This is a genomic window from Burkholderia sp. Bp8998 (genome assembly GCF_003854235.1).
Classification (GTDB): domain Bacteria; phylum Pseudomonadota; class Gammaproteobacteria; order Burkholderiales; family Burkholderiaceae; genus Burkholderia.
In genome coordinates this window covers 1-113,845 of sequence record NZ_QTQF01000013.1, presented here as the reverse complement: position 1 = coordinate 113,845, position 113,845 = coordinate 1, and the positions used below count along the sequence as shown (strand labels likewise).

Here is a 113,845-nt window from a genome sequence, read left to right as displayed (position 1 = left end):
ATGAACCACCACAGCACGACGAGGATCGCGACCGTCGCGGCGAGCACGAACAGCCGGTACTTCGTGATCAGCAGCGGCCCGTACACGAGAAAGCCGTTGAGCATCTCGGGCGGGCTGAACGGCAGGCCGCCCGCGCCCCACACGAGGCGCACCAGCGCGGTGAGCAGCAGCGACAGCGCGAACGTGACGATCAGGCCGAGCAGCGGCTCCTTGCCGTACAGGCGCCGGATGAACACCACTTCGATCAGCACGCCCACCGCCGCGACGAGCACCGGCGCGAGCACGACGGCAGCCCATCCGAACCGTGTCGACAGCGCGATCGCCAAATACGCGCCGAGTGCGAAGAGCGCGCCATGCGCGAAATTCACGATGCCGAGCAGCCCGCAAATGATCGACAGTCCGATCGCGAGCAATACATAGAGGAATCCCAGCACCAGTCCGTTGGCGACCTGGGACAACAACATTTCAGCCATGCCCTTACTCCAGAGTGCGGCCCGTCGCCGCCGCGCCGCGGCCCGTCGTGACGGGCGAGCGACGGGCCGCGACGCGCGCGGGATACGCTTGAGGCTGTGTCGGTCCGTGCGCCGCCGCGGCGGCGGGCGCGCGGGCTCAGCGCGCGGCCATCCTGCAGCCGATCTCGTCGCGCGTGCCGAAGAGACGGTCGAGGTCGGCGGGGTTCTGCGGCACGACGGAGATCGGGTCGAGCCAGTCCCATTTGTCAGAGATCCGGTCCTTCACCTTGAACACGCTCCAGCGCCGCAACAGCTGGTGGTCCCACGGGCGGAAATACGCGGGGCCGCTGCCGTCGGTGAGCTGAATGGTCTCCAGGCTCTGCACGATGTCCGCGCCGGACGTGCTCTTCGCGTGGTTGATCGCCTGCAGCAGCGCGCGCGCCGTGAACCAGCCGATCCAGGCCTTGTCGGCCGGCGGCTTGCCGTACTTCGCCGTGTACTTCTTGACGAACGCGACTTCTTCCGGCGAATGGCCCGGCGCGCTGAAATGCCACGGCTTGCCGTAAAAACCGGTCGCCGCATCGGCGTTGATCGACCACAGATCCGAGTCGCCGATGATCGGGCAGGCCACCGGGATCCGGCCTTTCATGCCCATTTCCGCGTATTGCTTCAGGAACGTCGACAGGTCGCCGCCCGGCAGCCCGAGCAGCACGACGTCGGGTTTCGACTGGCGGATCTTCAGGATGAACGAGCTGAAGTCGGTGGTGTTGAGCGGCGTGACGTCGGCGCCGGTGATCGAGCCGCCCGACTGCTTCAGCAGGTCCGACATCGCCCGCTGAATGTCCTGCCCGTACGCATAGTTCGCGACGAGGAAGTGCCATTTCTTGCCGATCGCGAGCAGCGACGGCGCGAGCGCGCGGCACGCGACGGGTGTCGGGCTCAGCACGCGGAACGTGTACGGGTTGCAGCTGCTGCCGGTCAGCTCGCGCGCGGCGGCGTTCGGCGCGATGTAGGGCGTCCTGGTGCGCCACGCGACCGACGACATCGCGAGCGACGTGCCGCTGTTCGTGCCGCCGATGACCGCGATCGCCTTGTCCTGCTCGACGAGCTTCTGCATGTTCTGCTGCGCCGACTGCGGATTCGGTTCGTCGTACCAGACGAGATCGACACGCCGGCCGCGCGCCTGGTTGCCCGCATCGTCGAGCGCGAGCTTGACGCCGTTCGCGATCACTTCGCCTTGTTCGGTCCACACGCCCTGCTTGGCCATCAGCAGGCCCAGCTTCAGCGGCTGCTCGCCCTGCGCGCGCACGATCGCCGGCGCGGCGAGCGCCGCCGCACTGCCGGCGAGCGCCTTGCCCGCGGTGACGAGCCACGCGCGGCGCGACAACGCCGGGCTGTCGGATGTGTCCGACGGATGGCTGGAAAGGGAGTCGTTCTGCTCGTGCTGGTCCGTCATGTGTCTGGCCTCCTGTTTCCTGGTCAAGGGTCGACTCCGCGCGGTCCGGGGGCGGGCCGCGCGACACGTGTCGAAATTTTTCGTGAATTCTAGTTAGAAGTGGAATAGCATTCAACAATCAAAGATGATTTCAATAAATCGGGGTATTCACCCGGTCGGTCCGGAATGAGAGCGACTCGACGCGATGCGGACGTCCCGAACAACGGAGATGACGAGATGGCAAGAAGACGGCTGGCAGTGATCGGTGCAGGCGCAATCGGGCGGATGCACGTGGAGCGCGCACGCACGCATGCGCAGGTGGAGGTGGTGGCGATCGCCGATCCATCGCCGGCGGCCGAGCAGTTCGCGCGTGCCGAGGGGCTGCGCGGGTTTGCCGATTACGCGGCGATGCTCGACGCGGTGCGCCCGGACGGCGCGATCGTCGCGACGCCGAATGCGACACACGTGGAGGTCGGCCTCGTATGCATCGCGCGCGGCGTGCCGGCACTGATCGAGAAGCCGGTATCGGACAGCGTCGCAGCGGCGGCCGAGCTGGGTCGCGCCGCACGCGAAGCCGGCGTGCCGCTGCTGGTCGGCCACCATCGACGCCACAACCCGATCCTGCGGCGCGCGCGCGAGATCGTGCAGTCGGGGCGGCTCGGCAAGCCGGTCGCGGCCAATGCGCTCGCGACGTTCTACAAGCCCGACGCGTATTTCGACGTCGAATGGCGCCGTCGCGCGGGCGGCGGCCCCGTGTTGATCAACCTGATTCACGACATCGACATCATGCGGTTCCTGCTCGGCGAGATCGTCGAGGTGCAGGCCCAGGCGTCCAATCGCGTGCGCGGCTTCGACGTCGAAGACACGGCCGCCGTGCTGCTGCGTTTCGACAGCGGCGCGCTCGGCACGCTGGCCGTGTCCGACTGCGCGGCCTCGCCGTGGAACTGGGATCTCGCGGCGGGCGAGGCCGCGCACTATCCGCGCCAGCAGGTGAACACGCATTTCCTGGTCGGCACGGATGCGTCGCTCACGCTGCCGCAGCTCGATCTGTGGGAATACCGCAGCGGGAAGGGCTGGCACGATCCGTTGACGGTCGAGCGCTGCACGCCGCATGGCGCCGATCCGTACCACGAGCAGTTGCGCCACTTCGCGGCGGTGATCGCGGGCGACGAGGCGCCCCTGTGTTCGGCCGACGACGCCGCGCGCACGCTCGCGGCGACGCTCGCCGTGCATCGCGCGGCCGCGACGCGCACGGGCGTGGCGCCCGCGGACGTCGCGGCGTAGCCGCAGGCGCCGGCCTAGCGCTGGCGCCGGTAGAACGCCACCGTCTGCCGCAGGCCGTCGTCGAGCGCGGTCCGCGGCAGGCCGGGCAGCAGGCGCTCGAGCGCGGGGTCGTCGGGGAACGCCGTCGCGATCGGCAGCGGCGGCCCGCCGGCATCGAGGTGCACGCCCGGCACGATGGCCGCGATCCGCTCGATCAGCGTGTTCACCGGGGTGATCTCGCCCGCCAGCGTGAATGCGTGCGCGCCGTCGATGTCGGTCAGCAGCGCGGCCTCGTAGGCGGCGGCGACGTCGTCGGCGAACACGAGGCCCGTCGCGCCGGTAAACGGAATCGTGTAGCGCTCGCCGTGCGCGGCCGCCCGGCACGCCAGGCTCGGCCCCGCGCTCGATCCGGTCTCGCGTCCGGCGCCGTAGACCACCAGCGGACGGAAGCCCACGCTCGCGATCCCGTGGTCGTGCCAGTACGCGCGCGCCGATCCTTCGCACGCCAGCTTGAACGCACCGTAGTGGGTTTGCGGCAGCGGCACGGTGCCGTCGTCGGGGCCGAACACGCCGGCGCTGCTCGCATAGAGCACGCGTCGCAGCCCGGCCGAGCGCGCGGCCTCGAACACGTTCAGCGTGCCGATCAGGTTGATCTGCGCGCCGCGCACGGGATCGGCCGCGCAGTCCGTCGTGAGGATGCCCGCGAGATGGATCGCCGCATCGCAGCCGTCGAATGCACGCGCCGTGGCGGCCGCGTCGGCGATATCGCCGGTGCGCCACTGCACGGCCGCGGCCCGTTCGGGCGCGAGCGCCTCGACGAGGCGAGGGTTGGTGCGCACGTCGAAACTCACGCATTCCATGCCGCGCGCCAGCAGCCTCCTGAGGATCCATGCGCCGAGAAAACCGCTGCCGCCCGTTACCAGTACTCGCATTGCGTTGCCTCCATGTCGTCACAAAGTCTTTGCTAAACCTTCTTTTGTGGAATAGTATTCCACTTCGAAAGAACATTCCATAGACGTCGCGATCGGATTGCATCCGGCGTTGGAGACACTGAACGGGCAAGACTGAACATGAAGCGTGAACCGATACTCGATTGCGACGTGCTGGTACTGGGCTCCGGCGCGGGCGGCCTCGCGGCGGCGGTCACGGCGGCGGCGCAGGGGTTGCGCGTGATCGTCGCCGAGAAGGAGGCCGTGTTTGGCGGCACGACCGCGTGGTCGGGCGGATGGATGTGGATTCCGCGCAATCCGCTCGCGACGCGGGCCGGCATTCGCGAGGACATCGAGGTGCCGCGCACGTACCTGAAGAACGAGTTGGGCGCGCAGTTCGATGCGGCCAAGGCCGATGCGCTGCTCGAACGCGGCCCGGAGATGATCGAATTCTTCGAGCGGAACACGGCCGTGCGCTTCGTCGACGGCAACCGCATTCCCGATTTCCACACCACGCCGGGCGCCGGCACGGGCGGGCGCTCGGTCTGCGCGATGCCGTTCGACGGCCGCGAGCTGGGCCCGCTGATCGACCGGTTGCGCGAGCCGCTGTCGGTGACGACGCTCAAGGGGATGGCGCTCGCGTCCGGCCAGGATCTCGCGCATTTCTATCGCGCGACGCGCTCGCTGAAGTCGGCGCTATATGTCGGCCGCCGGCTGGCCGCGTTCGGGTGGCACAAGCTGCGCTACGGGCGCTCGATGCATCTGGTCAACGGCAATGCGCTCGTCGCGCGCCTGCTGAAATCGGCCGCCGATCGCGGGGTCGACCTGCGCACGAATGCGAGGGCGATCGGTCTGGTGCGCGACGACGCACGCGTGACCGGTGCACGCGTGGCGATCGACGGCATCGTGCACGAGGTGCGCGCGGCGCGCGGCGTCGTGCTGGCTTGCGGCGGTTTCCCGCACGATCAGGCACGGCGCGCGCAGACGTTCGCCTACACGCCGTCGGGCCGCGAACACTGGTCGGCGGCGCCGCGCTGCAATACCGGCGACGGGATCAGGCTCGGTGAATCGATCGGCGCGCATGTCGACCGGTCGCTCGATGCGCCGGCCGCGTGGGCACCCGTCTCGCTGGTGCCGCAGCCGGGCGGCGATGCGGTCGCGTTTCCGCATCTGATCGAGCGCGCGAAGCCGGGCGTGATCGCGGTGACGCGCGCGGGCAAGCGCTTCGTGAACGAGGCGTCGTCGTATCACGACTTCATTTCCGCGTTGCTCGACACGACGCCGGCCGGTGAGGAAGTGTGCGCGTGGCTCGTTTGCGACCATCGCTTTCAGCGGCGCTACGGGCTCGGTTTCTCGAAGCCGTTTCCGTTCCCGACCGGCCCGTACCGGCGCTCCGGCTATCTCAAGCGCGGCGCGACGCTCGATGCGCTCGCGCGCGAATGCGGAATCGACGCAGCCTCGCTGACGGACACGGTATCGGCCTACAACCAGTACGCGAAGCAAGGCTGCGATCCGGCGTTTCACAAGGGCTCGACACCGTACAACCGCGTGCAGGGCGACGCGGACCAGCAGCCGAATCCGTGTCTCGCGCCGATCGAAGCGGGGCCGTTCTATGCGGTGAAGGTGTTGCCCGGCAGCCTCGGCACGTTCGCGGGCCTGGCCACCGATCGCGATGCACGCGCGCTCGACTCAGCCGGCCGGGCCATCGCCGGTCTCTACGCGGTCGGCAACGATTCGGCCAGCATGATGGGCGGCTGCTATCCCAGCGGCGGCATCACACTCGGCCCGGCGATGACCTTCGGTTATCTAGCCGGCCTTTCTCTCGCCGACGCCGCGCCCGAACCCGCGCGTGCCGGCATCGATTCATCCTCGAGGACAATGCAATGACACTGTATGACGTAGTGACGCTCACGGTGAAGATCGGCGCGAACGCGCAGGTCTTCGAAGGGATTCAGGCCAGCGGCGATCCGCAGGGCGGCAAGCTGCTCGGCGCGTGGTATTCGGACATCGGCACGCTCGGCCAGGTGCTGGTGCTGCGCGGCTATGAATCGGAGGCCGCGCTTGTCGCCGAGCGCAAGCGGATGCTGCTCGAAGGCAACCCGTTCGGCTGCGGCGAATCCATCATCGACGTGAAGACGGCCAGCTATGCGCTGTTCCCGTTCCTGCCGCCGATCGAACCGGCCGTGCACGGCGGCATCTACGAGATGCGCGTGTACGGCACGAAGCTCGGCAGCCTGCAGCACACGATCGACGTGTGGGAACAGGCGGTGCCGGAGCGCACCCGGCGCTCGCCGCTGGTCGGCGCGATGTATGCGCTCGACGGCGATACGCCGCGCTTCCTGAACATCTGGCCGTATGCGAGCGTGGACGAGCGTTCGCGCATCCGCGCCGAAGCGGTCAAGGACGGCATCTGGCCGCCGAAGGGCGGCCCGGCCCATCTCACGACCATGGAATCGACAATCTGCGTGCCCGCGCCGTTCTCGCCGTTGCGCTGAACGTGCCGCGTGTCGCGCCATGACGCTCAAGGAGACGATATGACCCAGCCTCAATCCCGCGCGCTGTCGCTGTCGGCGCTGACCGTGCTCGAACTGAGTCCGCCGCAGATGGTGCAATGCGCCGTCGACGCGGGCTACGACTACGTCGGACTGCGACTGCTGCCGGCTACCGACACCGAGGTTCGCCACGAGATCGTCGGCGATACGCGGCTCAAGCGCGAAACGCTCGCGGTCCTGCGCGATACGGGCATGCGCGTGCTCGACGTCGAGATCGTGCGGCTGAAGCCCGATACCGACGTGACGCATTACCTGCCGATGCTCGAAACGGCGGCGGAACTCGGCGCGCGCTACGTCCTCGTGGCCGGTAACGACCCCGACGAAGCGCGCACCGTCGAGCGGCTCGGCCGGCTCTGCGACCTGGCCGCGCCGCTCGGCCTGTCGCCGTCGCTGGAGCCGATGCCGTGGACCGACGTGAAGGACATCGGCGCCGGTGCGCGCATCGTCGACGCGTGCGGCCGGCGCAACACCGGGCTGATCGTCGACCCGATCCACTTCGATCGTGCCGGCTCGTCGCTCGACGCGTTGCGGGCGTTGCCGCACGCGTACTTCGGCTACGTGCAGTTCTGCGATGCGCCGGCCGCGCGGCCGACCGATGTCGACAGGCTGCTGTTCCAGGCACGCTGCGCGCGGATGGTGCCGGGCGAAGGCGGTCTCGACCTCGCCGGCCTCCTGCGCGCGCTGCCCGCGCAGTTGCCGGTGAGCGTCGAGGTGCCGAACGAAGCGTGGGCGAAGACGACACCCGCCGTCGAGCGGGCGCGCCGCCTGCGCGAAGCGACCGATGCCGTGATCGACGCGGCGGCCGTGCCGGCCTGATCGCGTAGCGGCCGCCTTCGCGGCCCAACGGGCCCGATCGGCGCCAGGCATTGCACTGGCGTGCGGATCGGGCATTCGAAACGATACAAGAACAACATCCCCGGAGACATCAGCATGACTACCTCGCAGACGGCCCGACGGCCCAGGCAAACCATTCAGGATCGCGAATCGAAAGATGCGCGATCGCTCGACGTTCAACAGTTTCTCGATACGCGGCCGGTGGGCTCGTTCCAGTGGCTCGTGCTGTTGTTGTGCATGCTGATCGTGATGCTCGACGGGCTCGACACGGTGATGATCGGCTTCATCGCGCCGTCGATTTCCAGCGCGTGGTCGATTCCGCGCGACGCGCTGGGCCCGGTGATGAGCGGCGGCCTGCTCGGTCTCGCGTTCGGTGCGCTCACGGCCGGCCCGATGTCCGACCGCTACGGCCGCAAGACGGTGATGGTCAGCGCGGTGATGTTCTTCGGCCTGTGGAGCATCGCGTCGGCGTTTGCGACCGGCGTGGTGTCGCTGACGGTGCTGCGCTTTCTGACCGGCATCGGCCTGGGCGCGTCGATGCCGAACGCGGCCACGCTGATGGCCGAATATGCGCCGCCGCGGCGGCGCGCGCTGATGGTGACGGCCGTGTTCTGCGGCTTTACCTTCGGGGCGGCTGGCGGCGGCTTCGTGAGCGCGTGGCTGATCGAAACGTGGGGCTGGCATTCGGTCCTGCTGCTCGGTGGCGTGCTGCCGGTCGCATACGTGCCCATCCTCGTCAAATGGCTGCCGGAATCCGCGCGCTATCTCGCGCTGTCGGAGCCGCGCCGCGCACGGCTCATCGGCGTGCTGAATCGCGTGCAGCCCGGCGTGGCCGACGCACGCACGCGTTTCGTGTCGGCCGAGCCGGTGCGCGATGCGCGCAGCCCCGTCCGCGCGATTCTGTCGCGCGAACATGCATTCGGCACGGTGATGCTGTGGATCTGCTACTTCGCGGGCTTGCTGACCGTCTATCTGCTCGGCAACTGGCTGCCGACGCTGATTCGCGGGCTCGGGTTTTCGCTCGCCGAGGCGGCGATCGTCGGCGCACTGTTCCAGGCCGGCGGCACGGTCGGCTCGCTGCTGATCGGCTGGCAGATGGACCGCTTCAATCCGCACGCCGCGCTCGGCGCGACCGTGCTCGCCGGCGGCGCACTCGCGTGGTACATGGGCGTGTCGGCCCATCCGTTCACCATGATCTGCGTGCTGGCGTTCGGCATCGGCTATTGCATGAACGGTTCGAATACGGGCTTCTGCGCGCTGGCGGCCGGCTCCTATCCGACGGAGATGCGGGCCACCGGGACCAGCTGGATGCTCGGCGTCGGCCGCTTCGGCGGCATTGCGGGCGCGATGCTGGGCGCGGCCATGCTTCATGCGAACTGGAGCTTCGGCCAGGTCTTCGCGGCGCTTGCGGTGCCGGCGGCCGTGGGCGGCGCAGCGGTGCTGCTCAAGGGCGTGCGCCATCGCGGCACGTTCGTGGCCGTGAGCGGGGCGGCCGGCCATTGACGGCGGGCGCGGCGCCACGGCCACGGTCGCGGCGCCGCGCAAATTCGCTTGAATTCCAGTGTGGAATTATGTTCTTATCTGACATTCACCATACGGACGAGAAGGCGCCATGGCAGGAAATCTCGAGCGTGCGCTCGCAGTGCTGGAATTACTGGCAAAGAACGGCGGCCGCATGCAGCTGGCCACCATTGCCGATACGCTGAACATTCCGCGCAGCGGCACGCATCGCCTGCTGTCGATGTTGATCGACGAAGGGTTCGTGCGTCAGGACGAAGAGCACGGCGAGTACATGCTGGCTCTGAAGCTGGTGTCGCTCGCGCTGATCTACCTGTCGACGAGCGGGGTGTTCGACATTTCCCAGCCGGTGCTCGATCGCCTGGCCGAGTCGTCCGGCGAACTGGCGCGGCTCGGTGTGGTCGAGGACGATCACATCACGTTCGTCGGCAAGGCGCAGGGCGCGAAATCCGGCCTGCGTTACGACCCGGACATGGGCAGCCAGCCGCCGCTGCATTGCACCGCGAGCGGCCAGGCATGGCTCGCGACGCTGCCCGACGAGCGCGCGATCGAGCTGGTGTCGAAGCAGGGCGGGCTCAGCGCGAAGACGCAGAACGTGCCGCGCGCGCCGAAGACGATCCAGCAGTTCCTGAAGGACCTGAACGGCGCACGCGAGCGCGGCTACGGCGTGGCGATCGAGACTTACGAGATCGGCATGACGTCGATTGCCGCAGCGGTGCGCAACCCGGTGACAGACGAAGTGGTCGGTATCGTGAGTCTGGCCGGCCCGACGAGTCGTTTGCCGGAGTCTCGCCTCAAGGAGCTTGCGCCGTTGCTGCTCGAGGCGGCGTCGGACATGAGCGCGGCCACGCTCGGCTCTCCGTGGTTCAAACGGACGGGTGCCGGCAGCGTGCCCGCGAAGCTGGAACCGGAGCCGGTGAGTGCACCGAAAACGCCGGCGCGCAAGCGAGCGGCGAAGTAGTCACGAGGCGCACGCGGCCGTATCGAAACGCTCGTTAGCCTCGATACAGGATTGCCGCTGAGCCCAATATGGGCAGGATTGCGGGCAGGAGGCTATCTGCGACTGCGGGAGTCTTATCTGGCGGGTCTGCGCGAGCGATGGTCGGAGTCGGCTGCCTTTCGCCATTCCGGCGCCATGCCCGTCATGCAGCGATCATGAAAAAAGCCCGCGTTTCCGCGGGCCTCGTGCACTCAGCAATTGCCTTTCTTCGCCTGCCCGGGCGGGCAGAACCCGTTCCCCGGCCCGCCCTGCGGCGCGATGACGACCGGCGGACCCGGAACGTATGCGACGCATCCGCTGAGCGTGCCGACCACACTCGCCGCGGCGAGCCATGCGATAACCCCTTTCTTCACTTCGTTCTCCCGTTATTGAGGAAAGGGCCGTGCGGCCCTTTCGTTGATGCTGCCGACGCGTCAGAAGCTGAAATTGACGTTCGACTGGCTGGTCGTTGCGTTGACGTTCGTCGATTGCGTGGCACCCGACGCTGCGTCCGCCTCGATCGTATATTGTGCCGCGGCGGTCGGCGACGCAGCCAGCGCGACCGGCAGCGAGCCCGAGTAAGTGCCGACGATCGGTGCGGCCGTGGGCACGTTGAGCGCATACACGCCCGTATCCAGGTTCGCGTTGATCGACGTGATCTCGTACGCGTTCGCATCGACGGTCTGCAGTGCCCGCACGAACGCGGCGGCGCTTGGCGTCACCGTGCCGCTGACCGTGCTCATCGTCGATGCCGGCAGCGCGATCGGGGCGTTCGACGCCGAAACCGCCGTGGTCGTGTTCACCACGACCGGAACCGAGCGCACGATGCCCGACGCGAAGTTGTTCTGCACGATCACGACGTCGTAGTTGCCTTGCGTCGAGCTCTGGATCAGCGGCGACAGCACGAACTTCCCGGTGCCATCGGCAACCGTGCCGCGGACTACCTTGCCGCCTTGTTCCGCATACACCGTCGCGCCGGCTTCCGCCGAGGCGACGTAGCCCGAGATCGCGCCGCTCACGACGGTCGGGATCGCGGTGACGACCGGTTTCAGCGCATACGTGCCGTTGCCGCGCTGGACGATCGACTTGCACGCGTTGAAGTCGAGCACGAGGTCGACGAGCGTGTTCGGTTGCACCGTGAACGGCTGGATGATCTTGTAGCCGCTTTGCGTCGCGCTCGGCGTCGCGAGCGCCTGTTCCGTGCCGCCCGTCGGGACGACCGAGTTCGCGAGGGTGTTGCCCTGGTTCGGCGCGAGAACGAGGCGGACCTGCTGATACTGGCCGGCCGGCAGCGCGGTCTGGCCGATATCGGCGAGCACGCCGTTGGTGAGCGACAGCAGGTCGATCTTCTGCGGTGTCGCCAGCGTGATCGTCGACCAGCCGGCATCGTTATCGGAAGCATTCGCATTCGCATTGACGCGAACCTGCGAGACGGTCACGAATACGTGATCGAAACCGCATGACGGTGCATCGGTCATCGCGACGTGCAGCGTGCCGGTTTGCACGCTGCCGCCGCCGTCGCCACCACCGCAGCCTGCGAGTGCAAACGGCACCATGGCCGCACATAGTGCGGCCTTCCAGAACGTGTTGTTCATTGTTATCTCCCCCTCCGATGTGATTGTGGGTGCAACGAAGCATAGCTTCGGGGCCCGTCCAGCATGTGGACAGCTTTGAAACGAAGCGTAAATTCTGCGTCGGAGCGTAAGGGCTGGCGCAATTCGAGGGGTATTCGCGACGCAATGGCTGGGAATGCGGCTCGCGAAGAATGAATCCGCGGAGGGTGAGTCGCCGGGACTCGGCGCATTTGCGATCGGCGAAAACTTGATCGGTGAAAGCACCGAATCCGCCCCGATTATTTCCCCGCTATAGTCGAAGCACGAACGGTAGACGCGACGCCATGCGCCGCCACCGTTCAGGTAATGACTGTAGACGGGTGCTGTATGAAAAACACAATCGAAAAGACCACCGGACCGGTGTGGGGTGTGGCGGCAGGCGTGCTCCTGGCTGCCGCGGGACTGAGTCTCGGCATCTTCCCGAAATCGCTGAACAGCGCGGGAACCGCAAACGACTTCCTGGCGTCCGGCGTCGCGATGCTCGGCATCTTCCTCGTCGTCTATTCCACGCACGAACTACGACGAAAACGCATGCACTGAGCGCCGGCGCGCAGAACGTTCCGGGCCGACTGGCTGCTCAGGAATGCGCCCGCCCGTCGGCGGCGCCGGCATCGACCAACAGATCGTCGACGATGATTTCGCCGGCCGCCCGGCCTGCGCGCAGCGCATCGACGCTGTCGTCGAACAGGCGGCCGCCATCGTCGCCAAGCCGGACCGGCGCCAGCAGGTGCGGCGCGATGCCGGCCGCGCGAACCTGCACGACCGCGACGAACCCGAACCGCAGCGGGGCGGGTGACGCGTGGTCGCGCGGTTCGTCGAGCCGGAATTCGCAGCGGACATCGATGGTGTATCCGCGGTAGGTGTACGCACTGTTCATCTGCAGCTCGCTCGGAAGGGAACGCGACGACGGACCGTGGGCGCATCATATCGGCTCGTTCGAGCCGGCGGGGGGTGTCTACTTACTTGGGGATGACTTGAGGATTTCGTGCTCGTAGACGAGTTCGACGATGCGCTTCGTCGGGATGCTTGCGCGCAGTTCGTCGATGCCGTCGATGCGAAACCACTTGCACTTCTCGATCTCGTTGCTCGCCTGGGCCGTATGCTCCGGGCCGACTTCGGCGAAGAACACGTGATGCACCTTCGCGAGCCCGGTGAACTGCATTGAATAGACGAGCGCCTGACCGGTGATGCCGGTCTCTTCCAGCAGTTCCCGATGCGCGGCCTCGAGCGGCGCTTCACCGCGCTTGATCGTGCCGCCGGGCAGCGCCCAGCGCGACGACACGCGCGCAACGAGCAAGACCTGCTGTTCGCGGTAGCACACGACGGTCGCGCGTTCCTTGACGGGGACCGCACTGGCTTCCGGCGCATTCGTGGAGACGGGGGCTTGAGGCATGAGCCGATTCTAGCGAGAGTCGGGCGCCCGGCCAAGTCGGGCTCGTCGAGCACGACGCGGCCCGTCGGCCGGGCCGCGTCGTCATGGAGTCCGTCGCGTTACTTCTGTTCCGGCAGGAACCAGTTCATCACGAGCGCGCAGATGCCGCCAGTGGCAACGCCCGATTCCAGCACGTTCTTCAGTGCATGCGGCAGGCTGTTCAGAATGTCCGGCACCTGCGACACGCCGAGACCGAGCGCGAGCGACACCGCGATGATCAGCAGCGCGCGGCGATCGAGCGGGATACCGGACAGGATGTTGATGCCCGATGCGGCCACCGCGCCGAACATCACCATCGCCGCACCGCCGAGCACGGGCTCCGGCACGGCCTGCAGCGCGCCCGCGACGACCGGGAACAGGCCGAGCACCACGAGCATGCCCGCGATCCAGATGCCGACGTATCGGCTCGCGACGCCGGTGATCTGGATCACGCCGTTGTTCTGCGCGAACACGGAGCTCGGGAACGTGTTGAACACGCCGGCCAGCAGCGAGTTCGCACCGTTCACGAGCACGCCGCCCTTGATCCGCCGCATCCACACCGGCCCTTCGACCGGCTCCTTCGAGATCTTGCTGGTGGCGGTGACGTCGCCGATCGCCTCGAGCGACGTGACGAGATAGATGATCAGCATCGGCACGAACAGCGACCACGAGAAGCCGATGCCGAAGTGCAGCGGCGTCGGGACCTGGAACAGCGCGGCCTGGTGCACGCCGGTGAAGTCGAGACGGCCGAGCACCGCGGCCGCGGCATAGCCGATCACGAGCGCGATCACGAGCGCGGTGCTGCGCACCCACACGATCGGCACGCGGTTCAGCAGGATGATGGTGCCGAGCACGAGGCACGACAGCGTCAGGTTCTGGGCGCTCGCGAACGTGCCGTTGGCCATCGCACCGTAGCCGCCGCCCATGCTGACGAGGCCGACCTTGATCAGCGTGAGGCCGATCAGCAGCACGACGATGCCGGTGACGAGCGGCGTGATCAGGCGCTTCACGAACGGCAGGATGCGCGACACGCTCATCTCGACGAACGAACCGGCGATCACGACGCCGAAGATCGCGGCCATCACGGTCTCGACCGGCGTGCCTTGCTTGACCATCACGCTGCCGCCGGCGATCAGCGGGCCGACGAAGTTGAAGCTGGTGCCCTGCACGATCAGGAGGCCGGCGCCGAGCGGGCCGAAGCGCTTGCACTGCACGAAGGTCGCGATGCCGGAAATCACCAGCGACATCGACACGATAAGGGTCGTATCTCGACTCGATACGCCGAGCGCCTGGCAGATCAGCAGCCCGGGCGTGACGATCGGCACGATGATCGCCAGCAGGTGCTGCAGCGCGGCGACGAAGGCGACCATCGGCGCCGGCCGGTCATTCGGGCCATAGACGAGGTCGTGCGACGGGTCTGCAGCGTCGGCGCCGTGGGAGGCGGATCGGGCGGGGGAGGCGGGTTGCATGGCGAGCGGGCCGGACAAGGTGGAAAGTGCGGCATTTTAGCCGAAGGGCCTGCCGGCGCCGCCCGGGCGATGCAATAGCCGGGATTCGGAAAACGGTGCCGGATCGGTGTTGACGAAGGCGCGGCACCGCTCGCTGCGTCAGCGTGCGCGGCGCGGTGCGCGCGTCGCCGGATACGCGCGTTTGCACACGTCGATGACGGCATCGCGCAGACGGCGATGCACGGGGTCGCCCTGCATGCGCGGATGCCACAGCGCGGCGATGAGGATCTCGGGCAGCCGGGCCGGTACCGCGAAGCTGCGCAGCCCCAGCGCGTCCACGAGCCCCGGCGTGAAGGCGTTGCCGAGGCTCGAGCGCGGCACGAGTGCAATCAGGTCGGTGCCGGCCGCGACGCGCATCGCATCGGGATAGCCGGGCACCACGACCTGCACGGTAGGGGTGGGCGCGAGCGTGTCTGCCGGATCGTTCGCCGGCCCGCCGAAATCGCCGAGTTGCGATGCGATCACGTGACGGCAGGCCGCGTAGCGCGCGGGGGTGATCCTGCCCGCCGCGAACAGCGAATGCCCGGCGCGCGCCACCGCGACGTGTGCATCGTGAAAGAGCTCGCGCGTGTGCAGCTCGGGTGCATCGTGGCCGCGCTTGCCGATTTCCAGGTCGACCGTGCCGTCGCGCAGCGGCGCCGGATCGCGGTCGAGCCTGGCAACGAAACGCACGCGCACGCCGGGTGCGAGTTCGCCGATTGCGGCGACCACCGGGCCGGCGAGCATGTCCATGAACGACGCCGCCGCGCGGATCGTAAACGTGGACGACAGCGTCGCCATGTCGATGTCGGCCGTTGCCGGCCGAAGCACGGCGCGCGCATCGCTCGCGATGGCATGCACGCGTTCGCGCAACGCCGTGGCGTGTGGCGTCGGCACGAGGCGGCGCCCTGCGCGCACGAGCAGTGGATCGCCCGTGGCGGTGCGCAGCCGCGTGAGCGTGCGGCTCATCGCGGAGGTGCTCAGTCCGAGCCGGCGCGCGGCACCGGTCACGCTGCCTTCGGTCAGCAGCACGTCGAGCGCGGTGACGAGGTTCAGGTCGATGTCTTCCATCCGGACAGCATACGACATCGAGCCGCGTGACATGGCGTTCGATGCAACCATGAATTGAATTCGGTGCGTCTGGTGCATGGGAGCGGGCGCGCCTATAGTGGCCGGATCACGGACACCGGCAAAGGTGGAACCCATGCAATCGACTGTAGCGAACCCCGGCACGCCATCGATCCTGCTCGTCGCGGCCTCGCGCGGCCTCGGGCTCGCGATGGCGGAGCAATTCCTGGACAAGGGCTGGCACGTCACCGGAACCGTGCGCGCCGGATCGGGGCGCACGAAGCTGCACGCGCTCGCCGAAAGCTGCGACGGACGGCTCGAGATCGAGACGCTCGACATCTGCGAGCCGGACCAAGTGGCCGCGCTGCGAGCACGCCTGTCGGGCCGGCGCTTCGACATGCTGTTCGTGAATGCCGGCACGACCAACGATCCGAACGAAACGATCGGCGAGGTCACGACCGGCGAGTTCGTGCGCGTGATGATCACGAATGCGCTGGCACCGATGCGCGTGATCGAGGCGTTGCAGGATCTCGTGACCGTGGACGGCCTGATCGGCGCGATGTCGTCGGGGCAAGGCAGCGTCGCGAACAACGTGAACGGGATGCGCGAGGTCTACCGCGGCAGCAAGGCCGCGCTGAACCAGTTCATGCGCAGTTTCGCGGCGCGCCAGGCCGGCACGCCGCGCGCGATGGTGCTGATGGCGCCGGGCTGGGTCCGCACCGAACTCGGCGGGCCCGGCGCGCGATTGACGATCGACGAAAGCGTGCCGAGCCTCGTGAACGTGCTGATCGGGAAGCAACGGCGCGCGGGGCTCGAGTACCTCGATTACCAGGGGCGCACGGTGCCGTGGTAGCGGCCGGCGCGGCGAGGCGCGCGCGCCGGGCCGAAAAACCTCGACTACGCGTACTTCCGGTCGCCGGTCGATCCCGGCCATATCGTGATCCTCGAGCGTTACCGCGATGCCGACGGTCTCGACACGCATCGGGAAACGCCGCATTTCCAGCGGATCGGTGTCGGCGCGATCATTCCGTTGCTCGATCGCCGCGACGTGACGCGCTACATGGTGCAGCCGGACACCGGCACGGCGACGCCACCGGGAGGCACCTGATGAACCCGTTTCAATTCCGTACCGTTCCGACGCAGATTGTCGAATTCGGCGCCGCGCGCCGGCTCGGCGCGCTGTTGCGCGAACGCTTTCCGGCGCTCGCGCGGCTGTGCGTCGTCACCGACGCGTTCCTGCATCGCAGCGGCGTGCTTGCACCCGCGCTGGAGAGCCTTGCCGCGCACGACTGGCAGGTGACCGTGATCGACGACGTCGTCGTCGATCCGCCCGAGCACGTCGTGCTGGAGGCGACCGCGCGGGCGGTGGCGGCCGATGCGGAGATCGTGCTCGGCCTCGGCGGCGGTTCGTCGATGGACGTCGCGAAGCTGATCGCGGTGCTCGCGCCGGGACGGCAGGCGCTGGCCGACATGTACGGCGTCGACAAGGTGACGACGTCGCGGCTGCCGCTCGTGCAGATGCCGACCACGGCCGGAACCGGCTCCGAAGTGACGGCCGTGTCGATCGTCACGGTCGGCGAGGCGCGCAAGATGGGCGTCGTGTCGCCGCACCTGTTCGCGGACGTCGCGATCCTCGACGCCGGGCTGACGCTCGGGCTGCCGCGCGCGGCAACGGCCGCGACGGGCATCGACGCGATGGTGCATGCGATCGAGGCCTATACGTCGTCGCGGCTGAAGAATCCGGTGTCCGACATGCTGGCCGTGCAGGCATTGACGCTGCTGTCGTGCAACCTGCTGAAGGCATGCGACGACGGCAACGATCGCCACGCGCGCGAAGCGATGCTGGTCGGCGCGATGTTCGCCGGCCAGGCGTTCGCGAACGCGCCGGTCGCGGCCGTGCACGCGCTGGCCTATCCGGTCGGCGGCATTTTCCACGTGCCGCACGGGCTGTCGAACGCGCTCGTGCTGCCGCACGTGCTGCGCTTCAACGCACCGGCTGCCGCGCCGCTGTATGCGGAACTCGCGGCGATCGTCGCGCCGTCGGCGACGGGGAGCGACGAAGCGCGGACGCAGGCACTGATCGACGAGATCGATCGCCTGATCGTCGCGACGGGCATTCCGCGCACGCTGCGCGAAGTCGGCATCGGCGAGGGCGACCTGCCGAGGATGGCGGCGGATGCGATGCTGCAGACGCGCCTGCTCGTCAACAATCCGCGCGAGGTGACGGAAGCCGACGCGCTGGCGATCTATCGGCAGGCGTGGTGATATTGGCTCGGCGCTGCGCCGCCCCGGCAACTCGCGATCGAATGCGACGCCGGGCGCTGGACGGTCGACGGCGTTAGAGCGCCGGCCCTCGCGGGTGCGACCGACATCGATCTCGGCTTCAGTCCGTCGACCAATACGCTGCCGATCCGGCGTCTCGGGCTTGAAGTCGGCGCGTCGGCCGTGATCCACACCGCATGGCTGCGTTTTCCGGCGTTCGAGATCGTGCGCGGCGAGCAGCGGTACACGCGCACGGCGGCGCACGTGTACCGCTACGAGAGCGGCACGTATGCGGCCGATATCGCGGTCGACGATGCAGGCCTCGTCACCGATTACGATGAGTGGCGGCGGACCGGCGCGACGCGTTCGCCGTAACGCGTCGCGTCGGCGGTGCGTCAGCGCGCGTCGGCGACCGTCACCTTGCCGGGAATCAGCTTCAGCGTGCTGAACGCGTCGGCGACGTTCTGCTGATACGCGAGCGTCGCATCGGTGATGGGCTGCACGCCGTAGCCGGTGCGCTTGAGCGCGACTTCGAGCGTCGGCGCGTCGAGGCCGACGAGCGGCGACAGTTGCGCGGCAACTTCCGGAACATGGTCGCGTCCCCAGCGATCGACCGCGTCGACTTCCTCGAGCAGCGTGCGCAGCACCTGCGGCTGCGCGGTCGCATACTTGCGCGCGGCGAGGTAGTACTGCGTGTTGCGCACGAGCCCGTCGCCGTTCGCGACCACGCGTGCGCCGAGCTGCCGTTCCGCCGCCGCCAGGTACGGATCCCAGATCACCCACGCGTCGACGCTGCGCTGCACGAACGCGGCGCGCGCGTCGGCGGGCGTCAGGTAGATCGGCTGGATGTCGGCATACGCGAGGCCTGCATGCTCCAGCGCCTTCACGAGCAGGTAGTGAACGTTCGAACCCTTGTTGAGCGCGACCTTCTTGCCGCGCAGCTGCGAGACGGTGCGGATCGGCGAATCGGGCAGCACGACGATCGCCTCGCCGTGCGGCGCGGGCGGTTCGTTGCCGATATAGACGAAATCGACGCCGGCGGCCTGCGCGAAGATCGGCGGCGTTTCGCCGACCGTGCCGACGTCGATCGCGCCGGCGTTCAGCCCCTCGAGCAGTTGCGGGCCGGCCGGGAATTCGAGCCACTGGACCGTCACGCCCTGGCTCGCGAGCCGCTTCTCGAGCGTGCCGCGCGCCTTGAGCACGACGAAGTTGCCGTACTTCTGGAAACCGATGCGCAGCCGCTTGTCGCTGCCCTGGGCCAGTGCGGGCACGCCCGCGAGCGGGCCGAGCGCGAGCCCGGCCAGTCCGGCGGCCGCGCCGTGCAGCCATTGGCGGCGGCGCGGGTTGGCCGGGGTCGTTTCAAGGTCTGCGTGCGGTGTGTCGTTCATCGAGGTGTCCTGCTGGCGGGTTCACGGGTCGCGCGGGCTGGCGGCGCGATCGGCACAGGGTGCAGCCGGATGCGGGCGACGCGAGCGACGCGTGCGACCGGCCGGCCCGCGCCGGATGCACGACGATACGGCCGCGCGGGCCGGCGGCCAACCAACGAATCCGCATATGCAAATCAGCGGCCGGGCGATACGGGAACGACGGGGCGGCAGGGCACCGCCGTGCTCAATCGGTGCCGAGCGGACTTTCCTCGATCGCATCGACGCGATCCGGATAGAACGCGAGGTGCGCGCGAATCGATGCGACGGCCGGGTACGGATGCTCGTACGTCCACACCGCATTGGTCGCGCGTTCGCCGCCGGCGGGAATCGAGTAGTACGCGCAGTCGCCCTTGTACGGGCAGTACGTCGCATGGTCGGTGCGTTGCAGCAGCGCCATGTCGGCGTCCTCGCGCGGAACGTACAGCACGGCCGGATAGCTGGCCTCGCGCAGCGCCAGCGCGCGGCGCGTATCGGCGACGACCTTGCCGGCCACCTTCACCACGACGCGCGACGGATGCGGTTCGACCGTGATCGGATGATCGGGGCCCGGTGATTTCACGGGACGAGCGGGCGTATCGGGACTGATCGACATCGTGGGTCCTCCAGGAAGAGGCGGCGCGCCGGCAGGCACGCCGTGCCGGAACGTGCACGCCGGGTGAATCCCCGCGCACCGGTGCCGGCGTTGACCAACCGATACGATGCGCCTATTCCGGAGAACCTGCAGGGGGCCGGAAGGCGGTGCCGCGAACGGCGTCGATGCACGACGCGGGGCGGGCCGCCGCAGCGGTGTTCGCGTGCATGTCCCCGGCGTTGGCGCGGACATTTTGATGCAGCGGCAGCGGGATGCATCCGCGGCGATAAGCAACGCGGAATTAATTGGTAAGCGATCGGCGGGCGGCGCGCGAAGATCGGCGGTCGTCATTCGCATGACAGTCCTTCGCTGACCGCCACCATGAAGATTCCATTCGTTTCATCGGCCGCGCATCGTGCGCGGCGCACATCCGTTGCCGTTGCCGCGCTTCACAGCATGGCTGCGTCGCTGCTGCTCGCCGGCGCGGTCACGCACGCATTCGCGGCGCCAGCCGGCAAGACGCTCGTGTACTGCGCCGAAGGCAGCCCGGCGGGCTTCGATCCGGGCCAGCACACGACCAGCACCGATTTCGATGCGAGCACCTACCCGGTCTACAACGGGCTCGTGCAGTTCAAGCGCGGCACGCTCGATCTCGAGCCGTCGCTCGCGACGCACTGGGACGTGTCGTCCGACCAGCGCGTCTACACGTTCCACCTGCGGCGCGGCGTGAAATTCCAGACGACCGCGTGGTTCAAGCCGACGCGTCCGTTCCAGGCGGACGACGTCGTGTTCACGTTCCGCCGGATGCTCGATCCCGACGATCCGTTCCGCAAGGCCTATCCGGTCAGCTTCCCGTACTTCAGCGATCTCGGGTTCGACCGCAACATCGAGCGCATCGAAAAGGTCGACGACGACACGGTGCGTTTCGTGTTGAAGCAGCCCGACGTCGTGTTCGTGCGCAATCTGGCGATGGCGTTCGCGTCGATCCTGTCGGCCGAATATGCGTCGCAGTTGACGGCACGCCATCGCGAGGCCGACATCAACCAGTTCCCGGTCGGCACGGGACCGTTCCAGTTGCGTGCGTACCAGAAGGACGCGGTGATCCGCTACGACGCGAATCCCGACTACTGGAAGCCGGACGACGTGAAGCTCGCGCATCTCGTGTTCGCGATCACGCCCGATCCGGCCGCGCGCCTGCAAAAGCTCGTGGCCGGCGAGTGCCAGGTGTCGGCATTCCCGCGGCCGGCCGATCTCGAGACGGTGCGGCGCGATCCGAAACTGGCGCTGTTTTCGGGGACGGGCTTCAATGTGGGCTTCGTCGCCTACAACACGCAGCATCCGCCGCTCGATCGCGTCGACGTGCGGCGCGCGCTCGACATCGCGATCGACAAGACGGCGATCATCAGGACCGTGTTCAACGGCGACGCGACGATCGCGACGAACCCGATGCCGCCCGCGCAATGGTCGTACAACCCGCGCCTGAAGGACGCGCCGCGCGATCCGGCCGCCGCGAAGGCGCTGCTCGCGCAGGCGGGATTCCCGAACGGCTTCGACCTGACGCTGTGGGCGATGCCGGTGCAGCGCCCGTACAACCCGAACGCGCAGCTGATGGCGCAGCTGATCCAGCAGGACTGGGCGAAGATCGGCGTGCGCGCGAAGATCGTCAGCTACGAGTGGGGCGAATACAACCGCCGCGCGAAACGCGACGGGCAGCACGACGCGATCCTGTACGGCTGGTCGGGCGACAACGGCGACCCCGACAACTGGCTCGGCACGCTGCTCGGCTGCGACGCGGTGCACGGCAGCAACCTCGCGAAGTGGTGCAACGCGGATTTCGAGCGGCTCGTCGGTGCGGCGCGCACGAACGCGGACGTCGCGAAACGCACGTCGCTCTACGAGCAGGCACAGGTCGTGTTCAAGGATCAGGTACCGTTCACGCCGATCGCGACGTCGATCGTGTCGCTGCCGATCTCGAAGCGCGTGCACGGGCTGACGTTCTCGCCGCTCGGCGGGCACCGGTTCGACGGCGTGTGGCTGGATTGAGGCAGGGAAGCCGGCGCGCGTGCGCCGGCTATCGAGGTGGTGGTCAGTTCAGGGCGACCGCGGCCGCTGCCTCGACCGGCGAGCCTTCGAGCGCGACGGATGCCCGGCCGTCGGGGCCGACCGGCACGTCGCCGACAAGCGTCGTGCGGTAGAGCTGGCGATCGAAGTCGAGGTCGAAGATGTCGAGCGGCGCGAGATGCGCGGTCGCGCGGTTGTCCCAGAACGCGATGCTGCGCGGCTCCCACTTGAAGCGGATCGTGAATTCCGGCCGCGTCACGTGTTCCCAGAGCAATTCGAGCAGGGCCTGGCTCTCGCGCGGCGCCAGCCCGACGATCGACTTCAGGAAACTCGGGCTTACGTACAGCGCGCGTTCGCCGGTCTCCGGATGCACGCGCACCAGCGGATGCTCGGTCACGAGCGGGCGGCGCTCGACGGCTTCGTCGAACGCGCCGGTGGCGCGCGCGCCGGCCGGCGGCGTGAAGCGATGGACGCCGCGCAAGCCGTCGACGAAACCGCGCAGCGGCGCCGACAGCGTCTCGTACGCACGCACGAGGTTGGTCCAGTGCGTGTCGCCGCCATACGGCGGGATCGTCACGCCGCGCAGGATCGACGCCCACGGCGGATTGACGGCGGCCGTCACGTCGGTGTGCCAGCCCGTCCACGGCCGGCGCACCGGCTCGCCTTCGAAACGCGTCGCCTTGCGATGCTTCGCGATCGAATAGACGGCCGGATGACCGTCGACGTGGCCGAACACCGGGTGGCCGACGGTCGGCTCGCCGAACTGCGCGGAGAACGCGACGTGCTGCTCGTGCGTGAGGAACTGCTCGCGGAAGAAGATCACGCGCCATGTCAGCAGCGCGGCGCGAATCGCGGCGATCTGCGGCGTGGTCAACGGCTGGGTAAGGTCGATGCCGCGGATCTCCGCGCCGATGTGGGCGGACAGCGGGATCACGTCGACCGGCTGGGCGGCGGGTTCGAGCAGGGCACTCATGCGACGCTCCTGGCGGAAGTGGACGGGGCGGACAGCCGGCGACATCGTGGCACTCGCACGTGTCGGCGCGGTGGCGGGAAGGTCATGGTCGGTTCCTCCGGTCGGGGAATGCAGGAATGCGGGAATGGCGCCGGCACGGCGGCGGCTCGAGCCGCCACCGTGCGGCGAACGTCACTGCAGCGTGGCGCCCGGTCCCTTCAGCACGACGCTGCGGCGGCCGTCGATGCCGACCGGCACGTCGCCGTGAACGGTCGCGCGACGCACGACGCGGCGCGCATCGCCGTAGTCGTTGATCGCATAGTGTTGTGTCGCGCGGTTGTCCCAGATCGCGACGTCGCCTTGCTGCCAGTTCCAGCGCACGGTGTTCTCGAGGCGCGTCACGTGTTCGTGCAGCACCTGCAGCAGATGCGCGGAATCCTGCGACGACAGCCCCTTGATCTTCTGCACGAAGTGCCCGAGCACGAGCGTGCGTTCGCCGGTCTCCGGATGCACGCGCACGACCGGGTGCTCGGTTTCGTAGACGGTCGACGTGAACACTTCGCGGTAGCGCTTCAGTTGCGTGTCGTCGGCATGCACGTGCGTCGACGCGTAGTCGTACGCATTCGTGTGCACTGCCCACAGCGTGTCGGCGAGCGCGCGCAGCGATTCCGGCAGGTGCGTATACGCGGCGGCCGTATTGGCCCACACGGTGTCGCCGCCGAACGGCGGAATCACGACCGCGCGCAGGATCGACACCTTCGGGTACGCGTCGACGAACGTCACGTCGGTGTGCCACGAATTGGCGCGCGCGCCGTGCGCGGAATCAAGTTCGAGCAGGTGCGCGCTGCCGTCGACGGACGGCACGGTCGGGTGGGCGACAGTCTCGCCGAAGCGGCGCGCGAACGCTTCCTGCGCGGTGTCGTCGAGATGGCCCTGGTTGCGGAAGAACAGTACCTTGTGGCGCAGCAGCGCGGCCTGGATGGCGTCGAACGTCGCGTCGTCGAGCGTGCCCGACAGCCGGACGCCGGCGATCTCGGCGCCGATCCGGCCGGCGACCTGGCGAAGCTGAAGCGGGACGGCGGCCGTGCGCGGCACGGCGGCGTGCGAAGCATGCGATGACGGGTGAGCGGCGTGCTGGACTTCGGACATCGGGAGTCTCCTGGGTCGGGTCGGTCGAGTCTCCATTCAAGCAGGGTCCGCGCGGAACCGGAACCGATCAATCGTCACAACCTTAGCGCGCGCCCTGATGATCGATATGTATCGTCATGCTGAGCGATGCGTGCGTACGTGGCGTCAGGCCGGCCGCGTTGCCGCATTACCACGCGAGCCGCCATGCGCCGATGCGGTGCGTATCGGACGCCGTGATGCGTGTTGCACCGTTGCCGCTGCCGCCGTCGCCCGGCGGATCCCGATCGTCGAAATCGGCGAGCACGGTATCGCGCAGCCGCGCGAATGCCGGCGAGTCGCGCCGGCGCGGCCGCTGCAACGCGACGTCGACGATGCGCTCGATGCGCCCCGGGCGCGGTGCCATCGTGACGACGCGATCGCCGAGATAGACGGCTTCGTCGACATCGTGCGTGACGAGCACCATCGTGATGCGTTCCTGTTCCCAGATGCGCAGCAGTTCGTTCTGCATCCGCGCGCGCGTCTGTGCATCGAGTGCGCCGAACGGTTCGTCGAGCAGCAGCACGCGCGGGCGATTCACGAGGCCGCGCGCGATCGCGACGCGCTGCGCCATCCCGCCCGACAACTGGTTCGGGTATGCGTGCTCGAAGCCGTTCAACCCGACGAGCGCGATGTGCTCGTCGACCGCGCGGCGCTTGGCCGGCGCGTCGAGCGGCGCGTTGCGCAGCGCGGCCTCGACGTTCTGCTCGACCGTCAGCCACGGGAACAGCCGGTGATCCTGGAACACGATCCCGCGCTGCAGCGACGTGTCGCGCACCAATGCATCTCCGGCGCGGATCTCGCCCGCGTAGTCGGTATCGAGCCCGGCGATCAGCCGCAGCAACGTCGACTTGCCGCAGCCGCTCGCGCCGACGATCGTGACGAACTCGCCGGCACGCACGTGCAGCGACACGTCGTCGAGCACGGCGAGCGATGCGCCGCGTTGCGCATAGCGTTTGCTCACGTGGAGGATATCGAGCGAATCGGAGGCGAGGGTCGTCATGGCGGAAAGGTAAGCGACTGGAAGGAAGAGGGCGATCAGCGGCGCAAGTCGCCGCGCCGGGCCAGCACCTTGCGTTCGATTGCACGCGCGATCGCGTTCAGCGCCCAGCCGGTCACGCCGACGACAACGATCCCGAACAGCACGAGGTCCATCCGGAACTGCTCGCTGCCGTCGATCAGCGTGTTGCCGATTCCGCTGCCCGCGACGAGCAGGTACTCGGCGCCGAGCGTCGCGAGCCACGAGTAGATGAGGCCGAGATACAGCCCGGTGAAGATCGACGGCAGCGCGGCGGGCAGGATCACGTAGCGCACCAGCTGGAGCCGCGAATAACGCAGCGCGCGGGCCACCTCGACATACGCGCGCGGCACCGCATGGATGCCGTCGCACGTATGCGCGGCGACGGGCAGCAGCGCGGCGAGCGACAGGAATACGACCTTGGCGACGTCGTCAAGGCCGAACCAGACGGAGATCAGCGGAATCCACGCGAACAGAGAGATCTGCTTGAACGTGTCGAAGCTTGGGCCGACCACGCGCGCGGCGATGCGCGACAGCCCGAGCGCGGTGCCGAGCAGCAGGCCGCCGGTCGCGCCGATCGCGAAGCCGCACGCTTCGCGTGCGAGCGATGCCGACAGCGCGCGCGCCAGCGCGCCGCTGGTCGTCTGGGTCCACGCCGTGTGCAGCACGTCGGCCGGGCCGACCAGCAGGCCGCTTTTGACGAGGTGCGCGGACGAGACGGCCCACCAGAGCGCGAGCGCGGCGAGCGGCAGGACGAAGCCGCGCCAGTCGGGCACGGGAACGCGACGGGCGAGCGCGACGGCGGAGGAGGTGGCGGGGGAGGCGGCGTCGGGCGGCGACATGTCGGCAAGCGGCATGGGAGAGATCCTTGAAGCGGGTTCAGCCGCGGAACGCGGACGGCACGCCGCGGCGCAGCCGTGCCTCGAGCGCGTCGAGCAGCCGGTTGATCACGAGGCCGACCGCGCCGACGACGATCACCGCCGCCATCACGAGATCGAGCTGGAACAGCTGACGGCCGTACACGATCAGGTAGCCGAGCCCTTCCGACGATGCGACGAGTTCGACGACGACGAGCGCGAGCCACGATTTCGTGAACGCGAGCCGCACGCCCGTCGCGAGCGTCGGGATCGCGGCCGGCAGCACGACGTGGACGATGCGCTGGCGGCGCGTGTAGCCGAACACGCGCGCGACTTCATCGAGGGCGGGCGGCGTCTGGCGGAACCCCTGCAGCGTGCTCATCGTCACGGGAACGAGTGCCGCGTGCGCGATCAGCAGGTATTTCAGCGGCTCGCCGACGCCGACGAGCAGCAGCAGGAACGGCAGCCAGCCGAGCACGGGAATCTGCACGAGCGCGTTGAAGCTGGGCAGCACGCAGGCTTCAAGCGTGCGCGACAGGCCGAGCGCCGCACCGGTCGCGAAACCGAGCAGCGTCCCGGCCGCGAAGCCGACCAGCACGCGCTGCAGGCTGATCAGCGTGTGGCGCGCGAGATCGCCGCTGGCCGCGAGTTCGGCGAGCGAGTCGGCGACTTGTGCGGGCGGCGGCAGGATCTGCGGCGCGATCCAGCCGCGTGTGCTGCCGACGGTCCACAACGCGAACAGCAACGCGGGCAGCGCCCACGGCGCGAGCCGCCACGCCACGCGCTTCACGGCCGCCGCGCGGGACGGCGTGGCGAGCGCGTGCGGGTCGGACGACGGAATCGGGATCGCGGTGTCGCTCATCGGGGCGGGTCCGGGTCAGGAGAGGGGCTTGCCTGCCGCGTCGTAGCGCGGCCAGTAGTGCTCGAGCTTCTGCGTGCGCAATGCGTTGTCGAGATACTTCGGCTCGAACCAGCCGTCGACGTCGACCGGCTGGCGGATCAGTTTCAGCTTCAGTGCATCCTGCGCGACGGCCTTGTAGCGTGCGATCACGAACGGATCGATCAGCGGCGACAGGCGGTCCTTCAGGCGCTGGTTCGCATAGTCGGCCTGCCACGACGCATAGGGCACGCCGCTTTTCGCCCACAGCCTGAACAGCGCATCGCGGTTCGCCTCGTCGGACGACCATTGCGCTCCCTTCACGAACGCGTTGACGACGCGCTGCACGATGTCCGGATGCGCGCGCTCGAAGTCGTCGAGCACGAGCAGGTGGGTCTGGCGCGTGAACTGCGGGCCGTCGTTCTGCGATTCGTAGATGATCTTCGCGAGGCCCGCGTCGCGCAGTTTGTACAACTGATAGTCGCCGATCGATGCGTCGATGCCCTTCGACGCGAGCGCGGCGAGCGAACTCGCGGCGTCGAGATTGATCACGCGCAGGTCGCGTTCGCTCAGGCTGTTCTTCGCAAGTGCGTTGTCGGCGACGAGCTGCAGGTTGGTGCCGCGGAAGATCGACACGCGGCGGCCCTTCAGGTCCGTGATCGAGCGGACGTCGGAGCCGGGCGGCACCGCGATCTTGACGCCCGAGCGCACGCTGGCGGCGAGCAGCAGATGCGTCTTGATCCCGTTCGCGCGCGCGAGCACGGCCGGCAGGTCGCCCTGGTACGCGAAGTCGAGCGCCTTGTCGGCGATCGCCTCGTTGACGGCCGGGCCCGCGCCCTTGAAGAACAGCCACTGCACCTTGACGCCGTCCGCCGCGAATTCCTTTTCGACGAGCTGCTGGAGCTGCACGGTGGCCGCGCTCGACCCGCCGAAGCTCGGCGGATCGCCGGCACCCTGCTGGGCGACGCCGATGCGGATCGTGGCGGGCTGGTCGGCGTGCGCGGCGGCAGCGGGCAATGCAACGAGGGACGCGATCAGCAGCGATCGCAGCAGGTGCAGTGGAGACGGGAATCGGTCGATCATGGCGCGTCGGATGGCGAGGGGTGGAAATCGGGCCGGAGGGTGTCGAACCATTCTGGAGGACGCGTCGGGCGCGGGACAAGCAACGATTTGAACTATGCTTATCGCCGCGTTTCGGGTTGGCAAATCACGCGTGTCGCCGATTGGACATCGCGACGCACGCGAGCGCGGCGTGCGGGTCCCGCATGCCGATCGACGGCGTCATTGATCAGGCAATGCAATCGACGTGCGCAAGATTTCCCGGATCATGCCGGCGCGAGCGAAAAAAATTGCCGACCAACGCATGCGCGAGATCGTTTTAAATTTGCAAATGCGAATCATGCGGCGTATCGAAAAACTGAATAAAAATCATCGAATGGCGTGGCGGCAGAAATGATGCGCTCAGATTTAACATTCTTACTTCAAGCCGCGACAGGCCTTCTGAATCGCGATGAAAAAGCGGTAAATGATCCGCGTGTATTTCATCGTTGAAGACCGTTGGCCATAATTGCACTCCGACGCCAAATAATTTGAATTTGCCAAAAAAATTGTCTATACCCTAGACGAATCAGCGTGATCCGCATCGAGCCAATGCGGCTATGCAACAAACGCGCGAACGTAGCGGCAGATGCCATGGCCGCACGCCGCGCGTGGCAGCGATCGAATGGATTCCGGGGGATGCGCACGGCCCGATGCCCGGGCCGCCGCATGAGTCATGAATGGGCGAACGCAGTGCGCGCCACCGAAGCAACGCCGCGTCTTTACATTCAACGGTCGATCACCGACCCCGTCACACGGAGGTTGTCATGCTGCAATACGTCAAGACCTTGCTGCGCGATGAGCGCGGCGTCAGCTCGCTCGAATATGCGGTGCTCGCCGGCATCGTCGTGGTCGCACTGGCGGCGGTCGGGGTGATTCTCAGCAGCACGTCCGGCGGCTTGCCGGCCGTGTTCACCTCGCTGATCAACAAGGTCACGGCGCTGATCTGATCTCCTGGACCCGCGCGCCGCCGACGAACACACGGATCCGCAGCGGTACGACGTATCCCGCCGGGGCGCGCCGACGGACGGCTCTCCGATGCTCTTTCTCGTACAGTCGGCGGCGACGCTCGTGCTGGTGTCGCTCGCCACGCAAGATGTGCGCGCGCGGCGCCTGTCCAATCGCGCGGTGCTGGCGTTCGCGCTGCTGTATTTCGTCGCGGCGGCGCTGGCGCGCGAAGGGCTCGCGTCACTCGCTGGCCATGTTGCGATCGCCGCGGCGATGCTGCTGCTGTTCGGCGGCCTGCGACACGCGGGCTGGATCGGCGGCGGTGACGTGAAGCTGGCGGCGGCCGTATTCCTGTGGGCAGGCCCGACGCTGGCGCTCCCGGTGTTGACGCTCATCGGTGCGAGCGGCGCCGCGTGCGGCGTCGCTGAACTGGTGGCCATGGCGCGGCAGCGTCGCACCGCACCGGCCGGTACGATCGCGACGCGCGGCGTGCCATACGGCGTCGCGCTCGCGCTCGGCGGTGCGCTGGCCGTCTGGGCGCCGCTTCCTCACGCGGTTTCGCTTACCTAGACCGGGGGACGCACGCCGCCATGCCCAAACCCGTGAGAATGGCCGTGCTCATCGTCGCTGCCGCGATCGGCGCGGTCATCCTGCGCCAGCTGTATGTCGCCGCGTCGACGCCGACGGCGCCCGGCGAAGCGGCCGAGGTGCGCGTGCGCGTCGCGGCGGCGGACCTGCCCGAAGGCCTGCTGCTGCGCGACAACGATCTCGCGTGGAAGCGCATGCCGCGCACGCAGGTGCCGGCCGGTGCGTTCGTCGAGTCGCAACCGGACGCGGACCTGAAAGGCGCGCTGCTGCGCAACCGCGTCGACGCCGGTGCGCCGATCCGCGCGGATAACGTGATTCCGGCCGGCGCGCCGGATTTCCTCGCGGCCGCGCTGCAGCCCGGCATGCGCGCGATCTCGGTGCCGGTCGACGACGTGTCGGGCAACGCGGGGCTGATCCAGCCGGGCGACTTCGTCGACGTGGTGCTCACGCAGGAGATCGGCGGTTCCGCGACGACGCCCGGCACGTTCGAAGCGGAGACGGTCGTGCGGCGCGCGCGCGTGCTCGCGGTCGGTTCGGAATTCCAGCGTGCGAAGACGCCTGCGAGTGCTGCGGACGTGCCGGCCCGCGCGCGCACGGTCACGCTCGAGGTTGCGCCGCGCACCGCGCAGGTCGTGCTGGTCGCGACGCGCCTCGGCTCGCTGTCGCTGGCGTTGCGCAGCTTCGCGACGCGCGATCGCCGTCAGGCGACGGGCGGCGACGAAGCGGAACCCGATACGCCGCCGGTATGGGCCGGCGACGTGTCGCGCGCGGCCCGCGGCGCGGCGCGGGCGCCGGCTGCGAGAACGGACGCCGGCACGCGGCCGGCGTCGCCGGGCAACACGGTCGTGATCTATCGCGGCTCGTCGGTCGACGATGGATCGCACGGCAGCGGCACCGGCACGCCGGGCGTGCCGCCGCTGCCATCCGGTTGGCCGGGCACGCCGGTTGCGCCGGCTGCGCCCGCAGGCGGCAATGTCGCCGCGGACGCGACAGCGCAGGCGCCACGGATGGCGGCGCCGCAATGACGCAGTGACGATTCGGGCTGGCCGCCCGGCGGTCGGCATTTGACGGGAACACGCATGGTGCGCATCGTTCGTTGGATCGCTTTCGGGTGCCTGGCCTGCATCGTCGCGCCGGGCGTCGCGTTCGCGCAGCGCGCGCAGGCGGCGGACGCCGGCGCGGCCTTGTCGATCGCGACCGGCAAGGGCGAGATGCTGACGCTGCCCGAACCCGCGGCTGCGATGTTCGTCGCGGACCCGAGCATCGCGGACATCCAGGTGCCGTCGCCGCGCACCGTGTTCGTGTTCGGGAAGAAGGCCGGCACCACCACGCTGATCGCGCTCGGCGCGAACCATCGGCCGATCCTGCGCCGGACGGTGATCGTGCAGGTCGACACCGCGTCGCTGCAGGCGGTGCTCGACAGCCGTTTTCCGCAATTGAAGCTGTCGGTGTCCGGTGCGCCGGGCTCGCTGATGGTGTCGGGCAAGGTGCCGAGCGCGGCCGACGCGGATGCCGTGATGCAGTCGCTCGCGCCGTACCTGAACGACAAGGAAAAGATCGTCAACCGGCTCACGCTGTCGCGCCCGATCCAGGTGAACCTGCGCGTGCGGGTGACCGAGGTGAGCCGCAACGTCACGCAGCAGCTCGGCATCAACTGGAGCTCGCTGGGCGGCGCCGGCAACTTCGTCGGCGGGCTGTTCAACGGGCGCACGCTGTTCGATCCGACGAACGGTCTGTTCAACCTGTCGCCGACGGGCGCATTTTCAGTGCTCGGCGGGTTCCACGCGGGGCGCTGGTCGATCGACGTCGTGCTCGATGCGCTCGACCAGGAAGGCCTGATCACGATGCTCGCCGAACCGAACCTCACCGCGATGTCCGGCCAGACCGCGAGCTTCCTCGCGGGCGGCGAGATTCCGGTTCCCGTTGCGCAGGCCGGCAACACCGGGGTGATCACGGTCGATTACAAGCCGTTCGGCGTGTCGCTCGACTTCACGCCGACCGTGCTCGCCGACAACCGCATCAGCCTGAAGGTGCGGCCGGAAGTCAGCGAGGTCGATGCGAGCAACAGCGTGACGACGGGCAGCATCAAGGTGCCGGCGCTCACCGTGCGGCGCGTCGACACGACGGTCGAGCTGTCGAGCGGGCAGAGCTTCGCGATCGGCGGGCTGCTGCAGAGCCAGACGGCGGATACCGTGTCGCAGATCCCGGGGCTCGGCCGGCTGCCGATCATCGGCCGGCTGTTTTCGTCGAAGAACTTCCAGGACAACAAGACCGAAGTCGTCGTGATCGTGACGCCGTACATCGTGCAGCCGACCGGCCCCGGCCAGCTCGAGCAGGCGCTCGACACCGTCGCGCGGCCGAGCAGCGATCTCGAGTTCGCGATCCAGCGCAATCTCGGGATCGACCTGCTGTCGGGCGACACGCCGCGTCTCGTCGGCGCCGCGGGCTTCGTGTACTGACCGGAGGAGCGCGCATGCGAGTTCGAACCGTCGTCTCCGCCCTGTTGCCGCTGGCGCTGGCAGGCTGCCTGTCGGCGCCGCCGCCGATCAACCTGCCCGATGCGCGCGCGATCGGGTTCGACGGCGTGCACGCGGTGCCGCCCGACTGCGCGAAGCTGATGCAGCCGTCACATCTCGTCGATGCCGGGTTCGGGCGTGCCGGCGTGCCGTTCGGCTGCGCGACCTACACGAATCTCGCGACGATGCTCGCGCGGCCCGAAGATCTGGTCGCGCCGGTGCCGTACGGCGGTGCCGATGCGCAAGTTGCCGCCGACGCGGTGCGCCGCTACGTCGAGGATCGCGTGAAGCAGCCGGCATCGGACAAGTCGTTGACGACGACGACCGGCTCGCCCGGCCACTGACCCGTTCCCGATGCCGCCCATGAACGTCCTCGACCGCCAGAATGCCAAGCGTGCCGCTTCCGCCGGAGCGGCGGATCTCATCGCGGTCGTGTCCGATGCCGGCAGCGAAGACGTGATCCGCCGCGTCGCCCAGGATCTGTCGATCACGCGCGCCAACGTGCAGCCGGGCAACTGCGACGACGCGATCCGGCTGCTGCAGCAGCACGAGCGCTCGCCGCGCCAGCTGATCGTCGACGTGTCGGATTCGGTGCTGCCGGTCTCGGACCTGATGCGGCTCGCCGACGTGTGCGATCCGTCGGTGAGGGTGGTCGCGATCGGTACGCAGAACGACGTCGGGCTGTTCCGCAACCTGCTCGGCATCGGCGTGCAGGACTACATCGTGAAGCCGCTGACCGTCGAGTTGATGCGGCGCGCGCTGACCGCGACCGAATCGGTCGTGCAGGTGCGCACCGGCAAGATCGTCAGCTTCGTCGGCGCGCGCGGCGGCGTCGGCACGACGACGGTCGCGGTGAGCCTGGCGCGCTGCCTGGCGGGCGAGAAGCGCCGCCGCGTGGCCTATGTCGACCTGAACCTGCATGGAGGCGGCGCGAACTCGAGGCTCGGGCTGTCGAGCAACAACGGGCTGATCGAATTGCTGAACATGGAGCAACGCCCCGACGACGCGTTGTTCGACCGCATGTTCGTCACGAAGGGCGACCGCCTGCATGTGCTGTCGGCCGAACTCGCGTACGGCGAAGACGCGCCGCTGCGCGACGATGCGATCGCGATGCTCGTCGACATGCTGAAGGACCGCTTCCATTACGTGCTGTTCGACGTGGGCAACCGCGCCGGCAAACTGTTCGAGGACGCGCTGGCGGTGTCCGATCTCGTCTATATCGTCGCCGATCGCTCGGTGCACGCCGCGTACGAAGCCGCACGGCTTGCGCGCTTCGTGAGGGAGCTGCCCGGCGAGCGGCTGCTGTCGATGGTGCTGAACAACCCGCTCGAGCCGGTCAAGGGACGCGTCGCGCAGACCGACTTCGAGGACGCATTCGGCGGCGTGAGGCTGCGCGAGCTGCCGCACGAGCCGCAGACGCTCGCGGTCGCCGAGAACCTCGGCGAGCCGATCGAGGGCACGAAACGCCATGGCTTCCTGGACGAGATCCGGTTGCTCGCGAACGGCATCACCGGCGAATCGATGGCCGTTTCCGAGCCGTGGTACGCGCGCTTCGTCAAATGGAGGAAAGGATCGTGACGTTCGGTACCCGCAAACGGCCGACGCCGGAGCCCGCGCCGGCGGCTTCCCCCGCCGCGCCGCGCGACGGCGCACCGGCGCCGGGCCCGACCGCGAGCCAGGCTCCCGCATCCGCGCGCGGGCTCGCGGCGGCCGATACCCAGGAGGCGCTCATTCGCTCCGGCAAGTTCGACGCGATTCGCACCGCGGTGTTTTCGTCGATGAACATGTCGGCGGCGCTGATGAAGACGCGCGACGAAGTGCGCGCGGGCATCGAGCAGGTGGCCGCGCACACGGTCGAGCGCGAGCGCCTGAAGATCACGGCGGGCGAGCAGGTGCTGATCGTCGACGCGATCCTGAACGACATGTTCGGCGTCGGGCCGATCGAGCCGCTGCTCGCCGACGACACCGTCTCCGACATTCTCGTGAACGGCCCCGACCAGGTGTACGTCGAGCGCGCGGGCCGGCTCGAACTCACGCCGCTGAAGTTTCGCGACAACGCTCACGTGACGAGCGTCGCGCAGCGGATCGCGGCGGCGGTCGGGCGCCGCGTCGACGAGAGCAGCCCGATGGTCGACGCGCGTCTTGCCGACGGCAGCCGCGTGAACGTGGTCCTGCCGCCGATCGCGATGCGCGGCGCGTCGATCTCGATCCGCAAGTTCGCGAAGCGCGACATCACGCTCGCGCGGATGGCGCATCAGGGCAATATTTCACACGGGATGCTGCAGGTGCTGAAGATCGCGTGCGCGTGCCGGCTGAACATCGTGATCTCGGGCGGTACCGGTTCGGGCAAGACGACGCTGCTCAACGCGCTGTCGCAACACATCGAGGAGCACGAGCGGATCGTGACGATCGAGGATGCGGCCGAGCTGCAGCTGCTGCAGCCGCACGTCGTCAGTCTCGAGACGCGGCCGGAGAATACGGAAGGGCTCGGCGGTATCTCGCAGCGCGACCTCGTGCGCAACGCGCTGCGGATGCGGCCCGACCGCATCATCCTCGGCGAAATCCGCGGTGCGGAAGCGTTCGACGTGCTGCAGGCGATGAATACGGGGCACGACGGTTCGATGACGACGATCCATGCGAACTCGCCGCGCGACGCGATCAGCCGGCTCGAAAGCATGGTCATGATGGCGAACGCGAACCTGCAGCTGCTGTCGATCCGGCGCCAGATCGCGAGCGCCGTGCACCTGTTCGTGCAGGTCGAGCGGATGCGCGACGGCGTGCGGCGCGTGACCCGGATCACCGAGATCGTCGGGATGGAGGGCGAGGTGGTGATCACGCAGGACCTGTTCGCGTTCCGGCAGGACGGCGACACGACGCGGGAGGTGGTGAAGGGCGTGTTCGAGGCGTCGTCGCTGCGGCCCGCGTTCGCGCCGCGCGCCGCGTACTACGGCGTCGAGGACGCGCTCTCCGAGGTATTCCGGCAATGAGGACCGCGGACCTGCTCGCGCTCGGCGCATTCGTCGTGATCCTCGCGGCGGGCCTCGCGCTGTCCGCGTTGCTCGATCGTGCGCGCCACACGCCGGAGCAGCGCATTCGCGCGCGGATGCAGCACCTTGCCCCATCGCTGGCGGGGCGGGAGGCCGGTGCGGCCGCCGCGCCCGGCGTCGCGCTGTTCAACCTGCCGCGGCGGCAAAGCCGCGCGCGTGCGTGGCTGCAGCGTTACGTGACGCGCGTGCGGGCGGTTGGCGGCGAACGCGGGATGCGGATCGTCGTCGCCGGCACGATCGCCGGCGCGATTGCCGCGATCGTGGTAGTGGAGCTCGTTGCGTTGCCACGCAGCCTCCATCCGCTGATCTACGTCGGGCTGCCGCTGGTGGCGATGCGCGCCAGCTATCGCGCGCTGGTCGAGCGGTTCCGGCTGCGTTTTCTCGAAGCGTTCCCGGACGCGATCGACCTGATCGTGCGTGCGGTGCGCGCGGGCATTCCGGTCACGCAGGCGATCAGCACGGTGGGCGACAGCGCGGCGGAGCCGGTGCGCTCGACCTTCCGCACGATGGGCGACAGCCTGCGTGTCGGCGCGGATCTGAAGGACGTGCTGACGCACGCGGCAGACCGGCTGATGATCGCCGATTTCTCGTTCTTTACCGTGTACCTGCTGCTGCAGCGCGAAACCGGCGGCAGCCTCGGCGAAACGCTCGACGAGTTGTCGAGCATCATCCGCACGCGCCGCGACATCCGCCTGAAGACGCGCGCGTTGACCGCCGAGGGGCGGATCACGACGAAGATCATTTCGGCGGTGCCGTTCGTGATGATCGGCGCGCTGTTCCTCGTGAACCGCGCGTACGTGATGCTGCTGTTCGACACGCATGCCGGACGCGTGATGCTGACGATCGCCGCGGTGTTGCTGACGATCGGACTGCTGTCGATTCACAAGATCTCGAAACTGGATACCGCACGATGACGATGTCGATGCTGGCCGCCCGCGGCCTCGAACTGTTGCTGCTGCTCGCGTGTGTCGCGGTGGCGCTCGGGACGCCCGGCGGCGGCACGCGCCGGCGGATCGCCGTGCGCGTGCAGCAGGCGGCCGGACAGCGCACGCTGTCGATGGTGCCGGGGCGGCTGCAGCCGGGCGAGGTGCGTCAGGACCTGACGCGGCGGCTCGCGCAGCTCGGCGAGCGGTTGCCCGTGCTCGACCCGATGCAGCGGGCGAAGCTCGGGCTGCAGCTGACGCGCGCGGGGTTTCGCGAGCGGCGTGCGGTGTCGTCGATGATCGGCATCAAGCTGAGTTGCGGCGTGGTGTTCGCGGGCATCGCGATCGTGTTCAGCCCGACCATTCCACGCTTCGGCGAATACTTCGTGATCCGCGCGGTGGCGATGGTCGCCGCATTCGTGATCGGTGTGATCGTGCCCGAATACGTGCTCGGCGCGATGATCCGGCGACGCCGGCGGACCATCGCCGCGTGCTTTCCGGACGCGCTCGACCTGCTCGTGATCTGCACGATGGCCGGCAACAGCCTCGTATCGGGCGTGCGGCGCGTCGCGCGCGAACTCGAGCGCATTTGCCCGCCGCTCGCCGACGAGCTCACGGTATGCGCGGACGAGCTGACGCTGAGCGGCAACGTATCCGAAGCGCTCACGCATTTCGCGATGCGTGTCGACTTTGCGTCGGCACGCTCGCTTGCGACGACGCTCACGCAATCGCAGCGATTCGGCACGCCGATCACGCAGGCGCTGCGAACCCTGTCGCGCAGCGAGCGCACCGAGCAGATCGTCGCGCTCGAGGAGCAGGCCGCGAAGCTCGCGCCGAAGATCACGCTGCCGATGATGTTGTTCATCCTGCCGACGGTCGGCCTGATCGCGGCGGGCCCGGCGGCAATTCGTCTGCTCGAGGTGTTCAAGTGACACGATCCGTCATCCGTGCGCTCGCGTTCGCGGCCATGCTGCCCGTGCTGACCGGCGGTTGCGCGCCGGGCATCCAGACGAGGCCGGCACTGTCGCACAAGAGCGACGACCCGCAGGCCGAGCTGCGCATTGCGGACAGCGCGCTCGCCGGCGGCAACATCGATCTTGCGTCGACGCTGTACGAGAAGGTGCTTGCCCGACATCCCGATTCGCTGCCGGCGCGCCTGGGGCTCGGCGACGTCAGCTACCGCGCCGGCGATCTGGAGCGTGCGCGAATGCTCTATGAGCAGGCACGGCAGCAGGCACCCGCGGAACTCGGGCCGCAGGTCGGGCTCGCGCGCGTCGCGCTGCGGCAGCGTCGGCTCGATGAGGCCGCCCAGCGCTATCGCGACCTGCTGGCCGCGCAGCCGAACCTGCCGCTCGCCGCGCAAGGGCTCGGCACGGTGCTCGACCTGCAGGGCCGCCATGCGGACGCGCAGGCCGTGTACCGGGACGCGCTGCGCGCGCATCCGGATGCGCAGGGGCTGCGCGTCGACCTCGGGCTGTCGCTGGTGCTGAGCAACCGGCCGCGCGAGGGCGTGAACGTGCTGCTCGACGTGGCCGGGTTGCCCGATGCGCCGTGGCAGGCGCGCCAGAACCTCGCGTTCGCGTATGGCGTGCTCGGCAACACCGATTCGGCGAAGAAGCTGCTGTCGGCGGAGTTGCCCGCATCGGCGGTGGCCGACAATCTGCGCGTCTACCAGGCCGTGCGCGCGCAGCTGGCGTCGCGCCCGGCGCCCGCCGCCGCGCGACCGTCGACGGGTGCCGCGCTCGAGCCACGCGCCGTGCCACCCGCCGCGGGGGCCGCAAAATGACTCGCGGGGCGATGGGCGCCCGCCACGCGCGTGGCGTCGTATCCCTCGAGTTCGTGCTGATGCTGCCGTTCCTGCTGATGGTGCTGATCGGCATCATCGACACGAGCCTGCTTCTGTGCGACAAGGCCGTCATCACGAACGCGAGCCGCGAAGCCGCGCGTGCGGGCGTCGTGCTGCGCGTGCCGATGCTGACCACGACCCAGATCGCCAACGTCGCGTCGGCCTACACGCAGAACAGCCTGATCACCGGCGGCACCGCCACGACGCCGACCGTGACCGTGACGCAGGCGAACGGCACGACGGCGGGCACCGCGCTGACGGTCACGGTGACCTACACGTATTCCGGGCTGGTGCTGGGTTCGGCATTCAGCGCGCTGACCGGCCCGGTGACGATCTCGGCCAGCTCGGTGATGCTCTATGAATGACGCAGCCGACTCGCGCTGCATCGGCGCCGTGCGCGAGCGCGGCTCCGTCGCGCTGTTCTTCCTGCTGTTCCTGATTCCGCTGCTGTCGTTCGGCGCGCTGGCGATCGACATCGCGTGGGTGGCCACGGTGCGCAACCAGCTGCAGAACGCCGCCGACGCGGCCGCGCTCGCGGCGGCCGACGCGATGATGTCGCCGACGGGCGGCGCGCTGAACTGGTCGCAGGCCGCGCCGGCAGCGAACGGCGTGATCGCGCAGAATTCGGCGGCCGGCGCGCCGCTGGCGACCGGCACGGTGACGACCGGGTACTGGAACGTGACGCGCAGCCCCGCATCGATGCAGCCGACCACCATCACGCCCGGCCAATACGATGTGCCGGCGGTGCAGGTCACGGTGTCGCGTGCGCCGGGCGTGAACGGCGGCTCGATTCCGCTGCTGCTCGGCGGGCTGCTCGGCATCCCCGGCGCGTCCGGCAGCGCGACCGCGATCGCGGTGCTCGCCGCGCCGGGCGGGGTCGCGGCAGGCGGGCTCTTTCCGGTCGCGATCGACCAGTGCGTGTACAACCAGTACTGGAATGCGCAGACCAACCAGCCGCTGATCAATCCGCTGACCAACCTGCCGTACGAGTTCTCGATCACCAACGGCCAGACCTACGGCACGCTGTGCATGGGCGGCCAGTGGACGTCGTTCCTGTCGACCGCGTCCGACACGACGACGATGGGCGGCCTGATGGTGACCGGCAACCCGACGACGCTCAATATCGGCGACAGCATCTATCTCGCGACCGGCATCAAGGCGACGCTCTACACGTCGGTGCCGGTCGGCACGACGGTCGTGCTGCCGGTCGTCACGCAGACGGCGAGCAGCACCTACGTGCCGATCGTCGCGTTCGCGGCGTTCCGCATCGACGCGTCGCTTGGCAGCAGCTACAAGTACATCCAGGGGCACTTCGTCGCCGGCGTGAAGATGACCGGCGTCGCGACGGGCGTCGGGCCGTACTACGGCGTGTACGTGCCGCCGCGGCTCGCGTTGTGAGCGTCGTGCCGCGCGCGGCGCAGCAGCACGAACAGTGCGAAGAGCGTCACGGCCGGGCCGATCTGCGGCAGCTGCAACCAAGGGTTCAGGTACTCGGCGATCGGCAGCGCCCACATCAGCGCGATCGCGGCCTGTTCGCCGCGCCGCCAGCCGTCGCGCCAGCCGATCGACAGCATGCAGGCGATCGCGATGGCGAGCCACGCGAGTTCGTAGTGCCACACGTACGGGTTGGCCGTGAGCGTCGCGACCGTCAGCACGGCCGCGCGTATGCGGGTATCGCGCGACTGCGCCCACACGATGCAGGCAGCCGCGATCGCGATCGCCGCGATACACGCATGCGCGGCATACGCGGCGCCGAGCGGCACGCCCGCAAGGCGGAACGCCGCGAACGGCGTCGGCGACGCGAGCCAGAACACGACGCCGTGTTCGAGGACGATCGAGCGCGCGAGTCCCGCGCTGGCGACGAACAGGCGAAGCGAATCGAGGCCGCAGACCAGGACGCTCAGTGCGACGAACGTGCCGGTGGCGAGCGCGGCCCACGCGATCGTGCGCCATGCGCGTGCCGCAACCAGCACGAACGGGAACAGCAACGCCATCTGCGGCTTGACCGACAGCAGGCCGATGCAGAGGCCCGCCCACATCGGCCGCCGATCGGCCCAATGGACGGCCAGCGCCGCGCATGACGCGGTCAGGAATGCGTTTTGCCCGAGCGTCGCGGTGACGAACACGCACGGTGCGGCGACGAGCGCGAGTGAGCCGGCGCGCCGTGCGCCGGGAATCGTGCCGAGGTGGGATACGCGCCACGCGGCGACGCCGAGCACGACGACGCCGAACGCGACGAACAGCGGATAGCCGAGCGCGAAGGGCAATAGCGCCAGCGGCGTCACGAGCAGCAGATAGGTGGGCGGGTACAGCCACGGGGCGAAGGCGTCGCGGCGAAGGTTCGCGAACAGCTCGGCCGACAGCCGCGAGAATGCGGAGAAATCGTACGCCTGCGATGGCGAGCCGTGCAGCATCACGTGCGATGCCGTCCAGAATATCGAGAAGTCGGCGCCGGCGCGCGACAGCAGGGTTCCGTGCGCATGGCGAATGACGGTCGTCCAGATCGCGATGAACAGCGCGTAGAACACGAGCATCAGCGTGCTGTACAGGGCGAGGCGTCGCGGTGTCAGCCACGCGACGACCGGCCGCTTCGCCGGGCGCATCGATTGCTGCGTAATGTCCAATTGCCGCCGCCCGGTTCTACTTGAACGACGCTCTGCGGGCGGCGACGCCGGCGGCTACCGACATCGCCGTCCGGCGGCGGGCCGCGGGCGCACGCTTCAGCGGGAACTGCAGCAGCTTCGACGCCGGCTGCGCGGCGGCATCCCGCTCGCCCCGGTAGCGCCGCCTGACGAGATAGACGGGGCGCTGCTTGGACTCGTGATAGATCCGGCCGAGGTATTCGCCGATCACGCCGATGCCGATCAGCTGGATGCCGCCGACGAACAGCACGACGGAAATCAGCGACGGGTAGCCGTGCACCGGATTGCCGAACAGCAGCGTGCGCACCACGATGAAGGCGCCGTACACGAGCGACAGCATCGCGAACGTGAGGCCGACGTAGGTCCACACGCGCAGCGGCACCGTGCTGAAGCTCGTGATGCCCTCGAGCGCGAAGTTCCAGCGCCGCCATCCGGAGAACTTCGAGCGGCCGCCGCTGCGCGGCGCACGCGTGTATTCGACGATCGCGGTGCGGAAGCCGACCCACGCGAACAGCCCCTTCATGAACCGCCGCCGCTCCGGCAGCGCACGCAGCGCGTCGACGACCTCGCGATCCATCAGGCGGAAATCGCCGACGTTTTCCGGCATTTCCACTTCGGACAGCGCATTGTGCACGCGGTAGTAGAGCGCCGCCGCCGCGCGCTGCAGGTACGGATCGCACATCCGGTCAGTGCGTTTCGCGGCGACGACCTCGGCACCGGCGCGCCAGTGTTCGATCATCGCGGGAATCAGCGCGGGCGGGTCCTGCAGGTCGGCGTCGATCAGGATTACCGCGGCACCGGCCGCCTCGTCGAGGCCCGCGGTGAGCGCCGCTTCCTTGCCGAAGCGGCGCGTGAGATCGACGACGTGCACGCGCGTGTCGGCGGCGGCGACCGCGAGCAGCCGATCGAGCGTGCGGTCGCGACTGCCATCGTTGATGCAGACGATCTCGAAGCGGACGCCGTCGACCGACTCGAGAACGGGCAGCGTTTCGGCAAAGAACGCGTCGATCGTTTCTTCTTCGTCATGAAACGGCACAACGAGCGAGATCAGCGGCTTCCTGGCGTGCGTGAACATGCTGCGGCTCCCCGAGAGATCCGGCCTGCGCTGCACCGTATGGTTCCGGTTGTCGTCTGCCGAACGGGCCCGGCCCGGTTCGGTGCGAATTCGGTTCCGGCCAGCGAGTCCACCGCGGACCGGACGACAGGTGTTGCGTTCATTGTAGGCAGGAATCGCCGATTCGTAACACATATCGGTGGATTTGCAGGGCGGACGGCTCACCGGGGAAAACACCGGTCGGGCGGTGGTCGGCGGGCCACGGGCGGCGTCGCTAGGATGACGTTTTCAAGACCGCTGGAGGGCGCGATGCAAGTTCATGACCTGGCCGGCGCGCCGCTCGATTTCTGGGTGGCGATGGCGGAAGACCTCGGCGCGCCGCGCGTCGACGCCGCGGGTTGCACGATCATTCGCGAACCGGGCGGCACACCTGTGCCCTACGCGCCGTCGTCGTCGTGGGCGGACGGCGGCCCGCTCGTCGAGCGCTTGCCGTTCGGCGCGTTCGAGCGCGACGGCGGGCACGGCGCATGGCGCGCGGTGCTGCATCGGGCGGTGCCGGCGGCGGGTGAGCGTTGCACATTCAACCAGTCGGGGCCGACGCTGCTGGTCGCGGCGATGCGCACGCTGGTCGCGTCGACGTTCGGCGACGACGTGCCGGATCTCGACATGTCGACGCCGCGCTGAGCGCGTGCGGAGCCGGTTACGCGGCCGACAGGTTGCGCACCGCGATCGCGGCGACGTCGACGCGCTTCGGCAGGATCGCGTCCGCGGCCGCGCGATCGGCGACGCGCTGCAGCACGTCGATGTCCGCGCCGGTGACGCCGCGCTGCGCGAGCGCCGCCCGGCGCGCGATGTCGGCGGCCGCATCGCGCGGCAGGCGCGTGAGCGACGCGTAGACGGTCGCATAATCGGCCGGGTGGGCGAGCGCCCACTGGCCGGCGCGGGTGAGCCGCGCGAGCACGTCCGACAATGCCGCGCGCTTCGATCGATCGTCGAGCGTGTCGACCGGCGACGTGAGGAACGCGAGCCCCGAATTGATCCCGCTGCCGTCGCGCACGATGCGCGCGCCGCGCCGCACCACGTTCCCGTAATACGGGTCGAAGGTCGCCCAGATGCCGATCCGTTTCGCCTCGAACGCGGCGAACGCGTCGACCGGCAGCACGAAGCGCACGTCGACGTCGCCCGGTGCGAGGCCGTGTTCGCGCAGCGCGCCGTACAGCTGGTATTGCGAGATGCTGCCGCGCGCCGACGACACGACGACGGTGCGCCCCTTCAGGTCGGCGACGGTCCGTACCGGCGAATCGGGCTGTACCACGATGCCGAGCGACGCCGGCGAGCCGACCCGCGTCGCCACGATCCGCAGCGCCGGATCGCCGAGCGCGGCCGTCAGAACGGGCAGGTCGCCGGCCGGTGCGAGATCGATCGCGCCTGCGCGCTGCGCTTCGAACAGCGGCGCGGCGCCCTGGAAATTGGCCCAGCGGAACCGGTACGGCACGCCGTCGAGCGCGCGCGCGGCTTCGGCCAGCGCGCGCAGGCCGCCGGCCTGGTCGCCGAGCACCAGTGTCACGTTCGACAGGTCGGGGCCGGCCGCGCGGGCGGGCCGTGCGGCGGCGCCCGCAAGCGGTGCGGCGGCCAGGGCGGCCACGCGCAGCAGTGCGCGGCGGCGGGCCAGGGCGGGGGGCGAAGTCATCGGCGGCGGGTCCTCGGTGATCCGCGCGCGGGTGGCGCGGCTGCCGGGCAGATTACGGAATCGGTTTCGCGCCGGCAAACATCGAATCGCGAAATGCTTATTCGCTGCTTCACGCGGAAGTGGTGAATGGCGGACGGGGAAGCAAAGGCCGCGGCTGCCTCGGCGCGCATGCGACAGCGGCGCACCTGAATGCCCGGGGCCTGCGCTAGCCCGTTACCAGCGCGAACAGACCCTAGCCTGCGGCAGGGACGGTGCGCAGGAACGCGCGCACCGCGGGCGCCTTCTCGAAGCGCCGGTGCGCGAGCGCGAGTTCGGACATGATCGGCTTGCCGGCGATCGGCCGGTACACGACGCCCGGCAACGACACGCAGCCGGCGAGCGCGTCCGGGATCACGGCGACCCAGCCGTTCACCGACACGCATGCGAGCACCGCGAGCAAGCCGCCCGGCCGCGCGGCGATCACCGGTGCGAAGCGGCCGCGGCGCGCGACTTCGAGCGTGCCGCGTTCCTGTTCGGGCACCGCGAAGCGTGCGTCGGCGAGATCGGCGGCACGCACGGCAGTCATCGATGCGTAACGCGAATCGGCCGGCACCGCCGCGACGAAGACGTCGCGCTGCAGCGTGACGATCCGCAGCCCGCCCGGCAGCGGCAACGGCGGGCGCACGTACGCGAGGTCGAGCCGGCCCGCGTCGAGCTGCTTCGCGACGTCGTCCATCGGCACCTCGCGCAGGTTCAGCTCGATGCGCGGATGCGTGGCGCGGAACGCGCCGACCGTGCGCTGCAGCGTGCCCGAATAGACGGCCGACGACACGTAGCCGATCTCGATCCGGCCGAGTTCGCCGCGCTCGGCAAGCGTCGCGAGTTCGCGGCCGCGCCGCAGATGCTCGAGCGCCGCGCTCGCCTCGGCGAGAAACGCGTCGCCGGCCGCCGTCAGCGTGACCGCGCGGCGCGACCGCTGGAACAGCCGCACGCCGAGCAGCCGCTCGGCTTCCTGGATCTGCCGCGTGAGTGCGGGCGGCGCCATGTCGAGCGCGTCCGCCGCGCGCGCGAAATGCAGGTGCTGCGCGACGCTCAGGAACGCACGCACATGACGGAATTCGAGCGGATTCATGATTGCATTTTTCGTCAATAAAACTGCATGAACGTATCAATGACAGGCAATACGGCCCCAGCCTAGCATACGGCTCGTTCCTCTTGTTTCGGAGCCGTCGATGTCCTGGTCTTCCCCCGCCCCGCGCGCAGGCGAGGCTGCCGCCGTGCGCGCGGGCACCCGCGTGCCGGCCGCGGCGACGCTCGCGGTCGCATCGGCCACATGCTCGCTGATCGTGCTCGACACGAACGTCGTCGCCGTGTCGCTGCCGAGCATCGCGCGCAGCTTCCATGCGAGTTTCGCCGACATCGAGTGGGTCGTGAGCGCCTACATGACCGCGTTCGCCGCCTGCCTGCTGCCGGCCGGCGGGCTGGCGGACCGCTTCGGGCGCAAGCGCATGCTCGGCGCCGGGCTCGCGCTCTTTTCGCTCGCGTCGCTCGGATGCGGGCTCGCACCGTCGGCCGGCTGGCTGATCGCCGCGCGCGCGCTGAAGGGTGGCGGGGCCGCGCTGTTGCTGACGGCCGCGCTCGCGGTGATCGCGAACCGCTTTCCGGACGGCCGCGAACGGGCCCGTGCATGGGCGATCTGGGGGATGTGCATGGGGCTCGCGACGGCCGTCGCGCCGCTGGTCGGCGGCGCGATCACGCAGTGGATCGGCTGGCGCTGGGTGTTCCTGCTGAACCTGCCGGTGTGTGCGCTGCTCGCGGCTGGCGCGCGCGTCGCGATCGACGAGTCGCGCGATCCGCACGCGAAACGGGTGGATACCGCCGGCAGCCTGCTGTTCGGCGCGGCGCTCGCCTGCGCGATCGCGGCGCTGATCGGCGCGCCGTCGCACGGCTGGCTGTCGGCCGCGACGCTCGGCCGGTTCGCGCTCGCCGCCGCGCTGCTGGCCGCGTTCGTCGGCGCGGAGCGCTGGCAGGCGCGGCCGATGATCGATCTCGCGCTATTCCGCCAGCCGCGCTTCGTCGGCGCGGTGCTCGCGATGTTCGGCTATGCGGCGTGCGCGCAGGTGATGATGACGTTCCTGCCGCTCTATCTGCAGAACGCGTTCGGGATGTCCGCGATCGACGCGGGGCTCGGGATGCTGCCGTTCGCGTTCGCGATGATCGCCGGGCCGTCGCTCGGCGGCATGCTCGCGGCGCGCGTGTCGTCCGGCGGCGTGCTGGCGGGCGGCCTCGCGCTGATCGGCGCGGGCAATCTCGCGACCGCGGCGCTGACGGCCGGCGGCGACTACCGGCTCGTCGCGCTCGGCATGTTCGTGACGGGCTGCGGCGCCGGCATCATGAACGGCGACACGCAGAAGGCGATCATGGCGTGCGTGCCGCCGGACCGGACCGGGATGGCATCGGGCATCAGCACGACCACCCGCTTCTCGGCGATCGTGACGGCCGTCGGCGTGCTCGGCGCGGTGCTGGCCGCCAGCACGCATGCGCACCTCGACCGGCTGCTGTCCGCCGCACCGGGGGGGCGGACATTCGTCGATGCGCCGTTCATGTCGAGCCTGCTGGCCGGCGATCTCGCGCAGGCGCTCGCGCACGTGCCGCCGTCGGCCGCCCGCACGCTTGCCGACGCGGCGCCCGTGGCCTTCGCGAGCGGATTCGCCGCCGCGCTGACGGTGAGCGGCGTGCTCGCACTCGCTGCCGCCGTCGTTGCATACCAGTTGCTTGCACAACCGATGCGCGACGCGTGATGCGGGCGGCGGTCCGTGCGCGTGTTCGCGATGCCGCCGGTGCTCGCGATCGCGCGGCACGGCGCGATCCAGTACGAATCAATGCGACTTCGTCGCGATGCGATGGATGCGCGCCGCGCGCGCGACGCGCGGCCGTTGCGATGTGCCGCCGCAAGGCGTCGCCTGCCGACGGCCTGTGCGCCGCGTCGGTTCGGGTGGGGCGTCGGCGATCGGCGCATTCGTGCGCGCATCCGTATTCGCGGCAACCGCCGAAACGGCCGGCTGTGCGGCCTCCGCATCGAGCCAGCTGCGCGTCGCATCGGCGATCAGCCCGCGCAGCCAGCGCACGCCGTCGACGCACGCCCCCGATTCGTTCCACGTCATCCGGTACACGATGTCGGGCGGCTCGGCCGGCAGTGCCACCGCGCCGAGCGGCAACAGCTTCGCGTAGTGGCGCGCGAGCCGGTACGTGGTGGTGAGGATCAGGTCGGAGCGCACCAGCGCATGCGCGGCGAGTTCGAAGTGCGGCAGCGTGACGACGATCCGCCGCTGCAGGCCGACGCGTTCGAGCTGCCGGTCGATCGCGCCGGACGCTTCGAGCCACGACGGCGTCGGGCACAGTTGGGCCGCCTGCGTGAATTCGGCGGCCGTCACCGCGCCGCGCCGCGCGAGCGGATGCGTCGCGCGCATCAGGCACACGATGCGATCGTCGAACAGGTCGTCCTGCCGGAACCGCGACGAACGGGCAGGGCGATTGTCGATCACGACGTCGAGTTCGCCGTCGGCGAGCGCGCGTTCGTCGTCGTAGCCGTCGCCGAGCGGATGGAACACGAGCTGCGCGTTCGGCGCGCGTTCCCGGAACAGCGCGACGAGCTTCGGCACGAACAGCACGTTCAGGTAGTCGGGGCAGCCGATCCGGTAGGTGCGAACCGACGTGCGCGCGTCGAAGGTCGGCTGCTGGATGCGGATGAAGTCGATCACGCGCAGCGCATTGCGCAGCGGCTCGATCAGCCGCGCGCCGAACTCGGTCGGCACCATCCCGTAGCGGCTGCGCACCAGCAGCGGATCACCGAGCAGCGTGCGCAGGCGCTTGAGCGCGGCGCTCGTCGCCGGCTGCGACATGTTGAGCCGCACGGCCGCGCGCGACACGGTGCGCTCGGTGAGCAGCACGAGCAGGATACGCATCAACCGCGCGTCCAGTACGTCGAGCGCGCCCGTTGCATCGGACGCGTCGAGGGAAAGGCCGTTCGGCGCCGGTGCGTCCCGCATGTCGCTACGCGTTCCCGCGGCCCGTCATTTGACGAAGGTGCCCGGCCAGCCGACGATCCGCTTCGGACGCGGCGGCGCATAGGTGCGCACCTTCGACGTCTTCAGCTTCAGGCGCACCAGCGATTCGGCGAGCGCGACCGCGGCCGACACGCCGTCGACGACGGGCACGCCCGTGCATTCCTCGATCTGCCGGTCGAGACCGGCCATCCCGCCGCAGCCGAGGCAGATCACTTCCGCGTGATCGTCCTTCACCGCGCGCTCGGCCTGGCCGACGATCGCCTCGATCGCGCGGGCCGGGTTCTCCTCGAGCTCGAGCACCGCGAGACCGCTCGCGCGCACCGACGCGCAGCGCGCATCGAGCCCGGCGAGCTTCAAGCGATCCTCGATCAGCGGCACCGTGCGGTCGAGCGTCGTGACGACCGAGTACCGGTGGCCGAGCAGCATCGCGACGCTCGCGGCCGCTTCGGTGATGTCGACGACGGGCACCGTCAGCAGTTCCTGCAGCCCTTCGCGGCCGTGTTCGCCGTAGCCGGCCTGGATCACCGCGTCGTACGGTTCGTCGTAGCTCAGCACGCGGTCCATCACGGCGATCGCCGCGAGGTAGCTCTCGAAGTTGCCTTCGACCGATTCCGCGCCGAAGCGCGGCGTCAGCCCGACGATTTTCGTGCCCGGCGACGCGGCGGCCCGCGCCTGCGCGGCGATGGCGTCGGTGATCGACTCGGTCGTGTTGACGTTGACTACCAGGATTCTCATCGGTGCGCTCCGTATGCTGCGTTCAGTGTCGGGCGCAGGCGACCGCGACAGGTTCGCCCGAGCGCGCCTCGTATTGCCGTTTGCGATCGGCCATCAGCCAGTACCCCGGCCAGATCGCGGCGACCAGCACGCGCAGCACGACCGACGCGAGATAGGTCTGGATTCCGAACCACGCGATCGCGATCACCGCGCGAATCATCGCGGGCAACAGCGCGCCGTGGATGCCGAAGCTCATCCGGCTGATCACCGGGAACGGCACACCGGTCTTCCGGCCCATGTAGCCGGTGAGGGGCCCGGCCGCCGTGGGCGTTATGTCTCGGATTTGTTCGCGAGTATGGGTGGCCGTCGCGGCGATGGGAAATTAAATATTCGGCTGGATGTCATTTGAAAAATGAATGGAGCGGGATCTGCGGGAGGCGATAGCGGGCGGCACGCGAATTGCTGGTCAGGAGTTTCCATTCACATCGACATCAGCGGAGGTGTCATGCAGCGATATTCCATTCGTCAACTATCGCGAGCCGTCTTCGCCGGCATCCTGATCGCCGGCCTGGCGGCGGGTGCGGGTTGTCAGAAGAAGAGCGACAGCGACACCGGCACCGGTACGAGTTCGAGCGCCACGAGCGGCATGGCGCCGGCGCCCTCCACCGCGCCGTCGGGCATGCCGGGCAGCGGCGCGGCCGGCGGTGCGGCGAGCATGCCGGGCGCGGCTTCCGCGCCCGCGGGCGCAAGCGGCGGCTGACCGGCGGCGCGGGCGGCGTGCGTGGGCCGTCGCCCGCGCGCGGCCGGGACGGTTACCGGCGCGGCGCGCGTGTCGCAGGGCACGCGCGGGCGACACCCTGCGCGTGAAAGATTTGCAAGGACCGTTGTAGCGATTCCCGGACCGGGGCCGGCTGCATCACGCCGGCGCACGCCGTCCGGAACAGGAGGTGCGATGCAGAATGCCGAATCGAACCCAACCCCGAAACAGCAGCGCGAACAGATCGCGAAAAGCCCGGTGAAGACGCCGGCGGCCGGCGACATGCCCGATGCGGCGACCCAGGCCGCCGAGGTCGCGAAGCGGCCGCTGACACCGGAGGCGGTCGCGGCGAAAATGCCGACCGGCCTGCCGCCGATCGACGTCGGCGCGCACGCGGTCGACAGCGGCGACCCGGTGCGTCGTGCGGCGGGTCGGATCGTGACGCTCGACAACGCGAACATGGCGATGACCGACAACACGGTCGACGTCGACGGCAAGGGCCTGGAGGCGCGCAGCGGCGCGACCGAGTGGCACGACAACGTGATCTACTCGAATGCGTCGCTCGACGACGCGGTCGAGACGCCCGACGAAGGGCTCGGCGGCATCGAAAGCCGGCCGGGCGGCAACGTTCCGCAGATTGCGACGCGGCCGGGCTGGCGCGTCCACTATATCGGCGATGTCGATGTCGAGCATGGCGACGGCACGCGGGTCGAGCACGTGATCCGTCTCGAGCGGACCGACTGACGACGGATCGATGGTGGTCGGGCGAACCGCCGGCCGCCGGTCCGTCGACGGCCGTTACGATGGCGGTTATTGCGGGCCGAGTTCCTGCGCGGACGTGTCCGCATCGTTGCCCTGCGCGACGAGCACGTGGATGTCGTTCGGCGTCACGTCGCCGATGCCGCCTGCCGGAATCGTCACCAGCAGCCAGTCGGCGTTGTTGTTGATCGCGACCGGCGCGGTCTTCAGGATCGGCGACTTGCTGCCGGCCGTCGTGACGATCACCTGGTAGTTGCCGCCGCTCAGGTAGATGGAATCCTGCCCCGAGGCCGGCACGGCGTTCTGGTACGCGGCACCCGCCAGCGTCGGGCTTTGCGTGTTGATGTCGGTGCCCGGAGGCACGACATACACGTCGACGTTCTGCGTGTTCGGCGACGCGTTGAAGCTGCGCACGCGCGCCTTGTCGGACAGCAGCTGCTTGGCGAACGGATCGTCGATCACCGAAATCGCCGATGATTTGCTCGGCAACGCGACCGTCGTGTAGTGGTGGCCGTTCGCCGCGCCGAACGTCTGCGTCGCGACGGTCGCGGTCGTACCGGATATGTCGTAGCTGGCGGTCTCCGTGCCCGAGTCGATGTCGTGATAGCGGGTCACGCCCTTGTACGCGACGCCCGCCGCGTCCAGCTTCGCATTCAGGTAGTAGTCGAGATTCGGGCCGGCCGGCACCGCATTGATGAAGCGTGCCTGCGGTTTCGAGATGCCGAGTTCGGTGCCGACATCGTTACCGTCTCCGCCGCATGCCGCGAGCACGGAAATGACCGAGCACAGGGCCGCTATCGTTCGAATGGATTTCATTGTCGTCCTCTCATTCAGGGAGCCTGCTTGCGATGCGGATCACCTCGCGAGGAGTCGTGCGTGCGCAGCGCCGGTCAGGGGAAGGATTGCCGTCCGCCCGGGTGGCGGGCGCGTGGATGTCGCAATCGATGTGCCCACGCGGCGCGATCGGTGCGGGTGACCGTGTGGCGGCGGTTGCGGTGCACGGGGGCAGTTGCATGCCGAGCGGGATCGCGCGAGTCGGGTGACGTGTTTGTAAAAAGGCGGGGCGACGAGGGCGCGCAACGCGTGCCGGGAAGGCGTTCAAAGCGGCAATCGGTATGCGTTGTGGTTGGTGCGGGAAGGTGGAATGACTTTCGCGCATATCGTTGCGTACGCATCGATATGCGGAGGCGCGCCATGCGCCCGGCCAGCCGGCATGGCGGAGCCTGGAGGAGGCATCGGCGAGAATCCGGCGGGCGCGCCCGCACTGAGCGGCGTATCGAGCGATGCCGGTGGAGGGGCAGAAACCGTGCGCCAGCAGGGAAAAGCGACACACGGGGCAACGACGGGCGATCCGCGGGCCGTAAATCTTGCCGGCTTCGGTTCATCGTTTAACCATTCGAAACAATGTGTTCACGGAAAAGGGCATGATCTCCGGCGATCGGGCAGGCATACTGTCGCCTATGTTGCTCAATGCCGTCGAATCGACGTGCGCTTGCCCCCCATGTCCATCCCTGTACCTTTTCGATCCCTGCGAGGGTTGACCATCGCGGCTGTTGCATGCTTGCTCGCCGCGTGTTCGACCGCCTCCGACGTGACCACGACGTCGAACCCGAACGTCTTCACCGTGACGACGCGCACGCTCGGCGTGTCGACGACGTGGGCCGACGCCCATGAAAAGGCCGTCGACGAAGCGACCAGCTACTGCACGCAGCGCGGCATGCGCGCGAGCCTGAAGCAGGAGTCGGTGACCGGCGGCCGCCGCGTCGACGCGCGCTCGGAACTCGCGTTCGAGTGCCATCCGACCTTCGAGACCGCGTCGAATCCGCGCGGATAAGCGCCGCGCCGCCCGCGCGGTGGCGACCGTCGCGCCCGCGCTGCTCCGAAAGTGAACCGACCCGCGATGCCGTTGACGGGCATCGCGGGCGCGCGCACGCGCACGTCCGTCGGCTGCGTTACGCCGGCTGCGCTTCGTACAGCTTCACGCACGCGGAGAAGTCGAGTGCGCCGAGCCCCTGCTGGCTCATCGATTGATAGAGCTGCTGCGCGAGCGCGCCCATCCACACCGGCTGCCGTGCGCTGCGCGCGGCTTCGGTCGCGAGCCCGAGATCCTTCAGCATCAGGTTCGCGGCGAAGCCGCCCGCATAGCCGCGCGCGGCGGGCGCCGTGTCGTTCACGCCCGGGTACGGGTTGTACGTGTCCGAGCTCCAGCAGCGGCCGGTCGACGTGTTGATGATGCCGGCCAGCACGGCCGGATCGATGCCGAGCGCGGCGCCGAGCGCCATCGCCTCCGACACGCCCATCATCGAGATCCCGAGCAGCAGGTTGTTGCAGATCTTCGCGATCTGCCCGGTGCCCGTGCCGCCGCAGTGCACGACGTTCTTCCCCATGTCGAGCAGCACCGGGCGGATGCGCTCGAACAGCGCGGTTTCCGCGCCGACCATGAAGGTCAGCGTGCCGGCCTGCGCGCCGCCGGTGCCGCCCGACACCGGCGCGTCGGCGAGCGGGAAGTCGCGCTGCGCGGCGGCGTCGGCCACCGCGCGCACGGTGCCCGGATCGATCGTGCTGCAGTCGACGAAGGTCGCGCCGGCGCGCGCGCCGGCCAGCACGCCGTCGTCGCCGAGGTAGACCGCGCGCACGTGCTGCGCGGCCGGCAGCATCGTGATGACCAGCGACGCGCGGGCGGCCGCGTCACGCGGCGACGCGGCCGTCGTCGCGCCCGCGCGCACCGCGGTGTCGACCGCATGCGCGTCGAGGTCGAACACCGTCAGCGCGTGGCCGGCCTTGAGCAGGTTGGCGGCCATCGGGCCGCCCATGTTGCCGAGTCCGATGAATGCGATTTCCATGTACAGGCTCCCGCTCAGCGCAGCGCGATCGTCGTGTTCACGCCGCCGGCCGTCGCGTCGTCGTCGAACCAGCGTGCGGTGACCGTCTTCGTCTGCGTGTAGAACTGCACGACCTGCTTGCCGTACGGGCCGAGATCGCCGAGCTTCGAGCCGCGCGAGCCGGTGAAGCTGAAGTAGGGGACCGGCACCGGGATCGGGATGTTGATGCCGACCTGGCCGACGTCGATCTCGCTCTGGAACTTGCGCGCGGCCGCGCCGCTCTGCGTGAAGAGGCCGACGCCGTTGCCCATCGGGTTGCGGTTGACCAGCGCGATCGCGTCGTCGAGCGTGTCGGCTTCCATCACGACCACCACCGGCCCGAAGATTTCTTCCGTATAGATCGACATGTCGGTCGTCACGCCCGAGAAGATCGTCGGGCCGACGAAGTTGCCCTGCTCGTAGCCGGGCACCGTCACGTCGCGGCCGTCGAGCAGCAGCGTCGCGCCTTCCTTCACGCCCGCGTCGATCAGCGACAGGATGCGCGCCTTCGCGGCCTTCGAGACGACCGGGCCGACGTCCGTGCCGGCTTCGGCGCCCGCGTTGACCTTCAGCGCCTTGGCCTTCTCGACCAGATCGGGCAGCCAGTCGCGCGCCTTGCCGACCAGCACGACGACCGAGGTCGCCATGCAGCGCTGGCCCGCCGCGCCGAAGCCCGCGCCCACCAGCGCGTTGATCGACTGCTCGCGGTGCGCATCGGGCAGCACGACCGCGTGGTTCTTCGCGCCCATCATCGACTGCACGCGCTTGCCGTGCTGGCTGCCGAGGTTGTACACGTGCGTGCCGACGCGCGTCGAGCCGACGAACGAGATCGCCTTGATGTCCGGATGCGTGCAGAGACGATCGACCACCGTCTTGCCGCCGTGCACGACGTTCAGCACGCCTTGCGGCACGCCGGCCTCGATCGCGAGTTCGACGAGCTGCATCGTCGACAGCGGATCCTGTTCGGACGGCTTCAGCACGAACGTGTTGCCGCACACGATCGCCATCGGGAACATCCACAGCGGGATCATCCCGGGGAAGTTGAATGGCGTGATGCCCGCGCACACGCCGATCGGCTGGCGCAGCGTGTAGGTGTCGACGCCGCCCGCGACGTTCTCCGCGAACTCGCCTTGCTGCAGCGTGCCGATCGAGCACGCGTGCTCGACCACTTCGAGGCCGCGGAAGATGTCGCCCTGCGCGTCGGGCAGCGTCTTGCCCTGCTCGGCCGTCAGCGTGTGCGCGATCCGTTCGAGATTGCGGCGCACCAGGTCCTGGAACTTCAGCATGATGCGCAGCCGCGCGCCGATCGGCGTCGTCTTCCAGGTCTGGAACGCGCGCTGCGCGGACGCGATCGCGGCATCGACCTCGTCGAGCGTCGCGTACGGCACGCGACCGATCACTTCCTGCGTCGCGGGGTTGACGATGTCGCCCCATTCGGCACTTTGCGATTCGACGAACGCGCCGTCGATCAGCAGCTTGGCGGTGGGCAGGGCGAGGGTGGTCTGGGGAACTGCGGCGTTCATGGATGTCTCCGGGAAGCAGTGTGACGATGAAAAAGGGTGTCTGCTTCCGCCGCGCGTGCATGCACGGCGGGCAGCAGGCAGAACTGAAATCGATCGAATGCGGCCGGTGTGCTCAGGTGCGTGCCGGACGCATCAGTGCGGTACACATGAGCGCGAACACGCCGAAACCGACGAGGTACGCGATCACGTAATGCGGCTGGCCGCCGCCGGCCTTGAGCAGCGACGTCGCGATCATCGGCGCGAAACCGCCGCCGATCACGCCGGCGAGCTGCACCGACAGCGAGATGCCGCTGTAGCGGATTTCCGCCGGGAACTGCTGCGCGAACAGCAGCGACTCCGGTGCATAGAGAATCGGGAACACGACGCCGAGGCCGAGCACGATCGCCCACCATGCATACGACGTCTGCTGCGTGCCGAGCATCATGAAGAACGGCGCCGCGAACGCGCACATCAGCACGAGGCCGATCGCGAACATCCGGCGCTGGCCGATGCGATCGCTGAGGTGCCCGCACAGCGGCATCGTGACGAGCGACAGCGCCGCGCCGGCCGTGATCGCGTGCAGCATCTCGGCCTTCGGCAGATGCAGCTGCTGCGTCGCATACGCGAGCGCGAACGTGACGACCATGTAGAACCACGTGTTCTCGGCGGCGCGCGCGCCGACGATCGTCAGCACCTCGCGCGGATGGCGGCGCAGCGCGGCCGTCACCGGCGACTTCTCGGCCCTGCCCTGGCGCTGCATCTTCTCGAAGTCCGGCGACTCCGGCACCTTCGCGCGGATGAACCAGCCGAGGCCGACCAGCGCGATGCTCGCGAGGAACGGCACGCGCCAGCCCCACGACAGCATGTCGGCGTCCGGCAGCGCGGCCACGGCGGCCATCGCGACCGACGACAGGATCAGCCCGAGCCCGACGCCCGTCTGCGGCAGGCTGCCGAACAGCCCCTTGCGGCCCTTCGGCGCATGCTCGACGGCCATCAGCACCGCGCCGCCCCATTCGCCGCCGACCGCCATCCCCTGCAGGAAGCGCATCGCGATCAAGAGCGCGGCGGCCCAGTAGCCGATGCGGTCGTACGACGGGATCAACCCGATGATCATGCTCGGCACGCCCATCAGCAGCAGCGTGATCATCAGCATCGACTTGCGGCCGATGCGGTCGCCGAAGTGGCCGAACACGATGCCGCCCATCGGCCGGCCGATGAAGCCGACCGCGAACGTGCCGAACGCGGCGAGCGTGCCGACGACCGGGTCCAGCGACGGGAAGAAGATGCGGTTGAACACGAGCGCGGCGGCGGTGCCGTAGAGGAAGAAGTCGTACCACTCGATCGTGGTGCCGGCCATGCTGGCCCAGCCGGCCAGCAGGTAGTGCTTCGCGGTGCGGGCGGGCGCCGGCGCTGCGATGGTTGCATGCTCATCGAGGGTGGATCGCGTCTGCATGGTGTCTCCGGTTTTATTGCCCGCGGTTCATGGTCCGCAGGTCACGGTCGAGTATAGTTATGCGCGGATCCACGATGTACCGACAAGAAAACCGGTTGGATATGCATTTATGCATATCGACGATCGGCCCCGAGACGCCTGCCCTTTTTTCCGCCGATGCGACACGCCACCGAGCCGGTTTCCGGCAACCTGAACTGGGACGACCTGCGCTTCTTCCTCGAAGTCGCCCGCACGCAGCGCGCGAGCGGGGCGGCGAAGCGGCTCGGGGTCGACTACACCACCGTCGCGCGGCGCATTCGCGCACTCGAATCCGCGATGGGCACGCTGCTGTTCGACAAGTCGCGCTCCGGCGGCTTCACGCTGACGGCCGAGGGGCAGCGCCTCGTCGCGTATGCGGACGCGATGGAGACGACCGTGCAGTCCGCGTGCGACCAGGTCGCGAATACCGGCGAGGCACTGTCCGGCCACGTGCGGATCGGGTCGACCGAAGGGTTCGGCTGTTTCTTCCTCGCGCCGCAGCTCGCGCGGTTTCGCGTCGCGCATCCGCACGTGACGGTCGACCTGCTGCCGGTCCCGCATTTCGTCAACCTGCCGAAGCGCGAGGCCGACCTGGCGATCACGCTCGAACGGCCCGAACGCGGGCCTTACGTGGTCACGAAGCTGTGCGACTACCAGTTGCGGCTCTATGCGACGCGCGACTATCTGGCGAATCATCCGCCCATCACCTGCACCGACGATCTCGCGCGGCATGCGTTCATCAGCTACGTCGACGATCTCGCGTTCAGCAGCGAGCTGCTGTACCTGGAGCGCGCGGTGCCCGGCGCGACGGCCGGGCTGCGCACGACGAGCGTGATCGCGCAGGTGTTCGCGGCGCTGCAGGGCGGCGCGCTCGCGATCCTGCCGTGCTTCATGGCGGCCACGCAACCGGCGCTGGTGCCGGTGTTGCCGGACGACGTGGTGGTCACGCGGTGCTTCTGGCTGACCTGTCGCGAGGACCTGCGCAAGTTGCGGCGCGTGACCGCGCTGTGGGATTACCTGCGCGCGGCGGCGGAGGCGAACCGGGAATTGCTGATGGGGGAATCGGAGCGGCTTCGGTTCGTCGGGGATCCGGAATAGCGGATCGGCGGATGTCGGAGGTGCAGCCGGAGGTGCAACCGGCGCTCAACCGGTGCTCAACCCGCGCAACCGAGCCGGTCCGCGAGTTCGTTCAGGTCCTTGACGTCGAAGTCCCATGTATCGTCGGCTTTCAGGTCCGTCGTCTGGTTCGGGCCGTGTTCGGTCGGCCGCAGCACGAACGCGGTGGCGAGCCCGAGTTGCCGCGCGGCGGCGAGGTCGCCGTTGTGCGCGGCGACCAGGCACAGCTCGGCCGCCTCGACGCCGAGAATCTCGACCGCTTCCGTGTAGACCTTCGGCGACGGCTTGTACGCGTGCGCGACTTCCGCGCCGAGGATCGCGTCCCATGGCAGGCCGCCGTGCTTCGCGACGTCGACCATCAGCCGGATATTGCCGTTCGACAGCGGCGCGATCACGTAGCGCCGTTTCAGCCGCTGCAGCGCCGCGACGGCATCGGGCCACGGATCGAGCCGGTGCCACGCGAGGTTGAGCGCGTCGATCTCCGCGTCGGGCACGCCGTCGATCCCGTAGCGGTCGAGCGTGCGCACGAGGTTCTCGCGATGCAGCACGTCGAGCCGCACGTAGCGCCTGCGCCCGCTGCGGATCTCCTCCATCGACGGCGAATATTCGCGGCGCCACCTATCGGCGAATTCGAACGGATCGCGATCCGGCGCATGGCGCGCCAGGAACGTGGCGGCTTCGCGCGCGACGCCGGTTCTCCAGTCGACGATCGTTCCGAACACGTCGAAAACGAGCGCCTTGATATCGGGAGGGGTCGTCATGGGATTCCGTGAAGGTCGGTGGACGGGGGCGATGCGCTGCGAGGCGGCAGCGCGCGACGCCGGTTCGAACCTCATTGAAGCACGTATCCGCGGCCGCGGCTGGCCGCGTCGTCGCGATCGAAGCGCACGGCGGCCGGGACGGCGCGCCGAATCGTCCGATGAATGGAATCGGTACGCGTGGCGGCCGCGACCGCGCGTAAGCCCTGATGCGCGCGGATGCAGCGGGGCTGCGCGGATTGGTGTTAAATGTGTTCTGGTGCGCGTCGCGACGCGCACGAATGGGGACGCACCGGGGGTCGCGTAAACCCGGAGCGGTAAACGGCACGAAGAATCGCAAACGAATCGGGCGCGTCAGACCCGGTCGAACGGACGGCAGGATTCGTCTTGAATACCGAACCGCAAAGTTCTCGCTACAGCCTCGGCCTTGCAGCGGAAGTCCTCGCGTCCGAGCAAAGCGTGCTGAGGCTGATCACGCGCAACACACCGCTGCCGGAACTGCTCGTCGAGGTCTGCCGGCGCGCCGAGGCGCTGCTCGGCGACGGTGCGTCGTGCACGATCCTGCTGCTCGACGCGGACGGCGTGCACGTGCGCGTCGGCGCCGCGCCGTCGCTGCCCGCGCAGTACAGCGCGGCGATCGACGGTGCATCGATCGGGCCCGCCGCGGGCTCGTGCGGCACGGCGATGTACGAGCGCCGGATGGTCGCCGTCGACGACATCGAAACCGATCCGCTGTGGGCCGACTATCGTTCGTTCGCGTTGCCGCTCGGCCTGCGCGCGTGCTGGTCGGTGCCGTTCCTGGACGAGGCGGGCACCGTGCTCGGCGCGTTCGCCGTCTATTACCGCACGCCGCGGCGGCCCACCGACGCGGAAACCGACCTGCTGCGCGACATCGGCAACAGCGTCGGCCTCGCGGTGCACCAGGACTGGATCGCACGACAGCTCGCGCGCAGCGAGGAACATCACCGCCTGGTCGTCAACAGCCTGAACGAAGGGATTCTCGTCGTGTCGCGCGACGGCGTGGTGGTCGCGAGCAATCCGAGCGCGAACCGGATGATGCGGGCGGACCTCGTCGGCCGCCGGCTGTCGACGGTGATCCTGTACAAGCTGCACGAGGACGGCACGCCGATCGCGCCCGACGACTGGCCGAGCCGGCGCGCGATCGAGACGGCGATGCCGCAGCTCGACTACTCGGTCGGCTTCGGGCTCGCCGACGGCGACATCATCTGGGTGCGCGGCAACGCGGTGCCGATCGTGAAACCGGGCGAGACGCAGCCCGAATCGGTGCTCGTGTCGTTTCACGACATCGGCCCCGTGCGCGAAGCGCAGCAGCAACTGCGCTATATGGCGACGCGCGACGCGCTGACGGGCCTCTACAACCGGCGCTGGCTCTCCGACCGGATGCGCGAACTGTTCGGCACGCGCGAGGCGGCGGCCGGGCCCGCGCGAGTCGCGATCCTGTTCATCGATCTCGTCGGCTTCAAGAAGGTCAACGACACGGCCGGCCATGACGCCGGCGACGCGCTGCTGCGCAGCGTCGCGGCGCGCCTCGCGGCCTGCGCGGGCGGGCGCCACGCGCTCACGCGCGTCGGCGGCGACGAGTTCGTGATCCTCGTCGACCACTGCGACGATCCCGACGCGCTGGCCGTGCTCGCGCGCGAGGTGATCGACACGATCGCGAAGCCGTTCGAGATCGCGAACAACGAGTACTGGCTCGGCGTGTCGATCGGGATCAGCGTCGCGCCGCGCGACGGCGACGATGCGGTCACGCTGATGCGCAACGCCGATTCGGCGATGTACGACGCGAAGCAGCGCGGCCGCAACCACTTCACGTTCTTCACCGCGCAGCTGAACCTGCGCCTGCAGCGCCGCTTCGCGATCGAGCAGTCGTTGCGCCGCGCGATTGCGTCGGATGCGCTGCGGCTCGCCTACCAGCCGGTCGTCGACGCGCGCAGCGGTCGCACGGTCGGCGCTGAAGCGCTGCTGCGCTGGACGAGCCCCGAGCTCGGGCCGATGTCGCCGGCGGAGTTCATTCCGGTCGCGGAAGATACCGGGCTCATCGTCGCGATCGGCCAGTGGGTGCTCGAAACGGCCTGCCGGCAGGCCGCCGAATGGCGCCGCACGATCGCGCCCGACCTGATGCTCGCGGTCAACCTGTCGCCGCGGCAGTTCCACGAAGGGCTCGTCGAGTCGGTCTACCACTGCCTCGCGCAGACGCGGCTCGATCCGGGCGCGCTCGAACTGGAGATTACCGAAGGACTGCTGATGAACGACACGGACACCGTGCTGCCGATGCTGGAAGCGCTCACGGACATGAACGTGCGGATCTCGGTCGACGATTTCGGCACCGGCTACTCGTCGCTCGCGTACCTGAAGCGTTTTCCGCTGCACAACCTGAAGGTCGACCGTTCGTTCGTGTCGGGCGTGCCCGATCATCGCGACTCGGTCGCGATCACGCAGGCCGTGGTCGCGATGGCGCATTCGCTCGGGATGAAGGTCACCGCGGAAGGCGTCGAGACCCAGGCGCAGTCGTGGTTCCTGCAGCAGATCGGCTGCGACATGCAGCAGGGTTACCTGTTCGGCCGGCCGCTCGATCCGACCGACTACGCGCGCCGCCTCGTCACCGTGTAGGCATTCAAGCGAAACCGTCGCCGGCCGGCGGAACAGCAGGCGCCGGCGGCGCATCGATCTCGACGCGATTCTTGCCGTCGTGCTTCGCGCGATACAGCGCGCGGTCGGCCGCCTCGATCAGCGACGTCGTCGGCAGGCCGGGGGCCGGTACGATGCTCGCGCCGCCGATGCTGATCGTCACGTAGCGGCCCGTCGACGAGTGCGCGTGCTCGAGCCGCAGCGCCTCGACCGCGAGGCGGATTTTCTCGCCGAGCAGCCGCGTGGCGCCCGGCGACGTGGCCGGCATCACGACCGCGAATTCCTCGCCGCCGAAACGCGCGGCGAGATCGCCGGACTGCCCGAGGCAGCGCTCGATGGTCGCCGCGACCTGCTTGAGCACGCTGTCGCCCGACACGTGGCCGTACGTGTCGTTGTACAGCTTGAAGTTGTCGACGTCGATCATCAGCAGCGACAGCTCACTGCGCTCGCGCGTGCCGCGCCGCCATTCGGCGGCCAGGTATTCGTCGAGATAGCGGCGGTTCGACAGCCCGGTCAGGCCGTCCGAATGCGTGAGGCGCCGCAGTTCGAGATTGGCCTCGAGCAGTTGCTGCTGCGATTGCCGCAGCGCGCGATAGGCCTCGTCGCGCTGCAGCAGGTTCATGTACGAGCGCGAGTGGTAGCGGATCCGCGCGACCAGCTCGATGCGGTCGGGCAGTTTCACGAGGTAGTCGTTCGCGCCGGTCGCGAACGCGGTGCTCTTGATCACCGGTTCTTCCTGCGTCGACAGCACGATGATCGGCACGTCGCGCGTTGCCGGATTCGCGCGGTACGCCTTCACGAGGCTCAGCCCGTCGGTGCCGGGCATCACGAGATCCTGCAGGATCACCGTCGGCCGCGTCTCGATCGCGGTCGCCAGCGCATCGTCCGAGCGCGGGCAGTAGTGGAAGTCGATGCCGTCCTCGTCGACGAGCGCGCGCCGGATGGCTTCCGCGACGATCGTCTGGTCGTCGACCAGCAGGACCATCGCAGGGGCGTCGGCGTGCGGCGTGGGCCGGACGTGCGCGACGTCGAACGCCGCATGCACGCCGCCGGGCGGGCGGGTGAGATCGCTAGTCATGATTGATGCCAGGTTGCGCCATGGCTGCGAAGGGTGTAACGGGGTTTCATCCGAATTTGCCCCGAGAAACTCCGCCATTTCCCCCAAGGGGACTTCCTTCGGGGCGAATGGCGGGAAGGAAAGGAGTGCTGTTGACAGGCAGCTTCTTCCACGGGTTAGGATCACCAGCATGATCCTTGTCTATCGCTACCGGGTGAAGTCGCTCAACGGACTGCTTAACAAGCAGAGCCGCGCGGTGAACTACGTCTGGAACTTCTGCCACGATACGCAGAAGCACGCGCTCAAGTGGAGCAAGAAGTGGCCGACGGGTTTCGACTTGAACGTGCTGACGACCGGCAGCAGTAAGGAACTCGGTATCCACTCCGGCACGATCAACGCGACGTGCGAGCAATACGCGAAGTCGCGCAGTCGGAACCGTCGGCCCTACCTGCGCTATCGTGGCAGGAAATCGCTGGGCTGGGTGCCGCTGAAGGGCCGAGACCTGAAGCGCGAGGGTGATGCGTTTCGCTTTGCCGGCAACACCTTTCGCGTATTCAATAGCCGACCGCTTCCCGACGGAAAGATCAAGGACGGAACCAGCTTTGCGCAAGACACAAGGGGCAACTGGTTTCTCAACATCGTGATCGAGATGCCCGATGTTCAGGCTCGCCCGATCCGTTCGGGTGTCGGTATCGATCTGGGCCTGAAAGACTTCGCCACACTTTCGACCGGCGAGAAGCTGCCTAATGATCAATTCGGCCGACGCGCGGCCGAGAAGCTCGCGAAAGCGCAACGGGCGCGAAAGCACAAGCGACATATCGCGAAGCTGCACGCCAAGGTCGCGAATGCCCGTGCCGATTTCCAACACAAGCTCGCGCTCGATCTGGTGCGGCGCTTCGATTACATCGCGGTCGGCAACGTGTCGCCCGCCAAGCTGGCCAGAACCAGGATGGCGAAGAGCGTTTACGACGCATCCTGGTCGTCCTTCCGTAACAAGCTCCGTTACAAAGCGATCGCGCACGGAGTCACGTTCGAGGAAGTCGACGAAAGCGGTTCCACCCAGTCCTGTTCGGCGTGCGGGTCGAAAGACAGCACGACGCGGCCGAAAGGTATCGCGGGACTGCGAGTAAGAGAATGGGTTTGCAGTGAATGTGGTGTCGCACATGATCGTGATATCAACGCTGCTCTGAACATTCTCCGATGCGGACGTGCATCGCCAGGTGTGGGAATCCTCCGCCTTTAGGCGCGGAGGAGGACGTCAACGGTTCAAATCCGCGCGAGCGCCGCCAGCTCGCCCGCGATGCGCTCGAGCGGCAGGATCGCGCGCGCGGCGCCGAGCGTCGCGGCCGCCTTCGGCATGCCGTAGACGGCGCTGGTCGCCTCGTCCTGCGCGATCGTGTGATAGCCCTTCATCCGCAATGCCTTCAGGCCGATCGCGCCGTCGCGTCCCATGCCGGTCAGCAGCACGCCGATCACGCGGCCCGGCCAGTGCTCGGTCAGGCTGTTGAAGAATACGTCGACCGACGGCCGGTACGGCGTGGCGGCCGGTTCGCGCGTGTACTCGAGCGTGCCGGTGCGCGTGATGCGCAGGTGATCGTCGGTCGCCGCGAGGAGCGCGACGCCCGGTTGCGGGCGGTCGCCCTCGTGCGCGACCCGCACGGTCAGCGGCGTCTGGCCGTCGAGCCACTGCGCCATCCCTTCGGCGAACGCGCGATCGACGTGCTGGACGATCACGATCGGCGCGCTGAAGTCGGCCGGCAGGCCGCCGAGGATCGACGCGAGCGCGCCGGGGCCGCCGGCGGACGCGCCGATCGCGATCAGCGGGCCGCCGCCCGCGCGTGAGGCCATGCCGGCCGCGCGGACGCCGCAGGGCGCGTCGAGCAGGCGGCCGATCTGGTCGATCTTGGCGAGCAGCAGCCGGGCGGTATCGCCGGCCGCGCCTTCGCCGAGGCGCGGCGTGTCGACCGCGTCGAGCGCACCGGCGCCCATCGCCTCGAACACGCGCCACGCGTTCGCGCCGATGCAGCTCGTCACGATCAGGATCGCGCACGGTCGGCTGGAACGCATGATCCGCCGCGTCGCCTCGATCCCGTCGAACTTCGGCATGATCAGGTCCATCAGCACGACGTCGGGCGGTTGCGCGGCACACAGTTCGACGGCCTGCGCGCCGTCGGTCGCGACCCACAGCACACGATGCTCGGGCCGGCGCGCGAGCGCACGGCGCATCGCCTCGACGGCAAGCGGGAGGTCGTTGACGATGCCGATGTTCACAAGCGGGTTACTCCGGTCGGTTCGTAGTGTTGGAGGTGGGCCGGGTTCATGGAAGGCAGTGCCTGGTTCGGCGCCGCCGAACGGCATCGGCGGGCGGACGGCACGGAATTCTTTTCGATTGGCGACGCCCGCATGCTGTCATGCGGCGCGAGCGGCGGCAATCGAAAAATTTGCGCATTGCGTCGTTCCGACCCTTTCCTCTATGGCCGGGCCGCATTTTTTGCCGTCCGGGGAGCCGGACGGCCAGGCCCGAGATGACGCGGTAGTGCGGAAACCCGTCGCCGGCGCGTTCATTTCGACGGGAAAGGGGGCGCCCGGCACGGGCGCACGCGCAGGCATCGGCGAGCCGGCCGTGCAGGCCGGCGCACCGCGCCCGGTGCCCGTTCAGTCGTTCAATGGCTGCGCGCGTACCCCTGGATCAGCGCGCGCATCATCCCTTCGACGGTTGCGTCGAGCAGGTCGGCTTCCTGCTCCGATTCCTCGACGAGCGCGGCATAGGCGGTCGCGAGCGTCACGCGGTCGACTTCCTGGCGTTGTTCCATCAGCGTCACCATCCCGTCCTTCGCCAGATGAGCGGAGAAGGCGCGGCTGCCGATGGTCTGGAATACGTCAATCATGGCGGCTCTCCCGAACGTTGCCGATGCCTTCCAGTTTAGTCGGCGCACCGGCGCTCCGCCATGCGCGGCGGGCGCACGGGCCGCCCGCGGTTCGCCCGCCGCAAGCGTGCGCACCACGCGCGCGCCGCCGTTGCCGCCCGCCGCCGACCGTCCGGACGAAACACCGCTGCAACACTGCGGACACACGGCCGGCGCACCGTCGTACCGGTTTCAACGTTTACCCGAAGCATCAAATTGTCGACTTTTTATCGATAAAGTCTCGTGTTAGATTTTGCGGCCTGAACCCGGTCGAAACCGGGCGGGCGGCGCGTGTTCACGGTGCCGCGTATCCGACACAAGGAGGGACAATGCTGGTGCTGATTGGGGTGCCGATCGTCGTGATCGGTTTCGCGCTGCGCTTCAACGCGCTGCTGGTGGTCACGATCGCGGGCCTCGCGACGGGGCTCGCGGGCGGGATGAATCTGGTCGACATCGTCAGTGCATTCGGCAAGGCGTTCGCCGACAACCGCTACATGGGGCTGATCTGGCTGACGCTGCCGGTGATCGCGCTGCTCGAGCGCAACGGGCTCAAGGAACAGGCGAAGCGGATGATCTCGCGCGTGCACGCGGCGACCACCGGCCGCGTGCTGATGCTGTATTTCGTGCTGCGCCAGGTGACGGCCGCGCTCGGCCTCACGTCGCTCGGCGGACACGCGCAGATGGTGCGGCCGCTGATCGCGCCGATGGCGGAGGCCGCGGCCGTCGGCCGGCACGGCGACCTGCCGGAAGCGGTGCGCCAGCAGATTCGCGCGCACGCGTCGGCCGCCGACAACGTCGCCGTGTTCTTCGGCGAGGACATCTTCATCGCGATCCAGTCGATCCTGCTGATCAAGGGCTTTCTCGAACAGAACGGCATCGCGATCGAGCCGCTGCACCTGTCGGTCTGGGCGATCCCGACCGCGGTCGCCGCGCTGCTGATTCACTGCACACGGCTCGCGCTGCTCGACCATCGGCTGTCGCGCGGCTTCGGCGCGTTCGGGCGGGAGGGTGCGCGATGATCGGCCTCGAACCGCTGTATACGCTCGCCGGGCTGATGTTCGCCGCGTTCGCGTGCTTCAACCTGACCGACCGCACGAACCCGCGCCGCGTCGTCAATTTCGCGTTCTGGGCGATCTATGCGCTCACGTTCCTGTTCGGCGCGCTGCTGCCGCACTTCGTGACGGGCTGCCTCGCGATCGCGCTCGCGTTGATCGCGGGCTCGGGCAAGCTCGGGCGCGGCAAGTCGGACGAAGCCGGCGAGGCGGCGGCCGCGCGGCGCGACGCGAAGGCGCTGCGCTTCCGCAACAGGCTGTTCCTGCCGGCGCTGTTGATTCCCGTCGTCACGCTGATCGGCACGTTCGGGCTGAAACTCGTGCCGTTCGTCGATCCGAAGAGCGTGACGCTGATCTCGCTCGTGCTCGGCACGCTCGTCGCGTTCGCCGTCGCGCTCGCGATGCTGCGCGATTCGCCCGTGCACGCGCTGAAGGAGGCGCGTCACACGATGGACGCGGTCGGCTGGGCCGCGATCCTGCCGCAGATGCTCGCGGCGCTCGGTGCGCTGTTCGCGGTCGCGGGCGTCGGCGGCGTGGTGTCGGGGCTCGTGAAGGACTGGGTGCCGATCGATTCGCCGTTCGCGGTTGTCGTTGCCTATACGGTCGGCATGGCGCTGTTCACGATGATCATGGGCAACGGGTTCGCCGCGTTCCCGGTGATGACGGCCGGCATCGGCCTGCCGCTGATCGTCCATCAGTTCCACGGCAACCCGGCGATCCTCGGCGCGATCGGGATGCTGAGCGGCTTCTGCGGTACGCTGATGACGCCGATGGCCGCGAACTTCAACATCGTGCCGGCCGCGCTGCTCGAACTGAAGGACAAGAACGGCGTGATCAAGGCGCAGTGGCCGACCGCCGTGCTGCTGCTGGCCGTGAACACGCTGCTGATGTACGCGTTCGTATTCCGCTTCTGACGACTGACGAGGTGCTCATGACCGACCGACTGACTCCCGAGCTCGCGTCGAAATTCGCGTCGCTCGCGCTCGCGCACCTGACCCGCGAATATCCGAACAAGCTCACGCATGGGCTCGAAGGCCCGCACGACGTGCAGGGGCCGCGCGCGCTGCATCCGATCTTCTACGGCAGCTACGACTGGCATTCGTGCGTGCACGGCTACTGGCTCGTGCTGCGCGTGCTCGAACGCTATCCCGCGCTGCCGGAGGCCGAGCGGATCATCGCCGTCGTCGACGCGCATTTCACCGACGCGAACGTCGCCGGCGAACGCGCGTATCTCGCGTTGCCGCACAACAGCGGCTTCGAGCGGCCTTACGGATGGGCGTGGCTGCTGGCGCTGTCCGCGCAGCTGGAGCGGCTCGCGCTGAAGGGCGTGGTGCCGCAGGCCGCCCGCTGGGCGAAGACGATGGCGCCGCTCACCGAGCTGTTCGTCGCGCGCTTCGAGACCTTCCTGCCGAAGGCGACCTATCCGCTGCGGGTCGGCACGCACTTCAACACCGCGTTCGCGCTGGCGCTCACGCTCGACTTCGCGCGCGCGACGCAGCGCGACGGGCTCGCGGCGCTGATCGTCGATACGGCGAAACGCTGGCACCTGAACGATGTCGCGTGCCAGGCGTGGGAGCCGTCGGGCGACGAGTTCCTGTCGCCCGCGCTGATGGAGGCGGAACTGATGCGGCGCGTGCTGCCGGCCGCCGAATTCGACGGCTGGTTCGCGCGCTTCCTGCCGGATCTCGCGCGCGGCGAGCCGGCGACGCTGTTCGTGCCGGCGACGGTCAGCGACCGCAGCGACGGCAAGATCGCGCATCTGGATGGACTGAATTTGAGCCGCGCATGGTGCCAGCGCTCGCTCGCCGGCGCGCTGCCCGAAGGCGACGCGCGGCGCGCGAAGCTGGTAGATGCGGCCGGCCGGCATCTCGACAGCGCACTCGCGCACGTGGCCGGCGACTACATGGGCGAGCACTGGCTCGCGACGTTCGCGCTGCTGGCGCTGGACGCGTAGTCGCTTCGTCGGCGATCGGCGGGAGAGGCGGGAGAGGCGGGAGAGGCGGGAGAGGCGGGAGAGGCGGGAGAGGCGGGAGAGGCGGGTGTGGCGGGCGTCACGCGATGTGCCGCACGCGTGCCCGCCGCACTGCCGCGGGCTTACTGATAGAAGTTGAGCGTGACCATCGCCGAGCGGCCCGGCGCCCACGTCGCGTAGATCGGATACGCGCTCGCGTAATACTGCTTGTCGAACAGGTTCTGCACGTTCAGCTGAACGTCCATCGTCTTGTTCACGCGCCACGTCGCGGCCGCGTCGAAGCGTGCGTAGCCGGGCGTCCATTTCTTCGTCGTCGCCGACACCGATGCATAGGTCTGGCTCATGACCGTCGCGCCCGCGCCGAGCGTGAGCGTCGGAATCACGTCGTAGCTCGTCCACAGCGTGAAGTTGTGCTTCGGCACCATCACCATCGGCAGGCCCGATGCGCCCGGGCTGCCGGGGCCCGCGTCGGTCGTGATCGCGTTCAGGTACGAGTAGCCGCCGAACACGTGCCACTTCCGCGTCAGGTTGCCCGCGAAGCCGAGCTCGACGCCGCGCACGCGCTGCTTGCCCGCGTTGACGGTGTGACCGAGCCCGTCGCTGACACGCGCATTGGTCTTTTCGGTCTGGAACAGCGCCGAGGTCAGCGACAGCTGATCCTGCAGCACGTCCCATTTCGCGCCGATCTCGATGTTGCGCGAGCGCTCGGGCGCGAGGTCCTGGTTCGTCGCGGTGATCTGGTCGGTGCCGCCGCCCAGGCCCGCGTTCGAGCCCGGCGGGTTCGACGACGTGCCGTACGACGCGTACAGGCTCACGTTCGTCACCGGCTTGAAGACGAGGCCGAACTGGTAGCTGAACAGGTTCGACGTGTTCGACAGGTCGGCGACGCCGGCCTGCTTGCCGGTCGTGTCGTAGCGGTCGAAGCGCAGCCCGGTGTTGAACTGCCAGCGCTCGGACAGCCTGACCGTGTCGAAGAGGTATGCGGACACCGTGTCGGTGCGCGTGTTCGTCGTCGGGCCGGGGAAGCTTTTATCGCCGTTCAGCACGATGTTGCCGGTCCACGGCATGTTCGGGTTCCAGCCGCCGGCAAGCGGTGTGCAGTTGCCGGCCACCGCGCACGGGCTGTTCGAGCGGATGTTGTTGCCGGCGGCATCCGACACGAGATAGCCCTCGTAGCGCGATTGCTCGTGGCTGAACTCGACGCCGGCCGTCATCGTGTGCTTCATCCCGAACAGGCTCGCGCTGCCGGTCACTTCGGTCTGGTTCGAGAAGCCGTTGAGCGCGTACTTGCCGCTCTTCGCCTGCAGCCCGAGCATGTTCGGGTTCGACGCGAGGATCTGCGGATTGGTCGCGACGTAGTCGAGCGTCGAGCGCCCGAACATCGTCGTGTTCTTCAGCTTCCACGCATCGTTGATCGTGTGCTCGATGCGCACTTCGCCGGTGTCGGTCTGCCCGTAGCGATAGTCGCGGGTGTTCAGCCCGAAGAACTGCCCGCGATCGGTCGGCACCGGCGTGCCGCCGGACGCGCGGAACGGCACGCTGAAGTCCGGCATGTCATACGCGTTCATATGGTAGTAGCTGACCGTGACCGTGGTCGGCGTGTTCAGCCCGAACACGATCGACGGCGCGACGCCCCAGCGCTTGTTGTAGACGTCGTTGCGGCCGGCCTGGTTCGCGTCGTGACCCATCACGTTCAGCCGCACGGCTGTGGTGTCGTTGATCCTGCGGTTCGCGTCGACCGTCGCGCGCTTGTAGCCGTCGGTGCCGAAGCCGATGCTGCTGTTGATGAAGTCGTCGTTCTGCGGCGTCTTCGTGACGATGTCGATGCTGCCGCCCACCGAGCCGCGGCCCGCGTACACGGAGTCGGGGCCCTTGATCACGCTGATCTGCTCGACCGCGAACGTCTCGCGGTTCTGCAGCCCGGAGTCGCGCATCCCGTCGACGAAGATCGCGTTGCGCGATTCGAAGCCGCGGATCACCGGGCGGTCGGCCGACGGGTTCGCGGCCGCGTCGCCGCCGAGGAACGTGATGCCCGGCACCGAGCGCAGCGCGTCCGCGAACGACGTGACGTTCTTCTCCTTGATCAGTTGCGCGGGGAGCACCGTGACCGAGCGCGGCGTGTCGAGCAGCGGCGCGGTGAACTTGTACGACGGCGAGCGCTTCACCTGCATGTCCGACAGCGCGGACGACTGGACCGCGATCGTCGGCAGCGTCGCCGACGGTTCGGCGGCGGCCGGCTGCCCGGCAGCGGGGGCGGAAGCAGGAGCGGTTTCGGCGGAGGCGAGCAGCGGCGTCAGGAAAACGGAGCAGGTCAGCGCCGACACGAGGGCACGGGGCCTCGTCTTGAACTGGGCGGGCATGGCGAGAGGCGGCGGAAGTATCGGTGAAACGGATGCGTCGTCACGATGCCGGCGGGCAGGCCCATGGCATCGGTAAACGTCAATGTAAATGCGTATGATTCGCGTTAGCGGTCGCAATTCTACGAATTATTACGAGATAAGTAAACGATCGCAGGGTTGTTGTACGAAACCGGTCGCGTTTTCGTGTCCAATGCGACGGCTTTGCATCCGACGCAATACCGCTTTCCACCGGCCGACCGGCGCGGCCCGACGGCGACTCGATACACTGCCGTACCGGTTGCACGGGCCCCGGCGATCAGGCCCCGACGAAGGAGACAGGACAGATGGACACCCAACGCGCAGCGGTCGTCACGTACCGCGGCAAGGCGATCGAGAACACGCACGTCGCCGACGTGGCGGTGGTGGATGCCGGCGGCAAGCTGCTGTTCCGGCTCGGCGATCCGTTCCGGATGACGCTCGCGCGCTCGGCGGCGAAGCCGGCCCAGGCGCTGTCCGTGATCGAGACGGGCGCGCCCGAGCGGTTCGGTTTCGACGACGCGGACATCGCGCTGATGTGCGCGTCGCACAGCAGCGAGGAGCGGCACATCGCGCGCACGCGGGCGATGCTGGCGAAGGTCGATGCGCAGGAGTCGGATTTGCGTTGCGGCGGCCATGCGCCGCTGTCGGACGCGGTGTACCGGTCGTGGATCAAGCGCGACTACACGCCGACCGGTGTCTGCAGCAACTGTTCGGGCAAGCATGTCGGGATGCTGGCCGGCGCGCGATCGATCGGCGCCGCGATCGCCGACTATCATCTGCCCGAGCATCCGATGCAGGTGCGCGTCAAGCATGTGGTCGCCGATGCATGCGGCCTGCGCGACGACGAGGTCGACTGGGCGATCGACGGCTGCAACCTGCCGACGCCGGCGTTTCCGCTCGACCGCCTCGCGCGTCTTTACGCATCGGTGGCCGACGGCGCGGATACGGTGGAAGCCGGCGCCGCGACGACCGATCGCGTGCGCGCGTTAGCGCGCATTCATCATGCGATGACGGCCCATCCGGAACTGGTCGCCGGAGAAGGGCGCTACTGCACGGTGCTGATGGACGCGTTCGAAGGGCAGGTCGTCGGCAAGCTCGGCGCGGATGCGTGCTACGGCATCGGCGTCCGCGCATCGGCGCGCACGCGCGCACTCGGCGCCGACGGCGCGCTCGGCATCTCGGTGAAGATCGAGGACGGCAACATCGACGTGCTGTACATGATGGTCAGCGAACTGCTCGAACGGCTGCAGATCGGCACGGACGCGCAGCGCGCGCGGCTCGCCGCGTTCCACCGGCCGAAGATGCTGAACACGCAGGGTATCGAGATCGGGCACGCGACGTTCCCGTTCGAATTGCAGCGGGCCTGAAGGGCGTCAGCGCGTCGATGCCGCGTGCTGAAGGTGCGTGCGGCGTGCGGCGTGCGGCATCGGCGCTGGCCAGGCGACCCGCGCGGCCGCAGTCGCTACGCGCCCGCGTCGCGCAGCTTCGCCAGCTCGACTTCCGACAACTCGCCGATGTGCGCGAGATGTTCCGCGAGGAAGTCTTTCAGCACGCGCAGCTTCGCCGAGCTGCGCCGGTTCGCCAGATACGCGATGTAGATGTAGTCGCCCGTGAGCTTGTTCTGCAGCCGATAGCGAGGCAGCACGGCTTCGAGCCGGCCGCTCGCGAGCAGGTCGCGCACCAGCCAGATCTCGAATTCGGCGATGCCGAGCCCCGCGCAGGTCGCGTCGAGCAGCAGCTCCGAATGATCGGTGACCAGGTTGCCGGCCGGCAGCACGCTGTGCCGCGCGTCGCCGCGGACGAGTTCCCAACGCGGATCGCCTTCGGGGTGCACGTAGCGCAGGCAGTTGTGATGCAGAAGGTCGTCCGGCGTCGCGGGGCGCCCGCAGCGGTCGAGATAGCCGGGTGTCGCGCACAGGATGCTGTCGTTGCGCGACAGCCGGTGGACGACGAGGTTGTCCAGATAGTTCTCGCCCTCGTGAATGTCGAGGTCGAAGCCGCCAGCGACGAGGTCGTTGTGGTTGTCGGTGAGCCGCACGTCGAGCTGGATCGTCGGGTAGCGCGCGAGAAACGGTGCGATCAGCGGCGCGAGGTGACGGCGGCCGAACGCGACCGGCGCGGTGAGCTTCAGCGGGCCGCTCGGCTGCGAATTGAGCTCGGCGACGACGCGCAGCGTGTCGTCGAGATCGGCGATCAGCGTGACCGCGCGTTCCAGGTAGATGTGGCCGGCCTCGGTCAGCGTCACGCTATGCGTCGAGCGATGCAGCAGCGCGACGCCGAGCGCGTCCTCGATCGCCGTGACCTTGCGCGCGACGGTGGACGTCGACACGTGCATCTCCTTCGCGACCGCGGAAAAGCTCCCCATTTCGACGACCCGCACGAACGCGCGCATCGCGCCGAGGTGATCGATGCCGGTGTCTCTCGCCGTTGTTTTCATTCGTCTCTCGCTGTTGCATTCCACGCAAAACCGCTTTCGATAATACAGAAGCGAGCTTCTTTATGCAAAGGCATAGAATGCGATCCCGTCGTATCGGGAAGCGGTGAACGCAGCCGGTTTCCCGCAGCGGCGCGAGACATTTCAGGAGGGGCACCATGACGGAAAACGGCTTCCGCGTCGAAGCGGATCTCTTAGGGAAACGAAGCATTCCGGAATCGGCGTACTACGGCGTCCATACGCTGCGCGCGAAGGAGAACTTCGACATTTCGGGGCGCACGATCGCGTCGCTGCCTTACCTCGTCATGGCGCTCGCGGCCGTGAAGGAAGCCGCGGCCGATGCGAACTGCGAGCTCGGGCTGCTGCCGGCCGCGTATCGCGACGCGATCGCTGCCGCGTGCGTCGAGATCCGCGAAGGCCGCCTGCACGACCAGTTCGTGGTCGACATCATCCAGGGCGGGGCCGGCACGTCGACCAACATGAACGCCAACGAGGTGATCTGCAACCGCGCGCTCGAAATCATGGGGCATGCACGCGGGCAGTATGAATACCTGCATCCCAACGAGCACGTCAATCTCGCGCAGAGCACGAACGACGTCTATCCGACCGCGATCCGGATCGCGACCTGCTTCGCGGTCGAGCATCTGCTCGAGGCGATGGCACGCTTGCGCGATGCGTTCGCGGAGAAGGCCGACGCGTTCTCGGGCCTGCTGAAGCTCGGCCGCACGCAGCTGCAGGACGCCGTGCCGATGACGCTCGGCCAGGAGTTCTCGACCTACGCGGTGATGGTGACGGAAGACATCGCGCGCCTGCAGGAAGCCGGCTTGCTGATGCGCGAGATCAATCTCGGCGCGACCGCGATCGGCACCGGCATCACCGCGCATCCGCAGTACGCGGAGAAGGCGCTGGCCGCGCTGCGGGGCATCACCGGCCTGGACCTGAGCACCGCACCGAACCTGATCGAAGCGACGCAGGACTGCGGCGCGTTCGTGCAGATCTCCGGCGTGCTGAAGCGGATCGCGGTCAAGCTGTCGAAGATCTGCAACGACCTGCGGCTGCTGTCGAGCGGCCCGCGCGCGGGCTTCGGCGAGATCAACCTGCCACCGGTGCAGGCCGGCTCGTCGATCATGCCGGGCAAGGTGAACCCGGTGATTCCGGAAGTCGTGAACCAGGTCGCGTTCGAAGTGTTCGGCAACGACCTGACGGTGACCTTCGCCGCCGAGGCCGGCCAGCTTCAGCTCAACGCGTTCGAGCCGGTGATCGCGAGCGCGCTGTTCCGCAGCTTCAGCCACCTGACGGCCGCCTGCACGACGCTCGCGGACCGCTGCGTGAGCGGAATCACCGCGAACCCCGAGCGGTTGCGCGAAACGATGGAGCGGTCGGTCGCGCTGGCAACCGCGCTGAACCCGTACATCGGCTACAAGCGCGCGACCGCCGTGGCCGCCGAGGCACACGAGAGCGGCAAGTCGATCCGCGAGGTCGTGCTGGATCACCAGCTGATGACCGACGCGCAACTGGATGAAGCGTTGCGGCCCGAAGCGCTGATCAGTCCGCGCGCGTACTGATTCCGGCCGCACGGCGCCGGCGCATGCCGCCGGCGGCCCGTGCGCGACCGTTCCCGCAGCGCCCCGTCGACGGGCGCCACACATCAAGAAACGGAGACATACCATGAAGCACGCCAGCGAGCGCCCGGCCGAGACGGCCGGCGGCGCGAATCCCCGTCATGCCGACCGAGATGCGATGTTCGCGTCGCACGAATCCGGCTATGAGAAAAAGTTGAAGCCGCGACACGTGCAGATGATCGCGATGGGCGGTGCGATCGGCACCGGCCTCTTTCTCGGCGCGGGCGGCCGCCTGCAGAGCGCGGGGCCCGCGCTGGCGGTCGTGTATCTCGTGTGCGGCGTATTCGCGTTCCTCATCATGCGCGCGCTCGGCGAGCTCGTGATGCACCGGCCGACCAGCGGCTCGTTCGTGTCGTACGCACGCGAGTTCATGGGCGAGCGCGCGTCGTTCGTCGCGGGCTGGATGTACTACCTGAACTGGGCGACCACCGGCATCGTCGACATCACCGCGGTCGCGATCTACATGAAGTACTGGGCCGTGTTCACCGACGTGCCGCAATGGGTGTTCGCGCTCGGCGCGCTCGGGATCGTGTCGGTGATGAACATGATCGGCGTGAAGGTGTTCGGCGAGATGGAGTTCTGGTTCTCGATCGTCAAGGTGGGGACGCTCGCACTGTTCCTCGCGGTCGGCGCCGTGTTTCTCGCGAGCGGCCATCCGGTCGCCGGGCAGATGACGGGGCTGCACCTGATCGCGGATCACGGCGGGATCTTCCCGCACGGCATCCTGCCGGCGGTGCTGATCGTGCAGGGCGTCGTGTTCGCGTATGCGAGCATCGAGCTCGTCGGCGTCGCGGCGGGCGAGACCGCCGATGCGCGCAAGGTGCTGCCGAAGGCGATCAACAGCGTGATGTGGCGCATCGCGCTGTTCTACGTCGGCTCGGTCGTGCTGCTGACCATGCTGCTGCCGTGGACCGCGTACAGCGCGCACGAAAGCCCGTTCGTGACGTTCTTCAGCAAGCTCGGCGTGCCGTACGTCGGCACGGTGATGAACATCGTGGTGCTGACCGCCGCGCTGTCGAGCCTGAATTCCGGCCTCTATTCGACCGGGCGCGTGCTGCGCTCGCTCGCGATGGGCGGCTCGGCGCCGCGCTTCGTGTCGCGGATGAATGCGCGCGGCGTGCCGTACGGCGGGATCCTCGTCACGGTCGCGATCAATGCGATCGGCGTGCCGCTGAACTACATCGTGCCGTCCCAGGCGTTCGAGATCGTGCTGAACATGGCATCGCTCGGGATCATCTCGACCTGGGGCTTCATCGTGATGTGCCAGATCCTGTTCCGCCGCGCGGTCAATCGCGGCGAGCTGAGCCCCGTGTCGTTCCGGATGCCCGGCGCGCCGTTCACGTCGTGGCTCACGCTCGGGTTCCTCGTCAGCGTGCTGGTGCTGATGGCGTTCGATTACCCGGGCGGCACGTGGACCGTCGCGATGATTCCGTTCGTCGTGCTCGCGCTGGTGGTCGGCTGGAAGCTCGCGAAGCGCGGTGCCGCGCGAGAGGCGGCTGCTACGGCCGCCGCGCCGATGGTCGCCGATCCGGCGAGCAACGTCTGACGACACGCACGGGCGGGTCGACCGCCCGGCGCGCTCAGTTCAACCCGGCGCGTGCACCGACCCAGCGGCTGAAGTCGCCGGCCATCTCCGCCGTGAGTTCGTGGCCGGCGTCGTAGAGCCGCGTGTCGTGCGCGACGCCGAGCGCCGTCAGCTTCGCGTCGGCCGTGTTCGCCCATGCGACCGGCAGCTTGTCGTCGAAGCGGCCGTGCATCACCAGCGCGTGCAGCGGGCGCAATGCATCGCGCGACGCGATCAGCGGATCGATCTCCGGCAGGATGCGCCCGCACAGCACCGCAAATGCGGCGACGTCGGCCGGTGAGGTGAGGCCGACGCTCGCGCTCATGATGCCGCCCTGGCTGAAACCGGCGATCACGGTGGGGCTTTCGTTTGCATCATCCCGGGCGCGCAACGCACGCAGCAGCGCAATCAGCTGCACGCGGCTCGCATCCGCGCGGGCCGCATCGATTTCAGGGCCGTTCGGGCCGAAGCGCACCGGAAACCATGCGTGCTGGCCGGGGCCGAACGTCAGCGGGCCGCGCACGAACGCGATTTCGATGCGCGGATCGATCGTGCCGGCCAGGTTCAGCAGGTTGGTTTCGTTGCCGCCGACGCCGTGCAGCAGCAACAGGCGGCCCAAGGGGCGGCCGGCGGCCGGGCGCAGCCGGTACTGGAGGCCGGATTCGGAGTCGGTGGTCAGCGGCAGGACGTCGGTCATTGCAAGGGTCCGGTGGGGGAATGATCCGACAGTCTAGAGCGCGCGGGCGGGGAGGTGAATCGCCGGATGGCGATTGATTGTTTCCTAGTGGGAATGAATTGGCCAACTGGCGAGACATTTTCCGCTCCGGATCGCTCGGCGTTGCCGCGCAGGCTGCTCTGTCACCTGCTTCATCGTGCCATCCATCTCGCCCTCACATCGATTCGGCTGCTCTCATGCAAAAGGCTGCATAACCGGGTCAATTCGCAGATAATGCGCAAACGTTTTACCGATATTCGACCGAATTGAATGGCCGGATCATGATTAAAAGAATGAATCTCCGGATTCGGTTATCGCAGGCTGCCGGGCAACCCCGGCGGGCCGCCCAGGCCGGATGTTAACGGCCGGTTCGAGAAAAACTTTAGGGTTTTCTCGTTGAATTAACCATTGCGATTTTCTCAACGCCCGATTGACTTTCAGTCATCGGACCGTCATACACCATCCCCGATAATTCGCCGCTCACATTCTTTCAATAGGCCAAGGGGCGATCGAAGCCGGATCGCTGCGGGGAGCTGTACTCATGACCATCCGTCATCGCATTACGCTGCTAGTCGTCCTGACGTTTTTCGCGCTGTCCGCGATCGGCGTGTACGCCGTGTACCAGACGCGCAAGAGCGCGTCCGAGGTGCGTCAGGTTACCCAGGGAATCGTGCCGAGCGCGCTCGCGTCGGCGGATCTCGTCGCCGACGTGAAGAACATCCAGATCGCGACGATGACGCTGGTGTACGCGCCCGACGCGAACACCGCCGCGCAGGCGCGCGACGAGTTGAAGGCGAAACAGGTCGCACTGCGCGCCGCGCTCGACGCGCAGGCCGGATCGGCGGTCGGGCAGGCGCAGCAAGGCCTCGTCGCGCAGGCGAAGGACAGCGCCGCGAACTACTTCGCCGCGATCGACGACACCGTGAAGATGAAGGCCGACGGCAAGCCCGAGATGGCGCAGGCGAACCTGTTCGCGAACGTCGCGCAGTATCGCGACGAACTCGAGAGCATCGTCGACACGCTGCGCGTCGAGAAGAACCGCCAGAAGGACGACGCGATCCGCGCGCTGAACGGCATGCTCGCGACGACGGCCACCGCGATCGCGGGGGTGGCGGGCACGGTCGTCGTGCTGCTGACCGCGCTCGGCTTCGTGCTGTACCGCCAGATCACGCGCCCGCTGATCGGGATGCAGACGGCGATGAGCGAGATCGCGACCAGCCAGGACTTCACGCGCCGCGTGCCGGTGGGCCGGATGGACGAGATCGGCCATTCGATCGTCGCGTTCAACGGGATGATCGAGAAGATCCAGGAGAACGCCGCGCAACTGAAGCAGAAGACGGCCGACATCCAGGCGATGCTGCAGAACATGCAGCAAGGGATCCTGACGGTCGTCGAAGGCGGTGTCGTGCATGCGGAGTATTCGGCTTACCTCGAGACCATCTTCGAGACGAGCGATATCGCCGGCCGCGACCTGATGGCGCTCGTGTTCGACGATTCGAGCATCGGTTCCGACGCGCGTTCGCAGGTCGACGCGGCCGTGCATGCGTGCCTTGGCGAGGACAGCATGAACTTCGCGTTCAACGAGCACCTGCTTGTCAACGAAGTCGCGAAGCGGATGCCGGACGGCCGCGAGAAATGGCTCGACCTGAGCTGGTCGGCGATCACCGACGAGACCGACACGGTCGTGCGGCTGATGCTGTGCGTGCGCGACGTGACCGAGATCCGCGAGCTGACCGCGCAGGCCGGCGAGCAGCAGCGCCGCCTCGAGATGATCGGCGAGATCCTGTCGATCAGCCAGGACAAGTTCCACGACTTCGTGCACAGCGCGAAGGGTTTCCTCAGCGAGAACGAGCGGATGATCCGCCAGCACGAACGGGCGGATCACTCGATCGTCGCGGCGCTGTTCCGCAACATGCATACGATCAAGGGCAATGCGCGCACGTACAGCCTGCAGCACCTGACCAACATCGTGCACGAAGCGGAGCAGGCGTACGAATCGCTGCGCCGCACGGACGGCGGCCCCGAGTGGAACCGCGATGCGCTGATGGACGACCTGATCCGCGTGCGCGAGGCGGTCGACCATTACGCGACGATCAACGCGGTCACGCTCGGCCGCCATGGCGAAGCGGCACAGCACGGCGGCGCCGACTACCTGATGGTCGAGCGCGCGCACATCAGCGAGAGCCTGCGCATGCTCGACGGCGCCGATCCGGCGAACGCGGGCGACTGGCACGCGGCGCGTGATTCGGTGCGCCGCCTGCTGAGCCAGTTCGGCACGCAGGGCATCGGCGATGCGCTGGGCGGCGTGATCGAGTCGCTGCCGTCGCTCGCGGCCGAACTCGGCAAGCCCGCGCCTGTCGTGCATATCGACAGCAACGGCCATCGCGTGCGCAGCGAGATCGGCGCGACGCTGAAGAACGTGTTCATGCACCTGCTGCGCAACGCGATCGACCACGGGATCGAAACGTCCGACGAACGTCGCGCGGCCGGCAAGGCGCCTGCAGGCAAGATCGACATCGCGGTCGACGTCGAGGACGATGCACTGCGCTTCGTGCTGGGCGACGACGGCCGCGGCCTCGCGCTCGACCGGATTCGCGGGATCGCGCGCGAGCGCGGCTGGATCGACGCCGGCAACGACGCCGCGCTGACCGACGAAGCGGTGGCCGAACTGATCTTCCGCCCGGGCTTCTCGACCGCGCGCGCGGTGACGGAAGTGTCGGGGCGCGGCGTCGGGATGGACGCGGTGCGCAACTTCCTGAAGCGCGACGGCGGCGACATCGCGCTGCGCTTCACCGACGATCGCGTCGGCGCGTCGTATCGCGCGTTCGAGACGATCGTGTCGCTGCCGGCGCGTTTCGCGGCGGACGGTGCGGCCCACGACGCCGGGCAGCAGGCGCGCGTCGGCATCGCGAACGTCGACGTGGCGGAGTGATCGTGCAAGCGTGGATGATCCCGATCGGGGCCGCGCTGGCGGGCGGCCTGGTGGTCGCGGCGCTCGCCGCGATCGTGTATCGCGTCACGCGCGCGCGGCTCGTTGCCGCGCTGACGCGCGAAGCGGATGCGTTGCGCGATGCGCTCGGCGCGGCCGATGCGCGAGCCGAGGAAGCCGCGGCGGCGCATGCGGAAGCCGCACAGGCGTGGGCGCGCCGCGCAACGGAGCTCGAGGAAACGCTGGCGCGCGAGACGGCCGGCACCGGCAAGCAGCGCGACGCGCTGCAGGCGCTCGCGGCCGAGCGCGCCGCACTGTCGCAGCAGGCGACGAAGCTCGCCGACGAGGCCGCGCGGTTGCGCGGGCTGGCCGGCACGTTCGAGCGCTGGCACGAGCAGATGATCTCGCTGACCACGCAGAACCAGGACATGCGCACGAAGAACCAGGAGCTGTCGGCGATCGTCGCGCACGTGTCGATCGTGTCGCTGAATGCGTCGATCGAGGCCGCGCGCGCGGGCTCCGCGGGGCGCGGCTTCTCGATCGTCGCGAGCGAGGTGCGCGGGCTCGCCGCGCGCTCGCAGCAACTGTCGAACAGCTATCGCGACAGCCTGAACCGCAACGATCTCGTGACGGCCGCGACGTTCCAGGACATCCAGGCCGGCGGCAAGATGATCACGGCCGCGCTCGCGACGGTCGAGACGCTCGCCGCGCAGCTGCATGCGCGGCTCGAAGGAGCGGCGGCGTGATCAGTGCGCAGGCCCGGGCCGGGTTCGAGCGGATCTTCTTCGATGCGGCGCGCACGCGGCTCGCGTCCGGCGGCGCGTGCGAGATCCGGGCGGCTGCCGACGACGCACATGATGCGCACGGCGCGTTGCACGACCCGTCACGCATCAAGTCGCGCGCGACGCCGAAGGTGCCCGAGCACGTCGCGGTGCTGACGATCTCGGCATTGCATTTCCGGCTGCTGCTCGCGCTGCGCTTTCGCGACGACGATCCGACGCGCCGTCATTTCGCGGCGGCGTCACCCGGCGCGAGCGCGCAGCGGCCGCTGCCCGAAGCGTTCATGGAGGTCGCGAACCTGTGCTGCGGCGCGATCAACCAGGCGCTGACCGTGCCGTTCCCCGATCTCGGGATGTCGACGCCGTACCTGCTGAGCGGCGCGAGCGTCGATTATCTCCCTGCGCTGAACCCCGACCACGTGGCCGCGTATGACGTGACGCTCGACGGCGACGTGCGGATCGGCGCGACGCTGTGCGTGTGCGCGAACGCGCCGGTCGATTTCCACGTGCCGGAAGCGGCGAGCGTGGACACGGGCGGCGAGCTCGAACTGTTTTGACCGATTCCGAGGACTTCCCGAGATGACCGTAGACCAACCCGTCAGCAAGGTGCTCGTGCTCGACGACAGCCGCGCGCATGCGGCCGCGATCAAGCGCTTCTGCGACGAGCACAACCTGGTCGGCCTGACCGTGCGGCGCAACCGGCTGCTGAAGGTGCTGCGCTCGAACATCGATCTCGGCGCGATCCTGCTCGCCGAGGACTACGGCGGCTCGCCGGACGAAAGCGCGATCATCGCGACGCAGATCGATGCGCTGCGGCCCGAGCTGCCGATCATCCTGCGCCGCACGTCGAACGCATCGGACGCGTCGCGCGACGGGCTGCCCGATGCGCTCGCGCGCGTCGCGTGCGCGGCCTACGTCGCCGACGACCTGACGCCGCTCAAGCGCGCGATCGACGAATACCTGTTCGGCCGCGACTACCCGAACGCGCTGGTGCGCGGCATCGCGGAGATCACCGAGGCGCGGCTCGACAGCCTGTTCCCGGGCCTCGCGATCGAGCGCGACACGCCGTGCATCGTCCGCGACCAGATCATCTTCGGCGAGGTGTTCAGCCTGATCGCGCTGGAAAGCGCATGGTGCCGCGGCTACATGCTGCTGCAGACGAGCGAGCAGCCGCTGCTCGACATGATCGGCGGCACGCGCGACGACGGCCGCGCGCCCGATTTCCGCGACGTGAACAGCGTGCTCGGCGAGCTGACCAACCTCGTGTGGGGCGCGTTCAAGAACCGCTATCTCGGCGACGCGGAGGCGCTCGCGCGCCATCCGGTGCAGGTACCGCTCGTCGTCAACCACAAGCAGAAGTTCATTTCGTTCGGCGGCGACTGTCCGCAGCTCTGTTTCAAGTACCGGATGACCGATCCTGCATCGGGGCGATCGGTGCGGCTCGACCAGCGTTTCGTGTTCAGCCTCAGCTGGTCGCCGGAAGATTTCCGCGAATCCGTCCAGGACGTGGGGCCGATGGTCGAATCGGGCGAACTCGAACTGTTTTGAATGTTGAAGTCAGCAACAACGAAAGGGGAATACGGCATGGCAAAGATTCTGGTGGTCGACGATTCGGGCACGGTGCGCGACGAGGTCGCGGGCTTCCTGCGCAATCACGGGCTCGACGTCGCGACGGCGGTGGATGGCAAGGACGGGCTCGCGAAGCTCAAGGCGACGCCCGGCGTGCGCCTCGTGATCAGCGACGTGAACATGCCGAACATGGACGGCCTGACGATGGTCGAGAAGATCCGTGGCGAACTGGCGAATGCGTCGGTCAACGTCGTGATGCTGACGACCGAAAGCAGCCCGGCGATGAAGGAGCGCGGCAAGGCCGCCGGCGTGAAAGGCTGGATCGTGAAGCCGTTCAAGGGCGACGCGGTGCTCGACGCGCTGAAGAAGCTCGCGGGCTGACCGCGCGGCCGGGCCGGTGCCGGCACCGGCATCCACAGACTTCCCCGTTGGACTATATTGATGCGTACTCGCACCGCGATCACTTTCGAATTGGGGACGTCATGGACTCGAATCCGGCTTCAGAGGAACCGATCCTGTTGCGCGACGTGCGCGACGGCATCGTCACGCTGCGGCTGAACCGGCCGCAACAGTTCAACGCGTTGTCGGAGGCGATGCTGGCGAGCCTGCAGGACGCGTTCGATTCGCTGGCCGCCGATCCGCACGTGCGCTGCGTCGTGCTTGCCGCGCAGGGCAAGGCGTTCTGCGCGGGCCACGACCTGCGGCAGATGCGCGGCAAGCCCGAACTCGATTATTACCGCACGCTGTTCGCGCAATGCAGCCGCGTGATGCTCGCGATGCGCGCGTTGCCGGTGCCGGTGATCGCACGCGTGCACGGCGTCGCGACAGCGGCCGGCTGCCAGCTCGTCGCCGCGTGCGACCTCGCCGTCGCGGCCGACACCGCGCGCTTCGCGGTGTCGGGCATCAACGTCGGGCTGTTCTGTTCGACGCCTGCCGTCGCGTTGAGCCGCAACGTGTCGGCGAAGCGCGCGTTCGACATGCTCGTCACCGGGCGTTTCGTCGATGCGGCGACGGCTGCCGCGTGGGGGCTCGTCAACGAGGCCGTGCCCGAGGATGCGCTCGATGCGGCCGTCGCGCGCAAGGTCGCGGAGATCGTCGCGAAGAGCCCGGCGGCGGTGCGCTACGGCAAGCAGATGTTCTACCGGCAGCGCGAACTGCCGCTCGACGACGCATACGCGTTCGCGGGCGACGTGATGGCGCGCAACATGATGGAAGAGGACGCCGGCGAGGGGATCGATGCGTTCCTGGAGAAACGCAAGCCGACGTGGCGTTCGTAGCGCGTAGCGTAGCGTAGCGGCGGGGCGGTAGCGCGTGCGCATGGCGGACGCCTGCGTCCACGACAATGACCCTTGCGCGCCGCCAAAGCAAACGGGCCGCACGTCAAGCGGCCCGCAGGCGGATCAGGACGCGCAACGGCACGCGAGCGTGCCGCCGCATGCACGTCGGGCGTTATCGCCCGTAGCTGCCCGTGCGCAGCGCCGGCTGCACCGTCGACGCGCCGGGCGGCACGACCACGACCGGTACGCGGCGCGCGAGCGCGCACATCAGCTCGTAGCCGATCGTGCCGCTGGCTTCCGCGACGTCGTCGACCTTCACCTGATCGCCCCACAGCTCGACGCTCGAGCCGATCCCCGCATTCGGGCACGGCGTCAGGTCGACGGTCAGCATGTCCATCGACACGCGGCCGACGACGCGCGTCATCACGCCGTCCACCGCGATCGGCGTGCCGGTCGGCGCGTGGCGCGGATAGCCGTCCGCGTAGCCGCATGCGACCACGCCGATCCGCATCGGCTGGTCGGCCGTGAAGCGGCGGCCGTAGCCGACCGTTTCTTCCGGCTCGAGCGTCTGCACGCCGATGATCTTGCTGGTCAGTGTCATCGCGGCCATCAGCGGCGTGTCGGCGATGTGCCGCGACGCGCCCGTCGGCGATGCACCGTACAGGATCGTACCGGGCCGCACCCAGTCGCGATGCGCGCGCGGATGCCACAGCACGGCCGCCGAATTCGACGTCGAGCGCTCGCCCGGAATCCCGGCCGTGGCCGCATCGAACTGCTCGAGCTGCCAGTCGACTTCGCCTTCGTCGGCGTTCGCGAAATGCATCATCAGCGTGACCTTGCCGATCGACGGCCCGGCCGCCGCGCGCTCCCACGCGGTGCGGAATGCGTGCGGCCGGTAGCCGAGCCGGTTCATCCCGGAGTTCATCTTCAGCTGGATGTCGATCGGCTGCCGAGGCTTCGCGGCGATCAGCAGGTCGAGCTGCTCGTCGCAGTGCACGGCCACCGTCAGCCGGTGACGATCGGCCAGTTCGACGTCGGCCGGCTCGAAGATCCCTTCGAGCAGCAGCACCGGCTTGTCCCAGCCGAGTTCCCGCACGCGCACGGCTTCGTCGAGATCGAGCAGCGCGATGCCGTCGGCGGCCGCGAGCCCTGGATAGATCCGCTCGATTCCGTGACCGTATGCGTTGGCCTTGATCACGGCCCAGACGCGCGATTGCGCGGCGGTGCGGCGGATGAAGTCGAGGTTGTGGCGGATGGCGTCGGGACGGATATGGGCGACGATGGGACGGGGCATGGGCGGGCTCGACTCGAAAATCGTTCGGCGCGCGCGGCGGCGCGGCGCCGGTGGGCAGGCTGGCGCGGCAACGCACCGAGCCAGTGTTGAGCGCTATCTTATTGGTGTTCGACCAGTTTTAATTAACGTATTTGTCGGCGATTTGGTGGAATGTTTGGTGCCGGACCCATGTCGCCACGGCCTTCGCCAGCCTGCATTGCCGAGTCTCCCGTCTAGAAAACCGGTGCGCGAACCGCGCGGCGCGATGCTAAGCTCTGCGCGACCATGTCATTGACCAATGTAATCATAAAAGAGGAGACTTTGATGACGACGACGTCCCAGCTGTGCCTGTTCATCGTGGCGCTGTTGCCGTTCCCGATGACGTTCCTGGCCAAGGCCCGCAAGGGGTACGACAACCACACGCCGCGCGAGTACCTCGCGAAGCTCGAGGGCTGGCGCGCGCGGGCGCAGGCCGCGCACCAGAATGCGTGGGAAGCGCTGGCACTGTTTACGGCCGCATTGGTGGTTGCATGGCACAACGGCGCGAACGCGCACCATGTCGACCAGCTTGCGATGGGGTTCGTCGCGATTCGTGTCGTCTACGCGCTGATGTACCTGCTGAACTGGGCGTCGCTGCGCTCGCTCGTGTGGTTCGCGGGAATGGCTTGCGTCGTCGCGCTGTTCTTCGCGGCGCCGTGACGCGATGATCCGAAACGACCCAGTGACTCGCCGGAACCGAGCGCGTTCCGTGTGCTTGCGCAACGCGTACCGGCAGCAGCGCGAAGCTGCTCCACGATCTGCGTCGGCACATCGCTCGTCGTGCAGGATACCTATCCATTTCATCGTGATCGCGCACGCAGGATCATCGAGGCGGGGACGCATGCGGAGCTGATCGCGCGGCAGGGCAGGGATGCGCGGCTGGTTTCGCATCAGGCGACCGCGATGGCAGCGTGACAGAACGACGATCGTCGCATCATCCATTGTTGTCATATCTGTCATTGTTGACAACATATGTTGTTTTGTTGTCTAATTCTTCATCGTGTGTCGCGCATCGTCCCGGTGCGCGACACACCATCGGATTCAGACTTCAGCGCCCGACATGCCGCTTTCCCTTACCCCCGTCATCGCCGGCACGCCGTTCGACATCGGCGTGCGCCTCGGCGAGCTTGCCCGCCCCGTGTTCGAGCCGTACATGCGGCAGAGCAGCGCATGGCAGGCCGTGCGCCGCTGGCGCGGCCATCCGTTCGTCGCCGCGCTGCGGCAGGCCGCGCTGGCCGCGTACCCCGATCTCGTCGCGGAGCTGGACGGGATCGCGGCGGGCGTCGGCTGGCCGGCGGCGGACATCTTCCTGTGGAACTGCCGCGGCGAACTGATCCACAACGCGCCGGACGGCTGCACGACGCTCGCCGGGCGCGACGCTCACGGCACGCGCTGGATCGCGCACAACGAGGACGGCGATCCGTACCTGCGCGAGCGCTGCCTGCTGGTCGACGTGCAGCCGCGGGGCAAGCCGGGTTTCGTCAGCTTCTATTACCCGGGCTCGCTGCCCGGGCATACGTTCGCCGCGAACCGCGCGGGCGTCGGGCAGGCGATCAACAACCTGCGGATCCGCACGCCCGCGGCCGGCGTGCCGCGGATGATCCTCGCGCGTGCGGTGCTCGACGCGACGTCGCTCGACGCAGCGGCCGACGTGCTGCGCACGCATGCGCGCGCGAGCGGCTTTCATCACACGCTCGGCGCGACCGGCGATCCGCGGCTGCTGAGCATCGAGGCGAGCGTCGCGCGCTGCTCGGTCGTCGATGTTGCGCATCTCGCCGGCCACGCGAACCATCTCGTGCATCCGGGTTGCGACGCCGAAGCGCAGATCGTCACGCAATCGTCCGGCGATCGCCAGCGGCGCGTCGACGCACTGACGCCGGGCATCGACGCGCTCGACGAAGCCGCGCTGCTGCGCGTGCTCGGCGACCGCGCACCGGAAGGACTGCCGATCTATCGCGACGATCCGGCCGACCCCGACGACGAAAACACGCTGGCGACCGCCGTGTTCGCGATTCGCGACACCGCGATCGACTTCACCCTTCACCAGCACGGCACGCCGCGTTTCGCGACGCGTATCGTGCCGTCCGCGCACGCGCCCAGCGCGTCCTGATCCATGAGGCAACGCATGACGACCGTTTTTCATCGCGCTCCGCGCGCCACCTTGCCCGTCGCCGTCGCCGGCGACGGCATCGAGATCATCGATTCGACCGGCAAACGCTATATCGACGCGTGCGGCGGCGCGGCCGTGTCGTGCCTCGGGCACAGCAACCAGCGCGTGATCGACGCGATCAAGCGGCAGGCACAGCAACTGCCGTACGCGCATACGTCGTTCTTCACGACCGACGTGGCCGAAGAACTGGCCGACCGGCTCGTCGAGGCCGCGCCGGCCGGGCTCGAACACGTGTACTTCGTGTCGGGCGGGTCCGAGGCGATCGAAGCCGCGCTGAAGCTCGCGCGCCAGTATTTCGTCGAGAAGGGCGAATTGCAGCGCCGCCATTTCATCGCACGCCGCCAGAGCTATCACGGCAACACGCTCGGCGCGCTCGCGATCGGCGGCAACGCATGGCGGCGCGAGCCGTTCCTGCCGCTGCTGATCGAAGCGCACCACGTGAGCCCGTGCTATGCATATCGCGACCAGCAGGCGGGTGAAACCGACGAAGCGTATGCGCAGCGCCTGGCTGACGAGCTGGAGCAGAAGATCGTCGAACTCGGCGCGGACAACGTCGCGGCGTTCGTCGCGGAGACGGTGGTCGGCGCGACGGCCGGCGCGGTGCCGCCCGTGCGTACCTACCTGAAGAAGATTCGCGCGGTGTGCGACAAGTACGGCGTGCTGCTGATCCTCGATGAAATCATGTCGGGGATGGGACGCACCGGTTACCTGTTCGCGTGCGACGAAGACGGAGTCGCGCCCGACCTGCTGACGATCGCGAAAGGGCTCGGCGCGGGTTACCAGCCGATCGGCGCGACGCTGGTGAGCGATCGCATCTACCGGACGATCGTCGACGGCTCGGGCTTCTTCCAGCACGGCCACACGTATCTCGGTCATGCAACCGCGTGCGCGGCCGCGCTCGAAGTGCAGCGCGTGATCGCCGAAGAGAAGCTGCTCGACAACGTGAAGGCGCGCGGCGAACAACTGCGTGCGTCGCTGCGCGCGCAGTACGATGCGCATCCGCACGTCGGCGACGTGCGCGGCCGCGGGCTGTTCGTCGGCGTCGAACTCGTGCGCGATCGCGACAGCAAGGCGACGTTCGATCCCGCGCTGAAGCTGCATGCGGCGGTCAAGCGCGAGGCGATGCAGCGCGGCCTGATGGTGTATCCGATGGGCGGCACGATCGACGGCGTGCACGGCGATCACATCCTGGTCGCACCGCCGTTCATCTGCACCGCGCAGCAGATCGACACGATCGTCGAGCGGCTGTCCGGCGCGATCGACGCGGCGCTCGCGTCGGCCGGCGCGTGAACCACGATTTCACCGGATCCTCACCATGACAGACAGACTGCCTCCCTTCGATCCCGCATCGGCCACCGACGAGCAGAAGGCCGTGCTCGCCGAGATTCTCAGCGGCCCGCGCGGCAACCTGAACGGGCCGTTCCTCGGCTGGATCGCGAGCCCCGAGCTCGCGCAGCATGCGCAACGGCTCGGCGCATTCTGCCGCTATCGCACCGGCCTGTCGCTGCGCCTCTCGGAACTTGCGATTCTCGTGACGGCCGCGCGCTGGCGTTCGCAGGCCGAGTGGCACATCCACCATCCGATCGCGCTCGATGCCGGCGTGCCGGCGGCGACGGCCGACGCGATCCGGCGTGGTGTCACGCCGGCGTTCGAATCGGACGACGATGCGTTGATCCATGCATTCGCGACCGAGCTGTACGACACGCGGCGCGTGAGCGATGCGACGTTCGCGCGCGCGCAGGCGCGTTTCGGCCACGAGACCGTCGTGAACCTCGTCGCGCTGCTCGGCTATTACGCGCTCGTGGCGATGACGCTCAACACGTTCGGCATGCGCGCGGACGGACAGACTGATCTACCGTTTCCGGAGTAATCGTCGCATGTGCGTCTGCATCTGAGGAGTGGGGCGAGCAGTGTCGAACTGTCTGACGATAGGGCGGCGCGGTGTAGTACGGCCGCGGTGGCCTCGTCGGTCTTGGGGTCGACGTCAATGCAACCAATTGTATTCGTGCGGGATCAAGCGCGAACGCACGCGTATGATGGCTTGTTCACGTCGATAAGATCGGTGAGCAAGCATGACTAGTACCCGTAAGACATTGATGATCGCCGGCGGACTGCTGGTTGCCGCGGCAGGCACCGGCTACGTGATGCTTCTGCGTGCGGACCACCGCGCGATCGCGGAGGCCGGCATTGGCGATTCCGCAGCACCTGTCGTCGCCGTCACCGCGGCGAACGACGGCCACACCGCGCAAGGCACGATCGCGCCGCCAGCGCCCGTTGCCGTCCCGTCCGTGCATGTGGACGAGGCCGTGCCGCAACACGCGGCCGTACCGCCACCCCCTGCGGCCGCTGCGCATACGAGCGCGGCGCCGGCATCCGCTGCAGTCGCGCCGGTCATCGCCGCACCGGCACCACCGGCGAAACCGACTGCGCCGCCGCCGACTGTCCACGTCGTGACGGTCGAGCCGGAGGATGCGACCCCGTCAAAGGCCAAGCCCCCGCAACCGGTGCAAGCGCCGGCGCAAGCAGCGCCGGTACAAGCGGCGCAACCGGCTCAGCCGGCGCAATCGACTCCACCGGTCCAGGCCGCACAGGCGGCCCGGCCGAGTCAGCAGGCGGATCAGCCGACGCATCGCGCGGCGCGCAAGCGCGACGGGCTCGAGCGGCACGCGGCAGCCACGCCCGTCATGAAATCGGAAACGCCTGAAACCGCTGCGCTCGTGCGGGAATCGGCAAAGCTCGATCCGTCGCTGCCGCCGCCGCAATACGTGGCGACGCCGAGCGCCGCTCGGCAGCACACGTCGGCGGGCGCGAATGCGACGGCTGCCGCGATGACCGACCAACTCGTCAGGCAGTCGAGCAGCTTCAAGGCACCCGCACCGGCGAATGCCGGACCCGGCGTAAGCCAGTGAGAAGGGAGCCGCCGCGCTCGCGCGGCGCCGCTCGACACCGGATGAAAAAGAACCCCGCACGCCGACCAGGGCATGCGGGGCCAAGAGAGACGAACCTGTGTGGCGCGTCGCGCGTTACGCGGCGAGCGCTTCTTCGGCCCGCGGCGCGTCGGCCGTCGCCGGCGTCGCGTCTTGCCGGATCAGGTGATCGAACGCGCCGAGCGATGCCTTCGCGCCTTCGCCGACCGCGATCACGATCTGCTTGAACGGCACCGTCGTCACGTCGCCGGCCGCGAACACGCCCGGCACCGACGTCGCGCCGCGCGCATCGACGACGATCTCGCCGTGCTTCGACAGTTCGATCGCGCCCTTCAGCCATTCGGTGTTCGGCACGAGGCCGATCTGCACGAACACGCCTTCGAGATCGACGCGCTTCGTTTCGCCCGAACGCAGATCCTTGTAGACGAGCCCGTTCAGCTTGCTGCCGTCGCCGGTCAGCTCGGTCGTCTGCGCCTGCGTGACGATCGTCACGTTCGGCAGGCTGCGCAGCTTGCGCTGCAGCACTTCGTCCGCGCGCAGTTGCGCACCGTATTCGATCAGCGTGACGGCCTTCACGATGCCGGCCAGGTCGATCGCGGCCTCGACGCCCGAGTTGCCGCCGCCGACCACCGCGACGCGCTTGCCCTTGAACAACGGGCCGTCGCAGTGCGGGCAGTACGCAACACCGCGGTTGCGGTATTCGCGCTCGCCCGGCACGTTGATTTCGCGCCAGCGCGCGCCGGTCGCGAGAACGATCGTCTTCGCCTTCAGCACAGCGCCGTTCGCGAGGCGGATCTGATGCACGTCGCCCGGAATCAGCGCGTCGGCGCGCTGCACGTCCATGATGTCGACGTCGTACTGCTTCACGTGCTGCTCGAGCGCGGCGGCGAACTTCGGCCCTTCGGTTTCCTGCACCGACACGAAGTTCTCGATCGCCATCGTGTCGAGCACCTGGCCGCCGAAACGCTCGGCGACGACGCCCGTCGCGATGCCCTTGCGCGCCGAGTAGATCGCGGCGGCCGCACCGGCCGGGCCGCCGCCGACGATCAGCGTGTCGAACACCGGCTTGTTCTCGAGCGACTTCGCGGCGCGGGCGCTGGCGCCCGTGTCGAGCTTCGCGAGGATTTCCTTCACGCTGTTGCGGCCCTGGCCGAACGATTCACCGTTCAGGAACATCGTCGGCACGGCCATGATCTGGCGCGCCTCGACTTCGTTCTGGAACAGCGCGCCGTCGATCGCGACGTGGCGGATGCGCGGGTTGATCAGCGACATCACGTTCAGCGCCTGCACGACCTCCGGGCAGTTCTGGCACGACAGCGAGAAATACGTCTCGAACGCGTAGTCGCCGTCGAGCGCGCGGATCTGTTCGATCACGTCGTCGTCGAGCTTGATCGGATGGCCGCCCGTCTGCAGCAGCGCGAGCACGAGCGACGTGAATTCATGGCCCATCGGGATGCCGGCGAAGCGGATGCCGGCCGGCTTGCCGGGTTCGCCGATCGAGAACGACGGCTTGCGCTCGGCGTCGTCGCGGCGTTCGGTCACGGTCACGCGCGACGTCAGCGACGCAATCTCGTTCAGCAGCGCAAGCAGTTCCTGCGATTTCGCGCTGTCGTCGAGCGACGCGACGAGTTCGATCGGGCGCGTGATCTTTTCGAGGTACGCTTTCAGTTGGTTCTTGAGATTGGCGTCGAGCATGGCGTTTCGGATTCCGTATTGATGATGCTGGTCGGGCACGTCGTGCCGGAGGAGGGTGCGGGCCGCGCAAGGCGGCCCGCATTCGCGTGACGCGCGCGGCTCGTGCGAGGCGCGCGGCGCGATCGTCAGATCTTGCCGATCAGGTCGAGCGACGGGGTCAGCGTTTCCGCACCCGGCGTCCACTTGGCCGGGCACACTTCACCCGGGTGCGCCGCGATGTATTGCGCGGCCTGCACCTTGCGCAGCAGTTCGCCTGCGTCGCGGCCGATGCCGTTGTCGTGGATTTCGCACAGCTTGATCTCGCCTTCCGGGTTGATCACGAACGTGCCGCGCAGCGCCATCCCTTCTTCCTCGATCAGCACGTCGAAGTTGCGCGACAGCGTGAGCGTCGGGTCGCCGATCATCGGGTACTTGATCTTGCCGATCGTGTCCGACGTGTCGTGCCATGCCTTGTGCGTGAAGTGCGTATCGGTCGACACGCCGTAGATTTCGACACCCAGCTTCTGGAATTCCGCATAGCGGTCGGCGAGGTCGCCCAGCTCGGTCGGGCAGACGAACGTGAAGTCGGCCGGGTAGAACACGACGACGGACCACTTGCCCTTGAAGTTCTCTTCGGACACGGGCACGAAATCGCCGTTGTGGTAAGCGGTTGCCTTGAACGGCTTGATTTGGGTGTTGATGATCGGCATCTTGCGAGTTCCTTTGCGTGGGTGTTGATGAAGTGTTCCCAGTATCCGGGTTCACCCTTGGTTTGGGAAATTGCTTGTTTCAATCCGCGGCATCGGGAATTTCTATCTGCTTCCGGCCCCCGTTGCGGCGGGCCGTCCGGACGGCCCGTGGCATTCGGGCCGGGCCTTTCGGCGGATTTCGGCCGGAGGGCGCTTCTGACACATTGGGCGTGCGGGAGGACGCGGTGCCGGGCGACGGCGCGGCGCCCCGCGCACGGGCCCGGCGCGCGTTCGGCACGAACGGCAGCGCGGTCGATCGACACTCTCCGTCCCAGAGCGCCATGAACCTCTTTTCCGGACGCGCGGTGCGCGCGCTGCCTGCGTGGTTCCGCGACATCCTTCCCGTGCGCCGATGCCGGCATCGGCACTTGCGCGGCGCGGCCTGCGCACTCATTGCCGTGTCGTGCGCCGCGCCGGCGCTGGCCTTCGATGCCTCCGCACCGGCCGTGCCGGCGGCGCCCGCCACCACGGCGACCGGGCTCGTGCGGATGCCCGGCGGCCGGCTGCTCGCGCCCGAGTTCGCCCGCATCGTCACGCGCGGCACGCTCGTCGTCGCGGTGCTCGGCGTCGATCAGCCGCCGTTCTTCATGTCGCGCAACGGCGCGTTGGCGGGCGTCGACATCGATCTTGCCGACGCGCTCGCGAAAAAGCTCGGCGTGTCCGTGCAGTTCGACCGCGATGCGCGCACTTTCGACGACGTCGTGCGTCTGGTCGCGACCGGGCAGGCCGACGTCGCGATCAGCAAGCTGTCTCGCACGTTGCCGCGGGCGCAGGTGATCCGCTTCAGCACGCCGTACATCAGCCTGCGGCGCGCGCTGCTGATCAACCGCGTCAGCTTTGCGGAACTCGCGAAAGGGCGGCCGCTGCCGGAAGTCGTGCGCGACTACCGCGGCACGATCGGCGTCGCCGAGGGCTCGGCCTACGCCGATTATGTGCGCAACGATTTCCCGGCCGCGCGGGTACGCATCTATCCGGACTGGCCGGCGGCGCTCGATGCGCTGAACGCCGGCGCGGTATCGGCCGTGTATCGCGACGAACTCGCGATCAAGCTGATGATGCAGGACAGCCCGACCGCGCCGATCCGGCTGCGCGTCGCGACATTCGACGACCTGACCGATGCGATCGCCGTCGGCGTGCCGGTATCCGCGCAGACGCTGCTCGCGTTCGTCAACCAGTTCCTGGCCGAGCGCAACAAGCGGCTCGACGTGAAATCCCTGCTCGATGCGATGGGGCATTGACATGAACATGAACGAGAACATCAGGATCACGCCACGCATCGAGCGGCTGCATGCGCTGGCGATCCATCCGTTGACGGTATTCGGCAGCCTCGCGCTCGGGATCGTGGCGGGCGCGCTGTGGCCGGCCGCCGCGCCGAAGTTCGACTACGTGGGTCAGGTGTACGTCGGCCTGCTCAAGATGACGGCGCTGCCTTTCATGACGGCCGCCGTGATCTTCAGCCTGCAGCGGCTGTTGCGCGACGGCAGCGCGTCGAATCTCGTGATGCGCGTGATCGCGATCTTCGGCTGCGTGTCGGTCTTGGTCGTGGTGGCCGGCGCGGTGGTGTTCGTCTCGATGCGGCCGGGCGAGCATCTGTCGAACGAGACGCTGAAGGCGTTCGGCGCGCTGGTCGGCAGCGACGGCGCGGCGAGCGACACGGTGATGACGCTGTACGGCGCCGATCCCGCGGAGAAGTCGTCGGGCCTCGCCGACATGCTGATCGCGCTGGTGCCCGGCAACTTCTTCGCGGCGCTCGCGAGCGGCGACACGCTGAAGGCGCTCGTGTTCTCGCTGTTCTTCGGCTTCGCGTCGGGGCGTGTGCCGGCGAGCATCTCGGCGGCGCTGAGCCAGACGCTGGAAACCGTCTATTTCACGTGCCAGAAGATCATGCACTGGCTCGCGTATCCGACGCCGATCGTGCTGTTCTGCGGCGGCGCCGCGCAGATCGGCACGTCCGGGTTCGGGCCGCTCGAGGCGATGGTCCGCTTCGTCGTGGCGTTCGTCGTCGTCGCGCTCGTGCTGATCGCGGCGGCGATCGTCGTGATCTGGAAGCGCTCGGGCGCGACGCTGCCCGAGACGCTCGCCGGGTTGCGCACGCCGTTCGCGATGGCGCTCGCCACGCGCAGCAGCGTGGCCTGCATGCCGAGCATGATCGAGTGCCTGGCCGACGGATTCGGCTTTGCGCGGGCGCGCGTCGAACTGGTCGTGCCGCTCGCCGTGTCGCTGCTGCGCGTCGGGCCGATGGTCTATTACGCGAGCGCGACGCTGTTCGTCGCGCAACTCTACGAGCGCCCGCTCGGCCCCGGCGAGCTGTGTGTCCTGCTGGTGGCGTCGGTGCTGGCCGGGTTTGCATCGACCGGTACGTCGGGCGTCGTGACCGTGTCGCTCGCGGGGATGGCCTGCGCGGCGCTGCACCTGCCGTTCGAGGCCGCGTTCGTGCTGTTCGTGGCAGTCGATCCGTTCTGCGAGATCTTGCGGACGTTGTTGCTGGTGATCGGCAACTCGGCCGTCGTATCCGCGATCTGTGCGCGGCCGTCGCGCGCGTGAAGGAGGCATCATGGCACTCATCGGTGTATTGGGCGGAATGGGACCGCTGGCCACGGTCGACTTCATGCATCGCGTGATCCGGTTGACGCGCGCGCGCTGCGATCAGGATCATCTGCCGATGATCGTCGCGAACCTGACGCAGACGCCCGATCGCGTGCGCGCGATCGTCGACGGCGGGACCGATCCGCTGCCGGCGCTGCTCGACGGCGTTGCGCTGTTGAACCGCTGCGGCGTCGACGTGATCGCGATCCCGTGCAATACCGCGCATCACTGGTATGCGCCGCTGCGCGAGCGCAGCGCGGTGCCGATCCTGCATATCGTCGATGCGTCGGTGGCCGCGTTGCCGGCCGGCGTGCGGCGCGTCGCGGTGCTTGCGACAGGCGGCACGCTGGTGTCGGGCCTCTACCAGGCGGCGCTGCGTGCGCGCGGTTTCGAGCCGGTGATGCCGGGCGTGGCCGCGCAGCGCGATATCGTCGCGTGCATCGCGGCCGTCAAGGCGGGGAAGATCGATGCGTCGGCGCGGTGCCTGACGCGCGCGCTCGCGACGCTCGCGCGGCGGGACGTGGGTGTGGCGGTGATGGGCTGCACGGAAATCCCGATCGCCGCGGGTGCGTTGCGCGATGCGCCGTTCGCGTTGATCGACAGCACGCAGGAGCTGGCGCGCGCGACGATCGCCTATGCGGCCGAGCGCGGATGGGGGCGGGCGGTGTGACGCGCGGCGACGGCGGGCGGTGTGACGCGCGGCGACGGCGGGCCGTGCGGATGCCGCCACGCATGACGGACGCCGCTCGCGCTAGATCTGATACGGCGCCCGGACGCCCGGTTCGGTGACGGGAAAATCCTTCGTGTTGCGCGATACGAGCAGCAGGCCGTTCACTTGCGCCGATGCCCAGACGATCGCATCGGGCAGGCGAATGCGACGTTCCTTGCGAATCGTGACGGCGCGGTTCGCCACCATGCTGTCGAGCGGGATGATGTCGAATGACGAGAGCCATGCGCGGATCGCCGCATCGTCGCTGGCCGTCGCGCCGACCATGACTTCCATCCAGGTCACCATGCTGATTGCCCGGTAGTCGTAGCGGGCCAGCTCCGCGCGCGCGGATTCCACGCCGCCGAGATAGTCGATCAGGATGTTGGTGTCGAAGAGTGCCTTTACCATTCCGCGCGCAGGGCCTCCTGCCAGGCGAGCCCGTCGAGCGCACGCGCTTTCCAGAGACCGAACACGGAGTCGGCATGCGGCGACCGGTGCGGCACGAGGCAGGCGCCGGCCGGAAGCGCGCGGCCCGGATGCCTGGCCGCGCTGGGGGTGTCGATGTGTGCTTTTACCATTCTGAACGCAGTGCCTCCTGATAGGTGAGCCCGTCGACCGCGCGATCCTGCCACAGGCCGAATACGTGATCGGCGTGCGCTCGCTTGTGTTGCGCGATATACGCGTCGATCGCATCGCGAATGATCGCGGCGCGAGGGCGTTGCTCAGTCTCGACGATGGCGGCCAGTTCGTCGAGCTGGCCATTCGACAGATCGATCAGGATACGGCTCATCGCAACCTCCGATATATGATATGCATATCATATATACACGTGAGGTCATCCGCAAGGCGCCGACTCGCCCGGCAAGCTTGACGGTCCGCCGGCAGGTGGCGGACCGGGCACTCACGCGGCGATTTTCCTCAGCCAGTCGGCGAGCCGACGCGCCCCGTCCGGCAGGTCGGTGTCCTCGCGCGTGCACAGGTAGTAGTCGCGCCCGTCGTCGAGCGCGTGGTCGAACAGCTTCACGAGTTCGCCGCTGGCCAGTTCGCGCTCGACCAGCGGCGCGCGCAGCAGCGCCGCGCCGAGATCCGCGCGTGCCGCGCTCAGCGTCAGTTGCCCGTCCTCGAACATCGGCCCCACCGCATGCGACACGTGCCGCACGCCGGCGCCCTGTAGCCAGTTGACCCAGGTGCTGCGATCCTCGTCGTGCACGAGCGGCGCCCGCGCGAGATCGGCCGGCGTCCGGAACGGCCCGTGGCGCGTCAGGAACGACGGGCTGCACATCGGCACCATCGCGCCCGGCAGCAGCCGCTCGCAGCGGTAGCCGGGCCAGTCGCCGGTGCCGAAGCGGATCGACAGGTCGGATGCGTCGCTTCGATAGTTGCGGTGATGTGCATACAGCACGGTCACGTCGACGTCGGTGTTGTCGGCGAGGAAGGCGTGCAGCCGCGGAATGAACCAGCCGATGCCGAGCAGCGGAATCAGGCTGATCGTGATCTGCCGCAGCGACGACCGGTCGCGCACGAAGCGCGTCGCGCTGCGCAGCACCGAGAACGCGGCGCTGATCGAGCGGTAATAGTCGCGTCCCTCGTCGGTGAGCGCGAGCAACCGGCCTTCGCGCACGGTCAGCGGCGTCTGGATGAACGCTTCGAGCAGTTGCAGCTGATGGCTGACCGCGGATGGCGTGATGTCGAGCTCGTGCGCGGCCGCGGTGACCGACCCGAGACGCGCGAATGCCTCGAACGCGCGGACGGCGCGCAGGGGTGGATCGGACGGCAATTGTTCGATATTTTTCATGTATCGAATTTTATCGAAAAGTCTGGGTAAGCGACAACAATAAAATATTCTGTATTTACAGGTAATTACGTTATTGGGTCGGGAATGGAATAAGCATCCAACAATTGGGTATTTGGGGCGTGTCGGCAGATTATTTAATATTTTTCATGTTTTGATTCCCGAATCACTGATCCCTGCACATGAAAATCGCATTCTTTCCCGCCAGCCTCGCATTCTCCGCGGCCACACTGATCGCCGCCGTTCCCGCCTTCGCGCAGTCCGCGCCGCAGACGATCCTGATCGGTCTGGCCGCACCGCTCACCGGCCCGTCCGCGCGGATCGGCAAGGACCTGCAGAACGGCGCGCAACTCGCGATCGACGACGCGAACGCGAAGCATCCGAGCATCGGCGGCAAGCCGGTCGTCTACAAGCTCGTCGCGGCCGACGATCAATCCGACCCGCGCACGGCCGTCGCGGTCGCGCAGCAGCTCGTCGACCGGCACGTGATCGGCGTCGTCGGGCACTGGAACACCGGCTGCAGCGTGCCGGCGTCGCGTGTCTACCGCGATGCGGGCATCCCGCAGATCGCGCCGGCGTCCACCGGCCACCCGTACACGCAGCAGGGCTACGCGACGGCGTTCCGCATCATGGGTCACGACGATGCGGGCGGCAATTTCACCGGCGCCTATGCGGTGAAGACGCTGAAGGCGAAGCGCATCGCGGTGATCGACGATCGCACGTCGTTCGGCGCGGGGCTCGCCGACCAGTTCGTCAAGGGCGTGCAGACGAACGGCGGCACGATCGTCGATCGCCAGTACGTGAACGACAAGACGACCGACTTCAGCGGCGTGCTGACCGCGATCAAGGGCAAGCGCGCGGATCTCGTGTTCTTCGGCGGGCTCGACGCGCAGGCCGCGCCGATCGCGCGCCGGATGCGCCAGCTCGGCGTGAATGCGCCGCTGCTCGGCGCCGGCGGTTTCGTGAGCCAGACCTTCCTGTCGCTCGCGGGCAAGGACGGCGACGGCGTGACGGCGCTCGAGCCGGGCCTGCCGCTCGACCGGATGCCGGGCGGCAAGGCGTTCGACGCGCAGTACCGCGCACGCTTCAACGCGCCGATCGAACTGCATGCGCCGTTCGCGTACGACGCGGCCGCCACGCTGATCGCGGCCGCGCAGAAGGCCGGCACGACCCAGCCGGCGAAGCTGGTCGCGGCCGTGCGCGCGATCGACCGGCCCGGTGTGACCGGCCGGGTCGCGTTCGACGGCGAAGGCAACCGGAAGGACCCGGCATTCACGATCTACCAGGTGCGCGGCGGCAAGTGGACCGTCGTCGACGTGCTCGGCGGCGCGCACCCCGCAACGAAATGACGACGGAGACGAACCCCATGACCGATACGACTCATGCCGCCGCGGCGGCACCCGAGGACACGCGCCTCGGCATCCTCGCGCGGCGCCGCATCGAAGCGGAAATCATCAAGCCGATCTACGAGATCATGAAGCGCGAATTCGGCACCGGGCGCGCGCAGGCCGTGATCGCGGAAGCCGTGCGCGGCGCGGCCGTCGACGCGGGCCGCACGTTCGCCGCGCAGGAGCCCGACGGCACGAGCGTGCAGTCGTTCATCGCGCTGCAGGTGCTGTGGGAGAAGGACGATGCGCTCGACGTCGAGGTGCACCGCGCGGACGACGCGCACTACGACTACGACGTGCATCGCTGCAGCTACGCGGAGATGTATCACGCGATGGGGCTCGGTGAGATCGGCCACCTGCTGAGCTGCGCGCGCGACAGCTACTTCATCGAGGGTTACGACCCGCGCATCGCGCTGACGCGCACGAGCACGATCATGCAGGGCGGCAAGCGCTGCGATTTCCGTTATGCGCTGCAGGCGGCGCCGCGCGATGACGCACCGGAGGCCGGCAATGCGTGACGACCTCGCGGGCGCACCGCGCGTCGACGGCGCGCGGCTGTGGGCGTCGCTCGAACGGATGGCGCAGATCGGCGCGACACCGAAGGGCGGCGTCTGCCGTCTCGCGCTGACCGACCTCGACCGCGAGTCGCGCGACCTGTTCGTCGCGTGGGCGCGCGATGCCGGCTGCACGGTGCGGGTGGACCGAATGGGCAACGTGTTCGCGCGCCGTGCGGGCCGCAATCCCGACGCCGCGCCGGTGATGACGGGCTCGCACGCCGATTCGCAGCCGACCGGCGGCCGCTACGACGGCATCTACGGCGTACTCGGCGGCCTCGAGGTCGTGCGCGCGCTGAACGATGCGGGCATCGAGACCGAGCGTCCCATCGACGTCGTGATCTGGACCAACGAGGAAGGTTCGCGCTTTGCGCCGGCGATGATCTCGGCCGGCGTGTTTTCCGGCGTCTATCCGCTGGAATACGGGCTGTCGCGCACCGACGGCGCAGGCAAGACGATCGGCGAGGAACTCGCGCGGATCGGCTATGCGGGCGCCGAGCCCGTCGGCGGCTATCCGGTGCATGCCGCGTACGAGCTGCATATCGAGCAGGGCGCGATTCTCGAACGCGCGGGCAGGACGATCGGTGTCGTGACGGCCGGGCAGGGGCAGCGCTGGTACGAGGTGACACTGACGGGCGTCGACGCGCACGCGGGCACGACGCCGATGGAATTCCGGCGCGACACGCTGGTGGGCGCCGCGCGGATGATCGAATTCGTCGATGCGCTCGGCCGCCGTCATGCGCCGCACGCGCGCGCGACGGTCGGGATGATCGAGGCGCGGCCGAATTCGCGCAACACGGTGCCGGGCTGCTGCTTCTTCACGGTCGAGTTCCGTCATCCCGACGATGCGGTGCTCGATGCACTCGATGCGGCACTGCGTGCGGAGCTGGCGCGCGTGGCGGCCGACGCCGGCCTCGGCGCGCGGATCGAGCAGATCTTCACGTATCCGCCGGTGCCGTTCGCGCCGCGCTGCATCGACGCGGTGCGCGACGCGGCGCAGGCACTCGGGCTGTCGCACATGGACATCGTGTCCGGTGCGGGCCATGACGCGTGCTATGTCGCGCGCGTCGCGCCGACCGGCATGATCTTCGTGCCCTGCGTTGACGGGCTGAGCCACAACGAGGCCGAGGCGATCACGCCGGAATGGTCGGCGGCAGGCGCCGACGTGTTGCTGCGCGCGGTGCTGCAGAGCGCGCAGGAAGCGGGCGCGTGATCGGCGCCTGACAGGCGCGGCCTACTTGCCGGCCTTGCGCCGCGCCATGTACGTGAGGTACGCGACGATCTGGTCGAGTTCCCGGTCGCTGAGCTGGTCGGGCGGAAACGCCGGCATCACGCGGCCGGGCCAGTCGCGCACCGATGCCGGATTGCGGATGTAGCGGCGCAGCGCGGCGGGCTGGAAGTAGTCGACCGGATTCATCGGCGCGTTCAGGTCGGGGCCGGCCTGGCTGCTGCCCGCGCCGTCGACGCGGTGGCACGCGAGACATTGCGTGACGAACAGCCGCTGGCCCGCACGGGCCGGATCGTTCGCCGGCAGTGCCGGATCGACGGCGAGCGACGGCCAGCGCGCGAGCGGCGACGATTCGATCGTGATACGAACGATCTGATATGGCCACTGCTCGCCGCGCACCGACGCTGCGTCCGGCCCCAGCCACACGAGATAGAACGGCCCCGCGCCGACCTGCTTGCCCGGCAGCTTCGGCCATGGGTGCGCGGGATCCTCGATCGCGAGCCACGCAACGGCGCCGGCCGGCGCACGGCGGCGCGCGAGGTCCAGCGGCAGTTGCGCGGCGAAACCGTCGGCCGCGCGCGTTTCGAGCACGCCGTCCGCCGGCAGCGGCGTGTCGCCGAGCAGCGCGGCGAACGGCACCGCGCGAAACGTCATCGGCCGGCCGTACGCGATGTCGCGCGGCACGTGGATGTCCGTCGCATCGGCGCGCGCGAGCAGCGCCTGGCGCGTCAGGACACGCGGCGTGCCATCGGTCTCGAGTTCGAGCGAACCCTGTGCGGACGCGCGCGTGGCGATCAGGCACACCGTCAGCAGCAACAGCGAAAACCACTGGCGCTTCACCATTCGTTCTCCTTGGGGGCGTTCCGGCGGCGGCAAGGGGCGAGCGCCGCGGCTGATGGATGGAATCGGGCGACAGTCTATCCGGTACGGGCGGCGCTGGCGACTTCGGCGCGGGAACCCGGCAGGCGCGAGGGATCGGGCCGGGCTGCCGCCGCGGACCCGGCTACCGGGCCGGCCGATGTGTACCGGGGGATCGCACTGCGCGAATCGGGTAGCGGCGCAACCGCATGGATCGCTCGTGTCGAGCGGGATCGACGTGCCGGGTCGCCGTCAATGCGCCGAACACTGCGCATCGGCCTTCGGCAGAGGCGTTTCCCGTGCCGTGTCGAAATCGGCTTCGCGCGTCCCGGACGGCGTCAGCGATACGAAATGCATCGTCCCGTCGCGTGCCGGGAATCCGGCGATGCCGGTCGAGCCCCACGGAATCGGCGAGCGCTGCACACCGCTCACCGACATGCCCGTCGGCGAAAGCGCCAGCGTCAGCAGCCGCCCGTCGCGGGTCGGCACGTATGCATGCATGCCGTCGACGCCGATCCCCGACTCGCGCACCGACGCCGGCAGGCAGTCGAGCGTCGCGACGCGGCGGCCATCCGGGTCGATCAGCATCGCGACGCCGCGATTGTCCGCCGTCGTCGTGACGACGACAAAGCGGTCGACTGCCGGCACGTAGGCGGACGAATACACGTAATACTGGATCGCGTCGCTCAGCGGCCCGAGCATGTCGAGCTTCGCGCTGACCGGATCGAACATCGCGAATTCGAGCGTCGCGTCCGTGCTGCCTTCGATGTATTTCTGCCAGACCAGCAACGCGCGGCGTGGCGAGCCCGCGACCACGGGCCACCATTCGCGGCGATGCGGCGCGACCGGCACATGGTTTACCACGCGTCCTTCGGCGTCGTAGGTTTTCACGTAGACGCCATTGCCGGTGCCGAGGTTGTCGACGCCGCCGCCGTCGATCCAGTCGGCGGAATAGAACACGACGAAGCGTTCGCCGACCGCGGCGACGTGCCCCGAGTGGCCGCCCGTCTCGACGTCGTTCGGGTAGGGCTTGACCGGCTTCAGGTCACGCCGATAGACACCGTATCGCTGGCTGACCACCTGCGGCGCGTTCCAGCCGTCCTCGAGCGTGACGAAGATGTCGCCGCGCGGATTCTGCGCGATCGACACGGGTTCCTGCGCCTCTGGGCGGCTGATGAACGTATGGACGCGCAGCAGGCGCGGCTTGCCCGGCAGCCATTCGCCGACGTAGACGTCATGCGGCCAGTTGCCGTTGCGCAGCGCGCCGCGCGGCACGATGCCCGAGCTGCTGAAGAACACCCAGCGCCGGCCGTTGCCGGCGTCGGCCACGCCGATCCCGTGCATGAAACGCCGCGGGTCGCCGCTGTCCTGCGGCGATGCGGGCGCCTGCACGGTGACGGTGTGCACGACCGGCGCGCTGGCCAACGTGCGCGGTGCGGCGACGGCGCAGCACGCGCCGCAGAGCGCGGTCGCGACGCGCCACGCGGCAGCGCGCCGTGCCGCGTTCGGGCGCGTGACCGTGGCGTGCGCCACGAACGGCTTCCGTATCACTCGACGGTGACCGATTTCGCGAGGTTGCGCGGCTTGTCGACGTCGGCGCCGCGCGCGCAGCCGACGTGATACGCGAGCAGTTGCAGCGGAATCACGTTGACGATCGGCGACAGCGCGTCGCCCGATTCGCGCACACGGATCAGGTGCGTGTCGCGGTCGGCATCGATCTCGAGATGATGGCCCGCGAGCACGTACAGCCGTCCGCCGCGTGCGCGCACCTCGGCCATGTTGGACTTCAGCTTCTGGAACAGGCGGTCGTCCGGCGCGATCGTGACCACCGGCATCGCGCTCGTGACGAGTGCGAGCGGACCATGCTTCAGTTCGCCGGCCGGATAGCCTTCCGCATGGATGTACGACACTTCCTTGAGCTTCAGCGCGCCTTCCAGCGCGATCGGATAGTGAATGCCCCGGCCGAGGAACAGCGCGTTCTCGGTGCGCGCGAACTTCGCGGCCCAGCCCATGATCTGCGTTTCCAGCGCGAGCGCGTGGCCGATGCGGTCCGGCAGTTCCTGCAGCTTCTTCAGGTGCATCGCGACCTGCGAGGCGTCGAGCCGGCCGCGCTGCCGTGCGAGCATCAGCGTCAGCAGGAACAGCGAGACGAGCTGCGTCGTGAACGCCTTGGTCGACGCGACGCCGAGCTCGATGCCGGCGCGCGTCAGGAAGCAGAGCGGCGCGCTGCGCGCGATCGTGCTGGTCGCGACGTTGCAGATCGCCATCGACAGGTCCTGGCCCATCCCGCGTGCACGCTCGATCGCGCCGATCGTGTCGGCGGTCTCGCCGGACTGCGAAATGCCGACGACCAGCGTGCGCGGATCGGGCACCGTATCGCGGTAGCGGTATTCGCTCGCGATCTCGACCTGCGCCGGGATGCCCGCGATGCCCTCGAGCCAGTATTTCGCCGTCAGGCCCGCGTAGTAGCTGGTGCCGCAGCCGAGCAGCAGCACGCTCCGGGTCTTCGACAGCAGCGCGCGCGCGCTGTCGCTGCCGCCGAACAGCGCGGGCGAGATCGCGTCGATGCCGTCGATCGTGGCGGCGATCGCCTTCGGCTGCTCGAAGATCTCCTTCTGCATGAAGTGCTGATACGGGCCGAGGGCGGCGTCGTCGTCGCGCGCCTTGACCAGGCACAGCGGGCGCTGTGCCGCGCTCCCGACCGAATCGACCACGTCGATGCGCTCCGGCGTGATCAGCGCGACATCGCCGTCTTCCAGGTAGACGAAGCGGTCGGTCAGGTCGCCGAGCGCCGCGCAGTCGGACGCGAGATAGTTCTGGTCCGCGCCGATGCCGATCACGAGCGGCGAGCCCGCGCGCGCGGCGACGAGCCGCTGCGGTTCGCGCGCACTCAGCACGGCGATCGCATACGCGCCGTGCAGCCGCTTGACCGCGCGGACGACGGCATCGAACAGGTCGTCGCGATACATGCTGTGGATCAGGTGCGCGATCACTTCGGTGTCGGTCTCGCCGCGGAACGTATAGCCGCGCTCCCGCATCTCGGCGCGCAGCGCATCGTGGTTTTCGATGATCCCGTTGTGCACGACCGCGATCGTGTCACCCGACATGATCGGGTGCGCGTTCATTTCCGACGGCGCGCCGTGCGTCGCCCAGCGCGTGTGCGCGATGCACGTCTGCGCTTCGAGACCGAGCGTCAGCACGCGGTCCTGCAGGTCCGCCACGCGCCGCAACGTGCGTTCGCTGCGCAGGCGGCCGTCACGCAGCACGGCGATGCCGCACGAATCGTAGCCGCGATATTCGAGCCGGCTCAGCGCATTGACCAGTTGCGGGACCTGATTGTTCAGGCCGCTTGCTCCGACGATTCCGCACATGATTCACCTCGTCTACGGGAAATTGCCGGCCGGCGCGCGACGCGCGCCAGCACGATTTCAGGAGCGGTGCCGCGTCGCGCGGCACGTCTCCGGGGTGACCTATTCGCGGGGTTGCGGTCCCGCATGCGCGATCCATTCGATGCCCGAGATCGAGCCGTTCGCATCGTGCGACGCGACGAGAATGCGCGTCGTGCGTCGCGCGCCGCGCCGGCGGGCGCCCGCGAGCGCGGTCGGCGGCACCGAGCGCATCTTCACGCCGGCCGAACGCCGCAGCATCTTCGACGCGCGCCACCGGTACGCGAGCGGATGCACGACGCGCCCCGCGATCAGCCACATGACGATCGTGCCGGCGATCAGCGCGATGCTCGTCACGTAGAACACGATCTGCTCGATCGGCATCTCGGCCTGGTTGAACGGCAGCAGGTAGCGATATGTGTAGATGCAGATCGATGCCCATACGCCGCCGACCAGCGCGGGCCGCAAGAGGCGGAACCACACGACGAGCACGGGCCCGAACAGACTGCCGCGCTCGGCGATCAGTTCGCGCGGCGCGCGCAGGGAAAGGTCAATAATCGGCGCGTTCTTCATGTTGAATACCTCGGTCGGGACTGACCCAAACGGCGCGCTTGCCGCGGCCCCGCAGTAACACGGCGGGCAGGGCGACGACGGTGGTGATCATGCTGATCAGCCAGAAGGCGACGGGGTACCAGATGGTGTCAAGGAAATACATCAGGAGTTTTTCGTCGTAACGACGATCGATCATGCAGCCGATGATCAGTTGCAGGATGCAGGTCGCGACCAGCAGCATCCCGTGCCAGTGCGGCACCACGGACACATGCCAGCTCGACGGAAGCGGGTAGACGACGCCGATCAGCGCGAGCAGCAGGATGAACGACATCGAATAGGCCCACGCGATGCCGATCAGGTACTCGGCGAACAGCGGCCACATCATCATCTGCGTCGGCCGCGCGAGCGTGCCTGCGTACTTGAGCAGCACCTGGATGCCGCCCTTCGACCAGCGCACCCGCTGCCGGTAGAGCCCCTTCAGCGTCTCGGGCATCAGGATCCAGCTGAGCGCATGCGGCTCGTACACGACGCGCCAGTCGCGGCACTGCAGCTTCCAGCTGATGTCGATGTCCTCGGTCAGCATGTCCGAGCTCCAGTAGCCGACATCGGCGAGCGCGGTCTTGCGGAACATCGTGATCACGCCCGACACCGTGAAGATGCGGCCGTACACCTGCTGCGTGCGCTTGATCAGCCCGACGATCGACGAGAATTCGCCGACCTGCATGCGTCCCAGCAGCGACGTGCGCGTGCGGATGCGCGGATTGCCGGTGACCGCGCCGACGCCCGGATCGGTCAGGAAATGCTCGAGCATCCAGCCGATCGCGTCATGCGCGAGCAGCGCATCGCCGTCGATGCAGAGCAGGTATTCCGCGTTCGAGACCGACGCCGCGGTGGTGAGCCCGACCGCCTTGCCCTCGTTGCACGCGTGATGGATCACGAGCAGCCGCGGAATCTCGACGGCCAGCTCGTTGAGGATGTCGCCGGTGCGGTCCTTGCTGCCGTCGTTGACCGCGATGATGTCGTAGTTCGGGTAGTCCATCGCGTTCAGGTGACGGATCACGCTGCGCGCGTTCGCCGCCTCGTTGAAGCACGGCACGACGATCGAGATCTTCGGGATCCCGCTCGCGGCGATCGTGCGCGTCGACAGTTCGCGGCCTTCCTCGAGCAGGAAGTAATGCACGACACCGCCGATCATCCACAGATACGACATGAAGAACGGATAGTAGAAGACGAAGTCCTGCAGGCGCTGGATGATGCCGTGGGTGGTCATGGCGTCTTGGTCCCCTGTGCATGCTGCATCTGCATCAGCGCATTGATCGAGGTCGGATCGAGGCGCGACTTCAGCGACATCACGTCGCGCATCGCGTCGAGCTCCGGCTGGCCGTTCAGGAAGTTGTCGGGGTAGTAGCCGAAATTCACCGCGCCCTCGCTGCGCAGCCGCCTCATCTGCGCAAGCAGCGTGCCCGCCGGCACCTGCTTCTGCGCGTGCCAGTCGTACGACTGCAGTTCGAACACGGTGCGCTGCAGCCCGCGCTGCTTCGCACGGACGGCCCGCACGAGCTGGTCCAGCCAGCCCTCGGGATCCTTCGCCTGCTCCATGTACGGCATCGCCATCAGCGCGACGTAGTCGTAGTGGGCGAGGAAGTCGTCGTAGTTCTGCGCGTACCACGCTTCCGATTCGGGCTTGAGCACCGGCATCGCGAAGATGTTGCGCGCGGTCAGCACATCGCCCACGTTCTGGTGGGCCAGCACGATCTGTTCCAGCTGGCGGGTCAGGTCGGTCAGATAGCGCGACTTCTGGCGCGTCCAGCGCTTCATCAGGTCGGGGTTCTCGCGGATCTTGCCGACGTCGGCCGGCAGCCCCCACTGCGAATAGGTGCGCAGCGCATGCCGGCCCGCATCCTCGTAGTCGTCGAGCATGGCGTCGTCACTGAACAGGATGCCGCTGAACGATGCGTGCTTGCTGAGATCCTCGTAGATCTGCTGGATCATCAGCCGCGCCTCCGGATCGAAAGGGCTCAGCCGGAACACGTGCGAGCCGTTCTCGCGGGCCGGTGCGCCACCGTATGCGCTGACGGCCTCGAGCCCTTGATGCTTGTCCGGCGGCGGGCGGAACGCGAGCACCGGCATCCACGCGTACACCTGCACGTTGGAGCGCGTATTGAGCTGCCAGGCGGCGCGCGAGAACAGGTCGGCGCGCATCGGCAGGTGCCGGTTCGGGAAATACACGGCCTCGGCCACGCCGGTGCCTTTCGGGTCGGCATACGCCTGCAGGTACACCGATTTCGGCTGCATCCGGTAGATGCGCTCGATCAGCTTGCCGAGATTGTCTTCCTGCCGCGCGGGATTCGGATCGTAGACCTGGTCGAGGTCGACCTGCACGATGCGCTCGGGCACGTCGATGTCGCCGCGGTTGGATGCCGGCTCGCGCATCGAGCGCTCGAACCCGCCGATGTCCACGTCGTACATCATCAGGATCCGCCGCAGCCGGTCGAGCGGCACGTCCGGCGTATTCGGGCCGGCGTCGAGGCTGAACTGGATGTCCATCCCGAGCGACGTCGAGATCTGGCGCACCGGCTGGTTTTCCGCGCCGTATGGCCACACCATCGAGCGTGCGACGATGCCTGTTCGTTCGCGGATCTGCCGCACGCAGGTCTGCAGGTCGTCGTGCACGCGTGCGTGGAATTCGGCGTCGGTCTCATAGCGCTTTTGGTCCTGCAGGTAGAGATGCGACGTGGTCGCCGGCAATTCGTTGCCTTGCGGATTCGCGACCGCACCGTGATGGAGGTTGTGGGTGTGGCAACCGAGCTCGACGAACTCCGAATGCCCGAGCTTCTTCACCTCGTCCCACGACAGGAAGGAGTCGCGCGGCAACTGAACCTTGTCGCTGATGCGGATCGGCGTATCCGGCGGCGCATCGATCCACGCGGTGACGAGGCCCATCACGGCCGGATACTTGAAGCGTTCGAGCAGCGGCAGCACTTTCGTGTAGTGGCTGCGGAAGCCGTCGTCGAATGTGAGGAGCACCGCGCGCGGCGGCAGCGGCCTGCCGCCGTGCCGCGACTCCTCGATCTGCTTGACCGTGATGGTGTGGTAGTTGTTGGTCTGCAGCCACGAGAAGATCGCGGTCAGCGTGCCGGTGTCGACCGCGAACGGGTCGACCATCGCGTTCGGGGAAGAGAACGACGCCATCAGGTTGTCGCGCACGTCGTGCATGCAGATCACGCGAAACGTCTTGCCGTCGGCCGGATCGGACGGCGGCAGCAGGTCGATCATCCGGGCGTTCGTCACGCCCGGGAACAGCGAACAGGCGGCGAACGTGCCAACGCATCCGCACATGAAGGTCCGTCTGGTTTGCATTGAGCGATCTCCTCGCTAGAACGGCAGGTTGACCGACATGAAGCCGGTTTCGGAGCGCTCGCGCTGGCCGTCGTATGCGTGGCTGCTGACCTCGACGCCATAGCTCAGCGTGATGTCGTGCTTGAAGGTCCACGCGTGCTCGAGGCGCGCGCTCCATAGCGGGCTCGTGCCGAAGCCGCGCTCGTTGTACACGCCGCCCGACACCGACAGGCGCTGCTGCAACCCCATGTCGCCCTTCTTCCACAGCGTCAGCTGATGCATGACGGTGGCCGCGGCCGCGTAGTCGCGGCCCGGGCTGAAGTAGGGCGCGTTCTGGCGCGTATTGCTGTCGGTGCCGAGATCCAGCGAGACGTTGACGAGCTGGTTGGCCGCCGTGTACACGCGCTGCGTGGCGGTCGCGTTGATCTCCTGGTGCAGGTTCGAATCGCTGTAGCGGCTCACGCCGTAGCTCAGCTTGACCTCGCGACGGTCGTTCTGGCGATACACGACCGCGACGTTCGCGGAGCGGCCCCAGATGTGCGCGGCATACGCCTTCCACGGCAGCGAGTTGTCGTTGCTGTCGAGCGCGCCGGAGACCGTCCAGTAGTCGTTCAGCGCATACGCGATGGACCCGCGGCCGCCGGTTCGGCCGTCACCGCCGAGCGAGCGCGTGACTTCGCCCAGCACGGTGAGCGGCCCGTGCCGGTAGTCGCCGCCGACGCCCGTGCGCGTGCGGCTGACGCTGCCGCTGTCGGTTTGCGCATGGCCGTAGAACGTGTGCGAGAAAACGCGCCAGTTGTCGCCGAACGGCTGCGAGTAAATGTAGCTGTCCGAGGTGAAACTGTTGTCGGCCAAGGCGCTGTTACCGTGCTCGAAGCTCAGGTCGGTCGTGAATATGGGGCTGCGGTATGCCTTGTAGTCGCGCTTGAAGCCGCGCACGGCGCCGCTGTCCGGGAACACGTTGTCCAGGGTCTGGTCGACGCTCTTCGCGGTTGCGTAGTCGTCCGCGACGAGCGATGCGCGGCCGAGGCCCGCGAGCATCTCCACGCTGTCCGGGTGATCGGTCAGCGATGCGCGATACATCGCGATCGCCTGGCGCGGATGCGACTGGCCCGACACCGCGTCGGCATGCGCGGCACGGATCTCCGCGTTGAACGGCACCTGTTTCTCGAGCGCTTCGAGCGTGGCGATCCCTTCGTCGACGTGGCCCGTATAGATCAGGTATTGCGCACGCAGCCGGTAGTAGCGCAGATAGTCGCTTTCTCCCGGGCCGACGTTGGTCACCTGCTGGGCCGGCGGCAGCGACTTTTCCATGTCGTCGAGCACCTGCTTCGCGTCCGTCGCGCGTCCCTGGTCGACGTACGACCAGAACAGTCCTTCGCGCAGTTCGATCGGACGCGTGCGTGCGCCGTACTGGAAGCCGCGGGTCGCGCGATCCGTCGGCGACGCGGTGGCCTGCTGCAGCGCGCGCTGGTACACGGCGTTCGCCTTGCCAGGTTCGCTCAGGTACAGGTAGGCGTCGCCGACGGCCGCCAGCGCGTCGATCGAGATCTCCGCGTCGGGCGGAATCGTCTCGAACGTCGCAACGGCCTGCTTCATGTCGCCGCGCGCCGCAAGGGCGACCACCCGGTCGCCCGCGAGAGCGGTCCTGACCGGCGTGTACTCGGGCGTGGCCGGCATCCGCTTGTCGAGTTCGTCCGCCGCGCGCAGCGCGTTGTCGATCCCGTCGAAGCGGTCCGAGCTCGTCATCGAGCGCGACTTGTCGCGTCCGCCGCGCACCTGCTGGCGAATCGACAGTTCTTCGAGCTGCGCGATGTCGACGGCAGAGAACGCATCGGGCCGTGCCTTCGCTTCCTCGAGCGCCTTGATCGCGCCGCCGCTCGCGGCGAGGCCGAACACGTCGTTGCGCACGGTCGCGACGTCGGCGGTACGGAGATTCGGCGCCTGGGCATTCGGCGTTTCGACGTCAGGACCTTGCGAGGGTTGCGTCGCCGTGCCCGGCAGTTGGGCGCCGGGCGTCTGCGAATTCGGCCCCTGCGACGACGGCGGTTGCGCGCCGGGCGTCGCGGTAACCGGCGCAGGCGAGTTCGGCATCGGCGTGCCGGATGCCTGCGCGGTTTGCGTCGGTGCGTTCGGCGGCGCGTCGGTCGCGGCCTGCAGCGGGGTGTCCGAAGGGGACGCGCTCGGTGCTGGCGATTGAGATGCAGGTGCGTCGGGCGTCGTGGAAGCGCCTTGCGGCGGTGCTTCGGGCGGCTGGGTGCTCGCGGGCTGCGCGATCTGGATCGGCGTGTCCGATGCAGGCGCATTCGGCGGCGCGGTGTCGGTTGCCTGGGCAAGTTGCATCGGCGCATTCGACGCCTGAGCGTCGGGTGCCTCCGTACTCGACGCTTGCGCGCCCGGTGCCGGTTCACTCGGCTGCGCCGCGTCCGGCTCCACCACGACCGTGGTCGGCATCGCCTGCGGTTGCGGGGCCGACGCCTGCGCGATCTGCATCGACGCATCGGATGCCTGCGCGATCGGCGTCGGCGCAAGCGGAGGCAGGGTGTCCGGATCCTGGGCGAGCCGCATCGACGCCCCCGTCGGCTGGAGGTCGGGCGGCAGGACATCCGGCGCACCGTGGGTTCCGGCGATTTCGCTCGCGCTGCCGGCTTCCGCATCGCCTTCGGCGGCAACGCACGGGCCGGACGCGAGGAGCAGCAACAGCAACGGTGCGTGCAGGAGGATCCGCCGGTTGGGCGGAGCGACGGTGGTGCATTGTTGTTGACGATTGTTGGCCACGGTAGTCCTCACTCTGAATCGATCACATCGGTTGCCCGCCCGACGATGCTCGTCGCTGGCCGTCACGCCGCCGGGCAGCGAGGCCCGGCGGCATCCGGCCGGTTCACAGGCGGTTGCGGATCGCTTGTCCAAGCAGCGCCCGCGATTCGCTGTTCTTCGGGTCGATCGCGAGTGCGCGGCTCGCGTTTTGCTCCACGCAGTTCCATTCGTCGATTCGTGCGCACCAGCGCGCCTTGGCCAGGGCGCGGGCACCTTCCAGATCGTCGTGCGTGACGCGCGTGGTCTCCATGTGTGCCGTGTCGGCGAGATACGACTGCGGTTGCCGCTGCGGCGCGGGGTCGACGTGTTTTCGCATGCGCGCGAGCGACTGTGACCGTGACGTCCGGTGCGTGTCGCCGGGACGTGCCGCACGACCGCTGGCCGATGCGGCGTGTGCGTTCGCCGCGAGCGTTGTGGACGGCACGTGCGCGGGGCGCGCGTGTTTCGCGGCGGAGCGGGGAGTCGTTTGTAGCGGCATGGTCGGTTCCGCCGCGGCCGACGGGGCGGGTGTTGTCGGCGCATACGGCATGCCCGGTGCAGAAGGCGAGACCGGCGCGGCTTGCGCGACCGTCGACGCCGCACCGGACGCGTCGGCCGTCGTGGCCGCGATGGCCTTGCGATACTTTCCTACGGCAGTGCCGATCATGCCGGCGATGTCGTGCGTCACGGTTGCATGGCCGAGCCCCACGTCCCGCTCGACGTATGCGAAGGCACCGAAGATCGCGGCAAATGCAACGATGCTGAGTGCCGCACTCTTTCCCGGGCCCCAGGAGGGTTTCGGCTGCCGGACGGGCGAGCCGTCCGGTCGTTCTGCACGAGTCATTCAATCCTCCGCGATTCGATGGATGGTGACGAACGACGCGCGTCGCGCGCGGTCGGCGTGCGGAATCAGGCGGGACTTACCACCGCAACTGCGTGGCGAGCGTGCCCGTCTCGACGACCGCGAACTGGGTCGTTCCCTGATAGGTCCCTTCGACCCGGTAACTGGCCTCGGGCACGCTGAACAGACAGCGCGACCCCGTTGCCTTGAATTCGACGAGGACGCGTCCATGCCGTCGCAGCCGCACCTGCACGTTCGACAGCGGTTGCCCGTTGGCGCCCGATACGAACGACACGCCGAGGTTGTACGGACGGCCATCGGGGGGAAGCGGCGCCGTCCCGTCGATTCGCGCGTCGCCACAGATATACGAAATCACGTATCGCCCGGGGCCGGACCCGGACGCCGGCGTGTCGGTCGGGGTTTGGGGCTGGGCCACGGCATGGATGCAGAGTGCGGATACAGCGACGCCAATGAGCGGGCGAGCGTGCTGCTTAAACGAGGAAGGCATTGCAACCTCCGTCCGGAATCGATGACAGCGCATTTATCCCGAGTCGAAATTAACGCTATTGTTTTAGCGACATGCTATTGATACACGATGGGTCTTGAACAAACAATCGCGTGTGTCCCGAATGGGACAGGTGTTAAATGTCTTATTGAAGGAGGATTGCGGCGGATTTTGGTGGTTGGTTTAACGCTGAATAAAGTCAATATTGCCGAATATGATTATTGCTCAGCGGTAGCGATGACCAAACGGAAATTTTCCGACGGAAGTGGTACCGAAGATCGTTCCGAAAAATAACGACTGATAAAAGAAATTCTTGCTTCTGTGCTCGAGATATTGTGATGGCAGTCGGTGCACAGGCCGGAAAAGCCGAAAAGAGGGTGCGACGGTTTTGATGTGAATCGGCATCGCATGCAAATAGAAACTTTTGATTTGTTCTGTAACAGGGTATTTCCGTCGTATTAATCGGCAAGTTATTCGGAGGTATTGCTGAATTGGTTAAAAATACGGCATGGACGCGCAAACGTTTGCCGTTTGATTTAGATCGATCAAGTGTGTGATATTGATTCGAATATGAAGCGGGAGCGAAAAATGCTCCGCGGGCAGGCGCGGGTTTTAATGGCCGGCGCGACGCGGTTTGATCCGCGCCGCGCCGGCGTTCTCGCACGTGAGTACGTGAGGGCGCGTTACCGGCTGCCGCCTGCGCTGCGGCGCGCGACGCGCACGGCCGGCGCGACCGGATCGGCGGCGATCGTGGCATCGGCCGCGGCGCGCGGCCGGTTCATGATGTAGGTCCACAGCTGCTCGGCCGCGAGCCCGCGCTTGCGCGCGGACCGGTACAGGCGAATCTCGAGTTCGGTGATCCAGTCCGCGGAACCGGCGCGGACGAGCGAACCTTCCGCGAGCTCCTTCTCCACGCAGCTTTCGGGCAGCCAGCCGATCCCGTGCCCGGCCACGACCATCCCCTTCAATGCCTCGGACATGTGCGTCTCGAAGCACCGGTGCAGCGCATACGATTCGGACGCGTTCAGCAGCAGCATCTCGACGACGTTGCCGAGGAACGCGCCCGACGAATACGCGAGGAGCGGCAGCGGCGCGTCCGGCGTGCCGGGCAGTTCGAATACCGGCTTGCCGCGCGCGTCGGGCGTCGACACCGGCAGGATCCGTTCGACGCCGAGCGTGACGAACGGGAAGTGGTTCGGATCGAGCACGATCGGCAGTTGCGGATGGTGATAGCCGAGCAGCAGGTCGCATTCACCCGCGACGAGCTGCTGCACGCCTTCGGGCACGTTCACCGCGTTGACGCGGGTGGTCACGTGGCCGACTTCGCCGTTCAGCCGCTTGAGCCATTCGGGGAACAGCGTGAACACGAGCGTATGCGCGACCGCGAAGCGCACCACCTGGTCGCTTGCCGCGAACTGGTCGTAGCCGTTTACGAGGTTGCGTGCCGCATACATGCTGCGCAGGATGTCCGCGGCCAGCCCGCGGAACATCTGGCCGGCCGGCGTCAGCGTGATCGGGTTGATGCTGCGGTCGACCAGCTTCGCGTCCATCCACGTTTCGAGTGCGGCGATTCGTCTGCTGAATGCCGACTGCGTGAGGTGCCGATGACGCGCGGCCCGGGAAAAGCTCTTGGTATCCGCAAGGCTCAGGAAATCTTCCAGCCACTTCGCTTCCATGTTCGATCTTCGCTTTTTATAGTCGGGCGCCCACGGGGCGGCGGCGCCGTTTCGCTGCACGAACTCTCTAGCCTACCGCGCCTCATGCGCATGCAGCCGATGTTTTTTTTCGATCGGTGTCAGTCGAAATATGCATGAGCGTTGTCGGCGGCATTACGGCTGAATAAGTTTGAGGCGCCGGACCCGGCTAACCGGTTAGTTCACCGCGTCGAACGCCGGTGCGGCCGCAGACGGTACTTCCCCCCAGGGCCGGCCGCGCAGGTTGCGTGGCCGGCCCGCCTTTCCCGCAGTCGGTTGCGACGGCCCGGCGCGGTGCCGTCCCGGTCGAAAACGGGAATCGAATCGGGGATCGGGGAGCCGAAGCCAGGGCGGACGTTGCGAGGGCACGATTCGCCGCGAGGCGCACGGTTGGCGCGGGCGCATATTTGTGCAGTGCAGATTGCACAATCGTGACACGCGGGGGAACTATGGTCGACAGGGGCGGCACCGGTCGCGCGCAATCACGGCGCGTCGACGCCGCGGATGGCACCGCCGCTGCACCGTCGTGGTGCAGTATGGCGCACGAGCGTGCGTGGCGCGGCGGAAAAAGGGGGGAATCGAGCGGATAGCGCAAGGCACGTTCCTTGCAAAGCAGATGTGACGCCGGTCCGGCATGCGCAATGCCGGGGAGAACGATGGAGAACAATTCGATGAAACCGTTCGATGAAATGTTGCAATCCGGCGATATGGTGAGAGCGCCTTACGCGCGCCTCAAGCAGTGGCTCGATACGCAGAACCCTGCAAGCCTCGCCCAGAAGGCCCACGATGCGGAAGGTGTGTTCCGCAGGACAGGCA

105 protein-coding genes and 4 pseudogenes (1 of these 109 cut by a window edge) are annotated in these 113,845 nt (G+C 68.2%); 57 read left to right on the top strand and 52 right to left on the bottom strand.

The genetic code is table 11. The features are described 5' to 3' along the window. Positions 1-473: the 5' portion of a branched-chain amino acid ABC transporter permease gene (locus DIE06_RS15465; RefSeq protein ID WP_124662168.1), read on the bottom strand. It extends 397 nt beyond the left edge of the window; only the first 473 of its 870 coding nucleotides appear in the window; its start codon is at positions 471-473; the stop codon falls past the left edge of the window. Between the two features lie 136 nt (positions 474-609). After that, complete coding sequence (locus DIE06_RS15460) at positions 610-1,908, bottom strand: ABC transporter substrate-binding protein (protein WP_124662167.1); 1,299 nt, start codon at positions 1,906-1,908, stop codon at positions 610-612. Positions 1,909-2,124: 216 nt separating this feature from the next. Between DIE06_RS15460 and DIE06_RS15450 the strand changes: the two genes are divergently transcribed. Further along, a complete protein-coding gene (locus DIE06_RS15450; RefSeq protein ID WP_124662166.1) occupies positions 2,125-3,171 on the top strand; it encodes a Gfo/Idh/MocA family protein in 1,047 nt (348 codons plus the stop codon). Between the two features lie 14 nt (positions 3,172-3,185). Here DIE06_RS15450 and DIE06_RS15445 read toward each other — a convergent pair whose 3' ends face one another. Beyond that, a complete protein-coding gene (locus DIE06_RS15445) occupies positions 3,186-4,082 on the bottom strand; it encodes an NAD(P)-dependent oxidoreductase (RefSeq protein ID WP_124662165.1) in 897 nt (298 codons plus the stop codon). Between the two features lie 138 nt (positions 4,083-4,220). On the opposite strand from DIE06_RS15445, the gene DIE06_RS15440 reads away from it, so the two are divergent. The 5 genes from DIE06_RS15440 (at position 4,221) to DIE06_RS15420 (ending at position 9,944) form a co-directional block, all read left to right on the top strand. Then, the gene (locus DIE06_RS15440) at positions 4,221-5,966 is read left to right on the top strand and encodes an FAD-dependent oxidoreductase (protein WP_124662164.1); all 1,746 of its coding nucleotides are present in this window, start codon (positions 4,221-4,223) and stop codon (positions 5,964-5,966) included. Next, a complete protein-coding gene (locus tag DIE06_RS15435) occupies positions 5,963-6,574 on the top strand; it encodes an NIPSNAP family protein (RefSeq protein ID WP_098553472.1) in 612 nt (203 codons plus the stop codon). Before DIE06_RS15440 ends, DIE06_RS15435 begins: the two co-directional genes overlap by 4 nt. Before the next feature lie 39 nt (positions 6,575-6,613). After that, positions 6,614-7,447 carry a sugar phosphate isomerase/epimerase gene (locus DIE06_RS15430; RefSeq protein ID WP_124662163.1) on the top strand — a complete coding sequence of 278 codons (834 nt, stop codon included), beginning with the start codon at positions 6,614-6,616 and terminating at the stop codon, positions 7,445-7,447. A gap of 114 nt (positions 7,448-7,561) precedes the next feature. Further along, positions 7,562-8,968 (top strand): MFS transporter, encoded by a 1,407-nt coding sequence (locus DIE06_RS15425; protein WP_124662162.1) that lies wholly within the window; start codon positions 7,562-7,564, stop codon positions 8,966-8,968. Positions 8,969-9,077: 109 nt separating this feature from the next. After that, positions 9,078-9,944, top strand: coding sequence for an IclR family transcriptional regulator (locus DIE06_RS15420; protein ID WP_124662161.1), 867 nt, complete (start codon positions 9,078-9,080; stop codon positions 9,942-9,944). Between the two features lie 452 nt (positions 9,945-10,396). Here the strand turns inward: DIE06_RS15420 and DIE06_RS15415 are convergent, their stop codons facing one another. Then, complete coding sequence (locus tag DIE06_RS15415; RefSeq protein ID WP_124662160.1) at positions 10,397-11,557, bottom strand: DUF4382 domain-containing protein; 1,161 nt, start codon at positions 11,555-11,557, stop codon at positions 10,397-10,399. Positions 11,558-11,902: 345 nt separating this feature from the next. Here DIE06_RS15415 and DIE06_RS15410 point away from each other — a divergent pair, with 345 nt between their 5' ends. Next, positions 11,903-12,115 carry a hypothetical protein gene (locus DIE06_RS15410; protein WP_124662159.1) on the top strand — a complete coding sequence of 71 codons (213 nt, stop codon included), beginning with the start codon at positions 11,903-11,905 and terminating at the stop codon, positions 12,113-12,115. 37 nt (positions 12,116-12,152) lie between these two features. Here DIE06_RS15410 and DIE06_RS15405 read toward each other — a convergent pair whose 3' ends face one another. From DIE06_RS15405 to DIE06_RS15390, 4 genes are all read right to left on the bottom strand, one after another. Then, positions 12,153-12,452, bottom strand: a complete 300-nt coding sequence (locus DIE06_RS15405; protein ID WP_124662158.1) for a hydrogenase maturation factor — start codon at positions 12,450-12,452, stop codon at positions 12,153-12,155. Between the two features lie 78 nt (positions 12,453-12,530). Further along, positions 12,531-12,968, bottom strand: coding sequence for an NUDIX hydrolase (locus DIE06_RS15400; protein ID WP_124662157.1), 438 nt, complete (start codon positions 12,966-12,968; stop codon positions 12,531-12,533). Positions 12,969-13,066: 98 nt separating this feature from the next. Continuing rightward, positions 13,067-14,455 carry a nucleobase:cation symporter-2 family protein gene (locus DIE06_RS15395; RefSeq protein WP_124662156.1) on the bottom strand — a complete coding sequence of 463 codons (1,389 nt, stop codon included), beginning with the start codon at positions 14,453-14,455 and terminating at the stop codon, positions 13,067-13,069. Between the two features lie 138 nt (positions 14,456-14,593). Next, positions 14,594-15,544, bottom strand: coding sequence for a LysR family transcriptional regulator (locus DIE06_RS15390; RefSeq protein WP_124662204.1), 951 nt, complete (start codon positions 15,542-15,544; stop codon positions 14,594-14,596). Positions 15,545-15,677: 133 nt separating this feature from the next. On the opposite strand from DIE06_RS15390, the gene DIE06_RS15385 reads away from it, so the two are divergent. From DIE06_RS15385 to DIE06_RS15370, 4 genes and pseudogenes are all read left to right on the top strand, one after another. After that, on the top strand, positions 15,678-16,394 hold the full coding sequence (locus DIE06_RS15385) for an SDR family oxidoreductase (protein ID WP_124662155.1): 717 nt from the start codon (positions 15,678-15,680) through the stop codon (positions 16,392-16,394). Between the two features lie 21 nt (positions 16,395-16,415). Continuing rightward, a pseudogene (locus DIE06_RS15380) lies at positions 16,416-16,649 on the top strand (putative quinol monooxygenase); the annotation flags it as partial. Beyond that, a complete protein-coding gene (locus DIE06_RS15375; protein ID WP_124662154.1) occupies positions 16,649-17,806 on the top strand; it encodes an iron-containing alcohol dehydrogenase in 1,158 nt (385 codons plus the stop codon). The pseudogene DIE06_RS15380 and the gene DIE06_RS15375, both read left to right, overlap by 1 nt. 3 nt (positions 17,807-17,809) lie before the next feature. Then, positions 17,810-18,178 (top strand): annotated as a pseudogene (locus tag DIE06_RS15370) (putative glycolipid-binding domain-containing protein); the annotation flags it as partial. Between the two features lie 20 nt (positions 18,179-18,198). Here DIE06_RS15370 and DIE06_RS15365 read toward each other — a convergent pair. After that, positions 18,199-19,191 (bottom strand): sulfonate ABC transporter substrate-binding protein, encoded by a 993-nt coding sequence (locus DIE06_RS15365; protein ID WP_124662153.1) that lies wholly within the window; start codon positions 19,189-19,191, stop codon positions 18,199-18,201. Positions 19,192-19,414: 223 nt separating this feature from the next. Further along, on the bottom strand, positions 19,415-19,822 hold the full coding sequence (locus DIE06_RS15360; protein WP_124662152.1) for a DUF427 domain-containing protein: 408 nt from the start codon (positions 19,820-19,822) through the stop codon (positions 19,415-19,417). A gap of 360 nt (positions 19,823-20,182) precedes the next feature. Here DIE06_RS15360 and DIE06_RS15355 point away from each other — a divergent pair, with 360 nt between their 5' ends. Further along, complete coding sequence (locus DIE06_RS15355) at positions 20,183-21,844, top strand: ABC transporter substrate-binding protein (protein WP_124662151.1); 1,662 nt, start codon at positions 20,183-20,185, stop codon at positions 21,842-21,844. A 43-nt stretch (positions 21,845-21,887) separates the two neighbouring features. On the opposite strand, the gene DIE06_RS15350 is transcribed toward DIE06_RS15355, so the two are convergent. From DIE06_RS15350 to DIE06_RS15325, 6 genes are all read right to left on the bottom strand, one after another. Next, positions 21,888-22,835, bottom strand: coding sequence for a TauD/TfdA family dioxygenase (locus DIE06_RS15350; protein WP_124662150.1), 948 nt, complete (start codon positions 22,833-22,835; stop codon positions 21,888-21,890). A 171-nt stretch (positions 22,836-23,006) separates the two neighbouring features. Then, on the bottom strand, positions 23,007-23,963 hold the full coding sequence (locus DIE06_RS15345; protein WP_124662149.1) for a TauD/TfdA family dioxygenase: 957 nt from the start codon (positions 23,961-23,963) through the stop codon (positions 23,007-23,009). 166 nt (positions 23,964-24,129) lie between these two features. Next, a complete protein-coding gene (locus DIE06_RS15340) occupies positions 24,130-24,981 on the bottom strand; it encodes an ABC transporter ATP-binding protein (RefSeq protein WP_124662148.1) in 852 nt (283 codons plus the stop codon). Positions 24,982-25,016: 35 nt separating this feature from the next. After that, positions 25,017-25,853, bottom strand: coding sequence for an ABC transporter permease (locus DIE06_RS15335; RefSeq protein ID WP_409364503.1), 837 nt, complete (start codon positions 25,851-25,853; stop codon positions 25,017-25,019). 22 nt (positions 25,854-25,875) lie between these two features. Beyond that, on the bottom strand, positions 25,876-26,715 hold the full coding sequence (locus DIE06_RS15330) for an ABC transporter permease (RefSeq protein WP_124662147.1): 840 nt from the start codon (positions 26,713-26,715) through the stop codon (positions 25,876-25,878). Between the two features lie 15 nt (positions 26,716-26,730). Beyond that, complete coding sequence (locus tag DIE06_RS15325) at positions 26,731-27,813, bottom strand: ABC transporter substrate-binding protein (protein ID WP_124662146.1); 1,083 nt, start codon at positions 27,811-27,813, stop codon at positions 26,731-26,733. Between the two features lie 223 nt (positions 27,814-28,036). Between DIE06_RS15325 and DIE06_RS38290 the strand changes: the two genes are divergently transcribed. The 13 genes from DIE06_RS38290 to DIE06_RS15265 all read left to right on the top strand — a co-directional run bounded on the left by DIE06_RS38290 (position 28,037) and on the right by DIE06_RS15265 (position 39,094). After that, a complete protein-coding gene (locus DIE06_RS38290; protein ID WP_185733410.1) occupies positions 28,037-28,186 on the top strand; it encodes a hypothetical protein in 150 nt (49 codons plus the stop codon). 409 nt (positions 28,187-28,595) lie between these two features. Beyond that, positions 28,596-28,778: a Flp family type IVb pilin gene (locus tag DIE06_RS15320; RefSeq protein ID WP_124450135.1), complete on the top strand. Its 183-nt coding sequence runs from the start codon at positions 28,596-28,598 to the stop codon at positions 28,776-28,778. A gap of 88 nt (positions 28,779-28,866) precedes the next feature. Beyond that, complete coding sequence (locus DIE06_RS15315; protein WP_124662145.1) at positions 28,867-29,346, top strand: prepilin peptidase; 480 nt, start codon at positions 28,867-28,869, stop codon at positions 29,344-29,346. A 20-nt stretch (positions 29,347-29,366) separates the two neighbouring features. Continuing rightward, positions 29,367-30,389 carry a Flp pilus assembly protein CpaB gene (cpaB, locus tag DIE06_RS15310; RefSeq protein WP_124662144.1) on the top strand — a complete coding sequence of 341 codons (1,023 nt, stop codon included), beginning with the start codon at positions 29,367-29,369 and terminating at the stop codon, positions 30,387-30,389. A gap of 54 nt (positions 30,390-30,443) precedes the next feature. Continuing rightward, positions 30,444-31,823 (top strand): type II and III secretion system protein family protein, encoded by a 1,380-nt coding sequence (locus tag DIE06_RS15305; RefSeq protein WP_124662143.1) that lies wholly within the window; start codon positions 30,444-30,446, stop codon positions 31,821-31,823. 14 nt (positions 31,824-31,837) lie between these two features. Next, positions 31,838-32,224, top strand: a complete 387-nt coding sequence (locus DIE06_RS15300; RefSeq protein ID WP_124662142.1) for a CpaD family pilus assembly lipoprotein — start codon at positions 31,838-31,840, stop codon at positions 32,222-32,224. A gap of 10 nt (positions 32,225-32,234) precedes the next feature. After that, the gene (locus DIE06_RS15295) at positions 32,235-33,458 is read left to right on the top strand and encodes an AAA family ATPase (RefSeq protein WP_124662141.1); all 1,224 of its coding nucleotides are present in this window, start codon (positions 32,235-32,237) and stop codon (positions 33,456-33,458) included. Further along, entirely contained in the window at positions 33,455-34,867 is a 1,413-nt protein-coding gene (locus tag DIE06_RS15290) for a CpaF family protein (protein ID WP_124662140.1), read from the top strand. Before DIE06_RS15295 ends, DIE06_RS15290 begins: the two co-directional genes overlap by 4 nt. Further along, positions 34,864-35,841: a type II secretion system F family protein gene (locus tag DIE06_RS15285; protein ID WP_124662139.1), complete on the top strand. Its 978-nt coding sequence runs from the start codon at positions 34,864-34,866 to the stop codon at positions 35,839-35,841. The genes DIE06_RS15290 and DIE06_RS15285 overlap by 4 nt, the downstream gene beginning before the upstream one ends. Next, on the top strand, positions 35,838-36,782 hold the full coding sequence (locus DIE06_RS15280; RefSeq protein WP_124662138.1) for a type II secretion system F family protein: 945 nt from the start codon (positions 35,838-35,840) through the stop codon (positions 36,780-36,782). Before DIE06_RS15285 ends, DIE06_RS15280 begins: the two co-directional genes overlap by 4 nt. Further along, positions 36,779-37,636, top strand: coding sequence for a lipopolysaccharide assembly protein LapB (locus tag DIE06_RS15275; protein WP_124662137.1), 858 nt, complete (start codon positions 36,779-36,781; stop codon positions 37,634-37,636). Before DIE06_RS15280 ends, DIE06_RS15275 begins: the two co-directional genes overlap by 4 nt. Then, positions 37,633-38,061: a TadE/TadG family type IV pilus assembly protein gene (locus DIE06_RS15270; RefSeq protein WP_124662136.1), complete on the top strand. Its 429-nt coding sequence runs from the start codon at positions 37,633-37,635 to the stop codon at positions 38,059-38,061. Before DIE06_RS15275 ends, DIE06_RS15270 begins: the two co-directional genes overlap by 4 nt. Further along, a complete protein-coding gene (locus DIE06_RS15265) occupies positions 38,054-39,094 on the top strand; it encodes a TadG family pilus assembly protein (RefSeq protein ID WP_124662135.1) in 1,041 nt (346 codons plus the stop codon). Before DIE06_RS15270 ends, DIE06_RS15265 begins: the two co-directional genes overlap by 8 nt. Here the strand turns inward: DIE06_RS15265 and DIE06_RS15260 are convergent. Together DIE06_RS15260 and DIE06_RS15255 are read right to left on the bottom strand one after the other, a co-directional pair. Then, complete coding sequence (locus DIE06_RS15260; protein WP_260433622.1) at positions 39,058-40,320, bottom strand: glycosyltransferase family 87 protein; 1,263 nt, start codon at positions 40,318-40,320, stop codon at positions 39,058-39,060. The genes DIE06_RS15265 and DIE06_RS15260 overlap by 37 nt on opposite strands. Positions 40,321-40,336: 16 nt before the next feature. After that, a complete protein-coding gene (locus tag DIE06_RS15255) occupies positions 40,337-41,413 on the bottom strand; it encodes a glycosyltransferase family 2 protein (RefSeq protein WP_124662134.1) in 1,077 nt (358 codons plus the stop codon). A gap of 288 nt (positions 41,414-41,701) precedes the next feature. On the opposite strand from DIE06_RS15255, the gene DIE06_RS15250 reads away from it, so the two are divergent. After that, on the top strand, positions 41,702-42,076 hold the full coding sequence (locus DIE06_RS15250) for a phage protein NinX family protein (protein ID WP_124662133.1): 375 nt from the start codon (positions 41,702-41,704) through the stop codon (positions 42,074-42,076). Positions 42,077-42,092: 16 nt separating this feature from the next. On the opposite strand, the gene DIE06_RS15245 is transcribed toward DIE06_RS15250, so the two are convergent. Together DIE06_RS15245 and DIE06_RS15240 are read right to left on the bottom strand one after the other, a co-directional pair. Continuing rightward, positions 42,093-43,082 carry an ABC transporter substrate-binding protein gene (locus DIE06_RS15245; protein ID WP_124662132.1) on the bottom strand — a complete coding sequence of 330 codons (990 nt, stop codon included), beginning with the start codon at positions 43,080-43,082 and terminating at the stop codon, positions 42,093-42,095. A 232-nt stretch (positions 43,083-43,314) separates the two neighbouring features. Continuing rightward, positions 43,315-44,193 carry a LysR family transcriptional regulator gene (locus DIE06_RS15240; RefSeq protein WP_124662131.1) on the bottom strand — a complete coding sequence of 293 codons (879 nt, stop codon included), beginning with the start codon at positions 44,191-44,193 and terminating at the stop codon, positions 43,315-43,317. Positions 44,194-44,293: 100 nt separating this feature from the next. Between DIE06_RS15240 and DIE06_RS15235 the strand changes: the two genes are divergently transcribed. After that, positions 44,294-45,862, top strand: a complete 1,569-nt coding sequence (locus tag DIE06_RS15235; RefSeq protein ID WP_124662130.1) for an MFS transporter — start codon at positions 44,294-44,296, stop codon at positions 45,860-45,862. Positions 45,863-45,940: 78 nt separating this feature from the next. On the opposite strand, the gene DIE06_RS15230 is transcribed toward DIE06_RS15235, so the two are convergent. From DIE06_RS15230 to DIE06_RS38285, 4 genes and pseudogenes are all read right to left on the bottom strand, one after another. Then, positions 45,941-47,110, bottom strand: a complete 1,170-nt coding sequence (locus tag DIE06_RS15230) for a LysR family transcriptional regulator (RefSeq protein WP_124662129.1) — start codon at positions 47,108-47,110, stop codon at positions 45,941-45,943. Between the two features lie 24 nt (positions 47,111-47,134). Continuing rightward, the gene (locus DIE06_RS15225; RefSeq protein WP_124662128.1) at positions 47,135-47,863 is read right to left on the bottom strand and encodes an aspartate/glutamate racemase family protein; all 729 of its coding nucleotides are present in this window, start codon (positions 47,861-47,863) and stop codon (positions 47,135-47,137) included. A gap of 103 nt (positions 47,864-47,966) precedes the next feature. Beyond that, positions 47,967-48,152 (bottom strand): annotated as a pseudogene (locus DIE06_RS15220) (cytosine permease); the annotation flags it as partial. A 278-nt stretch (positions 48,153-48,430) separates the two neighbouring features. Beyond that, positions 48,431-48,685, bottom strand: coding sequence for a hypothetical protein (locus DIE06_RS38285; RefSeq protein ID WP_260433621.1), 255 nt, complete (start codon positions 48,683-48,685; stop codon positions 48,431-48,433). A gap of 109 nt (positions 48,686-48,794) precedes the next feature. Here DIE06_RS38285 and DIE06_RS15205 point away from each other — a divergent pair, with 109 nt between their 5' ends. Continuing rightward, positions 48,795-49,343, top strand: a complete 549-nt coding sequence (locus DIE06_RS15205) for a DUF3005 domain-containing protein (protein WP_124662126.1) — start codon at positions 48,795-48,797, stop codon at positions 49,341-49,343. A gap of 66 nt (positions 49,344-49,409) precedes the next feature. Here DIE06_RS15205 and DIE06_RS15200 read toward each other — a convergent pair whose 3' ends face one another. Beyond that, positions 49,410-50,174: a DUF4397 domain-containing protein gene (locus DIE06_RS15200; protein WP_124662125.1), complete on the bottom strand. Its 765-nt coding sequence runs from the start codon at positions 50,172-50,174 to the stop codon at positions 49,410-49,412. A gap of 685 nt (positions 50,175-50,859) precedes the next feature. On the opposite strand from DIE06_RS15200, the gene DIE06_RS15195 reads away from it, so the two are divergent. Then, the gene (locus DIE06_RS15195; RefSeq protein WP_124662124.1) at positions 50,860-51,192 is read left to right on the top strand and encodes a hypothetical protein; all 333 of its coding nucleotides are present in this window, start codon (positions 50,860-50,862) and stop codon (positions 51,190-51,192) included. A 118-nt stretch (positions 51,193-51,310) separates the two neighbouring features. Here DIE06_RS15195 and mmsB read toward each other — a convergent pair whose 3' ends face one another. The 3 genes from mmsB to DIE06_RS15180 form a co-directional block, all read right to left on the bottom strand. Next, complete coding sequence (gene mmsB / locus DIE06_RS15190) at positions 51,311-52,201, bottom strand: 3-hydroxyisobutyrate dehydrogenase (RefSeq protein WP_124662123.1); 891 nt, start codon at positions 52,199-52,201, stop codon at positions 51,311-51,313. A gap of 14 nt (positions 52,202-52,215) precedes the next feature. Beyond that, a complete protein-coding gene (locus tag DIE06_RS15185) occupies positions 52,216-53,742 on the bottom strand; it encodes a CoA-acylating methylmalonate-semialdehyde dehydrogenase (protein WP_124662122.1) in 1,527 nt (508 codons plus the stop codon). A gap of 112 nt (positions 53,743-53,854) precedes the next feature. After that, the gene (locus DIE06_RS15180) at positions 53,855-55,174 is read right to left on the bottom strand and encodes an MFS transporter (protein ID WP_124662121.1); all 1,320 of its coding nucleotides are present in this window, start codon (positions 55,172-55,174) and stop codon (positions 53,855-53,857) included. 156 nt (positions 55,175-55,330) lie between these two features. Between DIE06_RS15180 and DIE06_RS15175 the strand changes: the two genes are divergently transcribed. After that, positions 55,331-56,290 (top strand): LysR family transcriptional regulator, encoded by a 960-nt coding sequence (locus tag DIE06_RS15175; protein WP_124610414.1) that lies wholly within the window; start codon positions 55,331-55,333, stop codon positions 56,288-56,290. Between the two features lie 56 nt (positions 56,291-56,346). Here the strand turns inward: DIE06_RS15175 and DIE06_RS15170 are convergent, their stop codons facing one another. Continuing rightward, positions 56,347-57,069: a haloacid dehalogenase type II gene (locus tag DIE06_RS15170; RefSeq protein WP_124662120.1), complete on the bottom strand. Its 723-nt coding sequence runs from the start codon at positions 57,067-57,069 to the stop codon at positions 56,347-56,349. Between the two features lie 384 nt (positions 57,070-57,453). Here DIE06_RS15170 and DIE06_RS15165 point away from each other — a divergent pair, with 384 nt between their 5' ends. After that, positions 57,454-59,697: a bifunctional diguanylate cyclase/phosphodiesterase gene (locus DIE06_RS15165; RefSeq protein ID WP_124662119.1), complete on the top strand. Its 2,244-nt coding sequence runs from the start codon at positions 57,454-57,456 to the stop codon at positions 59,695-59,697. 4 nt (positions 59,698-59,701) lie between these two features. Here the strand turns inward: DIE06_RS15165 and DIE06_RS15160 are convergent, their stop codons facing one another. Then, on the bottom strand, positions 59,702-60,793 hold the full coding sequence (locus DIE06_RS15160) for a diguanylate cyclase domain-containing protein (protein ID WP_124662118.1): 1,092 nt from the start codon (positions 60,791-60,793) through the stop codon (positions 59,702-59,704). Positions 60,794-60,962: 169 nt separating this feature from the next. On the opposite strand from DIE06_RS15160, the gene DIE06_RS15155 reads away from it, so the two are divergent. Then, positions 60,963-62,015 carry an RNA-guided endonuclease TnpB family protein gene (locus DIE06_RS15155; protein ID WP_124662117.1) on the top strand — a complete coding sequence of 351 codons (1,053 nt, stop codon included), beginning with the start codon at positions 60,963-60,965 and terminating at the stop codon, positions 62,013-62,015. 23 nt (positions 62,016-62,038) lie between these two features. On the opposite strand, the gene DIE06_RS15150 is transcribed toward DIE06_RS15155, so the two are convergent. Beyond that, the gene (locus DIE06_RS15150; RefSeq protein WP_124662116.1) at positions 62,039-63,043 is read right to left on the bottom strand and encodes a chemotaxis response regulator protein-glutamate methylesterase; all 1,005 of its coding nucleotides are present in this window, start codon (positions 63,041-63,043) and stop codon (positions 62,039-62,041) included. 392 nt (positions 63,044-63,435) lie between these two features. Next, positions 63,436-63,660, bottom strand: coding sequence for a hypothetical protein (locus DIE06_RS15145; RefSeq protein ID WP_006750126.1), 225 nt, complete (start codon positions 63,658-63,660; stop codon positions 63,436-63,438). Positions 63,661-64,007: 347 nt separating this feature from the next. Between DIE06_RS15145 and DIE06_RS15140 the strand changes: the two genes are divergently transcribed. Genes DIE06_RS15140 through DIE06_RS15130 form a run of 3 tightly spaced genes read left to right on the top strand, consistent with a single transcriptional unit; the run spans position 64,008 to position 66,684 of the window. Continuing rightward, positions 64,008-64,697, top strand: a complete 690-nt coding sequence (locus DIE06_RS15140) for a DUF969 domain-containing protein (protein ID WP_124662115.1) — start codon at positions 64,008-64,010, stop codon at positions 64,695-64,697. Next, a complete protein-coding gene (locus tag DIE06_RS15135) occupies positions 64,694-65,644 on the top strand; it encodes a DUF979 domain-containing protein (RefSeq protein ID WP_124662114.1) in 951 nt (316 codons plus the stop codon). The genes DIE06_RS15140 and DIE06_RS15135 overlap by 4 nt, the downstream gene beginning before the upstream one ends. A 17-nt stretch (positions 65,645-65,661) precedes the next feature. Then, a complete protein-coding gene (locus DIE06_RS15130; RefSeq protein ID WP_124662113.1) occupies positions 65,662-66,684 on the top strand; it encodes a DUF2891 domain-containing protein in 1,023 nt (340 codons plus the stop codon). A gap of 140 nt (positions 66,685-66,824) precedes the next feature. Here DIE06_RS15130 and DIE06_RS15125 read toward each other — a convergent pair whose 3' ends face one another. Continuing rightward, positions 66,825-69,062, bottom strand: a complete 2,238-nt coding sequence (locus tag DIE06_RS15125) for a TonB-dependent siderophore receptor (RefSeq protein WP_124662112.1) — start codon at positions 69,060-69,062, stop codon at positions 66,825-66,827. Positions 69,063-69,385: 323 nt separating this feature from the next. Between DIE06_RS15125 and DIE06_RS15120 the strand changes: the two genes are divergently transcribed. Further along, positions 69,386-70,447 (top strand): asparaginase, encoded by a 1,062-nt coding sequence (locus DIE06_RS15120; protein WP_124662111.1) that lies wholly within the window; start codon positions 69,386-69,388, stop codon positions 70,445-70,447. Positions 70,448-70,542: 95 nt separating this feature from the next. Here the strand turns inward: DIE06_RS15120 and DIE06_RS15115 are convergent, their stop codons facing one another. After that, positions 70,543-71,517, bottom strand: a complete 975-nt coding sequence (locus tag DIE06_RS15115; RefSeq protein WP_124662110.1) for a LysR family transcriptional regulator — start codon at positions 71,515-71,517, stop codon at positions 70,543-70,545. A 155-nt stretch (positions 71,518-71,672) separates the two neighbouring features. On the opposite strand from DIE06_RS15115, the gene aspA reads away from it, so the two are divergent. Continuing rightward, positions 71,673-73,079, top strand: coding sequence for an aspartate ammonia-lyase (gene aspA, locus DIE06_RS15110; RefSeq protein WP_124662109.1), 1,407 nt, complete (start codon positions 71,673-71,675; stop codon positions 73,077-73,079). 103 nt (positions 73,080-73,182) lie between these two features. Continuing rightward, positions 73,183-74,682, top strand: a complete 1,500-nt coding sequence (locus DIE06_RS15105; RefSeq protein ID WP_124662108.1) for an amino acid permease — start codon at positions 73,183-73,185, stop codon at positions 74,680-74,682. 34 nt (positions 74,683-74,716) lie between these two features. Here the strand turns inward: DIE06_RS15105 and DIE06_RS15100 are convergent, their stop codons facing one another. Continuing rightward, a complete protein-coding gene (locus tag DIE06_RS15100) occupies positions 74,717-75,397 on the bottom strand; it encodes an alpha/beta hydrolase (protein WP_124662107.1) in 681 nt (226 codons plus the stop codon). A gap of 559 nt (positions 75,398-75,956) precedes the next feature. Here DIE06_RS15100 and DIE06_RS15095 point away from each other — a divergent pair. The 6 genes from DIE06_RS15095 to DIE06_RS15070 all read left to right on the top strand — a co-directional run bounded on the left by DIE06_RS15095 (position 75,957) and on the right by DIE06_RS15070 (position 81,969). Then, complete coding sequence (locus DIE06_RS15095; protein ID WP_124662106.1) at positions 75,957-78,347, top strand: ATP-binding protein; 2,391 nt, start codon at positions 75,957-75,959, stop codon at positions 78,345-78,347. 2 nt (positions 78,348-78,349) lie between these two features. After that, positions 78,350-79,090: a methyl-accepting chemotaxis protein gene (locus tag DIE06_RS15090; protein ID WP_124662105.1), complete on the top strand. Its 741-nt coding sequence runs from the start codon at positions 78,350-78,352 to the stop codon at positions 79,088-79,090. Further along, entirely contained in the window at positions 79,087-79,680 is a 594-nt protein-coding gene (locus DIE06_RS15085) for a hypothetical protein (RefSeq protein ID WP_124662104.1), read from the top strand. Before DIE06_RS15090 ends, DIE06_RS15085 begins: the two co-directional genes overlap by 4 nt. A 22-nt stretch (positions 79,681-79,702) precedes the next feature. Next, a complete protein-coding gene (locus tag DIE06_RS15080; protein WP_124662103.1) occupies positions 79,703-80,671 on the top strand; it encodes a chemotaxis protein CheX in 969 nt (322 codons plus the stop codon). A gap of 36 nt (positions 80,672-80,707) precedes the next feature. After that, complete coding sequence (locus DIE06_RS15075) at positions 80,708-81,073, top strand: response regulator (protein WP_060238818.1); 366 nt, start codon at positions 80,708-80,710, stop codon at positions 81,071-81,073. 101 nt (positions 81,074-81,174) lie between these two features. Beyond that, a complete protein-coding gene (locus tag DIE06_RS15070; RefSeq protein ID WP_124662102.1) occupies positions 81,175-81,969 on the top strand; it encodes an enoyl-CoA hydratase in 795 nt (264 codons plus the stop codon). A gap of 172 nt (positions 81,970-82,141) precedes the next feature. On the opposite strand, the gene alr is transcribed toward DIE06_RS15070, so the two are convergent. Then, positions 82,142-83,263 (bottom strand): alanine racemase, encoded by a 1,122-nt coding sequence (gene alr / locus DIE06_RS15065; RefSeq protein ID WP_124662101.1) that lies wholly within the window; start codon positions 83,261-83,263, stop codon positions 82,142-82,144. Between the two features lie 303 nt (positions 83,264-83,566). Here alr and DIE06_RS15055 point away from each other — a divergent pair, with 303 nt between their 5' ends. The 5 genes from DIE06_RS15055 to DIE06_RS15035 all read left to right on the top strand — a co-directional run bounded on the left by DIE06_RS15055 (position 83,567) and on the right by DIE06_RS15035 (position 88,360). After that, positions 83,567-83,941: an MAPEG family protein gene (locus DIE06_RS15055; protein ID WP_124662099.1), complete on the top strand. Its 375-nt coding sequence runs from the start codon at positions 83,567-83,569 to the stop codon at positions 83,939-83,941. A 400-nt stretch (positions 83,942-84,341) separates the two neighbouring features. Further along, on the top strand, positions 84,342-85,391 hold the full coding sequence (locus DIE06_RS15050) for a C45 family peptidase (RefSeq protein ID WP_124662098.1): 1,050 nt from the start codon (positions 84,342-84,344) through the stop codon (positions 85,389-85,391). Between the two features lie 15 nt (positions 85,392-85,406). Continuing rightward, positions 85,407-86,741, top strand: coding sequence for an aspartate aminotransferase family protein (locus tag DIE06_RS15045; protein ID WP_124662097.1), 1,335 nt, complete (start codon positions 85,407-85,409; stop codon positions 86,739-86,741). Between the two features lie 25 nt (positions 86,742-86,766). Next, complete coding sequence (locus tag DIE06_RS15040; protein ID WP_124662096.1) at positions 86,767-87,321, top strand: carboxymuconolactone decarboxylase family protein; 555 nt, start codon at positions 86,767-86,769, stop codon at positions 87,319-87,321. A 202-nt stretch (positions 87,322-87,523) separates the two neighbouring features. Further along, the gene (locus DIE06_RS15035) at positions 87,524-88,360 is read left to right on the top strand and encodes an extensin (RefSeq protein ID WP_124662095.1); all 837 of its coding nucleotides are present in this window, start codon (positions 87,524-87,526) and stop codon (positions 88,358-88,360) included. A gap of 114 nt (positions 88,361-88,474) precedes the next feature. Here DIE06_RS15035 and ahpF read toward each other — a convergent pair whose 3' ends face one another. Together ahpF and ahpC are read right to left on the bottom strand one after the other, a co-directional pair. After that, on the bottom strand, positions 88,475-90,073 hold the full coding sequence (ahpF, locus tag DIE06_RS15030) for an alkyl hydroperoxide reductase subunit F (RefSeq protein ID WP_124662094.1): 1,599 nt from the start codon (positions 90,071-90,073) through the stop codon (positions 88,475-88,477). Positions 90,074-90,198: 125 nt separating this feature from the next. After that, positions 90,199-90,762 carry an alkyl hydroperoxide reductase subunit C gene (gene ahpC / locus DIE06_RS15025; RefSeq protein ID WP_006488685.1) on the bottom strand — a complete coding sequence of 188 codons (564 nt, stop codon included), beginning with the start codon at positions 90,760-90,762 and terminating at the stop codon, positions 90,199-90,201. Positions 90,763-91,082: 320 nt separating this feature from the next. Between ahpC and DIE06_RS15020 the strand changes: the two genes are divergently transcribed. Genes DIE06_RS15020 through DIE06_RS15010 form a run of 3 tightly spaced genes read left to right on the top strand, consistent with a single transcriptional unit; the run spans position 91,083 to position 94,057 of the window. Continuing rightward, a complete protein-coding gene (locus DIE06_RS15020; protein ID WP_124662093.1) occupies positions 91,083-92,039 on the top strand; it encodes an ABC transporter substrate-binding protein in 957 nt (318 codons plus the stop codon). A gap of 1 nt (position 92,040) precedes the next feature. Beyond that, entirely contained in the window at positions 92,041-93,345 is a 1,305-nt protein-coding gene (locus tag DIE06_RS15015) for a dicarboxylate/amino acid:cation symporter (RefSeq protein WP_124662092.1), read from the top strand. 10 nt (positions 93,346-93,355) lie between these two features. Further along, the gene (locus tag DIE06_RS15010; protein ID WP_124662091.1) at positions 93,356-94,057 is read left to right on the top strand and encodes an aspartate/glutamate racemase family protein; all 702 of its coding nucleotides are present in this window, start codon (positions 93,356-93,358) and stop codon (positions 94,055-94,057) included. Positions 94,058-94,138: 81 nt separating this feature from the next. Here the strand turns inward: DIE06_RS15010 and DIE06_RS15005 are convergent, their stop codons facing one another. From DIE06_RS15005 to DIE06_RS14995, 4 genes are all read right to left on the bottom strand, one after another. Then, entirely contained in the window at positions 94,139-94,504 is a 366-nt protein-coding gene (locus DIE06_RS15005; RefSeq protein ID WP_124662090.1) for a type II toxin-antitoxin system VapC family toxin, read from the bottom strand. Further along, on the bottom strand, positions 94,498-94,674 hold the full coding sequence (locus DIE06_RS38280; protein WP_185733408.1) for a hypothetical protein: 177 nt from the start codon (positions 94,672-94,674) through the stop codon (positions 94,498-94,500). Before DIE06_RS38280 ends, DIE06_RS15005 begins: the two co-directional genes overlap by 7 nt. Beyond that, positions 94,668-94,886 carry a ribbon-helix-helix protein, CopG family gene (locus DIE06_RS15000; RefSeq protein ID WP_124662089.1) on the bottom strand — a complete coding sequence of 73 codons (219 nt, stop codon included), beginning with the start codon at positions 94,884-94,886 and terminating at the stop codon, positions 94,668-94,670. Before DIE06_RS15000 ends, DIE06_RS38280 begins: the two co-directional genes overlap by 7 nt. A gap of 111 nt (positions 94,887-94,997) precedes the next feature. Continuing rightward, a complete protein-coding gene (locus DIE06_RS14995; RefSeq protein WP_124662088.1) occupies positions 94,998-95,891 on the bottom strand; it encodes a LysR substrate-binding domain-containing protein in 894 nt (297 codons plus the stop codon). Positions 95,892-96,070: 179 nt separating this feature from the next. Between DIE06_RS14995 and DIE06_RS14990 the strand changes: the two genes are divergently transcribed. Genes DIE06_RS14990 through DIE06_RS14980 form a run of 3 tightly spaced genes read left to right on the top strand, consistent with a single transcriptional unit; the run spans position 96,071 to position 99,043 of the window. Beyond that, complete coding sequence (locus DIE06_RS14990; protein ID WP_124662087.1) at positions 96,071-97,237, top strand: branched-chain amino acid ABC transporter substrate-binding protein; 1,167 nt, start codon at positions 96,071-96,073, stop codon at positions 97,235-97,237. Positions 97,238-97,254: 17 nt separating this feature from the next. Next, the gene (locus DIE06_RS14985) at positions 97,255-97,794 is read left to right on the top strand and encodes an L-2-amino-thiazoline-4-carboxylic acid hydrolase (RefSeq protein WP_124662086.1); all 540 of its coding nucleotides are present in this window, start codon (positions 97,255-97,257) and stop codon (positions 97,792-97,794) included. Beyond that, positions 97,787-99,043 (top strand): Zn-dependent hydrolase, encoded by a 1,257-nt coding sequence (locus DIE06_RS14980; protein ID WP_124662085.1) that lies wholly within the window; start codon positions 97,787-97,789, stop codon positions 99,041-99,043. The genes DIE06_RS14985 and DIE06_RS14980 overlap by 8 nt, the downstream gene beginning before the upstream one ends. A 21-nt stretch (positions 99,044-99,064) precedes the next feature. On the opposite strand, the gene DIE06_RS14975 is transcribed toward DIE06_RS14980, so the two are convergent. From DIE06_RS14975 to DIE06_RS14935, 9 genes are all read right to left on the bottom strand, one after another. Beyond that, positions 99,065-99,901: a cytochrome c gene (locus tag DIE06_RS14975; protein ID WP_124662084.1), complete on the bottom strand. Its 837-nt coding sequence runs from the start codon at positions 99,899-99,901 to the stop codon at positions 99,065-99,067. A gap of 267 nt (positions 99,902-100,168) precedes the next feature. Further along, positions 100,169-101,449, bottom strand: coding sequence for a hypothetical protein (locus tag DIE06_RS14970; protein WP_124662083.1), 1,281 nt, complete (start codon positions 101,447-101,449; stop codon positions 100,169-100,171). Between the two features lie 14 nt (positions 101,450-101,463). Continuing rightward, on the bottom strand, positions 101,464-103,287 hold the full coding sequence (glmS, locus tag DIE06_RS14965) for a glutamine--fructose-6-phosphate transaminase (isomerizing) (RefSeq protein ID WP_124662082.1): 1,824 nt from the start codon (positions 103,285-103,287) through the stop codon (positions 101,464-101,466). A gap of 99 nt (positions 103,288-103,386) precedes the next feature. Beyond that, a complete protein-coding gene (locus tag DIE06_RS14960; protein WP_124662081.1) occupies positions 103,387-103,875 on the bottom strand; it encodes a Biofilm PGA synthesis auxiliary protein PgaD in 489 nt (162 codons plus the stop codon). Continuing rightward, positions 103,853-105,124 (bottom strand): poly-beta-1,6-N-acetyl-D-glucosamine synthase, encoded by a 1,272-nt coding sequence (gene pgaC, locus DIE06_RS14955; RefSeq protein ID WP_124662080.1) that lies wholly within the window; start codon positions 105,122-105,124, stop codon positions 103,853-103,855. Before pgaC ends, DIE06_RS14960 begins: the two co-directional genes overlap by 23 nt. Further along, entirely contained in the window at positions 105,121-107,214 is a 2,094-nt protein-coding gene (gene pgaB, locus DIE06_RS14950) for a poly-beta-1,6-N-acetyl-D-glucosamine N-deacetylase PgaB (protein ID WP_124662079.1), read from the bottom strand. The genes pgaC and pgaB overlap by 4 nt, the downstream gene beginning before the upstream one ends. 15 nt (positions 107,215-107,229) lie before the next feature. Then, a complete protein-coding gene (pgaA, locus tag DIE06_RS14945) occupies positions 107,230-109,971 on the bottom strand; it encodes a poly-beta-1,6 N-acetyl-D-glucosamine export porin PgaA (protein WP_124662078.1) in 2,742 nt (913 codons plus the stop codon). 103 nt (positions 109,972-110,074) lie between these two features. Next, positions 110,075-110,833 (bottom strand): hypothetical protein, encoded by a 759-nt coding sequence (locus DIE06_RS14940; RefSeq protein ID WP_124662077.1) that lies wholly within the window; start codon positions 110,831-110,833, stop codon positions 110,075-110,077. Between the two features lie 76 nt (positions 110,834-110,909). Then, a complete protein-coding gene (locus tag DIE06_RS14935; protein ID WP_124662076.1) occupies positions 110,910-111,338 on the bottom strand; it encodes a hypothetical protein in 429 nt (142 codons plus the stop codon). Positions 111,339-111,425: 87 nt separating this feature from the next. On the opposite strand from DIE06_RS14935, the gene DIE06_RS38275 reads away from it, so the two are divergent. Then, on the top strand, positions 111,426-111,629 hold the full coding sequence (locus tag DIE06_RS38275; protein WP_185733407.1) for a hypothetical protein: 204 nt from the start codon (positions 111,426-111,428) through the stop codon (positions 111,627-111,629). 389 nt (positions 111,630-112,018) lie between these two features. Here the strand turns inward: DIE06_RS38275 and DIE06_RS14925 are convergent, their stop codons facing one another. Continuing rightward, a complete protein-coding gene (locus DIE06_RS14925) occupies positions 112,019-113,011 on the bottom strand; it encodes a LysR substrate-binding domain-containing protein (RefSeq protein WP_124662074.1) in 993 nt (330 codons plus the stop codon). Positions 113,012-113,700: 689 nt separating this feature from the next. Here DIE06_RS14925 and DIE06_RS14920 point away from each other — a divergent pair. After that, positions 113,701-113,845: pseudogene (locus DIE06_RS14920) on the top strand (circularly permuted type 2 ATP-grasp protein); the annotation flags it as partial.

Coding starts and splice junctions, on each gene's coding strand:
- DIE06_RS15460 (WP_124662167.1), bottom strand. CDS start 1,908: ATGACGGACCAGCACGAGCAGAACGACTCCCTTTCCAGCCATCCGTCG.
- DIE06_RS15450 (WP_124662166.1), top strand. CDS start 2,125: ATGGCAAGAAGACGGCTGGCAGTGATCGGTGCAGGCGCAATCGGGCGG.
- DIE06_RS15445 (WP_124662165.1), bottom strand. CDS start 4,082: ATGCGAGTACTGGTAACGGGCGGCAGCGGTTTTCTCGGCGCATGGATC.
- DIE06_RS15440 (WP_124662164.1), top strand. CDS start 4,221: ATGAAGCGTGAACCGATACTCGATTGCGACGTGCTGGTACTGGGCTCC.
- DIE06_RS15435 (WP_098553472.1), top strand. CDS start 5,963: ATGACACTGTATGACGTAGTGACGCTCACGGTGAAGATCGGCGCGAAC.
- DIE06_RS15430 (WP_124662163.1), top strand. CDS start 6,614: ATGACCCAGCCTCAATCCCGCGCGCTGTCGCTGTCGGCGCTGACCGTG.
- DIE06_RS15425 (WP_124662162.1), top strand. CDS start 7,562: ATGACTACCTCGCAGACGGCCCGACGGCCCAGGCAAACCATTCAGGAT.
- DIE06_RS15420 (WP_124662161.1), top strand. CDS start 9,078: ATGGCAGGAAATCTCGAGCGTGCGCTCGCAGTGCTGGAATTACTGGCA.
- DIE06_RS15415 (WP_124662160.1), bottom strand. CDS start 11,557: ATGAACAACACGTTCTGGAAGGCCGCACTATGTGCGGCCATGGTGCCG.
- DIE06_RS15410 (WP_124662159.1), top strand. CDS start 11,903: ATGAAAAACACAATCGAAAAGACCACCGGACCGGTGTGGGGTGTGGCG.
- DIE06_RS15405 (WP_124662158.1), bottom strand. CDS start 12,452: ATGAACAGTGCGTACACCTACCGCGGATACACCATCGATGTCCGCTGC.
- DIE06_RS15400 (WP_124662157.1), bottom strand. CDS start 12,968: ATGCCTCAAGCCCCCGTCTCCACGAATGCGCCGGAAGCCAGTGCGGTC.
- DIE06_RS15395 (WP_124662156.1), bottom strand. CDS start 14,455: ATGCAACCCGCCTCCCCCGCCCGATCCGCCTCCCACGGCGCCGACGCT.
- DIE06_RS15390 (WP_124662204.1), bottom strand. CDS start 15,544: ATGGAAGACATCGACCTGAACCTCGTCACCGCGCTCGACGTGCTGCTG.
- DIE06_RS15385 (WP_124662155.1), top strand. CDS start 15,678: ATGCAATCGACTGTAGCGAACCCCGGCACGCCATCGATCCTGCTCGTC.
- DIE06_RS15375 (WP_124662154.1), top strand. CDS start 16,649: ATGAACCCGTTTCAATTCCGTACCGTTCCGACGCAGATTGTCGAATTC.
- DIE06_RS15365 (WP_124662153.1), bottom strand. CDS start 19,191: ATGAACGACACACCGCACGCAGACCTTGAAACGACCCCGGCCAACCCG.
- DIE06_RS15360 (WP_124662152.1), bottom strand. CDS start 19,822: ATGTCGATCAGTCCCGATACGCCCGCTCGTCCCGTGAAATCACCGGGC.
- DIE06_RS15355 (WP_124662151.1), top strand. CDS start 20,183: ATGAAGATTCCATTCGTTTCATCGGCCGCGCATCGTGCGCGGCGCACA.
- DIE06_RS15350 (WP_124662150.1), bottom strand. CDS start 22,835: ATGAGTGCCCTGCTCGAACCCGCCGCCCAGCCGGTCGACGTGATCCCG.
- DIE06_RS15345 (WP_124662149.1), bottom strand. CDS start 23,963: ATGTCCGAAGTCCAGCACGCCGCTCACCCGTCATCGCATGCTTCGCAC.
- DIE06_RS15340 (WP_124662148.1), bottom strand. CDS start 24,981: ATGACGACCCTCGCCTCCGATTCGCTCGATATCCTCCACGTGAGCAAA.
- DIE06_RS15335 (WP_409364503.1), bottom strand. CDS start 25,853: ATGCCGCTTGCCGACATGTCGCCGCCCGACGCCGCCTCCCCCGCCACC.
- DIE06_RS15330 (WP_124662147.1), bottom strand. CDS start 26,715: ATGAGCGACACCGCGATCCCGATTCCGTCGTCCGACCCGCACGCGCTC.
- DIE06_RS15325 (WP_124662146.1), bottom strand. CDS start 27,813: ATGATCGACCGATTCCCGTCTCCACTGCACCTGCTGCGATCGCTGCTG.
- DIE06_RS15320 (WP_124450135.1), top strand. CDS start 28,596: ATGCTGCAATACGTCAAGACCTTGCTGCGCGATGAGCGCGGCGTCAGC.
- DIE06_RS15315 (WP_124662145.1), top strand. CDS start 28,867: ATGCTCTTTCTCGTACAGTCGGCGGCGACGCTCGTGCTGGTGTCGCTC.
- cpaB (WP_124662144.1), top strand. CDS start 29,367: ATGCCCAAACCCGTGAGAATGGCCGTGCTCATCGTCGCTGCCGCGATC.
- DIE06_RS15305 (WP_124662143.1), top strand. CDS start 30,444: ATGGTGCGCATCGTTCGTTGGATCGCTTTCGGGTGCCTGGCCTGCATC.
- DIE06_RS15300 (WP_124662142.1), top strand. CDS start 31,838: ATGCGAGTTCGAACCGTCGTCTCCGCCCTGTTGCCGCTGGCGCTGGCA.
- DIE06_RS15295 (WP_124662141.1), top strand. CDS start 32,235: ATGCCGCCCATGAACGTCCTCGACCGCCAGAATGCCAAGCGTGCCGCT.
- DIE06_RS15285 (WP_124662139.1), top strand. CDS start 34,864: ATGAGGACCGCGGACCTGCTCGCGCTCGGCGCATTCGTCGTGATCCTC.
- DIE06_RS15280 (WP_124662138.1), top strand. CDS start 35,838: ATGACGATGTCGATGCTGGCCGCCCGCGGCCTCGAACTGTTGCTGCTG.
- DIE06_RS15270 (WP_124662136.1), top strand. CDS start 37,633: ATGACTCGCGGGGCGATGGGCGCCCGCCACGCGCGTGGCGTCGTATCC.
- DIE06_RS15265 (WP_124662135.1), top strand. CDS start 38,054: ATGAATGACGCAGCCGACTCGCGCTGCATCGGCGCCGTGCGCGAGCGC.
- DIE06_RS15255 (WP_124662134.1), bottom strand. CDS start 41,413: ATGTTCACGCACGCCAGGAAGCCGCTGATCTCGCTCGTTGTGCCGTTT.
- DIE06_RS15250 (WP_124662133.1), top strand. CDS start 41,702: ATGCAAGTTCATGACCTGGCCGGCGCGCCGCTCGATTTCTGGGTGGCG.
- DIE06_RS15245 (WP_124662132.1), bottom strand. CDS start 43,082: ATGACTTCGCCCCCCGCCCTGGCCCGCCGCCGCGCACTGCTGCGCGTG.
- DIE06_RS15240 (WP_124662131.1), bottom strand. CDS start 44,193: ATGAATCCGCTCGAATTCCGTCATGTGCGTGCGTTCCTGAGCGTCGCG.
- DIE06_RS15235 (WP_124662130.1), top strand. CDS start 44,294: ATGTCCTGGTCTTCCCCCGCCCCGCGCGCAGGCGAGGCTGCCGCCGTG.
- DIE06_RS15230 (WP_124662129.1), bottom strand. CDS start 47,110: ATGCGGGACGCACCGGCGCCGAACGGCCTTTCCCTCGACGCGTCCGAT.
- DIE06_RS15225 (WP_124662128.1), bottom strand. CDS start 47,863: ATGAGAATCCTGGTAGTCAACGTCAACACGACCGAGTCGATCACCGAC.
- DIE06_RS15205 (WP_124662126.1), top strand. CDS start 48,795: ATGCAGAATGCCGAATCGAACCCAACCCCGAAACAGCAGCGCGAACAG.
- DIE06_RS15200 (WP_124662125.1), bottom strand. CDS start 50,174: ATGAAATCCATTCGAACGATAGCGGCCCTGTGCTCGGTCATTTCCGTG.
- DIE06_RS15195 (WP_124662124.1), top strand. CDS start 50,860: ATGTCCATCCCTGTACCTTTTCGATCCCTGCGAGGGTTGACCATCGCG.
- mmsB (WP_124662123.1), bottom strand. CDS start 52,201: ATGGAAATCGCATTCATCGGACTCGGCAACATGGGCGGCCCGATGGCC.
- DIE06_RS15185 (WP_124662122.1), bottom strand. CDS start 53,742: ATGAACGCCGCAGTTCCCCAGACCACCCTCGCCCTGCCCACCGCCAAG.
- DIE06_RS15180 (WP_124662121.1), bottom strand. CDS start 55,174: ATGCAGACGCGATCCACCCTCGATGAGCATGCAACCATCGCAGCGCCG.
- DIE06_RS15175 (WP_124610414.1), top strand. CDS start 55,331: ATGCGACACGCCACCGAGCCGGTTTCCGGCAACCTGAACTGGGACGAC.
- DIE06_RS15170 (WP_124662120.1), bottom strand. CDS start 57,069: ATGACGACCCCTCCCGATATCAAGGCGCTCGTTTTCGACGTGTTCGGA.
- DIE06_RS15160 (WP_124662118.1), bottom strand. CDS start 60,793: ATGACTAGCGATCTCACCCGCCCGCCCGGCGGCGTGCATGCGGCGTTC.
- DIE06_RS15155 (WP_124662117.1), top strand. CDS start 60,963: ATGATCCTTGTCTATCGCTACCGGGTGAAGTCGCTCAACGGACTGCTT.
- DIE06_RS15145 (WP_006750126.1), bottom strand. CDS start 63,660: ATGATTGACGTATTCCAGACCATCGGCAGCCGCGCCTTCTCCGCTCAT.
- DIE06_RS15140 (WP_124662115.1), top strand. CDS start 64,008: ATGCTGGTGCTGATTGGGGTGCCGATCGTCGTGATCGGTTTCGCGCTG.
- DIE06_RS15135 (WP_124662114.1), top strand. CDS start 64,694: ATGATCGGCCTCGAACCGCTGTATACGCTCGCCGGGCTGATGTTCGCC.
- DIE06_RS15130 (WP_124662113.1), top strand. CDS start 65,662: ATGACCGACCGACTGACTCCCGAGCTCGCGTCGAAATTCGCGTCGCTC.
- DIE06_RS15125 (WP_124662112.1), bottom strand. CDS start 69,062: ATGCCCGCCCAGTTCAAGACGAGGCCCCGTGCCCTCGTGTCGGCGCTG.
- DIE06_RS15120 (WP_124662111.1), top strand. CDS start 69,386: ATGGACACCCAACGCGCAGCGGTCGTCACGTACCGCGGCAAGGCGATC.
- DIE06_RS15115 (WP_124662110.1), bottom strand. CDS start 71,517: ATGAAAACAACGGCGAGAGACACCGGCATCGATCACCTCGGCGCGATG.
- aspA (WP_124662109.1), top strand. CDS start 71,673: ATGACGGAAAACGGCTTCCGCGTCGAAGCGGATCTCTTAGGGAAACGA.
- DIE06_RS15105 (WP_124662108.1), top strand. CDS start 73,183: ATGAAGCACGCCAGCGAGCGCCCGGCCGAGACGGCCGGCGGCGCGAAT.
- DIE06_RS15100 (WP_124662107.1), bottom strand. CDS start 75,397: ATGACCGACGTCCTGCCGCTGACCACCGACTCCGAATCCGGCCTCCAG.
- DIE06_RS15095 (WP_124662106.1), top strand. CDS start 75,957: ATGACCATCCGTCATCGCATTACGCTGCTAGTCGTCCTGACGTTTTTC.
- DIE06_RS15080 (WP_124662103.1), top strand. CDS start 79,703: ATGACCGTAGACCAACCCGTCAGCAAGGTGCTCGTGCTCGACGACAGC.
- DIE06_RS15075 (WP_060238818.1), top strand. CDS start 80,708: ATGGCAAAGATTCTGGTGGTCGACGATTCGGGCACGGTGCGCGACGAG.
- DIE06_RS15070 (WP_124662102.1), top strand. CDS start 81,175: ATGGACTCGAATCCGGCTTCAGAGGAACCGATCCTGTTGCGCGACGTG.
- alr (WP_124662101.1), bottom strand. CDS start 83,263: ATGCCCCGTCCCATCGTCGCCCATATCCGTCCCGACGCCATCCGCCAC.
- DIE06_RS15055 (WP_124662099.1), top strand. CDS start 83,567: ATGACGACGACGTCCCAGCTGTGCCTGTTCATCGTGGCGCTGTTGCCG.
- DIE06_RS15050 (WP_124662098.1), top strand. CDS start 84,342: ATGCCGCTTTCCCTTACCCCCGTCATCGCCGGCACGCCGTTCGACATC.
- DIE06_RS15045 (WP_124662097.1), top strand. CDS start 85,407: ATGACGACCGTTTTTCATCGCGCTCCGCGCGCCACCTTGCCCGTCGCC.
- DIE06_RS15040 (WP_124662096.1), top strand. CDS start 86,767: ATGACAGACAGACTGCCTCCCTTCGATCCCGCATCGGCCACCGACGAG.
- DIE06_RS15035 (WP_124662095.1), top strand. CDS start 87,524: ATGACTAGTACCCGTAAGACATTGATGATCGCCGGCGGACTGCTGGTT.
- ahpF (WP_124662094.1), bottom strand. CDS start 90,073: ATGCTCGACGCCAATCTCAAGAACCAACTGAAAGCGTACCTCGAAAAG.
- ahpC (WP_006488685.1), bottom strand. CDS start 90,762: ATGCCGATCATCAACACCCAAATCAAGCCGTTCAAGGCAACCGCTTAC.
- DIE06_RS15020 (WP_124662093.1), top strand. CDS start 91,083: ATGAACCTCTTTTCCGGACGCGCGGTGCGCGCGCTGCCTGCGTGGTTC.
- DIE06_RS15015 (WP_124662092.1), top strand. CDS start 92,041: ATGAACATGAACGAGAACATCAGGATCACGCCACGCATCGAGCGGCTG.
- DIE06_RS15010 (WP_124662091.1), top strand. CDS start 93,356: ATGGCACTCATCGGTGTATTGGGCGGAATGGGACCGCTGGCCACGGTC.
- DIE06_RS15005 (WP_124662090.1), bottom strand. CDS start 94,504: ATGGTAAAGGCACTCTTCGACACCAACATCCTGATCGACTATCTCGGC.
- DIE06_RS38280 (WP_185733408.1), bottom strand. CDS start 94,674: ATGGTAAAAGCACACATCGACACCCCCAGCGCGGCCAGGCATCCGGGC.
- DIE06_RS15000 (WP_124662089.1), bottom strand. CDS start 94,886: ATGAGCCGTATCCTGATCGATCTGTCGAATGGCCAGCTCGACGAACTG.
- DIE06_RS14995 (WP_124662088.1), bottom strand. CDS start 95,891: ATGAAAAATATCGAACAATTGCCGTCCGATCCACCCCTGCGCGCCGTC.
- DIE06_RS14990 (WP_124662087.1), top strand. CDS start 96,071: ATGAAAATCGCATTCTTTCCCGCCAGCCTCGCATTCTCCGCGGCCACA.
- DIE06_RS14985 (WP_124662086.1), top strand. CDS start 97,255: ATGACCGATACGACTCATGCCGCCGCGGCGGCACCCGAGGACACGCGC.
- DIE06_RS14980 (WP_124662085.1), top strand. CDS start 97,787: ATGCGTGACGACCTCGCGGGCGCACCGCGCGTCGACGGCGCGCGGCTG.
- DIE06_RS14975 (WP_124662084.1), bottom strand. CDS start 99,901: ATGGTGAAGCGCCAGTGGTTTTCGCTGTTGCTGCTGACGGTGTGCCTG.
- glmS (WP_124662082.1), bottom strand. CDS start 103,287: ATGTGCGGAATCGTCGGAGCAAGCGGCCTGAACAATCAGGTCCCGCAA.
- DIE06_RS14960 (WP_124662081.1), bottom strand. CDS start 103,875: ATGAAGAACGCGCCGATTATTGACCTTTCCCTGCGCGCGCCGCGCGAA.
- pgaC (WP_124662080.1), bottom strand. CDS start 105,124: ATGACCACCCACGGCATCATCCAGCGCCTGCAGGACTTCGTCTTCTAC.
- pgaB (WP_124662079.1), bottom strand. CDS start 107,214: ATGCAAACCAGACGGACCTTCATGTGCGGATGCGTTGGCACGTTCGCC.
- DIE06_RS14940 (WP_124662077.1), bottom strand. CDS start 110,833: ATGACTCGTGCAGAACGACCGGACGGCTCGCCCGTCCGGCAGCCGAAA.
- DIE06_RS14935 (WP_124662076.1), bottom strand. CDS start 111,338: ATGCCTTCCTCGTTTAAGCAGCACGCTCGCCCGCTCATTGGCGTCGCT.
- DIE06_RS38275 (WP_185733407.1), top strand. CDS start 111,426: ATGGGTCTTGAACAAACAATCGCGTGTGTCCCGAATGGGACAGGTGTT.
- DIE06_RS14925 (WP_124662074.1), bottom strand. CDS start 113,011: ATGGAAGCGAAGTGGCTGGAAGATTTCCTGAGCCTTGCGGATACCAAG.